Below are 115,343 nucleotides of genomic sequence, written 5' to 3'. Positions count from 1 at the left end.
GGAAAGTACCACTGGGACCTGTGGTCGTATTTGGCTCAAGTAATTTCCCTCTGGCGTTCTCAGTAGCAGGTGGTGATACCGCATCAGCACTGGCAGCCGGATGTCCGGTTATTGTTAAGGGTCATTCCTCTCATCCCGGGGTATCAGAGTTGGTGGCGAGTTGTGTTGTCGACGCGGTGAAAAGCTGCGGTTTACATCCGGGAACCTTCTCTCTGATCTTTGGTTCCGGCAGAGAAATTGGTCAACATCTTGTGTCTCATCCTGCTGTAAAAGCGGTCGGGTTTACCGGCTCACAAAGCGGCGGTACTGCACTGATGGAGCAAGCTCAGCAGCGGGAAGAACCTATCCCTGTCTATGCGGAAATGAGCAGCATCAATCCGGTCGTCCTGTTGCCAAAAGCGCTATCATCTCAGCCGCAGCAAATTGGTGAGCAATTCTACGGCTCCTTGATGATGGGCGCTGGTCAGTTCTGTACCAATCCTGGCCTTGTTATTGCTATCGAAGGTAGCGGGCTGAATACGTTTAAAGATACAGTCGCGGCACAGATGAGCGGAAGCTCGGCGGGCCCTATGCTGTCACCTTCTATATTCCAGTCATACTGTGAAAACAAAACTATCCTCACCGATAACGACCAGACGGTACTCATTTCACAGGGACAAGCCGAAGGTAATAATGCCTGTGAACCCGCCTTTGTAGAAGTCAGCGCAAGCAACTTTTTATCTGACAAAGGTCTACATCGCGAAGTCTTTGGTTCATTCTCAATGCTGGTGACATGTAGCAGTGAAGATGAAGTGATTCAGGTTATCAATGCGCTCGAAGGACAACTTACGGGGACTATCCACTATAGTGATGACGACAGTGAATCTTTTGTCCGTCAGCTAATTTCGGCGTTGGAGCTTAAAGTCGGCAGGATCCTGTTCAATGGTTTCCCAACTGGTGTGGAAGTATCCACTGCTATGGTACACGGCGGTCCCTACCCTGCGACCTCCAACAGCCAAACAACCTCTGTCGGCACATTAGCGATTGAGCGGTTCGTGCGTCCGGTCAGTTATCAGAATGTACCTGAAAAATTCCTACCGCCAGAGCTGCAAACAGACAATCCACTGACTGTCGCAAGACAAGTTGACGGTAAAAAATAAAGCATAAGACATCGCTTAGTAGAAAAAACGGACGGCAAAACACAGACCGGACTACAAAAGGAGAAATCAATGCAAAAGTCTGAATCACCGCTACCAGAAAACCCCGTTGTTGAACAATTGTGCACCGGTGTTATCTGGGCTGAAGGCCCTGTTTGGTTGCCGGGTGAAGACGCCGTCCTGTTCAGTGATGTCAAAGGCTGCAAACTGTATCGTTGGAATAAAAATAAGGGGTTAGTGGTTGAAAAAGCCTACTCCCATTACAGCAACGGTAACTATCTCGACAGTGAAGGCTGCCTTATCAGTTGTGAACATGGCCGCCGTGGTATCAGCCGAACCAACCCAAATGGCGATTGCGACATACTGGTAGACAGTTTTGACGGTAAAAGACTGAATAGTCCTAATGATTTGGTCATGAAAAAAGACGGGACTATTTGGTTTACTGATCCTCCCTACGGCATTCTTGGCAATGACGAGGGATTTCAGGCCAATAGCCAAATGATTGGATGTTATGTATATCGCTTTGATCCGAATACAGGAGCATTGGATATCATGACAACGGATGTGCAGCGCCCAAATGGACTGGCATTTTCGCCTGATGAGTCAGAGCTTTACGTCGCTGACATGTCAATTGTTGAGTTCCCAACCAAAGGCAGAAGAGAGCTACGCCGTTTTTCTGTGGATGAAGAAGGGAACCTTGGCAAAGGAGAAACGCATTGCGTTGTTGAACCCGGTATTCCAGACGGTTTTAGAGTCGACACCAAAGGTAACATATTTTGTAGCTGTGATATTGGTATCAAAGTCTTCAACCCGAGTGGAGAATATCTGGGTCTTATACCGGTACCTGAAAGAGTCAGCAATTGTACCTTTGGCGGAGAAAACCAAGATTATCTGTTCATCACCGCGACAACGTCTCTATATGGGATCGCGCTGGAAACACAAGGAAACCAGTACACACATTTACTCGATAAATGAGCGAGTAGTACTGAGTGACATTAAAAAAATTAGTTAGGCATGCAAACGATTTAAGCGTGAAAATCTTCAAAAAAGAACCGGGCCCCAAAAATATGATCCAGAGCGGATATCAAATAGTTGTTCACGCGAGAGTAGATTGACGACACAAATGTCAGCACCAGTGAACAATCAAAAATTAACGTTATCTTTCAGATAACACTGGATCTAAAAAGGGGAGCAATAGCTCCCCTTTTAACGCAATAACTTTTCTGCAATTAATTACAGAGCAGCTTTCGCCTTTTCAACCAGTACTGAGAATGCAGCTTTGTCGAATACAGCGATGTCTGCCAGGATCTTACGATCGATCTCAATAGATGCTTTTTTCAGACCGTTGATGAAACGGCTGTAAGACATACCATTTTGACGAGACGCAGCGTTGATACGCGCGATCCACAGTTGACGGAATTGACGCTTCTTCTGACGACGGTCACGGTAAGCATATTGACCAGCTTTAGTAACCGCTTGGAAAGCTACGCGGTAAACACGTGAACGTGCACCGTAGTAACCTTTAGCTTGTTTCAGAACTTTCTTATGACGTGCACGAGCTTGTACACCACGTTTTACGCGAGGCATTATGTGACTCCTAAACTAATTCGTTAATAAACTAAGAAAAATTATGCGTATGGAAGCATACGAACAACTGCAGCAACTTCGCACTTAGGCAGAATTGCATTTGGACGCAGTTGACGTTTGTTCTTAGTAGAACGCTTAGTCAGGATGTGACGCTTGGTCGCACGCTTGTATTTGATACCACCAGCAGTCTTTTTGAAACGCTTAGCAGCACCTTTGTTTGACTTCATCTTAGGCATGATGAATAACTCCGCATTGTATGCAATTAATAACAGTGTAATCCGGCGAACAAAAGGGCCGTGCCACTTGGGCACAGCCCTCAAGTTACTTGTATGCCGAAATTACTTCTTCTTAGGGGCCAGAACCATGATCATCTGACGACCTTCAATCCTCGTTGGGAAGCTTTCAACCAAAGCGATTTCAGCTGTGTCTTCCTTCAGACGATTTAGGACGTCAACACCGATACCTTGGTGCGCCATTTCGCGACCGCGGAAGCGGATTGTGACCTTGACCTTGTTACCCTCTTCTATAAAGCGAACCAGGTTGCGTAGTTTTACCTGATAGTCGCCTATATCGGTACCAGGACGGAATTTGATTTCCTTAACCTGAATAGTCTTTTGCTTTTTCTTCTGCTCTTTCGCAGCCTTGCTCTTTTCGTACAGGAATTTTCCGTAGTCCATCACACGACAGACAGGTGGCTCGGCATTAGGGCTGATTTCTACCAAATCTACACCAGCGGCTTGCGCTGCTTGCATTGCTTCATCGAGAGAAACGACTCCAACCGCTTCACCATCAAGTCCTGTAAGTCGAACTTCACGAACTCCACGAATTTCTTCATTCAAACGATGTGCATTTTGTTTAGCCGGGGCTTTTCTTGCGCCTTTAATACCTTATTCCTCCAAAATATTGAGCGTGCGACCGCGAACTTCTTTTTCAAGCAGAGAAATGAATTCTTCAATCTTGAATTTACCCAAATCTTTACCTTTGCGGGTACGTACTGCCACCTCGCCAGCTTCCATTTCCTGGTCACCACAAACGAGCATATATGGCACACGCTTCAAAGTATGTTCGCGAATTTTAAAGCCAATCTTCTCGTTTCTCAAGTCCGCAGAGGCTCTAAATCCTGCTTTTTGCAGTTTTTTTGCAACTTCATGAACGTAATCGCCTTGGTTGTCAGTAATATTCATTACGACAGCTTGCTGAGGCGCTAACCAGCTCGGGAAATGTCCTGCATATTCTTCAATCAGAATACCGATGAAACGTTCCAACGAGCCAAGAATTGCGCGGTGAATCATCACTGGTGTGTGACGTTCATTGTCTTCACCGACATATGTCGCGCCCAGACGTTCAGGCAGTGCAAAATCGAGCTGCACAGTACCACATTGCCACGCACGATCCAAACAATCATGCAAAGTAAATTCAATTTTTGGTCCATAGAAAGCGCCCTCGCCTTCCAGAATCTCAAATTGAATGTCCATGTTGGTCAATGCTTCTGCCAATGCCTTCTCTGCACGGTCCCACATCTCATCAGAACCTACGCGCATTTCAGGACGGGTAGACAGTTTTACAACGATGTCTTCAAAGCCAAATGTCTGGTACGTGTCGTAGACCATCTTAATACAAGATGTCACTTCCTGTTGTACCTGCTCTGGGGTACAGAAGATGTGAGCGTCATCCTGAGTAAAGCCACGAACACGCATTAACCCATGCAATGCACCGGACGGCTCGTTACGATGACAGCTTCCGAACTCGGCCATGCGAAGCGGCAGATCACGGTAGGATTTCAGACCTTGATTGAAGATCTGTACGTGACCCGGACAGTTCATTGGCTTCAGTGCATATTCACGGTTTTCAGAGCTGGTGGTGAACATGTAGTCAGCATACTTGTCCCAGTGACCAGAACGCTCCCACAGGACACGGTCCATGATCAGAGGACCTTTCACTTCCTGATATTCGTATTCGGCCAGTTTTTCACGGATGAACATTTCCAGCTCACGGAATACTGTCCAACCATTGTGGTGCCAGAACACCATACCCGGTGCTTCTTGCTGCATGTGGTACAGGTCAAGTTGCTTACCCAGTTTACGGTGGTCGCGTTTTGCGGCCTCCTCAAGACGGATAAGGTGCGCTTTCAACAGCTTCTTGTCCTGAAATGCAGTACCGTAAATGCGTTGCAGCATCTTGTTATCGCTGTTACCACGCCAGTAGGCACCGGCAACATTCAAGATTTTGAAATGCTGACAGAAACCCATGTTAGGTACATGAGGACCACGACACATGTCGATATATTCTTCATGATGGTAAAGGCCTGGACGGTCGTCGTGCGACACGTTTTCATCCAGAATTTCCATCTTGTAAGATTCGCCGCGTGATTCAAACGTATCACGTGCTTCCTGCCAGCTGACGTTCTTCTTAACCACTTGATATTTGGTTTTCGCCAGCTCTTTCATGCGCTTCTCTATCGCATCAAGATCTTCCTGCGTCAGCGAGCGATCCAGATCGATATCGTAATAGAAGCCATTATCGATAGTTGGACCAATTGCCATTTTGACGTGGGGAAAAAGCTGCTTAATCGCGTGACCCAGAAGGTGAGCACAAGAGTGACGAATGATTTCCAGACCGTCTTCATCTTTCGCTGTGATGATTTCAAGGCTGGCATCATTTTCAATAAGGTCATGTGCGTCAACACGCTGCCCGTCAACGCGACCTGCGATACATGCTTTTGCAAGGCCGGGACCAATGTCAGCGGCTACATCATAGGTGGAAACAGGGTTATCGAAGGAACGCTGACTGCCGTCAGGAAGAGTAATTACAGGCATGTTTATGTCCTATACACAGTGGTGCTACACACGAAGTAGCACTTGTTAATGTTTGTTTGCATTAATCTAAAGCGAAGAATAATGCTCGAATAGTTGATGGCTCGTTCGGCACAGTTTTTGGTACAAGTCAAAATCACTGTGCCCGAACCGAATGGGGGATTGTATCTGGCTGAAGTAAGATTGCAACTGAATAAGCAGAACAGCGATTAAATCAGCTCAAATACCACAATCATCTGAACCTTTATGCTTAAAAATTCGAGTGATACAGCAAACAGAAGAAGATTTTTCATTGGATAGAAACAGGCCCTGTTTAAACAGGACCTGTCATAAATAGTGCGTTTTAGCCTCGCAGCTACCGAACGTTAAATCCCCATACAGTTTGCATAGTAGGTCGTCGTGGCTGGCCAGTCAGAGAACACCGCTTTTACACCAACCTGCTTAGCCAATACATCAAGCAGTTTGAACGTATCGCCATCGTTATTCGTGGCATCCTGCACTGATTGATAATACCAACCGCCACCGTTAACTAATGGCCCAGAACGCTCAAGTGTCCATGTAATAATGCCAAGACCCGCATTCTTTGCCAGCTTAGCGTATTCTGAAGGCACCATTTCCTTGCTGTTGTTCTGGGTGACCAGTGCGTAAAGCGGTGGAGCAATAATATTCACCCCCGAATCTGCCAGCGCTTTCATATCAGAAGCAGAGGGACGCCATGTTTCGTCATCGTACATACGAGAATCAAGGTACACCGCCTGTTTGCCAAAGTCCGCCTCTTTACTTATCCAGTATTTCACATCAGACAAGTTGAATGACTGAGCAAATACATCCTGTGGCGCAACACTCGCTGCTTTGTACTCATTAATTAATTTCTGCGCATAGTCTTGCTGTGAGAATCCCTGATATGGCATCTCTACGGCTGGCGACTTGAGCTCTGGCGTCATTTTCACACCCAGTGATTTAAATAGCGCAATACTCTCAGCATGAGTCATTAGTGTGCCACGACTGGCGTAAAGGTCCGTTCTCCAGCCCGGTGTACCCTTCATGTAATCTTCAGGCGTGGTTGCCATAGGATTAGCACCATCCATTTTTCCCTTCAAACGTCGAAATTCTGCCAACGTGAAATCCGATGTCCGGCATTCAACCTTTGCTTCTTCATTTTTATCAGGATTAGCAGGCGTAAAAGGAACCGAGCATTTAGATGCCAGATCAGGATAGGCAAGAACATCCGTCGTGGTATGCAAATCATTTTGAGAATGCCGGCAAACCAGCTCTTTGTCTTTTGTGAAGGTGACATCACATTCCAGTATGCCCGCCCCCATCCTGGCCGCTGCAATGTAGGACTCCCGGGTATGTTCAGGAAATTGCATCGGAGCGCCGCGGTGCCCAATCGAGAACTCACTCTTTTTAAACGGCCCGCTCTCACAGGATTCAAGACGTGTTTTTAATGGACTTTTATCCATATCGTCGACCAAATAAAAAGGTCTTGGACCAAGCTGTATGTTGTCGGCAAAAGTGAATAACGAAAGTGAAGACAACACAACAGCTGATACTGATCTCAAAGCAATATTTTTCATCGGGGTCCTTCTCAAAGTAAAGTCAAAGCGGCCTGAGTTTTTCAGGCTGCAATTACATTTTTGAGAAATGTACATGACAATTACATTACATGATGTGATCTCTTGAACAGAGAAGCACTTTAATCAGTTATTGCCACCTTGACTCGAAAGTAAAACTTTTTTCAAAGGAAATTTTTATTCGTTGCCCCTTTAGGTATGCGCTATTACATTTTCTATTAGCAACACAAGAAGCTGTAACGAAGAGTTGGCTTACCGCATTTAATATGCAACTTAATGATAAAAGGAGCTTTTTATGGCTGTGCAACAAGCAAAGGCAACATGGGAAGGTACCCTAAAAGACGGTAAAGGGAACATGCAATATGGCGATGTATCCGGTCCATTTACCTTTGCATCGCGTTTTGAAAATGGAGAAGGTACTAACCCGGAAGAGCTGGTCGGTGCTGCTCACTCTGGCTGTTTTTCTATGTTTTTATCTGCCCTCTTGTCAGAGAAAGGACTCAATCCGACGATTAATACCACTGCAACTGTCCATCTCGGGGAAGACGACGGGCCCAAGATAACAAAGATTGAACTCGACTCTACCGTATCCGCCGATGGCCTTACTGACGAAGTCCTTCAGGAGCAGGCAGCTGTCGCCAAGCAAAAATGTCCTATATCCAGACTATTTGCTGGTACAGACATATCACTGACCATCAAGCTTGTATAAAACAACGTAAACAAAACGTAAAAAACTACACCGCGTGTCACTCGATGAGGTGGCACGCTTCATAAATACTGGAGGTATTATGGTTACCGATGTAAGAGGCCTTGCGCTGACAGGTACTGATTATTCCGGTGCACAAAAATATCAGGATGTCATTCAAAAGCTATACGACTACCGCCCCAACCTCGGCAGTTATCTGCAACCGCTGATTGATGAATATCCCGAATTTATCATGGCACGGGTTGTGTTGGCGTATGGTATGGCTAGCGAAGGTCGTTATTCCTCTCTCGTCAATGTGGCAATTAAAGGCTCTGAACTCAACTCTCTTAGAGAAGGAGCAACAGAGCGTGAATCATTACATATAGATGCGGTCAATACCTGGTCGAAAGGTGATTTGAAAGGTGCTATCGAAATCTGGGACGCTATCTTAGCAAAATGGCCCTTCGATCTGGTTGCATTCAGACAAATGACAATGAATCTCTTCTGGATGGGCCAAAGACGCCGACTCGCGGATCTATGCGCGAGATTGATGCCCTACTGGGATGAGACAACACCCGATTATGGTTTTTTCATCGGACCCGTTGGTTTCGTGATGGAAGAGCTCGGACAATATTCTCTGGCAGAGAAATATGCGCGCAGAGCCGTTGAACTGAACCCCTCAGATATGTGGGCCGTTCATGCAGTCGCGCATGTTCTCGAAATGCAGGGCAGAAATGAAGAAGGTATTGATTGGATAGAGCCTAAAAGTCACGTGTTTCATGAACACAATGCCTTTGTCGGACATCTATGGTGGCACCTTTCATTGTTCCACCTTGAGTCGGGAAATGTTGATAAAGTCCTGAGTCTATTCGACCAGCAGGTATATCCGGGTAACTCAGATTTTTACCTAGACATACAAAATGGTGCATCGTTACTTTCTCGTCTGAGCTTCATTGGTGTCGACGTGGGTGACCGATGGAAGAAACTGCTGGAGGCGGTTGAAAATGCCAAACTCGACTATGTCTACGACTTTACTGATATCCACAATGCAATTGTGCTGGCCAGAAATGAAAGATTCGGCGAATTAAAATCAATGAATGATCAACTTTCACGCAGGCTGTCATCATCAGATCATGACCCTTGGCTGACTTATCAATTAACGAAGGCCATCGAGGATATCCATATGGGTGATCCGGCGAGGGCAGCGGACAGACTCGCCCCAATTCGTTATGATCAATTGGCATTGGGTGGCAGTCACGCACAGCAAGATTTGTTTCTTCAGTATCAGATAATGGCGTATCGCAACAGCGAAAACCTGCCGATGATGAAAGCGGCTCTCAAGGAAAGACTGGCGAAACGAATAATCGGTAACGATGTTGATGGATACCTGACGAAAGCCAGACAGATTGATTCACTTACCTTAAATGATTCAATCACGCCCTATTTGCAGAAAGTCTCGGGGTAAGCGGCGGCTTTTCTGGCAATATCTATGATGGATGAAATCTCCGATGCAACAGTACAAAGCGACTCATAGCCGGGTCGCTTTTGGGCTGACTCAATATCTCACCCTTTCACCACATCCCTCCATCTGGTAACAAACTGGAACCGACTGACTCCATTTGCGAAGTGCAACGCTTGATTTCTGCCAATCATTTATACTACCTTATTTGTATACACAATTATTGGTTGTAGAAATGACAAAAGCGCCCAGATTCCAACAAATCAAAACCCATATACAAAATAAAATCGACTCAAGAGAGTGGCCGGTTGGCACACGTATTCCGACAGAAGCCGAATTGTGTGAGCAATTTTCAGTCAGCCGGATGACAGTCAATAAAGCAGTGAGGGATTTGGTTAATCAGGGTTTACTGGAGCGCACTCCCCGCCTTGGCACCTTTGTATGTCAAAGCAAAGCAGAATCGCCGCTGATGGATATCAGAAATATCGCGGACGAAATAAAAGAGCGAGGCCACCACCACCATAGCGAAGTCGTACTGCAAAAGAGCATTATTGCGCCTGAAGATGTTGCCATGCGTCTGGGGGTAATGCTGGGTTCAGCGGTATTTAAAACTGAAATTGTGCACTATGAAGAGGATAAAGCTATACAGGTCGAGGTACGGTGGGTTAATCCAGACTTTGCACGCCATTATCTCAGTCAAGATTTTAATGAAATCACCCCGCATCAATATCTTATGCAGAACTGTCCACTCAGTACCATCGAGCATACCGTGGAGGCAATTCTGCCGCCGCCGAACATTGCACGACTGTTGGATATTTCACCCACGAAACCTTGTCTTTTACTGCATCGTCGGACGTGGAGCGGCCAACAACTGATCAGCTCAGCGCTCCTTTATCACCCCGGTGATCGATACAAACTCAGTGCTAGGGTCAATGTATCTTCATAAGGCTTGCCATCACATGACCTATTGAACCCACACTATATTCGCGATGGCAGTCTTCTAAAGAGCGTATCTTAGACTGCACGCCCAATGTGTAAAGTGTCTCTTTTCTATTAGTTAGCAGTCATTCATCTGTCATTTCGCTGTCAAAACTGACGTAATTGACTGCCAATACCGCCCTGCTGTTCGCTAACACATATTCCTGTTCATATGTTTACTATCCAGTGACAAATGGCAAAGTACGATCTTATTGCAGGATAAATGACTGAAAATTAAGCTCTGGTCATTCAGCTTTACAAGCGGTGTCACGTCTTTGTATCACTGACTCTTGATATTTACTTCATATTTGTCTATACATTTGTATAGACATAAAGGTGAGTGTCAGAGCACATGAAACGGATATTTAAAGACTGCCGCGTTGTCACCATGGACAGCCCGGTTAATGACATTGATGGCTATCAAGTCAAAGAACATTGCAACATTCTGGTTGAAGACGGCGTGATAACTGCCGTCGGCGAAAATATCAACGATGGTGACTGCGAGGTTACGTCTCTGGGTGGACGACTTGTCACACCCGGTCTCATCGACTCACACACCCACCTAATTCACGCGGGTGACAGGGCTGCTGAGTTTGAAATGCGCCTTAACGGAGTACCTTACGAGGAGATTTCCCGTCGGGGCGGCGGCATCTTATCGACAGTGAAAGCAACGCGAGCTGCCAGCGTTGAACAGCTTACTGAACTTGCTGTTCCCCGTGCACAGGCTTTAATGCGTGACGGCGTCACTACCATAGAAATAAAGAGCGGCTATGGCCTGACACTGAAAGATGAGCTCAAAATGCTCCAGGCTGCAAGAAACCTCGGCGAACAGCTTGAAGTCAACATTACCACCACACTTCTCGGTGCTCACGCGATACCACCTGAATTCCAGGGACACAGTGACGACTACATCAATCTGGTATGTGAAGAAATGATCCCGGCAGCCGCTGAAGATGATCTTGCTGATGCTGTTGATGTTTTTTGTGAGTCCATTGCCTTCACCCCCGCTCAATGCGGCCGGGTATTTGAAGCTGCTCAGGCACATGGTTTAAAAATTAAAGGTCACACCGAACAACTGACCAATCAGGGCGGCAGTGCACTGGCAGCACGCATGGGGGCAACCTCCGTCGACCACGTTGAATACATCGATATGGTTGGAGTGGAGACACTCGCCAGACACGGTACAGTCGCGACACTCTTACCAGGCGCATTCTATTTTCTCCGTGAAACTCAGAAGCCACCAGTTAATCTGCTGCGCAAAAATGGCGTTCCTATCGCGCTGGCCACAGATTTCAATCCCGGCACTTCACCTTTTGCAAGCCTGACCATGATGATGAATATGGGCTCGACCCTGTTCGGTATGACACCAAAGGAAAATTTATACGGTGTCACACGTCATGCAGCACAGGCTCTGGGACTACACAATAAAGGACAAATCGCCGCAGGCTTTGATGCTGATTTTGCAGTCTGGGATCTGAATGAACCAGCACAGCTCAGTTATCAGATTGGTCTGCCGTCACTCCATGCACGTTACCTCAAGGGCGAAAGGAGCAGTGATTTATGAGCATCGACCTTTCAGCATGGACAGGCCGCAGCGATCCGGAAGACGGAGATCTGGGTCTTAGGTTGCACAACAAGGTGCAATCAGCCGAAGAGGCCACCCATCCGGGCACTATGATCCTGGGATTTGCCTGCGATGAAGGTGTCGCCCGAAACAAAGGGCGCGTCGGTGCCTACAATGGTCCGACAGAAGTAAGAAAAGCGCTGGCCAATCTTGCCTGGCATCATCACGGATACCTCTATGACGGAGGTGACACCCGTTGTGATGATCATGATCTGGCAAAAGCTCAGCGTATCCTTGCTGCAGATATCAGCGAAGCCCTACGGCAACAACACTTCCCCATCATCATAGGTGGCGGACACGAGATCGCATGGGCCTCTTTTCAAGGCCTTGCCAACCATCTTCAGCAAAAAGGCACAGAAAGAGCACCTCGCGTTGGCATCATCAACTTTGATGCACACTTTGATCTCAGAACCCCGAGTGGCGAAAGTGCACACGGCAGTTCAGGCACGCCCTTCGCACAGGTTGCCGAATACTGCCATAACAGGCAGTGGCCGTTTGAATATGCCTGCCTCGGCGTCAGCAGTACCTCGAATACTCAGGCGCTGTTTAAAAAAGCTAACGATCTCTCAGTGCTCACCGTTGAGGATACTGAGTTTAACGAGCGAAACTTTGACAGCATTACAGCCCGACTCTCTGAATTTATCGAGCGCTGTGACTGGCTCTATCTCACCATAGACCTTGATGTGTTTCCCGCAGCGGTTGCACCGGGCGTATCCGCTCCAGCACCACACGGCGTGGCATACCCCATGGTAGAAGCACTGTTATCCCTTATTCTGAACGCGAAAAATGCAGACGGCGACAGAAAGATCCGCCTCGCTGACATCGCAGAATACAACCCAAGATTTGATATTGACGGACATACTGCCCGGCTTGCGGCGCGTCTGATATGGACAATTGCACGCAACTTACCGGCATTTCATGAACAACAAGGAGTTATCTGATGACAGACCCACGTCTGGATACCACAAGGACAATCAAAGCCCCCACTGGTACTGAGCTGAACGCAAAGTCATGGCTGACCGAAGCGCCACTGCGTATGCTGATGAACAATCTGCATCCTGACGTTGCGGAGCATCCACATTCACTAGTGGTTTATGGTGGCATTGGCCGTGCGGCGCGTAACTGGGAATGTTATGACAAAATTGTTGAGGTGTTGAAGCGCCTTGAAGATGATCAAACGCTTTTAGTTCAATCAGGCAAGCCTGTTGGGGTGTTTCCAACCCATAAAGATGCGCCACGGGTACTGATTGCGAACTCAAATCTGGTACCTCACTGGGCAAACTGGGAGCATTTCAACGAGCTGGATAAGCAAGGTCTGGCAATGTACGGACAAATGACTGCCGGCAGCTGGATTTACATTGGCTCACAAGGCATTGTTCAGGGCACTTACGAAACGTTCGTTGCCGTCGCCAAAAAGCACTTCGATGGTGATGCAACAGGACGCTGGATCCTGACGGGTGGACTTGGCGGTATGGGTGGCGCACAGCCACTGGCTGGCACCATGGCAGGCTTCTCAATGATTGCCGTTGAATGTGATGAAAGCCGTATCGATTATCGCCTTCGCACCGGTTACGTCGATAAAAAAGCGACGTCACTGGATGAAGCGCTTGAGATGTTGCAAGAATCACTCGATAACCAGACGCCGATTTCCATTGGCCTACTGGGCAATGCTGCCGACATATTCCCTGAGCTGGTTAAACGTGGCATTACACCCGATGTCGTCACCGACCAAACATCCGCTCATGACCCCCTCAATGGCTACCTGCCACAGGGCTGGAGCATGAATAAAGCTGCCGATGAGCGTCAGAAAGATGAATCTGGTGTGGTATCAGCTGCCAAAGCGGCAATGGCGGTTCAGGTCCGTGCGATGCTGACGCTGCAACAGCGTGGCGCTGCTACTTTGGACTATGGCAACAATATCCGTCAGATGGCACTGGAGACCGGTGTTGAAGACGCATTCAACTTCCCGGGCTTTGTTCCTGCCTATATCCGTCCGTTGTTCTGTGAGGGTATTGGTCCTTTCCGCTGGGCGGCATTGTCTGGTGATCCTGAGGATATCTACAAAACCGATCAGAAAGTGAAAGAGCTGATCCCAGATAACCCTCACCTACATAACTGGCTGGATATGGCCCGCGAGCGCATTCAGTTTCAAGGCCTGCCTGCCCGTATCTGTTGGGTAGGTCTGAAAGACCGTGCACGTCTGGCTCTGGCCTTTAACGAAATGGTGAAAAACGGCGAGCTGAAAGCGCCAATCGTGATCGGCCGTGACCACCTGGATTCAGGATCTGTTGCCAGCCCGAACCGCGAAACAGAAGGCATGCTGGATGGCTCAGATGCTGTATCAGACTGGCCTCTGCTGAACGCACTGCTCAACACAGCGTCTGGTGCGACATGGGTATCCCTGCACCATGGCGGCGGTGTTGGCATGGGCTTCTCACAACACTCAGGTGTTGTCATTGTTTGTGACGGTACCGACGATGCAGCCAAACGTGTTGGTCGCGTGCTTCACAACGACCCAGCGACCGGTGTAATGCGTCATGCAGACGCGGGGTATGACATCGCTGTGAATTGTGCCAAAGAGCAAAATCTGGATTTGCCTTTGCTGGACCTACCAAACACGCCGGTTAAAAAATAAGGAGCTGACATGTACCAATTAACGATTCATCCGGGCAAAGTCACTCTGAACCAACTGCGTGAAGTCAGTCGTCAGCCTGTCAACATTACCTTTGCCGACGGTGTGGCTGATGAGATGCAAGCGAGCATTGATACTGTAAGCCGCGTATTGGATGAGGGGCGTGTCGTTTACGGCATTAATACAGGGTTTGGTCTGCTGGCTAACACCCGTATCGACCGCGAAGATCTGGAAACACTGCAAAAAAGTATCGTACTTTCGCATGCCGCCGGTATTGGTGAATATATGTCAGATGATACGGTTCGTCTGATGATGGTACTGAAAATCAACGGACTGGCTCGTGGCTTTTCTGGCATTCGCTATTCAGTGGTTGAGGCACTGGCTGCACTTCTTAATGCAGAAGTTTATCCATGTATTCCCAAGAAAGGCTCAGTAGGTGCATCAGGCGATCTGGCTCCGCTTGCTCACATGAGCACAGTGCTTCTGGGAGAAGGGCATGCGCGTCACAATGGTGAAATTGTTACAGGAACAGAAGCGTTGAAACTTGCCGGGCTGTCTCCCATCACTCTCGGTCCTAAAGAAGGCCTTGCTCTGCTTAACGGCACGCAGGCATCGACCGCTTTTGCTCTTGAAGGCTTATTTGCTGCAGAAGACCTTTATGCCTCGGCAACAGTATGTGGTGCGCTGTCGGTTGAAGCCGCACTTGGCAGTCGTCGTCCGTTTGATAACCGCATTCATGCCGTGCGCGGACACCAGACTCAAATTGATGCTGCCGCTGCTTATCGCCATGTTCTGGAAGATGACAGTGAGATTGGCCAGAGCCATGTATGCTGTGAAAAAGTCCAGGATCCCTACTCCCTGCGCTGTCAGCCGCAGGTCATGGGTGCCTGTCTTGAGCAGATTCGCTCTGCGTCATCTGTCCTTCAGGTCGAAGCTAATGCCGTTTCTGATAACCCGCTGGTGTTCTCAGAAGCCAATGACATTATCTCAGGCGGAAATTTCCATGCAGAACCCGTTGCCATGGCAGCAGATAATCTTGCACTGGCAATTGCCGAGATAGGCAGCTTATCAGAGCGTCGTATGGCATTGCTTATCGACAGTGGTCTGAGTAAGTTACCACCATTTTTGGTCGACAACGGTGGTGTAAACAGTGGCTTTATGATTGCTCAGGTTACATCTGCTGCGCTGGCAAGCGAAAACAAAACACTGGCTCACCCTGCCTCAGTAGACAGTCTGCCGACATCTGCCAATCAGGAAGACCATGTTTCTATGGCTACGTTTGCGGGTCGACGTCTTAGCGATATGGCAGAAAATACGCGGGGTATTCTTGCGGTTGAACTACTGGCAGCTTGTCAGGGTATTGATTTTCGTGCACCGCTGAAGTCTTCGCCGAAACTGGAGCAGGCGAAAGGAGCATTGCGCGAGAGAGTGGATTTTTATGATAAAGACCGATATTTTGCGCCTGATATCGAAAAAGCAGACCAGTTGTTGAAAGAAGCGGTTTATAACAACTTGATGCCCGCAAGCCTGCTACCCAGCATCTGATGCTACCCCTATGAATTAATGCTGTTTAGCGATAACAAAGCCTCCTCTCCGGGGGCTTTTTACTTGTTAACATTTTTACAGGGTGCCAATTCCAATTCTCGCGACGTTTCAGATCCTTGTGTTTAGGCTACTATTGAATCAGTCCCTATTGATATTACATTGCAGGGCGGGAGAACAAAAATGTGGCAATCTTTGTCTCTTCAACTGACCGCGGTAACGGGTCAGCCAGTAAGCATCAGTGAAAAAACGCCTGTCGACGGTGGAGATATTAGCGAATGCTTTATCGTCGGTGATGGCGACACGCGTTTCTTCGTCAAGCTCAATGATCGCAACAAACTACCTATGTTTGAATCCGAAGCGGAGAGCTTGCGACATTTAGCACTCTGTAGCGAAGTCGATGTACCTGAGGTGATTTTTATAGGTGCAGTAAAAGACCATGCTGTATTAGTCCTCAATTATCTCGCACTTAAAAACCTCGATAACGAGAGCGCCTATCTGCTCGGCAGACAACTTGCCAGTCAACACAAATGGGGTGAGCAGCCAGAGTACGGCTTCGATATCGACAATTATATCGGGCGTACAGAGCAACCTAATAACTGGCATCGCAAGTGGAACGTATTTTTCGCTGAGCAGAGAATCAGCTGGCAATTGCAACTAGCGGCCGAGCGGGGCTTGTATTTCGGTGACCTCGACTCAGTCACCGCGAAGGTGAAAGAGCGTTTATCTGGTCATCAGCCCAAACCGTGTCTACTTCACGGAGACCTTTGGCTTGGCAATACAGGACTGTCTGTTCTCGGCCCAATATTCTTTGACCCCGCAGCATACTGGGGTGACAGGGAAACGGACATCGCGATGACCGAGTTATTTGGCCGTTTTCCTGACAGCTTCTATCAAGGTTATAACGAAGTCTGGCCGCTGGAAGCGTCTTATGCAGAGCGGCGGGATATGTATAACCTATACCATCTTCTAAACCACGCATTACTCTTTGGCGGACATTATATTACCGACGCTGAGGACATGATGGCGTCTCTGCGTCTCATTTAACATCGAGACAAGGTGCTGGTAGAGATAAATGTGATGATGCTTCTGACAAAAGAAATAATAAGTTATGAACCTGTCAGTTAAGGAAAATATAAATGTTCAACAAGGGTCTGGAATAAAAATAAATCTGTCCAATTATGTCTCGTTATTAAAATAAAATGAGACACAATGTTTATTAATACACTATCGTTTTCTCACTATTTGTTCGTTGTTAAATACACGTCTTAAGTGAGAATAACCTGAACATTTGAATAACAATTAGCCTCCATCATTATTGAGAGCCCCACAGGACTTTTGGCTTAATATTGACCAACGCCTCGCCAAACACCTCTGAAGATTCATTGTTCATGTCGCTTATATCATTTTTCTATTTTAAGTATGAATTACTTATTAATCCCTTGGTTAAATCGTAAGATAAATTAACATCCCATCTTTACAAAAGATAAAAAATATAAATGCAAGATATTTTTTATCTTTCGGCCAATTAAGTTCTATAAATGAGAAATAAGTCATTTTACTGGTTAAAAGTTATTCGTCTGCTAAAGTTTTGTATTAATACCGAACGCTATTTTAAATAAAAAATCTTAAGCAGTATCACCTAATCGTTGGAATTTTGACGAATAATTCGCGACATATCCAACTTTGTTATTAATTTTTAGATAGAAAAATGTTTGTTGCCTAGTATGAATTTTGTCAGGGTCATTGTCTTAAGGAGTTTGATAATGACTGGAGCCACACTTGGCGACCCCAGAAGGAGAAAAGGATGCAGAACTTCACTGAGAGAGGCATAGACTGCCCACACTGTGGACATAAAATCCGGTTAACACTTGATATAAGCGGTGGAGACCAAGAGTTTTATGATGATTGCCCAGCATGTTACAACGCAATCCATTTAAACTTAAAAGTCGACAGCCAACATAGAAAAATCAGCTTATTTGTTGATGCAGATGATGAACAGGTTTTTTGACAAAAGAGCGGCATGATAATACTTGAGTGGATAAGCTGTCAGGTATTATCAGGCCGTGTAAATTAAGTTAAAAGATGAGTGTAAGTTTTCAGATCACTTGAAAAGAGCGACTGAGGTCAATCGCTACGTTAACATTCATATCAGGACTGTTTAGCAGCCATGACTCGCTCGACAGTATCAACAACCGCCTGCGTTTGTGGGTCTACTTCAATATTGACCCTGTCACCTTCCGCTTTCCAACCAAGGTTCGTGCGAGAAATGGTTTCCGGAATAAGATTGACACAGAACGTATTGCCGCGAACCTCACCAATTGTCAGGCTGATCCCGTCGATACCTATGTAACCTTTATCGAAAACATATTTAACAATATTTCCAGGCACAGAAAACCAGACTTGTTTGTTATTCTCACTGAGAATGACCTCGGTAATATCTGCCGTACACATAATATGGCCTGACATGCTGTGACCACCGATTTCGTCACCGAATTTAGCAGCCCGCTCAATATTGACTTTATCTCCAACATTGATATCGCCAAGGTTAGTCAGTGACAATGTTGCCTGCATTAAATCGAACCAGACGATATTATTTTCTATCCGGGTGACGGTAAGACAACATCCGTTATGTGCCACTGAAGCACCAATTTCGAGGCCGTCACGCCAGTTTTCCTCAAAAGCCAAAGCGTGGCTCTGAAACTTTTCTTTTTGCACAACCTCAACAACTTGTGCTGTCCCCTGTACGATGCCGGTAAACATAAGGCTCCCTATTGTTCTTTACGAGATAATGCTGTGATGGGTGAGTATGTAGAAACCCACGATGTGTGGTCCCCAGTCGCCTGAGTATATGTGAATCATATTTTTATTCCTAACCTCGATGAACTCAATAGGTATCAATACACTATTTACACTGAAATAGGTCAAACACAGGTTTAGATGAGTTTAACAACTCGAATAGATATATGCTCTGCTTATGTATAATTTATCAACATATCAATGGACATATTTCTTACTCTATGGTGATATTGGTCGGCAAACACGCTTTTTCCATTCCATTTTTCTAATGGAACAATAATCCTCGGAGTTTTCTTTGTACAACTATCGCCAAGAGGCCGTCTCAATCATCAAATTGGGAACGCCCGTCCTGATTGCCCAACTCGCTCAAACGGGTATGGGATTTGTAGATACAGTCATGGCTGGTGGTGTCAGTCCAACAGACATGGCCGCCGTAGCCGTTGCATCCAGTATTTGGTTCCCGACAGTATTATTTGGCATTGGTGTTCTGATGGCCATGGTGCCCATTATTTCCCAGCTGAGTGGCTCAGGACGAGTTGAAAAAATCCCCTTTCAACTCCATCAGGGAATTTATCTATCGCTGATGATTGCGCTGCCCATGATGCTCTTGCTGGCCAACACAGATGCATTGATCCTGTATATGGATATCGACCCAGCCATGACAGAAAAAATTATTGGCTACATGCATGCTGTTTTGTGGGGAGCCCCCGCCGTCCTGCTGTTTCAGGTTCTCCGAAATTTGTGTGAGGGAGTCTCGATGACTATCCCTGCCATGATCATCGGATTTGCCGGGCTCATTGTGAATATACCGCTCAACTGGATTTTTGTTTACGGTAAATTTGGTGCACCCATGCTTGGAGGTGTCGGTTGTGGTGTCGCCACTGCCCTCGTCTACTGGCTGATGGCCGCTGCAATGCTGGTTTATATTCTGAAAAATAGACGACTTAATAAACTCAATTTGTTCAGCCATTTCAGTCGAATCGATTTTTCTGCCCAGAAACGTATCTTTAAATTGGGTTTGCCTGTCGCAGGTTCTTTGTTTTTCGAAGTAACCATGTTTTCAATGGTCGCCTTGCTAATCGCGCCTCTTGGCGCAGATGTAGTTGCCGCACACCAGGTAGCGATAAACTTTTCATCACTGGTCTTTATGTTGCCCCTGAGTCTGGCGACAGCTGTCAGTATAAGGGTCGGCCATCAACTGGGTGAAAAAAGTACGTTCGGCGCGGGCGCATCAGCAAAACTCGGTATTTATATCGGCCTATTTGCTTCAGTGATCACCGCTTTCCTGACCGTTGTGTTCAGAGAGCAGATCATCGATTTATACACCGACAATCATGATGTGCAGCAATTGCTGCATGGTTGCTGATTCTTGCCGCTGTCTACCAGTGTACTGACGCCATTCAGGTGGTCGCGGCCGGAGCGCTGCGAGGCTACAAAGATACCCGTGCCATTTTCTACCTAACACTGATTGCGTACTGGTTTGTTGGTGTACCCGTCGGCTATATTCTCGGGATAACTGATATTTTCACCGACCCTATGGGAGCGACCGGTTTTTGGATTGGCCTTATCATCGGCCTGTCAGTTGCAGCAGTGCTGCTTGGAATACGTCTTATCTGGATAAGACGTCAGCCAACAGACTTTCAATTGGCAATGGCCGAGAGATAATCTAGAAACAGTATCTTGAAAGGTTGAATTCGAAGGGGCGTGAACAGCCCCTTCCTTTTTCTAAGACCTCGTCGCCTATCCATTCTGCGAATACCTTAGCTCTTATCCCGCACTTAACTCTTATCCAGCACCTAGCTCTTTTCACACTTCGCTTTTTTCACGCACAGCCCAGTTATCACACATAGAACTGTCGACGAAAGTGTGACGGCGTAACGCCTTTAATTTCCTTAAAGTGGCGGTTGAAGTTCGACAAATTAGCGAAGCCAGCCTGCTGAGCAATCCATGAAATAGGTTTTTTTGTCTGTATCAGCAATTCACACGCCTTCCCCACCCGGTAATTTTTTATATGCTCGCTGAGGCTTTCCAAAAAGTGGCGTTCAAACAACCGATACACCGAACTTTCGCTCATGTGTAAATGGCGGCAAAGATCAGCAACATAAATGGGCTGTTGATAATGCTGCTCTATATAGCGCCGTGCCATATCGACCCGACACTCTGCACGATCATCAACAACAGGCACAAAGCCATAGTCCACCTTATTCACTGTCTTACTGCTTGTATCCTCAGCCAATAACAACAAAATATCGATGACAACTGAAAATTGTCTTGCCGGACCCAATAAGGTGGGATTTCGATTCATGATATCTGCCACCCGACCGACGGTATCCTGACTGAACGTTAACCCTTTTGTTGATTTATCGAGCGTGGTCCTAAGGGTCGATAAGGCAGGAACAGCAGTGATGATCTCTTCTATCCATTGCGGAGAAAACCATAAAACATAAGTAACAATGCCATTTTCAGACACTGTGTTCACTCGACCAGATATCATATGTGGCAAGCCGGGGCCATAGAGCAACATAGTGTTATGAGACGGCTCACCAATATAATCCCCGGCAAAAATATTGCCGGTAAATAGCGCATCAGGGTCTTGATAGAGTACTAACTCATACTCGTTGTGATAATGCCAGCCGCTACATTTCAGTTCGTCGCCCGCCTTGTGTTGTCGTCCTTGCCAATCGAATCTTGCGAAACGCCAGCTCACCTTGTTGTCACTACTAATCGCTTCTATTTGTGGTTTCATATTATGTTTGCATCTGAAAATGACTGCGCCAGCAAGTAAGGTTTTCCCAGCACAGAATGACACACATATACTCAAATACTCCCATCAACGTCATGAAATTTGAATGGATTTCATTATTTCTGGACCGATTTTTATCACAACACATCGGATGTACACAGTAATCTAGAGCACGTTGAAATTCACATCTGTCATTGCTCTGGAGCACCAATGAAACTCTCTCCTACCGTCATCACATTCGTCACCACCTGCCTATTGTGTGGTCTGGCGGGTGCGTTTATGACGCCTCTGCTGACGCTATATCTGACTGAAGCTCTTGAAGCAAAGCCACTGATGGTCAGCGTTTTTCTTTGTTTGTCTATTACCAGTGGTATTTTGGTATCACAGTGGATAGCCACCTTTTCTGACCGGGGCATTGCTCGAAAAAAACTGATTCTGCTCGGGCTCGTCTGTACGCTGGTGGCATCATTAGTCTTTGCCGCCACACGAAGTTACGTTGTCGCACTGACAGTCGCTATCGCCATATTTTCATTTAATGCGCTGACACTGCCCCAGATCTTTGCATTGATCCGAGAATATGCTGATTCTCAACCCGATACTGACAGTCACTTGTTGATGACCTCATCGCGTGCCTGCATTGCGATTGCATGGGTATTAGGGCCGCCGCTGGCATTCATCTGCCATGACGCCTATGGATTCACCTTTACCTTTGCAATATCGGCAGCCATCTCACTGGTCAATATCATCTTGGTGGTTTTTATGCTGCCAGATGTCAAAACACAAACAGGCGACACGACTGACAAAGATTCAGATACCAACCAAGCGCGAGTAGCATCCTTCACGCCTTGGTACACCATCCCAAAAGTGGTGCTTTTTGCCCTTGCCGTCTGGCTGATGTTCTTCGCCAACAACCTTTACATTATCAGCCTGCCTCTCTACATCATGAATGAAATGCAGGTCGCCTCGTCATGGGTAGGAAAACTGTTTGGCCTCGCGGCGTTCATTGAGATTCCAATTATGATTGGTGGCGGGTTGTTGGTGAAATATTTTGGCGCAAAGCGGATGGTGGCGTTCGGCGTAACCTGTGGTGTGATCTTCTCACTTGCGATGTCCCAAACAACAGCAATATGGCAGATGTTTGTACTCCAAATACTCAACGGTATTTTCATTGGCACCACTGCCACACTGGGCATGGTCATTTTACAAGATATGATGCCAACTCAGCGGGGCGTCGCGACGACCCTCTTCAGTAACGGTATTCAGTTGGGCACTCTGACCGCAGCACTTGCTTTTGGCTTCATCGGCGAGTACATCAACTACCATTTCGCCTTTTACCTCAGTGCAGGCGCAACAAGTATTTCACTGCTCTTGATCGTAGTACCGAGCCTAGTTCTTCGTCATCAAAGCAGAAAATCCCTATCTACCTAGACTTCATTTAATAAATAAAACAAAGAGATGAAGCCACTTCTGTGGTTTCTCTTCCACTGAAACACGCTGACTTTTTTCCTTCTATCTAGTCCTGAATCCAATATACTTCGTAATGAATAAAAAAAGTCGGCCATGGAGTGTCACATTTTGCGTCAGTTAGTTATTTGTTGCTTACTCATCGTAATGACAGGATGTCAATCAGACGACAACACTGCAGATTTGTTCAAAACCTATCAGCAACGACTGGCGAATGTTACTGATTCTGACACCGTAGCGCTTGCTGACTCCTACAAAGTGCCGCTCCCCCGTAAACGCGAACTTATTCAACCTATTGAAGATGTGAGATTTGGCCTGCTCGACGCCTACGACCTTCGCAAATGCGGTTTGTTTGAGTTAATTGCAGAGCGCAATTCTGTGCTGGGTAAAATTCAGGATCCGTTCAGGCTGTTGGACTACGAAATTACGTTTTTAAGAAAAGCCAACGCATGCATGCCGCTGGTTGAAGACGTAGATATAAAGAAAGAGCTCCAAGAAGCCATTGACGTAAAAACACGCCAGCTACCGACCCGATACTGGAATGCAATTGGCGGCAGCGATGCCTGGAACAAACAACTGGTGCTTCCCGCTACCATGCTCAATGTTAACGAAGCCACGCCACGAACCGCTGTCGTGTCCGCCATTTCAGCTTTCGCATCTGTGCAGTCACCCAATGGCCTCGAGGTTTCAGTGACGCCGTGGCAAGAAACGATTGAAAAGCAAAAAATGCTCGGAAGCCTGTTTCTGTCTATCGATGAGAGTCGACGCTGGTTAACGGCAATAAACAAACAGCTTGAAGAAAATGACCATCGGATTTTATGTGGTGAAAATATCAATCAAACCAAAGCAAAGTACCTGAGGAATGTGTTTGATGAGTTTTACATCAAGAAAATACAGCCCTACCTGTCATCCATAGACACCATGTATCTGGATGTGTCCCCCTCTTTAGAAAAAATTGCGCTCTATGCGGACAGCCCCCGTCAGTTTGATGAATATAAAACAGCCTACTTTACCGGCCTTCACTACCAACTTTATAAAAAATCAGTAAAAGATCATGTCTTTTATTGGAAGTCTTTGTTCGAGCGGTGCAATATCCGACTCATCCGATAGGTATGATATCACCGAAATCTTCGTATCGATTTAAACATTCACCTCGCCCAACGGGCCTTAAACGAGAAAATGTGTTTGATATGCGAACGTAATGAACACCTTTTCATCAAACGGACTTAAAAGTACAAAAAGTTGCGGTTAATCGCTTGCTTAGCAGCAAGGTTGCCGCTAATATTCATCCCGCTTTCGAGAGAAACAAAGCGTAATACGACCGTAGCTCAGTTGGTTAGAGCACCACCTTGACATGGTGGGGGTCGGTGGTTCGAATCCACTCGGTCGTACCAATTTCTCTCTTAAGAACCATCTCTTTATCAGAATAAATTTCCTAGTCTAAGCCTTTAGATAAAAATACTATAAATCAATTAATTAAATCTAAATCCCACAATTCACCACCCTACTCTCATAACTTTCACCCAATTTTCTATATGAATTTTCATATATCTAGCCTGACTACCATCGAAAATTGGCGTTTTTGGTCACTGTGGTGATCAAAACTATGTTGGCATCTAAAAGATTAGATAAAGAACTGGCTAGGTTTTGGAAAGGAAAATACGGGGTTTCATCTAACTCTCGGAGCTCATTCAAAGCAAGGGCTATCCACGCACTCGCTTTGATGACGTAACTAGACTGTGATTAACTTTCAAACCACTATCTCGAATTGTTGGTTCACCGCTAACTGGAAAGACATGGCAGCTTACATAAATGTCACCATTCCGTCGCATTTGTGTGTACTCTTCAGGCATTCCGATATCACTATTAGAACTACTTTTATCTATCATTTTGAATTCACAGCATTTACTTACGTCACAACGCATTCACTCCTGAATAAGCCTTCCACGCTTAAAATTTTTAATACTCTTATTATGCCAAGTCCAATATTTGTCTGGGTGTTACACCATAAACTTGCTTGAACGCCATTGAGAAGTGACTTGGGCTTTTGAAACCTACTTTTGCGGCTGCTTGAGACACTGAGCATTGGCGGTCTTTAATTAATGCTCTGGCTGTCTCCATGCGGTGTGTGTGTAAGAAACCAAACACTGTTGTTCCGTAAATCTGTTTGAACCCCTTTTTCAACTTGAAGTCATTAATTCCAACACGGCGTGATAACTCAAGTAACCCAGGAGGGTTTGCCATTTCGTCAATGAGAATGTCTGCCACTTGATGAATAACAGCAACATCTTGTGCATTTAACTTGACCACTTTTTGATTAGAGACTGTAGCCAGACGTTCCAGCAACTTGAGTTGATGAGACCAAAGTTCGAGTACCTTGGCTGAAATATAGTGGTTTTGTACATCCGCCTCTTTTGTTGCATTTATAATGTCCTGAGAAACGGTGAGCATTAATCTTGATACAGGCCCTGACTTATATATACCTTGCCAAAATGGATTATTAAAAACATCAGCGTGAAGGCTTTTAGGATCAGACTTTAGCCATTCAGAACCTAGTTGTATCGTAATGAAGCAGTTTTCTTCATGAGCATTAAAAATGGATGACATTTTCTGTGGCTCTTCTTTATAGCGAGCAAACAGAGTCTCATTCTTCTGTATTTTTATATCCGGACGCCCCTGGCAAACATTCCTTAATGTACCTTGAACGCATACCGTAAAACTCAGGCTTTCCACTGTAGCTTGGTTTGAGAAGATCTCTATGTTTTCATGAAAACAACACTCCATGATCACAAGTGTCGCCCCCCCATTAACGGAATAACGACGACTCGACCTTCCCCATACTCCTCTGGTACATCCCAAGACATGGGAATAGCCATACTTTGGGTAAGTGATTGGCTTGCTTGATTTTCATTACTATTAATCCGCAAGAACTCATCAAAAAGAACACGCTGAGTACCCATAATCTATTCGCTACAACCACCATACAAACGATAATTATTATCATTACCATTTAGGATGATGTCGGTCAAACAAGTGCATAAATATAGCGACTAAATCACATTTTTTTCTAAAGGCTTCTTATTATAGAAACATCGTTTTCTTATTAGAGAGCAGGTGAACTCTCATAAATTTTTATAAAAATAACCACCAGTTTGCAGGTGGTTATTTTTTGACTCTAACTTGTACTTTTTTTACTTATTCATGCAACGTTATCCTGTTCTTCTACTGCTCTTTTTTGACGGGCATAATCACGAAATATATTTATTTTATCTTCGCCGACCTTTTCACGTAATTCAGTATTTCTAATACCCAAATCTTCTTTATCCGCTAAGCAGAGAATACCTATTTTTCCGACATGTTCATTAGCTTTGACTTTAACAACAGAGTCGGCAGCACTTTCTAATGTATACACATCAGATACAACAGGATTAATTTTACCCTGACAGGCAAGCCTGTTTGCTTCATAAGCCTCTGTGAAATTCGCACCATGCGAGCCTATAATCGATTTCACGTGCATCCATAAATATCGATTATCAAAGGAATGTTGATAACCCGTCGTTGAACCACAGGTTACAACTTTACCTCCTCGCTTAGCCACAAACACGCTGGCACCAAATGTTTCACGCCCCGTGTGCTCATAGGCAATATCAACCTGTTCATTTTCCAGCAAGCGTTCAACCGCGGCCCTGAACGCAACAAGATGTCGCTGATTCTCCTCTCCATTTTCTTTAAAAAACCGGTAGCGCCCTTTCTGTCTGTCAACAATCAGTTTACAACCGAGTTTTCTGGCTAACTGTGCTTTCTCTTCACCAGATACGACAGCAACTGGATTGCCACCACCATTGAGCACATATTGGATACCGAGAGAGCCCATACCACCCGCACCACCCCATATGAGTACGTTATCACCCTGCTTCATTTTTGCACCATTCTCAGAAACTAACATTCTGTATGCGGTACCTGAAACCAGTGCCAGTGAGGCTGTTTCCTCCCAACTAAGGTGCTCTGGTTTGGCCATTAGTTGCGTTTCCTGAACAAGACAAAACTGAGCTAATCCTCCGAAGTTTGTTTCAAAACCCCAAGCTCTGCCGTCGGGATCTTTGACACCATCGCTGTGTCCTTGGTGTTTCAAAAGTGTGGCCACTGAGGGATTGACAGCAACCCGATCACCAGGCTTCCATAGTGTTACGCCGTCACCTACCTTCACAACCACACCGGACGCATCGCTTCCCATAATATGGTAATCAAGGCAGTGTTTTTTATTTCGAGGGTAGTACTGAGCAAACTGAGAAAGAAACTGAAAAGTAGACAATGGCTCGAAAATGGATGACCAAACCGTGTTGTAATTAATACCTGACGCCATAACTGCAACGAGAACTTCACCCGCCTCTACTTCTGGTATTGGCACGTCTATATAATGCAGTGATTGCCGCGGATCTTTATCCTCAGATTCCATTCCAACAAACATCTCCTGTTCTTCACGTAACGTCACCAGCGCCTTCATAGAATCAGGTAATTTTACATTGGCAAAATCATCAGCATTCGCATGTTCTGAGGCAATCATCTCCATTAAAACGTTTAAATCAGATGGCATTTTTAACATCTCCTATCATGTAGCGATTAAGCTGCTCAAATTATGTGTTTTTTATTTTTGTTTCTTTCGTAGGGCTTCAATGCGCTGGCTACTCGTCCAGTGACGTTTTGTGTTGGATCTTGAACAAAGAAATGTCCCCCCTTCAGGCTGTGGGAAATAAGAGGAAGAGTGCTGTATTTAGCCCATTCATGCGTCACTTCGATTGGCGAAACTTTGTCATCCAAAGCAGCAAAAACATGTAGAGGGCATGATAAGGGGGTATCGAAGTCTCTGTGCCAAGACTCAATCAACTCAAGGTCAGCCCGCAAAGTGGGCTCAACCATCGCCATGTACTCCGCACTGTTGAGTAACTCTTCGTGTATTCCTCCTCTAGACTTCAATGCATCAACAAACTCGGGCGTTGAGAGGTGGTGAATGGGTTGAGTGTCAACGATGTGAGGTGGTCTGCACCCGGAGACAAACAAAATATCTGGCTGATACCCCTTGTCGGTAAGTTTACGAGCAAGCTCATAGGCAACAATCGCCCCCATACTGTGGCCGAAAAAAGCGAAAGGACGATCAAGCAGTGGCTGTATTTCAATTGCCAACGCATTGAGCAGCGTATTCATCTCGCGAATTGGGAATGCTTTAATTCGATTTTCTCTTCCCGGCAGCTGTACCCGGCACGTTTGAACGTGATCGGGCATTGCTTTTTCCCAATGACGATAAGCGGACGCGCCACCACCTGCGAAAGGAAAGCAAAACAGCCGTATAGACGGGTCATTCGCTTTACTCAGTTGAAACCATGGCGTTTGATTGATTGTATTTAACATAGTGTCTCCGGCATATTTCCTGTTTCTTCATCACCATTGGCCGTAACCGCATCACCATCAAGGGCAGGTTGGACATGCTGGTCAATGTAATTTGCAATATTCGCAACGTGCGCAGCCTGCATACATGTCAAATGATTTCCTTCTATGTTCATCGCTTGAAACTCATCAGCCAATCGCTGCCAACGCTTATCCAATCGAGGTGTATCTTGGGTTGCCAGAGTTTGAAGCAGTAAGACTGGTACGCCGTTTATTGGCTTCACTTCATATTGCGAGGTCAATTCAACGTAATGTTGAAAGACTGAAAAGCGCTGTGATAACTCATCGGCACCCAACTGAACGCCACTGACCAGAGGCGTGTTTTCAGACAGTACCTCTAAATAGTGCTGCACCGCCTCGCTATCAATATCTGTAAAGTCATCAAGCGACGTAGGTTGATGTTCAATACAAGCGAGATTTTTCAGTGCTAATTCGTCGACTGGTAATGGATCAATCGGCAAGCCAAGCGACGCAGCGAACATAGTGAGAGTCACTAACGGTTTTTCGACCAGTTGCCTCGGTAAAAATCCACTGTCTATCAATATGACCTTGTCTACCGTATCGCCAGCGCGTTGTAACTGCTTCGCCATTTCCCAAGCCAATACACCACCTGAACTGAAACCACAGAGGTAATAAGGGCCCGAACTTTGCTGTTGTTTAATCATCTGGATATATTGAGCAGCAATGTCTTCAAGCGTTGGGGCTTGAGAAGCTTCAGGAGCCTGAATACCGATGATGTTGATGTGATCGGCCAGTTGATCGGCAAGTTGTTTGAAGACAAAAACATCTCCATCACTGCCATGCAGACAAAACAAGTTAGGTTGACCTGCAGCATACTTATTAAGTGTCACCAGATCTTTTGTATCGCCGCTTCCGGTGCAGGCCGAAGCCATGTCTCTCAAGCTTGGCGTCATAAAGACCTGACGAACGGAGAGTGCCAGTCCCTCATCCTTCAAAGCGACGCTCAGCCTTGTGGCTGACAGAGAGTCACCACCGATATCAAAGAAGTGATCATCCAAACCAACCTGTCGACCCAGAATCTGCTGACAAGCCTGCAACAGGCTCTTTTCAGTAGCAGTGCGAGCTTCTGAGGGCTGGATATTCGTTGCTTTACTGAGGTCCGGCGCAGGTAAAGCACGGCGATTGACCTTTCCGTTTGCCGTTAAGGGCATACTGTTGAGCAGAATAAAGTGGCTGGGAATCATGTAATCAGGTAAGGAACGGCTCAACTCACCTTTCATCGCAGTAATAGCCGACTCGTCATCCGTCGTCGCACTTTGATTAATAACACAATAAGCAAGTAAGCGTTGTTTTCGCCTCGCCGCTCCTTTCGCAGGGCGAGTATTACCGCTTACATCACTCAGGTCAGCTACAGCAATCACCAGGGTTTCTTTCACCATGGGCAGCGCCAATAAAGACGCTTCAACGTCACCCAGCTCAATCCGGTAACCGTTCACTTTTACCTGATCATCATTTCGCCCAAGAAATTCGATATGTCCCTCTGGATGGAACCGTCCTGTATCGCCGGTTCGGTAGAGCATTTCGCCAGTCACAGGATGTCGAATAAACGCTGATGTTGTTTTTCCCTGATCTTGCCAATAGCCCTTAGCGAGACCAGCCCCTGTGATGTAAAGCTCCCCTATCACCCAGTCAGGACATGGGGCTAACTGTGAATTGAGAACATGGAAGCCCTGATTCGCCAGTGGCATACCGTAAGGAATACTCCGCCAACGGCTGTCCACCTTGTGTACAGGGTAAAAGATGGACCAAATCGAGGCTTCCGTAGCGCCACCCAAGCTGAATAATTCGGCCCGATTAGCGAGATCACTGACCTCCTGTGGCAGTGAGAGCGGGATCCAATCGCCGCTTAACATCACAACACGCAGTGAGTTTAGAACGGAATCCTCAAGGCTGGCAGCTTGGCTCAGCAGCATTTGGCACAGTGCGGGTACGCTATTCCAGACGGTGACCTGATGTTTTTCCACCAGCTCAACCCAGTGAGCGGCATCTTTGGTGCCCTCGGAATCAGGCAGTAACAGGCTAGCGCCTGCTGACAATGTTCCGAAGATATCGTAAACAGATAAATCGAAGTTGAGTGCAGAGAGGCCGAAGACAACATCCTGATGGGTCACATTAAACCGAGTATTTATATCTAAAACGGTATTTAATGCGCCACGATGGTCTACCATTACGCCCTTTGGAACGCCCGTAGAGCCTGAGGTATAAATGATATAAGCCAGCTGCTGCGGAGGTGAGGAAATAAACTCAAAGTCCACTGCATCATTCAAATACTGCTCGGCGTCATGCCATTGCGGAAGAGGCAATACTGGTATGTTAGAGAACAATTTTATAGGCAGCGTCGAGTCTGAAAGTACGATAATGTGCTGAGGAACAGCGCTCTCTAACAAAGTCACCAATCGCTGCTCAGGCAGACCGTCATCGAGTGGAACATAAGTTGCACCGCAGCCCAGGGTTCCCAATACCGCCGCTACCTGCTGCCACCCTTTTGGTAATAACAAAGCAACACGATCACCCGGCTTCACCCCGGATTTTTGTAAACGCCATGCCACCCAGCGAGCGTAATCAAACAGCTGGTGATAGCTCAGTTGTTGCTCAGTGGTTATCAATGCAGGCTTATCTGGACACTCAGCAACCTGTGACAAGAAGCCTTTGAGGAGATCTGCATTGTCAGGAAGATATTCAGGGTTATCCGTTGCATTGTAAGCGTCACGTTTTGCTTGCTGCTCCTTATTGAGGGTTACCGGATGCGTTGATTCCCAGATATCCTCATCATTGGCAAGCGCTGTCAATAACTCCGTGTAAGCAGCGAACATGTCATCAAGCACATCAGCCGGGAACATTTCATCAACGCAATCCCAATAGACATTCAATTGTCCTCCATGATCATGAACATGGTTATCGATATATACCTGTGGCGTCTGGCTGATGGTGTAAACCTGTTCACCAAGAAGTTGCTGTGTTTCGCGCTCTTTATCACTGAAGTCAGCGTCGATTTGCTCTGCAAGCCCGAATGTACTGGTAAATACCACGGGCATATTCGCTTGCTCGGGCGAGCCAGTATGTCGGACAAGTTCACGTAACACCTGAATACCAGAAAAACTGTCATAGGCCTGATCCTGCAAAAGCTGCTTCTGTAAGCTTGTCGCTCTCGACCGGAAGGAGGCAACGTCGCTGAAGTCCAGGCTCAGGAGAATCAAAGAGGTAAATTCACCCACAATATCGTTTACCTGTGGGTGCACAGGCATACGGTTAAATGTCGGGACATTTAAGGTGAACTTGGGTGATTCACTCCAATAAGCTAAAACCTGCGCGTAGACCGATAAGAGTAAGCCTGACGGCGTTAATCCAGCCAGTTCAGCCCCACGTTTTTTCAGAACTTGCCACTGTTCAGAAGACAGATGGAACGATCGACGATGGAATTCAGGAGAGGAAACCTGAGCGGCCTCTTTGGCCAGCGGCAACTGTGGCGCTGGATAAACCTTATCCAGTCGTTCGGTCCAATACGTTTTAGCTCGCTGGTAGTCTTCGGTTTCACGGTAGGCTTCGAGAGAGACCACATAATCACGGAATGCCAAATCCAGCTCTGGCAGTGTCTGATCGGGGAGGCGATACATCTGTATCCACTCGTTCAGCATAGTGCCGATACTGCGTCCATCAGTCATGATGTTGTCGAGACTGATGTGCAAGCGAGTTGTATCTCTATCAATCTTTGTGGTCCGAATTTCAAATAACGGCCACTCGCTGGTGCAAGGTACACGATGTGATAGTTGCTGACGGAATAACAGCAGTTTCTCCTCTCGGCTTTTCGGAGAAACATAAATTAAGTTGTCGCAGGCAATTACATAGTCAGGTACCTCTGACAGAACCCGCTGCTGGCCGTCTGGCATGATAATGCAGCGTAGCATCGCGTGGCGGGATACCATGCGATTCCACGCATGCTGAAGTGCTGGAATATCTAAATGCTGACAATCAATTTCTAAGTATCCATGGCAAGCAACATTCCCGAGATCCATGTTTTGATCTCGCCCAATCCAATAAGCCTGCTGAACATCGGTCAATGGAAACGGTGCAAAGGCCTGACTTTTATCTGCCTTTAGCGGGAGGTCGTTTTTATCTGTGCCTGAGACATTCCAAATCGCGTCAAGAATGACACGGCAAATGGATTCAATTCTGAGGTCTGCCATCAGTTCATTCGGTCTAACCTGAATTTTCAATGTCTGATTGAGGCCATTCATCAGGTCGAGGAACATCAGGGAATCAACACCCAATTGCATGAGGTCAGTTGATACCGGCACTTCGTCTGCCGGGCAACGCAGCAACACGCCAACCCGCTTTTGCAGATACTCAGTCAAGACATTTCGCCGAGTTTCCGCTTGCGTTTCATCAAGCAACACCTGCCTCAGGTCATGCTGAGCGTCAGCCTCATTGGGTAGAGTATTGTGTTGTGCAAGTACCTTATTCTCGCCCATACCCGGTAAGCGACTGAAATACCCGTTCAATTGATGTTCAGGGTAATGTTGCACCAAGACTGGCCACTCAACGTCCATCACCCCGAAATGCGCAGAGGGTTTATCACTGTTAAGCAGAGTATTTAAGTGTTCGAGAGCCTGCGAGGGTGAGAAACTTCTCAGCCCGCCTTGCTCGAGACGCTTCAACTGCTGCGGGTCTGCCACCGTACCCACGTCTGACCAAGCCCCCCAACTCACACTTAGAGCAGGTAATCCGCTCGCAATACGATAATGGGCAAGTGAATCAAGAAAAGCATTACCCGCCACGTACTCTGGTAGCCCTCGCGCTGGCACAAGAGACACCGAAGAGGAATAAAGAATAAAGAAGTCCAGTGGCTGATCTAGGGTGATACGGTGCAGATTCCATGCGCCTTGAAGCTTAGGTGCGAGCACCGCCTGGGCACGTTCAAGTGGCGTCATACCCGAGAGCTGTTCAGAGTCTCTGACAACAGCACTGTGTACGACACCTTTAATCGGCTGGTTAAGCTCAGAAACCATACGTTGAAGTGCGTCTGGGTCTGTAATGTCCACCAGACCGATTTCAACATTCACGCCTCTTTCTCTGAGTCTTTTAACGGCATCTTCCGCAAGCTGTGAGGCTTTATTACGCCCGATCAGGAGTATGTTTTTTGCTCCGAGACCAGCGAGCCAATCCGCGGTTTCTAACCCCAAGCCACCCAAACCGCCCGCAATCAAATACCAACCGTCTTCATCAATAGGTAGGCTCGTTGATTGAGCGGAGGGTGCGGAAACGCTCTGTAACCGCGGCCAGTAGCAGTCGTTATCACGCAGGACCAGCTGATATTCACCGGTACTTTCCGAGGCAAAAAGTTGTCCAAGTAGCTGGGTTGCGTTTGCCTCGTCACTGACTGAATGGTCAAGGTCGATAAGTTTGACTTTCAGCTCCGGGTGCCCCAACGCTACAACCTGAGAGAAGCCCCAAAGTGTTGACTGTGCGATTTCAATCTGAGCACTGTCAGTCGCCTTTGAAGGTATTTGCGTTCCCCGTGTAAAGATATTCAGGGATCGAAGATTGGACTTATCCACCTGTGATAACTCTGCCAGCAAGTCCAATAGATCACTGAAGAGGTCTGTTTGTTGTCGATTTAGATCCTCGGTTTCAACATCAAGATCGAGGTGACTATTCAGCCCCCAGAAATAAAGTAGGTGAACAGGCTCAGTCGTATCTTTATTGAATACCGTCTCAAGCAACTGCCGCATATTTTGTGAGGATGCAGAAGGCAATATCTGATGGACCGTCTGTTGATTGCCCTTCAATAATTCAGTAACGGCATCAGCCTGCCCGGTGCAGTCTGCAAAGACTAACCACTGGCTCGGCTCCGAGAGCTGTGAGGCTGAAGAATCTGCAGAGATACCAGAGTACTGCCAGTCCAACTGATAAAACGGAGAAGCGGGTTGCAGGCGAGTGACATTCTGCGCTTGTTGGGCAAGCAAAATCCGTTCCCCTAAAACGGATGCTTCACTCTGTTCACCCGGTAACTCAGCAAAATCACTGAAGCCCAGCTCCATCAATAATGACTGCCATTGCGGCTGTGTCATAAAGGGCTGAATACCCCGTAGGTCAGTATCCTGAACCAGTGGTAACAACAAACCGGTCGTTAACTCACCAATGAGAGTTTCATTGACGATCTCATACATCAGTAGATGAGCACCCGGTTTTAACAACTGACTGACATAGCCCATGGTTTTACGTAAATCGTCACCCGCGTGAAGTACATTTGATGCCACAATCAGATCAAAACTGTGAGCGTCGAAACCTTGGCTACAGGGGTCTTTATTGATATCGAAAAGTGTGTATTCAACGAAGGTATGTTGCTCAAAGCGCTGAGCCGCGACTTGAAGAAACAGCGGTGACACGTCGGTATACACATACTGACAGCGATCAGCAGGTAAAACGGGAAGCAGTTGCTCACTGGTAGCGCCTGTGCCCGCACCTATTTCCAGAATACGAAGCGGCGTGCCCTTCGGTACAGCTCTGGCCCATTCGGCAACGGTCTCACGCAACACATTGTTAAAATAGCGGGATGTCGGTAAGTCAGCATAAATGTCACGGACCTCATCGACAGAGGTATTCCCCATCATCGCCTCTAATGCCGTCATCCTGCCCGTCAGTACGTCTGCAAGCTGCTTCCCAGACTGTAAAAATACCGTTTCAAATACCGTATTTTGAGCGAAAGCGTCACTACACGCTTCGATGTACTGGGGTAACACGTCGTCACCAACGTTGCTCAGTTGTCCGTAAGTGTCCCCTTGTTTTCTTAACAGGCCATCCTCAACCAAGGCTTGGATGAAACGTTCGAATAGCTGGGTATATTGTGGGAGAACCTTTCCTTCGCTGATCAGTGTTTCAAGAGGGTAAAATCGCTCTGTCGCAGTAAAAAGCGACATTTCCCTGAAGGCACGAACAATGAACACCTGCGCCAGTTGAATCAGCGACCGCTCTTGTTGCATCAAGGCCGATAACCCCAGTGATTCAATCCCTCTTTCAGCAGCTTGACTACCTGCGGTGATGAGTGATTGCCAGACCGGTATCTCAACATCAGCAGAGCGTGATTGCAGCCCACGGTCGACATCTGACAACCAGTATCTCTCGCGGGCAAAAGGATAACCGGGAAGTGGAACACGTTGGCAGTGTTGATGGTCTTCAAGTTCAGCCCAGCGTATATCTACGCCAGCACTGTAAAGAGCGGCTGCACATTTTAACATCTGTGCTTTGTCATGCTGCTGATGATGTAGTGAATGCAGCCATTTTTCATTCGGGACGTCCTGATTGGAATCAATCAGACAACTTGGGCCCATTCTGCTCAGAACAGGGTGCGGCCCACATTCCACATACACGTCCACCCCAAGTCTTTCCAATTCGCGAACACCGTCTTGAAAAAGCACTGGCTCTCTGACATGCGCTCGCCAATATGCTGGTTGCGTAATTTCATCATCAGTAAGGGTGCGGCCATACACATTCGAGACCACTGGGATCTTAGGCGGATTCAGTGTTAGTGAGGCCACGACGTTTTCAAATTCATCAAGTATCGAATCCAACATCGATGAATGAAACGCATGAGAGACATTGAGGGCGCGACTTTCAATATCGCACGCTGAAATCTCGCGCACGACATTATCTAACTTATCCTTTTCGCCCGATATCACTTGATGTCGCGGCCCATTCTCAGCCGCAATGGTCAGAGAGGGATAATTCAGCAGCAAGGTTTCAATAGTTTTTCGGTCGGAGAATACTGCCACCATGCCGCCAGCTTCAGCTGGAAGAGACTGAATTAATCGTCCTCTTGCAGCAATTAAGGTCAACGCATCATCGAGACTCAATACACCCGCAACACAGGCTGCCACGATTTCTCCGACACTGTGGCCAGCAACATGGCTGAATTCGACCCCGGCCGATGTCCACATTTCATATAGTGCATATTCCACGGCAAACAAAGCAGGTTGTGCATAGGCGGTTTGTGCCAATAAAGCTTGGTCTTCTTTACGGCCGAACAACACATCCAGTAATGGCGCATCAAGCCATTGCTCTAAGCCTTTGGCACACTTATTTAATGCATCGCGGAAATGACGCTGCTGTTGATATAGGTCTTTAGCCATGTCAGGGTACTGTGCCCCCTGACCCGTGAATAAGGCTGCTATCATTTTTGAATCGCTTTCACTGCCCTGCCAGCCCTGAGAAACCGATTTATTTGCCACAAAATCGTTGAGTTGTTTCGTCAGGGTTGATGTGCTGTCACTCAACAATGCCAACCTATGAGTGAAATGTTTACGCCCCTCCATGGCGGTGAAACTGATCGACGCTAATTCAGGTGGCTCAGTCTGCTCAAGGCAGTGAATGTATTTCTGCGCCAACTCCTTAAGTTGCGGTTCAGAGGTAGCAGAAAGAGGGATAAGCACAGGACCTTGCAGAGTATTGCTGTTTTCGGATTTTACTGGTGCTTGCTCAAGTACCATATGCACGTTCGTGCCACCAAAACCAAACGAGCTGACGCCAGCACGACGAGGATGTGCCCTCTCTGGCCAGTTTTGTAAGCAGTTATTGACGTAGAAAGGGCTGTTGGCAAAATCAATCTCTGGGTTAGGTTGCTGATAATGCAAACTCGGTGGGATCTTCCCGTGCTTCAGCGCCATGACTGTCTTAATGAGACTGGCGATACCTGCTGCAGCATTGAGATGACCGATGTTGGTTTTGACCGAGCCTAATCCGCAGAATTGGTTCGCTTGGGTTTCACTCCTGAATACCTGAGTTAGCGCCCTGACCTCAATGGGATCGCCAAGCGCCGTTCCTGTGCCATGCGCCTCGATATAATCAATACTCTCAACGGACACATCAGCCAATGCCAGCGCATCAGCTACTACCTTTGCCTGTCCCTGAATACTTGGAGCGGTATAGCCGATTTTATTCGCGCCATCATTATTCACCGCAGAGCCGCGAATAACGGCCATGATGTTATCGCCATCTTTCAGCGCATCATCTAAGCGTTTCAGCAACACCACACCGGCGCCGTTTCCGGCGACTGTCCCTTTTGCGTCGGCATCGAAAGCGCGACAATGACCGTCAGGGGAAAAGATCATTCCCTCCTGATACTCGTAGCCCATTTTCTGTGGCACAGAAATATCAACACCGCCGGCCAGAGCCATACGACATTCGCCATTGAGCAGACTTTGCGCTGCGGTGTGTACAGCGAGGAGGGATGTAGAACACGCACTCTGCACACAAATACTGGGGCCAGTAAGATCAAGCTTGTAAGACACGCGGGACGCAAGATAATCTTTGTCATTCCCCATCAAGAGTTGCAATAGCTTTGTTAGCCCACCGCCTGTCGTTTTTGGCGCGGCAGCTAATAAATACGTGCTGATACCAGCCCCAGCAAAAACACCAACATCACCCGCCACATCCGGGCGATACCCTCCGTGCTCCAAAGCATGCCAGCAACATTGCAGAAAGAACCGCTGTTGTGGATCCAGCATGGTGGCTTCATACGCCGTGCACTGGAAAAAGTCGGCATCAAACATATCAATGTCATCAAGGATTGCAGCTGCACCAATGAAGTTTTCTCTTTGGATATCGGACTCATCGAACCCCGACTCGCGCAGTTCATCTGCGCTAAATGTGTTGATAGATTCCACACCGTCAACCAGATTGCGCCAAAATTCGTCGATATCATTTGCTTGTGGAAAACGACCCGCCATGCCAATGATGGCAATCGCGTCAGGATGTTCTGTTACGGAAGTCATGCGGTTTCTCCATGCTGAGGCGTTTCGCCTTTTGCGGGCCTGCTGGTGCGGCGACGACGAGACTGAATGTCTTTGCGGGCCTGTTCCATAAGACTTAACCCCTCTTTACCTTGGTCATCAAGCGACTCAGCCAACAGGCGTATGGTGGGTTTTTCAAAGAGGTCGAGGACTGAAATCGTGAGCTTAAGTTGATCTTCGAGCACTTTATGAATGGCAACGATGTCTAGCGAGCTTGCGCCGAGGTCAAACAGATTTTCAGTGACACTCAGTTCTGGTGTCAGTAACCTGCCCGCAATAACACCCTGAATGGTTCTCTCCATATCGCTGGCCGGCGCGACATACGCCGCTTTTCGTTCGGCGGTGAAGTCAGGAATTGGTAGCGCTTTTCGGTTTACCTTACCGTTATTATTCAGCGGAATACTGTCTATTGCGATATAGGCGCTCGGCAACATATAACGTGGCAGTTGCTCAGCGAGAAATTGTTGTAACTGTGCTTTATCTATATGATTTTCTTCAGTCAGAATGTAGGCAACAAGGCGCTGTTGATTTCCACTCTTTAACGACGTATCCCCAACCAGTGAGGTCACTGCTTGTTTGACGGCAGGATGAGAGTTCAACAGTGTTTCTATCTCACCTAACTCAATGCGATGACCACCAAGTTTAATCTGTTGATCTTCACGCCCTTGAAACTCGATATAACCCGGCGAATCATCAGAAGAGGGATGGAAACAACCCAGATCGCCTGTCTTGTAGAGTCGCTCGCCGGTCTGTGGATGTCTTACAAAGCGTGAGCGGGTTTTCTCATCATCTCGCCAGTAGCGTTGCGCCAGCCCTACCCCGCCAATGTACAAATCACCCGTCACCCAATCAGGGCAAGACTGAAATGCATCATCGAGGACAAAAAAGGTCTGGTTAGCCATCGGCAGGCCATAAGGCACGCTTCGCCATGTCTTGTCGACATTTGTAACCGGGTAGTAGATCGACCAAATCGCCGCTTCGGTGGCTCCGCCAAGACTGAACAAGTTGGCTTGAGGGCAAGCCCGAGATATTTTTTCCGGCATGTCCAGAGGTATCCAATCACCACTGAGCATTACGGTCTTGAATGAGGGTAACGACTGATTTTGTGGCAGTGACTCGAGTAACATCTGCAATAGGGCCGGAACAGTATTCCACACCGTACATGGCGATTTGCTCAGACAGGCAAGCCAGTGCTGGGGATCCCGCTCATGCCCTGCGTCGGGCAGCACAAGCGTTGCGCCTGCGGCCAAGGTGCCGAATATGTCATAAACAGAGAGATCGAAATTGAGTGCTGATAAACCAAATACTGAGTCTTCAGGGCCAATCTGGAAGCCTTCATTCACAGCCATCAGTGTATTAACGACCGCATTATGGCTCATCATTACACCCTTCGGTTTGCCCGTCGAACCCGAGGTATAAATGATATATGCCAGTGCATCAGGTGCTTGTTTTGTGGGCCAGAAACACAGGGCATCGGGATTTTCAACAACAGGCGTCGCGTCAATATGAATTTTACCTGTCGTATCGGGCCAGTCAGCTGACTGGAAATCAGCCAACGTAATGGCAAAACGGCATTCCGCCTCTTGCAGCAACCAGCTGACACGTGATGAGGGTAAGTCAGGATCGATAGGAACATACGCTGCACCAGCCGCCAGAATTCCCAACACAGCCACGACCTGACGCCAGCCTTTCGGCAAGACAACGGCAATTTTGTCACCAGCTTTCACACCACGAGCCTGAAGCGTGAGATTTAGATCGTAAGCACGTTGCGCGAGTTCTTGATAACTGAGCTGCATATCACTGGCCACAACCGCAATCGCATCAGGCTGCTTGAGCACTTGTTGATTAAAAGGTTGAAACAAAAATGTTTGCGCTGCGTCATTAATTTTTTCGTTGTTCGTTTGATTGTAGCGTTTGCGCTCTTCACGCTGTGCCGTAGGCAAATAGATATGAAGTGGGCTATCCCAGTCGATTTTGGCTTCCGCCAACTGTTGGAGAATGTCGGTGTAACTTGCAAACATCGTGTCGAGCAAACCCGAAGGGAATGCTTCAGGCACATGATCCCAATGAATACAAAGGCCACCAGCTTCCTCGTAAACTTGGTGATCAAGTAACACCTGAGGTGTCTGAGTGATTGAGAAATCCATTTCACCGAGCTGCTTTTTCGTCGTATCCAACTGTTCGCTGACATCCCCTACAGTGAGGGCACTGGTAAAGACAATCGGTGCTAACTGCTGACCTTCAGACACAGAAGACCACTGTTGCAGTACTTGCATACCGCTGAAAGCTCGCTGCTCAAGATCATCAAGGAAGCGGCTCTGAATACGCTTCGCTCTGGCTTTAAACCCGGCGTCATCACCATCTGCCAGTGCTTCTACAGCCAGCAACATGGTGGCAGTAAAATCACCAACAATTTGATCCATTTCTGAATGCCATGGTTGACGATTGAACAATGTCATATTCAGCGTAAACCGCGACTCTCGACACCATCGGGCCAGTACATGTGAAAAGACATTCAGCAGTACCACTGTGGTTGTCACACCATGTTTTTTCGCCTGTTGTTTTATGCTTCTCCACTCATTTGCAGGCAGTCGATGATACAAACGCTCAAATCGCGGTTTGCTGATATCCGCCAGTTCTTTTTTCAGTGGCAATAAAGGTGCTGCCGGTAAGGTTTTGATGCGCTCTTGCCAATACTTTTCCGCTTGTTGGTAGGCAGTGCCACTTTGCTGATCTCTGAGCACAAGCACGTAATCGCGGAATGAAAGAGAAAGCGGCGATAGCTCCACAGAGTCATCGTAATAACAACGATATATCTCTTCTTGGAAGATAAAGTTACTGTAAACATCAGAGACAATTGCATCAAAGCTCCAGTGAATACGCTGCCGCTGCTCATCAATCAAACTGACGTGGATGTCAAAAAGTGGCCAGCGACTGGCATCCAAAACCTGATGAGAAAGCGTTGCGCGAAGATCCAGCAAGGCTTTTTCTGTTGCTGCTGGGTCTAAATCCCTAAAGTCATGCACGTCGATATCAAAATGAGGCACTTGGGACAGTGTCTGCTGAGTGCCGTTGTTAAATACCACCGTTCTGAGCATGTCATGACGAGCAATCACTTTTTGCCATGCCTGTTGATAACGCTCGACGTTCAATTCCTCGATCGAGAATTCAAGATACGCATGGCTGGCAACGTTCCCCAACAGAAAATGTTGATTTCGCCCCAGAAGGTATCCCTGCTGAATATCTGTCAGCGGGTAAGGTTCGAATCGGTTTTCCTGATCTGGCGTGATGACATAGTTGTCTGATGATTCTGTTTTTGTTAATTCAACGCCTTTATTTTTCAATAAACGCGCCATTAGTTGCTGTTGGTCTTTAGATAACTGACTCATGAAAACAGCGTCCTCCAGTGATTAATTATTTGCTCATCATTGCCCCTTAAAATTTGCTGTCACACCGTCGATGCTTGCTCCTCTTCCGCCAGAACTTTCTTAACTTCATCAGGCGATAGGCTTCTGACTTTCAGATAAATATCAGCAATATGCTCGCTTAAGCCGGGTTCTGATTCGTTATCGGTTATCAAGGCTGCTATGCGGGCAATGTTTTGCTCGCTAAACAGGGCTCTTATGGGAAGATCAAATTGAAGCGCATCGCGCATATCTGCCATTAGCGGAAGGGCCAACATCGAGTCTCCCCCGAGTTCAAGGAAGTCGTCGTTAACACCGACTGCATCAATACCTAACCGCTGTTGCCAGAGCATGGCCAAAACCTGCTCGACAGCATTTCTTGGCGCAAGGTAATCGCTGCTGAGATTTGAGCGGTCGAAATGGTGTTGCTCATTGCTGATATCAGCTTGCTCAAACAGAGAAATGGCTTGATCAACAGACTGTGAACGCTGTTTTATGAGTAGCGGAAGATCGGCGGTAGAAACAATCAGCTGTGGTAATGACTGTGCTAATACATGGTTAAAACAGGTCATTCCCTCTTGCGGTAAAATCCCGATATCCATGCTGCTACCGGTGATTTTTTCATGGCGTTCGGCTAAATCCAGAATCATTCCTACTTCCAGCCAGTAGTCCCAGTTCACACTGAGTATTCGGGTAGCGTTTTCTTGTCTGGTACAAGGATTTGCATGATGTTGAGCAAAGGTATCGAGGAAGATATTTGCAGCGGTGTTCTCTACTTGTCCGAGACTGCCAGCAATCGCACCCATCGAAGAACAAAGCAACATGAAGTCGAGCTGTTGGCCTTCAAAAAGCTGATGGAGCAACACAGTTCCCACCACTTTGCTATTCAGGTTCAAGTGACTTTCAGCAGTGGCTTCAAGCGTCATCAGGCCGCCACCAACAACACCTGCGGCATGAACGATACCGTTAACTGCCCCAAATTTAGCTTCTATAGTTGTCTTGAGCGACACCATGCCATCTCTGTCTGCTACATCGACAGCGAAAACATGTACCTTAGCGCCTTGCTGTTCTAATGTTTTCACCTGCCCAATGCGCTGGTAAATCTGTTGCATTTCTTTTGACGGATCAGGCTCGTCTTCATAGGTTTTCATCCATTGAGACCAGATATCACGGGACGGCAGTTCCGTACGGCTGACTAGGATCAGATTAGGGCTTTCAACTTCACTGGCCAGCCAACTGGCCGCCGTCGCGCCAATGCCACCAGATGCGCCTGTTACCAGATATGTGCCTTCCTGACGCAGAGACTTTTTGGCGAGATCTCCGGCATTCGGTAACGATGGCGTTAAAGGGGTATAAACAGGTTCCCAACGAAGGCCGTTGCGGTATGCAACCGATAAGAAGCGACTTTCCCGTTGCGGTTCAGATTGATCAATTTCCTTGATAAGACCTATAGGGTTAGAGGCTGAAGCGACTTTTGCATCGATATCAATGTGTAGGAAGTTCAGTTCAGGAAATTCATAAGGAATGACCTTACAAGGGCCAAGCAGTGTTGCCTGATTTGGTGAAACCTCCTCTTCTCCCGTCACCTTGTAAAGCTCGCGGGAGAGAACAACCAAACGAGTCTCAGCACCTGTCAGTTGTTTATCTGACATCGCGCTAAGAAGGTACATAAGGCTCAAATAACCCGTTTGTTGGCTGAGCGAACCGGATAATTGCTCAGTGCTTTTTGGTAAGTGCCTATCTAGCTCTGATAGCTGCCAGCCATGAACTATTACGTCAGGTATCGAGCCAGCTTCCACTACCTCACTGAGAAGTCGCTGGTAATCAGCAGGTTCACCCGCACGAATACAGAATTGATTAGAGCTTTGACGACAATAGGTCTCTGCCCAATCGACAGTGATGACGTTATCGCCTCTTGTCTCGTGTTGTTCTTTTAGTTCGTTCAACACCGACTGATCGCGATTGAACACCAGATAACACCGCGCCTTTGTCGACGGCACCTCGACACGCTTGGGGCGCTGCTGCCAAGAAGGTGCATAAAACCAGCTCGCCATATCTGCACGCTTCTCGAGAGTGACGCTACCGGAAGGTGTTTCACTGTGTTGGCCATGTCCATTGTGGCGTTTACGCTCAAGCCAATAAGACTCTCGTTCGAAGGGATAAGTGGGTAACGCTGTCCGCTTGCCGACAGCACCTTCATTGACAGCTGTTGCTCTGACTTTTCCCCAGTCGATGGGTAAACCAGTCAACCATAAGGTACCTAATGCTTCATTAAGTACGTCGTTGTCATTGAGCGCTTTATCCGCACTTCGCATCGTCGGAATAATTTTGCGCTTGCGTCCAAACTCGGGGTGGCGCTTCGCCATTGTCGTCAAACCGCGTCCTGCACCGAGCTCGAACAGCACCGCTTGCTCGTCTTGCATGATCACCGACAATCCCTGATGGAACAGCACAGTCTCTCGAAGATGACGAACCCAATAGTCCGGTGATACGGCCTGCTCAGGCGTAATGAATGTGCCTGTTACGTTGGACACAAAGGGAATGGAAGGTGCTTGTAAGTTCATGCTTTGCACAAACTCGTGAAACTCACTCAATATAGGATCTAGCGTGCTGGAATGGCCTGCTCTTTCGCCGGGCAAGCGATGGAAACCAGTTTTGTCCGCCTTCAGTTCTTGCTCAAATGCATTAATCTCAGCCAACGGGCCAGAGACCATACAAAGATTTGGCGCATTGACCACGGCGAGGGAAAGCGAGCCCGGCAACGATCCTTGCAGTTCAGACGAATCCTGACTCACCACCAGCATGCCACCCGGCATGCATTGCCGGATCAAGCGCCCGCGGAATACAACCAAAGAGAGAGCTTGCTCAAGTGAGAAAACGCCCGCCGTTAACGCCGCGCAATATTCGCCGAGGCTATGGCCGATAAGTTTGTCTGGGGCAATGCCCCATGCGGCTAACTGCTCAACCAGTGCATGTTGAAGTGAGACGAGGCAAGCCATGCCGATTTCAGGCTGATTTAACTGAGATTCTGCCAACGCTCTACCGGTATCACTGGGGTAAAGTACATCACGAATATCGAGTTCTAGCAGTGGCAGCAAAATGTTCGCACAGGTATCGATGGCATCACGAAATGGTATTTGCTCTCGGTATAAATCCGCTCCCATGCCCACATATTGGTCACCAACACCGGGGAACATAAACGCCGTTTTACTTATCGCATTCTGCGCGTTAATTTCCGCAACCTGACCTCGCGTAGGTTTAGCACCCAGTTTTTTGATCAAGTCATCACGGTGCTGACTTACGATAAATCGTCGATGAGGGAAAGCTTTCCTTCCGCGTTGCAGCGTGAAGGCAATGTCGTTGAACTGTGTGTCAGGGTTCTTGGTCAAATAATCGAGTAACTGATCAGCCTGAGCTTGAAGGGCCTCTTTGGACTTTGCCGAGAGGGGGAAAATTGTTGAAGAATGAGGGGCATCATCCACTGGCTTTTTGTCGGCTGAGTGCATCTCTTGCAAAATCAGGTGAACATTTGTCCCGCCAATTCCAAATGAGCTAACTGCTGCGTTTACCGGTTGATCCCACGTTTCACTGCTCCAGTCCTCTAAAGCGGTATTCACGTAAAACGGGGTATTTTCGAGGCCAAGCTCGGGGTTTGGCGAGGAAAAATGCATCAAGGGAGGTAATTGACGATGTTTAAGCGCCAGCGCGGCTTTGATAACACCTGCGACACCCGAAGCTGCGCCCAAATGCCCTATGTTGGTTTTTACTGATCCAAGCGCACAGCGCGGATTATTGCCAGAGTGGGTTGAATGCGGTGAGGTTAGCCCATAAGCACGCTTGATTGCGGTAAACTCAATAGGGTCACCCACAGGTGTGCCTGTTCCGTGCGCCTCAATAAATCGAATAGATTCGGGCCGGATATCAGCCATCGCCAGCGTTTCTCGGATAACATCTGATTGCCCATCAACGCTTGGTGCTGCATAAGCGACCTTTTTCGCGCCATCGTTGTTGATGGCAGCCGCTTTAATCACAGCCGAAATGTTATCGCCATCTTCTATGGCATCTTCAAGGCGCTTCATGATGATAACGCCCACACCGTTGCCATGAATTACGCCAGTGCCGTCCGCATCAAACGCATGGCATGCAGCATCTTTTGACAAACCACCTTCTTTGTAGAATCGGTATCCACGCTCTTGAGGTATGTTAAGACCAACGCCACCAGCAATCGCCATGTCACATTGGTAATCTAATAGGGACTGATACGCAGTTGCAATCGCCGCCAATGATGACGAACAAGAGGTGAGCACAGTGATTGCTGGCCCCGTCAGGTTTAGTTTGTGCGAAACACGAGATGTCAGATAATCCTTATCGTTAGCAATCATTGCTTCGAGATAGACATCGATATCGCGAAGATCAAAGTGATCGGCAACGTTGAATATATAGTTATTGAAATTCGCACCCGCATAAACGCCAACATGGCCGGGGTACTCGTCAGGTACATACCCAGCATCCTCCAGTGCCTGCCAGGTCGTTTCCAAAAATAGACGTTGCTGAGGATCAATCATCTTCGCCTGTCGCGGCGTGATATCAAAAAAGCTCGCCGCAAACTGGTCGACGTCATTCAGTCGATACCCTTTAGTGACAAAATCACTGAATCGGCTCGCTTCATCAGACAGATTTGATGCTTTCAATTGTTCATCAGTAAATTGCTCGCGAACGTCTTTCTTTTCACAAAGATTTTGCCAAAACGTGTTAACTGTATCGGCGCCAGGGAAACGTCCTGCCATGCCGATAATCGCAACACTCATCGTGATATCTGGTTCACTCATATTTCCGTCCCTCCGAGAATTAATGTTATGAAATGCGCTGCTTCGCCCTGAGTTTCTGGCGACGCTTCTGCCCCCTTTCATGTAGGACTTTTTCTGTTTTATTTTTTGATGATTGAGAGGTTTGGCGGTGAACAAAACCTGCCAATGACGAGATGGTTGGGTATTCGTAGAGTGTGATTACAGTGTTAACAGCCGGAAAGCTCGCCCGAATTTTCAGGAATAACTCTGTGGCGATTAAAGAGTTGCCGCCCGCTTCAAAGAAGTTCTCTTGAACGCCAATGGCATCGCGCTTCAGCGCCTCCTGCCAGAGCTCCGCCAGACTGGCTTCTATATCATCGGCGGGTAACTGATGAGACATTGATGGTGCGCTGTCGCTCTGCGAGAGTGTCTCTTGCAACAAACGCCGGTCGACTTTTCCGTTTGCGGTCAGTGGCATCGACTCTACCGCTAACCACTTCTTCGGTATCATCGCTGAAGGCAATTCAAGGCTTAGCCGTTCTTTTAGATCATTTGAGCTAACATCCTGACCGTGCTTGCAAACATAAACGACAGCCAGTTGAACAAGCTCGTCCTGCCCATGCAGCATCCCCAGCGCTCGCTCTATTTCAGGTTGCTTCAGCAGTACAGATTCAATTTCACCCAATTCGATACGGTAGCCCGCGATTTGAACCTGATTGTCACGGCGTCCCATAAATTCGAGGTTACCGTCAGGCATCCAACGACCGAGGTCATCAGTTCGATAAATCCGCTCTCCAGTTTCCGGGTGTGTGATAAATACCGAGCCCGATTTTTCAGGATCCCCGAGGTATCCATTAGCAAGTCCGATACCTGCGGCATAAAGCTCACCCTGCACCCCAGTTGGACACTCCTCCATCAGCCCATTGAGTACATAGTAGCGATTATTCGAGATGGGCTTTCCGTACGGAATGCTCCTCCATTCCGGGTTAATAGCCTCAACTTCATACATCACATTCCATACGGATGTCTCTGTTGGCCCTCCAACACTGAAAATACGCATTTCGGGATTTAACTGCCTGAGCTGCCTAGGAATGGCTAACGAAATCCAGTCCCCCCCCAGAATGCAACAACGTAAATAACTGCAACAATCACGCGCAAAAGCAGGCTTTACCCGACACACCCTAAGCAGCATATCCATCATTGCGGGTACACTGTTCCAGACTGACACCTGATAAGTCGCCATCAGTGACAACCAATGCTCCGGATCTTTGCGCTTAGCAGCATCGGGGATCACGATGCCAGCTCCAGAAGACAGCCCACCCAGCACATCAAAAAGCGCCATATCATGGTGAAGTGGTGTTAACGCCAGCAGACGATCGCTGTCATCCAAGTTAAAACGCTGCTTTGCATAAGTGATGGCATTGGCAACACCAGCTTGATTCAGCATGACTGCTTTGGGTAAACCAGTTGAACCTGATGTATAGATAATAAAAGCTAGCTCAGCGCAGGACGGAATATCTTCATCGGTTAGCAGTGTCCCTACAGATTCATCCTGAATCGGTGATTCAATCACTAGGCAATTAATAGAGAAAGGTGTGAGGGACTCGGCAAGGTGATGCTGTGTTAACACCACCTTCACTCCCGCATGCTCAAGCATATAGTTCAGGCGGGCTGATGGTAGATCAGGATCAATGGGCAGACATGTCGAACCACTCGCCAGCGTTGCCATCACTGCTACAACTTGCTGCCATCCCTTCTCCATGATGATGGCGACAGGCGCTTCAATATCAGACTGTTGTTTGGCCTCGGCTAAACGAACAGCCCAATAACGAACCTGTATATCAAGTTGGCGATAACTCAGGTGCTGATTATCAGTCAGCACTGCCATTGCATCTGGTCTTGCTTTGACTTGAGTCAGAAATTGTTGATAGAAATCCTCTTCGGTTAAATCCGTAATAAGATCATCAGGGGTGTCACTTTTGATGAGACTCAGGCTGCTGAGCTGCCATGCCTGTTCGCTGATCGCTAGTTGCTCAATGAAGGAGACAAAATGCTCAAACAAGGTATCAAGCAATCCGGGCTCAAAGAGTCCAGCCATTGCATCCCAGAAAATCAAGAGCCCGCCATTTACCTCGTGGTATTGGCAATCTATCCAGACCTGAGGTGTTTGTGTCAGGAAGAAAGGAATCTCTGCGTCGTCACTCCATTGATTCAATAATTCCAGACGTTCGCCATCAAGTGTCTCTTCAGGCATGTTTGTGAAAACGAAAGGCATGATGATATTGGGTTTTTGCTTTATTCTGGATAATTCGCGTAACAAGGTGACGCCGGGTACCCATGGATTTTCCATGTCTTCCCACAACTGTTCTTGTAGACTCAAAGCAAAATCGACGAATCGCGTTTCTGGACCTCTACGGCACGCAACCAGAGTGAATGTTGCAAACTCCCCCACTAATCGATTGACGTCCTTATGTATCGGTAAGCGGTTAAAACGGGGAACATTCAATGTGATGTCTGGACTCTCACTCCATCGACTGAGTACCCACGCATAAGCGGCCAGCATCGTCACTGCGGGGGTTAATCGGTTCTCAGTTGCTTGTTTTTTGAATGCAATGTGTGAGGTCTCATCCAGCTCATGCTGCCAACGCTCAAAATGTTTTTTCCTCTCATTGCCGCTCGCCATTGGAAGCATCGGTGCATCTGGAAGTTCCGGCAGTTTTTGACGCCAGTCGTTTAACCTTTTTTTGTAGATATCGCTTTTTTCCAACTTCTGAAGTGCCATGACGTAATCACGGAAAGTAATGTCCAGTGCTGGAAGTGCTGTATCCGGGTTATGGTAAAGGCGATGAAATTCGTGAAATAAGACTTGGTAACTCCAGCCATCTATACACCATCCATCAAGGCTGATATGAACACGAGAAATATACCCAGGAAGGTGTGTAATTCTTAGGTCCGACTGCGGCCACCGACTGAGATCTGCATTCTGGTGAGATAGCTCGGTTCTGACTGCATCCAAGTAGAAATCGCGCTGAGACTTTTCTGTGTCAATTTGTAGTGCTTCCATGACTTTAAAGACTGGCGCATTTTGAATAACTTGTTGCTGGCCATCTGTATTCACCAACGCTCTCATCATGTCGTGGCGGGTAACAAGTTTCTGCCAGGCGTTAATCAGTCTCTTGGCATCTAGGTGTTTTATGTCCATCTCAAGATAAAGATGAATCGCCACCTCGCCGTCTGAAACCGCATTGTGGCGACCAAGCCAATAAGCCTGCTGCATCTCTGTCAGTGGGAAAGGCTCAAAACGTTCTTCTTGGTTGTGGGTAAGCTCAGGAGCATCAAGCCATGGATATTCATACTCAACAGAATCGGAACTTGGCTGACGTTTATTCTTAGCCAGCATTGTCAGTTGCTGTTGGAATTTATCAACCGCGACTGACTCCTCTGCCATTGAATTAAAGTAAGAACAGGCGTCTCTAACATTCAGAGATTGCTGTGCAAGAGGGGTCAGTATCTGGCCAGGTCCAACTTCGATAAACTGCCGACATCCTTTTTGATAGGCGTATTCAACACTGGCACCAAATCTCACACTCGCCTCAACATGCGCCACCCAATAATCGGCGCAGGCAATGTTTTCGCCTGCTGGAAGCCCATCAATATTTGATATCACTGGGCATTGAGGTAGCGAATATTGAATGCTTTCAGCGGCAGCTCGGAAGCGTTCCATCATTGGTCGCATAAGCGAAGAGTGGAAAGCATGACTGACTGAGAGATACTGAACGGGAATATTGTTGCGATTCAATGCCTGACAATATTCAGACAATGCGTCCTGAGGACCGGAAAGCACCAATTGTTTGGGGCTGTTGACCGCAGCAATGGAGATGTTATCCGGCCTCGCGGGCAATAGGCTCTCTGCACAATAAATCGCGGCCATTACGCCACCTGACGGCAAAGACTGCATCAACTGACCACGTAAACTTATTAAGCGCAGCGCATCCTGTAAAGAAAACACCCCAGCCAGACAGGCAGCTACATATTCGCCAACGCTATGACCAATGAGGTAGTCCGCCTCCACACCGCGTGACTGCCAGAGTTTTGCAAGCGAATACTCAACAACAAATAGCGCGGGCTGCACATATTCAGTCCGCTTTAATAGGGCTGGGTCGTCACTGAAAAGAATCGCTTTAAAATCCAGTGCCAAATGACTATTCAAATACTCGCAGCAGCTATCCACTGCTTCCTTGAACACAGGAAAATACGCATAAAATGCTTGCCCCATACCTGCGTATTGACTGCCTTGCCCACTAAATAGGAAAGCTATTTTTCCACGAGTGTAATCGACTGTATCGACATTTTTTTCCGTCGCTCTATCGTTGATTAGCGGCCATAGGTAAGCAGCCAAATCACAAATAGATTGCGCTTCGAAAAAGAGCTTCTGCGTCGTTTCTTGCTTCAGGTCATCGTTAAAGCATTTACGTATCTTCAAAGCAAGCAGGGAGTTAAGCCCGAGGGTAAACAGGTTTGCATCAATATCTATATCACCTTGTGATTGATGCATTTCGCGAGCAACCACCTGATGAAGATAATCCTCAAGCTCCGACTGAGACCATTCTGAAACGGCCTTTGTTGCAACAATATGTTTGGCTGTGGTTGAATCAGGTTGGTTCAACAATTGATCGAATAGGGACACACTCGCCAAATGTCCGAAGCTTTCACTGAACTGCTGCCATTTGGCATCTATAACCGTTACCTGAGGCAGCTTCTCTCTCTGGCTCTTCAGCATTGCGGAAAACGCAGAGGAAACGGGCATTGGGTCTATACCAAACAGATCCAGAGCTTCTGCATCTTCAGCACTGACCATGCCATTGGTTGCAAATCTGCCCCAATTGATGCTGAGCGCAGGCAAGCCTTCGCAGTGTCTCTTTACCGCCAAGGCATCAAGACACGCATTAGCGGCTCCATAGAGTGGCAGGTACTTCATTCCCCATACTGCTGTCACTGACGAGAAGAACCAAAGAAACTCAAGTGGCAAATTCTGACTCAATGTATACAGGTGTTCAGCCCCTTTCACCTTGGTGTTGAGAATGCTTTCTACTGCACTCTGATCCAACGGTTTCACGAGACTCTGTTTTTCGATATTGCCCGCTGCATGAATAATTCCCTGCAGTTCGACACCAGTGTCTTGCAGCATGTCAAACAACGATGTTGCTTCTTGAAGGTTTCCTACATCGACAGAAACAAGGTCAATTCTTATCCCTCTTGCGCGCCACTGACCGACACGCATTGCAATGCTTTTGTCGTTTTCAAGAGCAGCTTCGCCACGTCGGGAAGCCAACACTAAGTGAGTGGATCCTTGCTGAATAAGGTATTCAGCGACATCCAGCCCAAGCGAGCCCGTACCTCCGGTAATTAAACAGGCCGCCCGACCAAACGAAATGCTTGGGGTTATTTCTTTTTTCGGCAGCGACGGGAGTGGAAGTAAACGTGGTACATAACACTTACCATCGCGAATCAAATATTGGTCTTCTATGTCGTTACTTAGGGTTTGGTCTGGAGAACAGTTTTGAGTACTGGCCACAATATTGAACAAGGTAGCGTCATTGAGTAAGGTAGCGTCGTTGCTGGTGCTAGTATCACAATCAATCAAGCCTCCCCAATGCTTGCCTAACTCCAGACGCAATGAGCGCATCATGCCCCACACAGCAGGCCCAGCAAGTGTTGCAGGTGCGTCTTTGTCATTCAGCATTTGCGCATTTTCGGTGCAGAACCAAAGCGCACTGCTATTGGTCCCTAGTGCAGCTTTTGAGCGCGCGATCGTCCACACATCCGAGATAAGTTCATTGATATCACTGACATCGTTTTCAATGCTCACCAGTACCACATCATAGTCAGTCGTTTGATGTGGTTGATTTAGATACTGACTGTGCCGTTGGACATCTACCGTGCAATTTTGTTTTCGCAGACCATCAATCCAAACAGAATTCAAAGAATCAGTCACCAAACACAGTTTCAAAGGCTGACGATTGGACGCAGGTAACGGCTCAAATCTTTGCCACGACAAACGATAACGTGGTGCTATAGGGCCGGTTTTTTTAATGATTTCAGGTTGGTGCTGAACAGTGTCAGAGATTGTGTTAGGTGCAGTGAAGTCGTAGATACTGTCCGGCCAGAATCGTTTTTCTTGAAACGGATAAATAGGCAGGCGACATGGCAACACATCTTCGACACCCTGTACCCTGAAATATTGAGCCCAATCCATGTCCTCGCCAGCAAGATACCGTGTTGCTGACTGCTGCAGGTGTGCAGGAAGATCGCCGATAGGAAAGCAAAGTCCGTCTCCGTCTGGCTGCCAATCATCCAGTTGACGCTGAAGATCTCCGTAATCAGAGGCAAGTAGCAATAAACGGTGCTTTAAAGAGGGACGTTTTACTGCCGCAGAAAAGGCTACCCTCTCAAAACTAGGCTGGCCATCTTGCGGTTGCAGATAAGGCGCTGAACGCCAGGCATTGACCAATTTAATAAGGGCATCTTGAGACTTTGCAGACAACGGAAAAAGAAACGCTTTAGGCGAGGTCGCTTGAGAAGCCGCCTGTTCACTACAATATTCCTGCACAATCAGGTGAACATTACTGCCACTGAAACCAAAGGCGCTGATGGCTGCCGTTCTTAGGCCTCCCGAATTGGGTTTGGGCCAGGGGAGTAGCACATCGACCACATCGATTGGCGCTTTTTGCCAGCTGATGTGTGGATTTGGGCTTTCAAAATAGAGATTCTGAGAGAGGTGCTCGTGCTTCAGACATGAACACACTTTTAACAAACTAGCCACACCCGCTGCAGCCTCCAAATGCCCAATGACACTCTTTACCGACCCGAGATAAAGTGTGTCTGTCTGCTCTCGATGTTTGCCGTAACATTCGATCAGTGTATTCACTTCAACAGGATCACCCAGCAAAGTGCCAGTGCCGTGTGCTTCTACATAGTTCACCTGTGATGCATCAATATTTGATTGCTTTAACGCGCGTTGAATTACCCTTTTTTGCGCTTGTCCATTTGGTGCAGTCAATCCATTGCTGGCACCATCATGATTAACTGCCGATCCTCTGATCACTGCGATAATATTGTCATTGTTTGCCTCGGCGTCACTCAGTCGCTTCAAGACAACCACGCCATAGCCTTCGCCACGCACATAACCATCGGCAGAACTGTCAAACACCCGACAACAATCGGTTGGTGATAGTGCTTTGAACTGACTGAGTGCAACCATCATTTGTGGTGATAGCAAGAGATTGATACCGCCCGCTAACATGCAGTCGGCTTCGTGTAATCGCAAACTCTGACACGCATTGTGGATCGCCATCATCGATGAGGAACAGGCGGTATCCATTTGCATGACCGGCCCTTGAAGGTCAAGATGGTACGCAACCCGTCCAGCGCTGATTGAACGCATTGTTCCCAAAAAATCGTAAGGCTCGACAGCATCCAAAGAGTGGGTGTGGGAACAAAGATGCGCGTAGTCATCGGTGCTGATGCCTATGCTCAGCCCGGTGTTCTCACGTAACTGACTGTCGTTTAGCTGTCCTGCGTCTTCCAGCGCATGCCAGGCAGCCTCAAGTAGCATGCGCTGCTGAGGATCCATGGCCTTCGCCTCTTCCGCGGTCAGCGCAAAAAGTCAGCATCAAATCTATCAACGGATTCCAGCAAACCCGCCTTCGCGGCATAGCTCTTCCCAGCTTGGGGCTCACAGGAATAAATATCCTCTTGCACCCATCGAGAATCAGGGATGGTTTTAATCGCACATTTGCCTGCACTGAGCAGCTGCCAATAACTGTCGAGGTCTATCACCTTACCGGGAAAACGACAGGCACTACCGATAATCGCAATGGGATCACAAACCGATTTGGTCTTATTCATGCGCACTCTCCCTGCAGTTGCTCCGTGACATAAAGCGCCAAGTCGCGGGGGCATGGGTACGACCAACATAAACTCGCTTCGAGCTCTATACCCGTATGCTGCGCCAATTCATAAATCATTCTTGCTGAGGTTTGTGAATCCATCCCAAACGCCACAAAACGATTCTCCTCATCAAATTCAACTGAGCATCCATTGAGGTTTCTCTTCATCCAGTCAGAGATCCACCCGATAAGTTGTTTGGTTGAAAGCGAGTTGGCTGATAAAGAATCAGGTTCAATTTGCCCGTAGCGCTTGTTGTGAAATGTCGCACTTGGGTCAAGGAGTTGGTCGGCATCAATCTCAGACTGCTGCCATTTGAACAGTGCATTCCAGTTATCGTTAATGAACAGCACTTTGCTCAAACGCCGCTGTACTTTTCCACTCGATGTCTTCGGAAGATTCGCTTCATTGATCAGCACCAGCGCAAAAAGCGGGAGTTGATGATTTTCCGCAACAGAAGCTTGTATCGATCCGAGCAGTGCATGGGTATCAATGGCCCTACGTGCACTGCGCTTGACTTCTTGGACGACAACCAGCCGCTCTTCCCCATTGGCTATCACAGAAAATGCTGCGGTGGAGTTTTTGACAAACGCATCATCGGAAAGCGCAACGGTGCGTTCGATGTCCTGCGGTGCATAATTTTCACCGTGGAAGATCATCATGTCTTTGTGGCGGCCGACCACATAGACTTGACCGTCAGTATGCAAAAACCCTAAGTCACCCGTGCGTAAATAAGGGCCTTTTTCAATATTGCTTTGAGGATCGGTGAACGTTGCGTGGAATGTTTCGGCTGTTGCCTCTGCGTTTTGCCAGTAGCCTTTTGCGACACTCGGCCCTGCAAACCATATCTCCCCAACTTCATTGGCATTACAACGTTGCTGAGTATTTGGGCTAACAATAGCGACTTCGTGCCCGGGGATGGGGTAGCCACAGCCGATTCCCCATTTTAGTTCTGCATTTGAATCTACAGGCTGCTGCAGAGACAAGGGTTGCGAGGAAATAACATTCACTTTGCCACGCTTAAGCTGATCATTATCAAGCGATAAAAGCGGCGTTTGAGACGCTGCATTCGCCGTACTGACAATCAGGGTGCCTTCTGCCAAGCCATATGAGGGAGTGATGTAATCGATATCGAAACCGCATCCAGAAAAACGCTTACCAAACCGATACAGAGTATCGGCGTGTATTGGCTCTGCGCCGTTCCATGCGGTACGCCATGTGTTGAGGTTCAAATTACTGAGTGCTTGATCACTGATTGTGCGCAGACAACTCTCATAAGCAAAGTTTGGCGCCCCGCTATTCGTCCCACCAAAATGGCTGATTGCCTGCAACCAACGCACTGGCTTTTGAATGAAAGAGACAGGGCTCATCAATACCAATGTTGCCCCCGAATACAGGGACTGGAGAATGATGCCTATCAGGCCCATATCATGGTAATGCGGCAACCAGCTGACAATGACCGATGACTCATCGTTTTGCCAAATCGTTTTCATCGCTAGCTGATTGGCCAGAAGATTTTGGTGGGAAACCATCACCCCTTTTGGGCTTCCCGTTGAGCCGGAAGTGTATTGCAAAAAGACCACGTCATCGGCTGACGGCATTTGATCTGGAAAATGGCTTGAAGCATGGTGATCGTCTTCGATCAGCCAAGGTATCTGACACAGCAACAATTGATTTTGCATCGCGGGATAGAGACGCTGCTTTACGGTCTCTTGACTCAAAATAATGGTCGGATCCGCGTCAGCAACGATACTGTTGAGGCTATCCAGTTTTTTCGTTTTTGGCGGCGGGAGCGGAATAGCAATCATGCCCGCGTATACACAGCCCCAAAAACCGGTAATAAATTCGATGCCCGCATCAAAGAGTAATAAGACACGATCGCCACGAGACCCCTGCTGGAGTAGCCTGACCGCGATAGATTGCGCTCTCCGATGTAACTCAATAAAACTGAGCGAGATGCTCTCTTCACTTATCTCACCACGAGGAAGAAAACGCACAGCAACATCATCAGGCGTCAGATTGACACGGTATTCCAACATCTCAATCAAGTTGGTCGTCTCTTCAACCTTAGCTATTCTCATGTGTCAGTCCTTTTGGGTGCATTAATCGCTGTCAGTCTCAATCAGAATTGATAACTGACTTGAAAGTAGGTAAACGCATTTCGGTGGTAATCTTGATAAATCGAGCCCTCATCGCCGTTAATCCAATAACGGCCCGTTTTTACATTCAGGTGGTCATCGAACTGGTAATGGGCGTAGGTCTCTACGGCATATTCATGGGTACTGAAGTCATTGAGCCCCCTGACACCAATCGTCAGGCTTTCATTTAAAAACTGGTCGCTCAGAGCGAAGGTAATGCCATAGTGATCAGGGACATCGGGTTGGCTGTAGCGGTCGAAGAAAGCCTGTACGTTAATGTAGCGATCACTTTCCAGATTGCGGTCCCAACCAATGATTAACTGGTTGACGTCTGATGGATTGAATATGAAATTGGCGCTCGCTAACGGAAAATCAGGTTTGTAAGCAAATTCTGCTCTGATAGTTGATTGGCCCAGCCCCAGAGCTAATTGCGCCCCATAAGCCTGATATCTCTCATACTCAGTGAAAAAGCCATCACCACTGCGCAATATGATTGGATCATCGATATAACCATCAAAAAATAGCAGGCTATAGTCGAGCCCTTTGCCGTGATGTGAGTAGCGCCAAGCCAGCTCTTGATGACGCGGAGCCTTAGACTCAGTTAATAAAATCTTACCGCTTCTGCTATCACGACGAAGTTGGTTGACGCTTGTCAGCTCCCAAGGGTCACCAAACACAGGTTGTTCGTTAACAGCAGCCATTGGGAGGAGCCAAAGTTCAACGCTATGTTGACCAGACGTCCATTGTCCACCCGCAACCAGAGTGCTCAGACGAGTGCTGTTACTTCCACTCGCTAACGGGTCGCTAAGATCGATAGGATTGATGAGGTCGAAGGTGTTTCGACCATCTGATGTGCCCCAGGTTATCCGCCTTTTCCCGACAGTAAAACGCCATGATTGTTGTTCGTATTGCCAGTAAGCCTCATGCAGACGAATGTCTGTGATATCGTCAAAACTGCGCCGTTCAGGGTCATAATCAGCAAAGACACTGACAAGGCCACCCCACACACCTTCATCGGTAAATTGAGTCGTGACGCCATCATTACTTTGATAATGCAATTGACCCCAGAAACGCTGCCTCAATGACAAGCGCTCACCATTTTCACGAATGTGAAAACGGCTTTCGACATATGCGTCAGTTCTCCACCCATTACTTTTAGGTGCCACCTCTTTGAATAAATCGAGATCAGCAAGGGGATCATTTGCGAGTGCTTCTGTCATGAGCAACATGAAAAACATTCCAATACCGTGAATACAGATATATTTCATTGAAATCAGCGTGATAGTGAGGCCTGAGTAAACAGGCTGTCTGGCAGGCCCGTGTTATAAGCAATATCGCTATACTGGAGAAGCGTCACAGAATTCTGGCGTGGCGTTTCCATCTTTATTTTGGTCACAGTCCAGATGTCACCGATTTTTTTCACACCACCGTACGTAGCAGTTTTGAAGTGCTGGCCACTTTTGTCGAAGTAGTGAACTTGCATGGGAAGCCAGTTATTGGCGTTCACCCAGATGGTACGCTTGCTGTAATTGCTTTCCTTTTTGTTGATTGGGGTGAAGTCGACTACATAGGCCTGCGTACCGAACAACTGCTCACTGCGCAAAAGTTGGTGGGAATCGTCGTTCAGGAAACGCTTTTCGATATCTTCATTATTAAAATCACTGCGCATGAAGCTGCTTGTCTTGCCCCCTCTTCCACTGATCCGACGCGTCAGGTTTTCACCCGGTAAATAAATCCATAGGTCATCGCTCACGTCAGGGTTTTCGTACGTCCAGCTGAGAAAACGGGTATTTCTGATATCTGCTGGCTCAGAGAAACGGATAAGACTTCGCTGCTCTTTCTCGCTTCGTTGCTGATAACTAACAAGACTACGGCTCAAATTCTGTCCATCTCGATTAGTGACCATGATGCCATGGCGTTTGCTGTCCCAACTGCTGTCGACTGTCTGCATCTTTTCGGCAATACCCAAGCCATCGAGTGCTTCTGACGCCATCAACTGAGTGTTAATAAAGAAAATCGCTAGGAAATATGACGTTCGCATAACTCAATCCTCGAGTTGTTTATCTGAGAAAACGGAGACGTTAGGGTTTTGTATTTCGTGATCTTCTTGACCAAGAGGTCTCAGGAGCACAAGTAAAGCAGGCACCAGGAAAAAGTCTGACAGTAGCGCCCACAAAAAGGCCATTGCAGACAGCAAACCGAAATCAGTGAAGTTATCCATCACGGAAAAATTGAATACCGAAAACCCGCAGATAAGCACTAACGTCGTAAACAGCAATGGTCGCCCTACACTGGTCAGGGTGCTTATCACTGCAGACCGATAGTTTTTCAGTTCTCGAAAATTCTGTTTGAATCGGAGGAAAAAGTGGATGGTGTCGTCGACAGAAACAGCAATAATAATTGGTGCGAAGATCACCAGTACCATGTGCATTGGAATGCCAGTGAATCCCATAATGCCAAGTCCAACCAATACTGGAAGTACGTTTGGTATCATTGAGAGCAGGCCCAGCTTTACCGAGCGTAAAACCAGCGTCATCAGCAAACTGATAGCAATGAAGGCGAACAAGAAACTACTTTTCTGACCACTTGCTACATGGTCAGCAACGGCCTTCACCCAGTTCATTGTCCCCGTATATTTGACGACAATTTTTGGGTCAATATTCTGTTTTACATAGCCATCGATGACCTCAATAAGATTGCGTACGTCCTGTGTTGACAGACTGTCTGTGCGGATATGGATTCGCGCTTTGTCATAGAGAAAACTGACGTAATTGCTGAGTTGCTCTCCACCACCTATCTCGTAAAGAAACAGATATTGCGATATTTGTTCACTCGTCTTCGGCAAGCTATAAAATCGGGGATCATCATTGTTCAGGGAGCGCCGGGTTTGTTGGAGTGAATCAAGTATCGAATATGTTTTCCAGACCATAGGTTGTTCAGCGATGAATGCTTGCAGCTCTTTCATCTGCCTCAAAAATTCAGGGTCTTTGATACCATCAGCTTTGAGACTGTCCATCACAATTTCTAAAGACATTGTGCCGCCCATGTTTGCATCAACATAATCATAGGCCTGACGCAAAGGCACATCTTGGGAGATTGCCTTAATCGTATTTGTCTCTACTGTCACTCGGCTATAGCCCAGTACCGACAAAATACCGACTGAACCAAAGATAAAAACGATAGCCAGAGGGTAAGAGGTGGCTAACTTGCCTACCCAAGTCAGGAAATGATCAAAATAGTCCGATCCATTCGTTTCTGATTTCTCAGCGACAGGAGATGCACCAAAAGACACGAATACTGGCGCGAGGACGAGTGAAAGCAGCAATGCCACGCACACGCCAATCGCCGAAAATAGTCCCATATCGCGCAGTGGTTGAATTTCAGTCCCTTGGAACGCAAGAAATCCTATTGCCGTAGTCAGTGTTGTTAACAGACAGGGTAAGAAAACACGTTTTAGAGATTGAGGAATGGCTTCTTTTTTATTTTTTCCTTGGGAGATAGCACGTTGATAGTCAGCCAAAAAGTGCAAACAATCACCAATTCCCACACAGATCAGCAGTATAGGCAACATAATGATCATCATTGAAATCGGCACACCACTCAATCCGATGATGCCAAGAGTCCATATCACACTCAGCACAATGATAATAAAAGGGATGAGGACACCAGACAGTCGGCGCATAGTGATAAATAGCAGCAACATAATCAACGCTAAACACGCTAACCCTAATTTGCTTCCTTCACTGCCCGATATTTTGTCATATTCGTAATCAATGACGGGGCCACCCACTGCATAGGTGGTTAAATCATTGAATTCAGAGAGAATGTGGTTGATAATGGGTGGGCTTTCTTTGCGCGCATCTTTTTTGTCATGTGGATAAGGGTAAAACTCTAAAACGATACCCGCAGTTTGGTAGTCTTCAGAGATAAGGTTATTGATAAGTGAAGGATTTCGTTGGATTCGTTGTATTAATGCGTCAGTTTCACCTTTGTTTTGAGGAGGGCGCGACATCAATGAGGTGATCTCGATACCTTCAGCAGTGCTCAGAATAGATTCAGAGTTACCAAGCCAAGTGACCCTTTTTAAGTAAGGTACATTTTGTTCCAATTTCTCTGCAAGAGCACTCATTCGCCCAAGCGTCTTTTCATTTAATACTGAGCCATTGTTGGCAATCAGAATATAAACAAAGTCATCATTCCCAAAATCTTTTTTAAACTCTTCTAGAACCTGTTGCGTGTAATCATTCTTTATAAACGCTGACTCGTTTGAGTTATCAATACGAATATCTTTTATTTTAAATACGAAAAATAGTGTCAATAGCGTGACTAATAAAAGCAATAACCATCGGTTATGCAGAGTTACTTGCGTTAGCCTGTATAAAAAGGTCTGTTGAGAATTATATTTCTCATCCATTCTTATACTCCTGATGAAGTCAAAAATATTAGGGTTATTAGTGTCTATATTTCATCATCATTAATAAAATTATTCTCACACAAGATGTGAAATGTAAAAATTAGGAAGAATAGCGCAATGAAAATTATCTATTTAAACATCACGCCATTCTGGAACAGTGAGATTAAAGTTCAGGAAATAAAATATATTTCACATTAAAATGTTGTCGAAACTTTAATACCCACCTCTCGCCCATGTCCAGGCTGACCCTGTGGTTCAAAGAAACCTGGTGAGCCTTTAATACCGAAGACACGGTACTTTTCATTACCCAAATTGCTCGCAAAGAGGCTAATGTCTACGTCATGATATTTAAGCCCGGTACTCAGATTAATAAAGGTATGTTCAGGCTCCTCTAACGTGTTATCCACATCCCAGTAAAACGACGATTTATAAGAGACGTCGGTAGCTATATAGCCATTAGTGTGACTGAATAACTCTGTCTCATAGGATGCACCCACTGTACCCGACCACTTTGGTGTGTTTGGTTGTGTATTGCCATCAATTGCTAAACTATCGAAGCGAGCATCCACGTAACCCGCAGAGGCGCTCAGCAACAGACCTTCCATTGGTTTCGCGCGCAATTGGAACTCAGCTCCCTTGGATGACGAGCTGTCAGCATTGGTGACTTTGGAAATACCATTTTCAAATACCAATACTTGCTGATCTGACCAATCCATGTAAAAAATGGCGCCATCAAGTTCTACCCGATTATCTAAGAAACGTGTTTTAAAGCCTGATTCATAACTCCATATACTTTCTTTCTGATAGGGGTCATTAACTGGACCCAGAAACTCTGTGTTGAAACCACCGGCCTTAAAGCCACGCGTAGCCTTGGCATAGAGATTTACGCCCTCAAAGCCTTTATATTCAACGACTGCCCTTGGTGAGACATCATTAAACTTTTCTTCCAATTTCAGTGCCTGATTAGGCGCGAAATTGAAACCGAAAAGCGGGGCGAATGAACCAACATGACGATAGTCGATCTCTTTTTTGTCGTGAGAGGCGCGTATACCCGCTGTAAATGCCCATTCTGGTGCAGGCTCATAGGTTGCATCACCAAAGATCGCAACGGAGTGATCGTTTATATCAGCGAACGACCGCTCAAAGAGATTTTTGGAAACGTTAATAACATCGCTGATCCGCTCTGCATTGTTATGCTGAAAAAATAGTCCTGCAGTCCAGAAAAAACTATCGTCAGCATCTGACTCAACACGGATTTCTTGTGTGAAGGTGTCCTGATCCAGCTCTCCGGTAAAATCATTGTTGAATACAATTGTTTTTGTAATGGCTGGAACGTAGTTTTGCAATTCAGGCCTTCCGCCTTGACCCTTAAGCTTATGTTTTCTGACACTGGTTAACGATATTACATCTAATGTATCTAATAGGTATTCTGCACGCACACTCAGACCATGGCTTTTTATGTCTAGGTTGGCAGGGCGAGGTGTGTTTACTGATTCCGTCCCCTCTTTGTCATATACACCTGTACCCGTCGTTTGTTCTGATTCGCTGATATCTGCGGAAATAAGAAAGCTCAAGTCATCTGACGCTCGATAGAGCAACTTACCTCTTGCTGCCTTGATTTCACTCTCGTCGACGTCATCTGCGCCAACAGCGATATTCTTAATACGGCCATCTCTTGCACCATGCACGATATTAATCCGGCCCAATAGGTCCTCTGAACCAAGCATTGCATTGCCCGTTAACGATATTCTTCTCTGGTTGTCAGAACCGTAAGAGAAAATACCTCGCGCACTGTTTTCCGCTTCTGGATTATTGGTTTTAATGTGCAGTACACCACCGAGAGCATTTCTGCCATACAAGGTACCCTGCGGGCCTTTCAGTACCTCAACCTGCGATATATCGAAGTATTCAGACCCAAATTCAGCAACGCTGGCAACTGGGGTCTCATCAACGTAGAAGCCAATCGATTGATCAACATTCATTGCCGTTGTGCCCACCCCGCGGATGGAGAAGTTACTTTCGCCTAATCCCGCGCGCTGGTTGGTTATGTTTGCATTGGGTACCGCATTTATGAGCTCTTGTGTATTTTCATACCCTCGAGTTTCAATCGTTACAGCATCAAATACCTGAATACTGGTTGGCACATCAAATGCTGACTCTTCTCGGCGGTCTGCCGTCACCATAATGACATCAAGCAAAGCCGCTTCATTTTCTTCATTTTTATCAATATCTTGCGCCCTAACTCCATGGCTGAACATCAGTGACATAATGGCAACTAATGGACTTAACTTCACTGTCTTGAGAACTTGCATTACCTGACTAACTCCTGATTAGTAATTACTATTACTTATCAAAGTGAGCTAGCAACAAATGAAACATAAGCCAGCCACTACTTGATAATGATTCTCATTATTAGTGCTATAAAAATCAAAGTGAATAGCAAAAGTATCGACTGACGGAGCAATATCTATGGCATACGGAGTTTTTGAATATTCAAAGTGCAATTAGGAGATAAAAGTAAATCTTAGACTAATATTGTGGTTATTTTTTAGTGATATTTTACAAGTTAGCATATAAAAAACCATACTTTTTATACAGTATCTCCTCTTATTTTTTATAGAATAGAACAATATGAATGTTTCAACAAAATTAGAGATAAGTTGAATTTTATATATTAGTGATAGATAATGCGAAAATTAGATTTTGATAACATCTATCACTATCATCCTTTATATTTCTTATGTGAAAAACTTATCTTTCATAAAAGATAATTTCTTATTGGAGAAATAAATTCATAAAAATCTGAGGGCAGTCGCAGTTGTCCGTAAAATTAAAAACGATGACTCTCAGAAAAAATTCGAGTCATCGTTTTTAATAATATTTAAGGCGGGATCACACTTCGTTAATACCAATTGAGAGAATGCAAAATTGCTAATCTGATGGTGCTTCATAGTAAATCGTGACCTGGTATTACACTCATTGAACACTTATCCGTTGTAGAAGAAACTCGCTCTACCATTAATCAAAAAAATGATTTAGTGGATGTTATCTTTTTCATTATTAACGCCATTATGGCGGGTGCGGAAGGCTGGCAGGATATCCAGACTTATGGCGATGCAAAACAGGATTGATTGAAACGATATCGCCCTTTTGAGCACGGCATTTTGCGTCGACACACGATCGCTCAGGTCTTGAAGTCTATTGTGGCCGAACCCTTGCTCGAAAGCCTTGTTTAACTTGGTGAATGAAGATCGAGAAGCCTATGGCAAACCTGTGGTAGCCTTTGATGGTAAGGTGCTTCGCGGCGCTTACCGTAATGAGAAAAAATCCGCACTCCAACTCGTTACAGTCTTCGACGTAGAGAATGGATTGGTACTCAGTCAACTGCCCACTGCCAACAAAAGGGGGAAAATTTGTGTTGTCCGTCAGATGATGGATTTTCTCAACATCAAAGGGAGTATTTTGACGTTTGATGCGATCCAGTGCCAAACGGAAACGTTGAAGAAAGCGTCTGAAAAAAAGCACATGTTGTTGTTCAGGTGAAGAAAAACCAACCCACGTTGTGGGGGGAAGCGCATGCTCAGTTCCAAACAGTGTTTGATGCGGAAAGAGAAAAAGTCATAACTGCGATGATGTAAGAAGCAGATGGTCGAAAGGAAGCGTGGTATGTCTTCCAACTGAAGCCTCAGTTTTCCCGTGAGCTACAAGAGCGATGGCCAACAATAAGCAGTATTATTGCAGTAGAACGGTATCGAACGGAGAGCGGAAAAGGCAGCGTTGACACCTCATACTACGTGAGCTCTCTTTCCCCTAAACATAAGCGATTGGGCCACTACATCCGCCAACACTGGAGAATAGAAAACAGTCAACATTATGTACTCGATGTTGTGTTCAAACAGGATGACTCACGAATTATGTTAGAAGGAGCAGTGGAGAATATTGCCTTTTTCGTCGCTTTGTGATGGACATGCTTAAACAGTGTCACTGCGGCGCACCAGGTCAACGAAATAAACACAAGAAAGCGGGCTAGAGCGATGAATATCGAGCTCAAGTTTTCTTTGGATAGAAAGTATTCTCCGGCCATGTGTGGCAGTCAAAGATCTGTTAGCTTCTTTATAGCGATAGCGAATCTGTAGTAGTGTGGAATTGTATATCTATATAGACACTTGTGTATTGGTCACCAAAATGTGACCAATATTTACAAAAAATAGACGACTCGGTTTAAAAAAGAAGTCATCATTGGGGCGATGAATCCTCAAAAAAGCCGACATACATAACTACTAGCATATTTATTGGGTTGTGAGGCAAACAGTGAAACTTGGTGACCTCTGTCTTGACATGGTGGGGGTCGGTGGTTCGAATCCACTCGGTCGTACCAATTCTATTCTCAAGAATTCCCTCTTCACCGGAATCAATATTCCAGCTAAAAGCACGATATTTCAATTAGTTAAGGCTAAACATCTACAGTTCACTACCCTACTCTGTCCTCATAACTTCCACCCAATTTTATATCTAGCCTGACCATCACTGGCTTTTCTATCACTGTAATGACCACGTGGTGACTAAATTCACGTGTACATCAAGAAGATTAGACAAAGCACTGACTAATTTTTATTTAGGGAATGGGTACTTAAATTTGATGAACATTACTAATACAGTGCTGATTTAGAAAGTCCGGAAAAGCCACATTAGACATCACAACAAGTTTTTATCTGGAACTTCAACGTCATTCAGCTTCACATGGAACTTACCACTCACCAACTAATAATCTGCTTTTTACACCCCTTACCTGCAGTCCCATTGCTTCAAAAACGGCTTCAAAGTCATTGCACCCTATAGGCACATTGGGTAATGACATTTCGGCTTCACTGAAAAAGCTTTGCTTATCCAATTCATTCTCCCAAGCCAGTTGCCAGAAATCGATAATCCGGCCTTTTGCATCCGCTAACCTTGATCTTGTAGGTACCCTGTCACTTTTTTGCAGGTTCTCCCTTACAGTAGTGGGTAATAAATTCCAACGGTCATTGTTAGGCCAATGAGCAAAAGGTAAACAATGATCAACATGGTAGTTGTCAGTTATTTTCTTGCCGCTCCATACACTCTGATCCCATCCACCTCTTGCGCGCAATATGTCTATCCGCTTTCTGGCATATGCTGTGTCATGTTCAGCATCAAGCCATACTAGGCAGTCGTAGTAACTCTGCAATGAGATGTTGCGTTCACGGTTAAGCTCGTATCTCTTCATTTCGGTGATCCACTGATTAACCACCAAGGGTTCAATCCAGCTGTGATACACCTTTAAACAATCCCAAAGACTTTCATCCAAAACAAACTGACCAAACGCGCCGAGAAAATCCTGATTAATATAAATACTGTCCTGAATTTTATGCGGAGTTCTCTCCATTTGAAAAACGGGATTCGTTTTGTCCCCTTGGTAAATATGTTTTACAGGGCCATCTTTGATGGTGCTGAGTGTATCCTTTATGGTCTTTTGGATAGCCTCAGCTTCTCTGCCAACAAACAGGCTGCCAATAGACAGATCTTCTGGCGCTAAATGCTTTATTCGCGCCCAACCGTCAGCTGAAACAAAACCTAACCCTTTATTAGTATTACTGTTCTGCTGTATTCCCTGTCCGTCACCAAAGTCTCTATCGAGAAGTCGTTTGTATTGACGGATCCAATACATGGCTACCAAACCGAGAGGCAATGCGACTTTATTGTCCGAGCGATCAAGAACAGCACCCGGATGGGCATCGGCAATTCTGAGTAAGGTGCGAAGAAGCGCTAATTTATAGGTGGATGATTTGTTGTCGTTAACAATAACATGACGAACTTTGAGCAAGTCACCGCTGCCATCATCAGGCAGAGAAAATACGAGTGTCTGCCATTTAATGTCATTTCGACCTAATGCATCGCTTTCAATGTTTGTTTTAAGACGCATCTTCAGTGCATGATCTTTTGCCAGTTGCTCTATTTCTTCGCTGGAAACAGAGTAGTTCGACCTGTTGTCATCAAAGTCGCCAAATCTTAGTGTGATCACCAGCTTTCCATTCGGTGCCAAAAAATTAGCGAGTTTTCTAAATGCGCGTTTCCGGACACTGAGTGGTACATGCATCCATACGGCCGACAGCACAATCAAATCAAAGCGTAAACTGAGCTGATCAACAGTTCTTAGCTCTGGCAGAATATCGCTGAGCCATACGATGTCTTGGTCAGCCGTCTGAGTTTGGCCATGAGCACGCAAACCTTCTGATGGCTCAACAGCGTAAACACTGCATCCTCGCTTGGCATACCAAATCGCATCGCGACCACTACCCGCTCCAATATCAAGAACATGGCAATTATCCATATCAGGAGACGGCCAAAACGCCTCCCAACTCTTGTGTACCTGTTCAAAAGAGACGGATTGATACTGAGCGTTAAATTGATCAGCGTGTTGATTGTAGTGTTGAATGGTTTTGTTCATTGATTGATAACTGCAATTACTAGCATCGTGAATATACTGGATTTCGATCAATTTGTCTGACGATGTAGACGTGGATTATTAACGACCCACAAAATTGCGAGACGTTCGTTATCACTTTGAAGGGCAATCTGTTCTTGTAAAAACCAGCCAAATCCATACACAGCTTTCAATAATGGTTACAGCGCTTTTAATCTTTGTTTATTTAAACGTATTAGAACTGACACCAGTGTAATTGAATGGCTTGATAGAAAGTTTTCTAACCCCTGATAATCAACAAATCACTTTTTACTCATACAAGGCTGTTCTTAAATGTAGTGAGCTTTTACTGTTGAGTATTGCGTGTAAAAAGAATCCTCATCCATTCCATCGACATAAAAAAGTACCCGGTGAGAAATGCTGCTTAGGGGCAGGAACTATGAAGATATAGCCTCTCACCGGGTATGTCGATGAAGCACCGACATCGACACTTCCAAACTAGTACGTTAACCGTGCATTATCACCGTCAAATCTTCAGTTTGCGGGCTGCGTAAACCTTAAAATTCAAAATGCTGTTTGTCAGTGACTTCAGTCTATGAGTTTACCCGCATAAAATCTTATGTTTTCGTATCTATGTAGCAAGTGGGTTGGTCAAAGTACTCATCGTACTCTTTTGCCAACTAATTTTGTGCTTTATCTCGGTGAAACCTGCTTTGCTGTTTGTCGACCTAAGGCGAGCTGGAATGCACTCTCTGATAGACAAATTGAGGTGGCAAGAGCCTATACACTCAGTGGTCTGGTGTTATCATCAGGTCGGAGCTTGCAATACGGCCGCTAACAGTTTCGTTAGCACCATAGTATGAGGATTAATACTTAATAATCAGGCCTTTCTGCGCAAATCATGGCAAGGCAACAAGAGGAGTTATAAAACCAATCACCTGATTATGACAAAGCACTCGCCTCATAAGTACACCTAATATTAGCTGCCTGCAGGATGAACAAGAGCCACCAAAATGTAGATCGAATTTTGACCGAGCTGAACAAAACCCATCAACACGCTTGCTGAAGAGCTGACTTTCGCTTCCTAGCCTACCTCCCCTATTGCGTTCACTATTTTTCATGCATTTGGGGGATAACTGTCTGCCTTTTCAACGGTACTTTAAAAATAGAATCAACAGCTTACAAGAGGCTAAATTTCTGCTCGTGTAAAGTGTGAAAACGAGAAAAGAAATAGTTACACCTTGTTATCTTATTCACGTCCCAAGTACTAAAGAAATACATACGATTTTCTCTTAGCCATCACCTAATAGTACTAACTTATAATCTCAAAAATAAGATAACGAACGGACAAATTATGTGGGCGGTTTTTGGTGGTTTGATTGGATGTTTTTTCGGTCCTGTGGGCGCTTTTTTTGGTTTCATAGCGGGACTTGCCGTCGGTAACTTAATGAATGGCTCTGTCAACTTTGATCCTAAATCGAGTATTGATTACTCCCATGAACCTAAAAGGGATGACTGGCTTCCCAAACGAAACCGTAACCAGCCTTTAACCAAAAGACCATACAAAACCCATAACAACACTGACTTTCATATCAATGGATTATCAAGCCTGGAAACATTTGGCGATAGCACAGACGAATGGTTTGACCAAGACACACCAGACACAGTCATAAGCGATCATGAAGAGATCAACCCTGAAAACGGACTTCCAATGATTGATGATGTTGATGTATTGGGTAACCCATATGGCTTCGATACTCAAACAAATGATGAGGTCATGAACGATCACAGCTGTTTCGATGATTCATTTGGCGGAGATAATGGCTTTTGAAGGCTCATGTTTTTGAGCCGACTTCCTGCCCAGCTCATATATAACCGCTCGGTCTTGCCTTGGGTAGAATCCTTCAAAACCATATTACGAATTCACATTAATTTGATGTGTTCAAGCTGTCAATTCACTAGCATGGTTTAGGCTATAAATGGTATCGATAGATAACGCTTTATTTCAATAAATTAAATATGGTTAGTCTTTTTTAATCATCCCAAATTCACTCTTGAATAAGCCTTTCAAGCTGATGATTTCTGGGAGCCTGATTTAGGAAGTGTATCCTTAGACACGAATAATTACAGACAATATTCAGATGGCGAATTTTACAAAAATATCTCTCTCGTGAGTCAGTATATTTTCCTCAAAGATGGGACTGTGATGGATAATCTTTTGATGGCTCGGTCTGGGCTAACAAGAGAAGAGGCTATTGGTGAATGTAAAAAGGCACGTTGCCATGAGTTTATAATGCAATTACCTCAGACATTCGAAACAGAAATTGTTGAAGAGGGAGATACCCTATCTGGCGGACAGCGTCAGCGACTCGCCTTATCACGTACCCTACTCGCTGAGGCAAAAGTCATATTGCTTGATGAAATCGGCTCGGCATTAGATGTCGAAAATGAAAACGCCATTATGGATATGTTACAAACATTACAGGAAGATAAGACCATTATTATGATTTCTCAACATATCAACATGGCAAAAACGCAGACCAAGTCATTTTCTTGGTAAACGGTTATGTCGAGGGGATCGACACGCACGACCGACTGATTAGTGAATGTGAGTCGTGTAAAGACCATTGGTCAATTACTTAGCTATCCCCATGTTTTCTCATAAACTCAAGAGGCGTTTCGCTAAATTTTTCTTTAAATAGCCGACAGAAATAACCGGAATGTTTGAAGCCAACAGCTTCTGCTACTTGCTGGACTGATACATTGCCCGCGATCAACATATCTCGAGCCTTTATCATTCTCTTTTCATTAAGATAACCATAGACAGTATTATTAAATACCTTTTTGAATAGTTTTTTCAGCTTATTATCGTTTATTCCTACTTCACGTGCTAATTCTATAAGCGATGGAGGAGATATCATATTTTCTTCTATAATTTCTGCTGCCTTAGTAATAGAATTCAAATCATACGTTTTTATTCCAGGGTAAAATAATTTCCTCTCAAGGTAACCAGAATATATAAGTGCAAGTAACTCTATAATTTTTCCATTTATGTAAAAGCTTAAAATACCTCCGCTTAGTTTACTATCACATATATCACATATTATTTTTGACATATCTGGTGTTGTTGAAAGTTGCCACAACATATTTTTGGTAACTAATTCTTTACCTTTAATGACTTCAATTGGAAAATTATTATTTTTACGATCTAATCTATGCATGATTGATGCGCCAACGTAAAAATTAATCATGTGTATACGACCCTTAGAATACGTAGCCTTACAATCAGCTTTGTTAATGGTCATTAGCATTAGATTGCCTTTCTTTACGACGTACTCCTCGTCAAATCCCTCTATCTGCATTGCTACTTGTCCGTCCAACACGATAAAACCACCGCATTGCTGTGTTTCGGTAAAGCTCATAGAAACTGGCTTTTCAAACACGTTATCGGTGAACATTACATCAATATTTGGACTCGTATTAACTAAGTGGCTCACGCCACTTCCTATATCATCAGGTGTTTTAACAATGTAGTCTGCACAATCGGCACAGTACTTGTTTTCATCACAGAATTCATCCATGCGTTCTAGTAAAAATTTACTTGCATAAGGTGTATCTTTTGCCATAAATACAAACCTCTGTAACGTTCAAAATATGGCAAAAGAGTGTCATATAGGTAGGTCAAAAGTCATCTGACATGGTGTATTTTGCGACACAGTGTTGCTTGATATGTCATGTCTTCCGTAGGGAAAATTCAAGCGCGGAATAAACTTTGTGTCTGGACAAGCGTGATAGGCTAATTCAGTAGATTTTAGAGATACTTTCTCACCACCAAAGAAAGAAATAGAACCGCTATCATCATTAGAATTATTTTTTTCTATTCTGCGCTCATTATTACTATCAGTAACTTCCCCAAAAATAAAAGGTGGCACTGTTGGTTTTATCTCTCAAAACTGCTGCACATACCTCCGCTTGCCCTATAAAAAGAGTGCGTATAGAAAGAAAAGAAATTTTTTTTCTTCATCTGAATGGTCAGATATTGGAGGAAAGCTTAGTGTGATTTTTTATCGCCGGCCAATATTTTTTTAAAGGGTAAAACAACATTCTTTTTTGACAATATTGTAAATAGTGATGACACCTGACCTCCTTTCAAGTCCTTACTGACAAGCAAAAGTTTTTTTACCCGGTCGATAATAAAAATGCACTTTAATTACGCAAATGAAAGTCGTTATCATTTCCGTTTAGTGCCTTTTATGTTCCCTTTAGCGACATTATGCTCGCACGATTTATGAGATTATCTAGTAACCAACTGAAAGGTAAGGAAAGAAGGGATGAATAATTTAGGTTCCGCGATCGTTTCGCTTCTAAAATTGGCGTTACCTTTAATGGTAATACAGTTGAGTCAGGTCTCGTTAGGGTTCACTGATACGATCATTGCAGGACAATACTTTTACAAAGATCTTGCTGCTGTTGGTTTGGGGAGTAATCTTTGGACACCATTTGGTATCTTGATGACAGGTATTTTATACATTCTTATTCCCAAGGTAAGTGAAGTAAATTTAGATGATAGCAAGCATAAAAAGAGTTTATCTTCTTTACGTGCTGAAGGAGAAAAGTTAGCACTTTTTGTAGGGGTATGTGCCATGGTTTTTATTTTGGCGATATCCCTGTCAACGTCTCTATTTATCGATGATGAGGAGACAGCAAATATATCAAGTAACTATCTTATTTTCATTGCGTTTAGTATGCCGGGGTTGGCACTTTTTATCGTCTATCGATTTATGTGTGAGGGGCGTGAACGGTTAAAGCCAGTTATTTTGGCGGTTTTCTTTTTGGCCTTGTTCAATCCGATATTAAACTTCGTATTGGTAAACGGTTTGTTTGGTTTTGAAAAGATGGGGGGAGCGGGGTGTGGCTTAGCGACATTTATCAGCACTTACCTCGCTTTTTTTGTAATGCGTTTTCTTTGCCGCAGGAACTTCCCGGCTATTTTTATAAAGCCAGATGAAACACCAAAGAAGAACGTTTGGAATAAACTATTGCTCCAAGGTTTGCCGATAGGTGTTGCGCTTATCTTAGAAGTTGTCGCCTTTACGGCTCTTGCATTGATGGCAGCACAACTGGGAACTCGTGTAATAGCAGCCCATCAAATTGCTATAAATATAACATTACTGATATTTATGATACCGGTCGCCATCAGCAGTGCCTCCACTATACGTGTAGCCCTCTTTCGTGGCGAAAAAGACAGACCAAGCATTGTCCGAACCAGTATTGCGGCCATGTGCATTGCAACCTTGTATGGAATTGGAATGACACTTGTTCTTGCAATTTACGGCGAGTCCTTAGTGAATCTATTCTCAGAAGATCGAGAAATCATATCTTTGGTCATTAGCGTCATTTTCCTTATTGCCGCATTCCAGTGGTTTGATGCCATTCAAATCACCGCCTCTGGTATTTTACGTGGAATGGATGAGTTCGTTAAACCTCTGCTCGCAGTATTCGTGACATACTGGATTTTTGTGGTGCCTACCGCTTATTTTATTGGTGTGAAAGGTGTTCTTTTCCCTGAATTTGTTGGGATGAGGACGATTTGGATTATCCTCAGTCTCGGAATAATACTTGCTGCGATCGTATTGTGTTGTCAGGTCGCGTCAGTCTTAAAAAGTAAAGAACCAGAGACGGTAGAGGATAATGAAAAGTCAGTTACGGGGAACGCCGCCGTCTCGGGTGAATACTAATTCTCGTATGAACGTCCCCATACTAAGCCCTTATGAAGGGCTTTCTAACTGCGGTAACACCAAAAATTCTGTCTCGTTATTTGGCTGGCTAAATAGGAAACAAAGATGGCAAACAATGCTTTAACAAATTTAAAGTGGTTGCTTCGACTTAGCGGAAGTGTCAGAAACCAACTCTATTTTTCTGTCGGGCTGACACTAATGCATAATGTATTAACCTTGCTCGGCACAGTAATTCTATTTCTGATACTTGATGAGTTAATCGAAAATACAATGAGTTATGGTGAAGTCACTGAATATGTGATCGCAATTATTTTTGTCCTCGCAATTCGATATACATGTTTATCCATCTCTGCCTATTTTGCACACAAAGCGTCGTTTTCACTAATAAGAAAAGCTAAAGTTGCGCTTCTAAAAAGTATTTCTTCCTCTCAATTTTTTTCACTTGAGAAGTATAGAAATGCAGAAATAGAGCAGACTGATTAGTGAATGTGAGTCATATAAAGACCATTGGTAAAATAACTTAGCTATCCCCATGTTTTCTCATAAACTCAAGAGGCGTTTCAGTAAATTTTTCTTTAAATAGCCGACAGAAATAACCAGAATGTTTGAAGCCAACAGCTTCTGCTACTTGCTGGACTGATACATTGCCCGCGATCAACATATCTCGAGCCTTTATCATTCTCTTTTCATTAAGATAACCATAGACAGTTGAGCCTTTCAAGCTAATGATTTTTAAAGGGCTCAACATTAAAAAGCGCCCACTATGGGGCGTAAAAAGAACGAAAAGTCACTCTTCCTTTTGGTTTTCACACATCAAATGAAACCTACACGCCAAGACATCAAACCTTGTAAGGTAAGACAAATCTATAACTAGATACAAATCTCCGTTTTCGCATCAAAAAATACGGCTTTAGAGAGATCAAAGTATAAGTTGGTCACCTCCCCCACCTTTACATCAAACTCGGGGGAGAGTCGGCAAGCCACTTCTTGATTGTTTACTTTCACCATAGCTATTGTGTCTGGACCGGTTGGCTCTAGTACTTCTATCTTTAGAGGGAGTTCGCTGGCAACATTTCCTGATTCAACCTGTTCAGTGATGTTTTCAGGTCGCAAACCAATCACCACATCTTGTCCATCGCGAGGTCTTAGTGATTCCGGCAAACGAATACCATGAATTTTACCTTCACCATCGGTGATGTTTAACACTGGGTGGTCAACTTCATTTAAATCCACTTTACCTCGGATAAAGTTCATCGAAGGCGACCCCATAAAACCGGCCACAAACATATTGTTGGGTTTGTTATAGATCTCTTTTGGCGTGCCGAGTTGCTGAACCTCTCCATCCTTCATGACGGCGATTCTATCTGCCAATGTCATGGCTTCAATCTGATCGTGAGTCACATACACAATGGTCGTGTTCAGTTGCTGATGCAGACGCTTAATTTGAGTCCGCATTTCGACACGCAACTTCGCATCTAGGTTAGATAAGGGCTCATCAAACAAATACAACTTGGGCTTACGAGCCAAGGCACGTCCCATGGCGACACGCTGGCGCTGACCACCGGACAATTGCGATGGCTTACGATCAAGAAGGTGATCAATTTGCAGCATTTCAGCGACTCGGTTTACCTCAGCGTCGATTTCATCCGCTGGCATTTTGCGGATTTTTAATCCAAATGCGATATTCCCTCTCACGGTCATGTTTGGGTATAACGCATAGGATTGAAACACCATCGCGATATCACGGTCTTTCGGCTCAACCTGCGCGACATCCCTGCCATCGATAACAATTTCACCCGACGTGATATCTTCAAGGCCAGCAATGGTGTTCATTAGCGTTGATTTACCACAGCCAGAAGGACCGACTAAAATCAGAAACTCACCCGATTCGATGCTGATGTTTATGCCTTTTAGTGTTTCTTGCTCCGCATTGCGATAAGTCTTGCGGATCTTGTTGAGTTGTAAAGTAGCCATGAGTTTATCCTTTTACTGATCCGGCGGTGAGACCACGCACGAAGTATTTACCTGCCAATACATACACAACCAGTGTCGGCAGTGCGGCGATAATGGCGGCGGCCATATCTACGTTGTATTCTTTCACCCCTGTGCTGGTATTCACCAAGTTGTTTAGGGCAACAGTAATGGGCTGAGTGTCCGAACCGGAGTAAACAACGCCAAATAGGAAATCATTCCAAATTGTAGTGAACTGCCAAATCACACATACCATGATGATGGGGAGCGATAAAGGCAGTAAAATTTTGAAGAAGATGGTGAAAAAACCTGCGCCGTCAAGCTTTGCCGCTTTTACCAATTCGTCCGGTACACCGATATAAAAATTTCGGAAGAATAGAGTGGTAAACGCCAAACCATAGATAACGTGAACGATCACAAGACCCATGGTTGTATTGGCGAGTCCGAGCTTGCCCAACGTTGCCGCCATTGGGAGTAAAATGACCTGAAACGGAATAAAACAGGCAAACAGCATGAGACTGAAAAACAAATCTGAGCCCCTGAATTTCCATTTACTCACTACATACCCATTAAAGGCACCGAGTAATGTAGAAATGGCAACCGCTGGAATCGCCATTTGAAACGAGTTCCAGAAGTACCCTTTTACTCCCTCACATGCCACGCCGGTACACGCTGAGGACCAAGCTTTACCCCAAGCGTCAAATACCCACTCTTGTGGCAAAGACATGAGGTTACCTGCTTTGATATCTGGCAAGGTTTTGAATGAGGTGATCACCATAACAAACAGTGGCATGAGGTACACCAAGCAGAAAAACAGCAAAGCCGCGTATAAGAATGCTCGGCTTAAATTGATTGGCTTACTCATCACTTTTTCTCCCTTAACTCAGAGTAAAGGTACGGCACTAGAATGGCTAAAATACCCGCGAGCATCATCATTGCACTTGCAGCACCTAAGCCAATTTGGCCACGGGTAAATGAATGCGCATACATAAACAATGCAGGTAAATCAGACGAGTAACCCGGTCCACCCGCAGTTAATGCAGTGACCAAATCAAAGCTCTTGATTGCAATGTGGGATGTAATGATCACGGCACTGAAAAACACCGGCCTTAAACATGGCAAAATGATCTTGAAATAGATGCTTGGTAAACTTGCGCCATCGATTTGCGCGGCTTTTATGATAGAAGAGTCGATACCACGGAGGCCAGCTAAGAACATCGCCATAACAAAACCAGACGATTGCCAGACAGCTGCGATCACCAAGGTATAAACTGACATTTCAGAGTTCACCAACCAGTTAAACTCAAACTCGGTAAAGCCCCAGTCTCGCACCATCTTTTCAATGCCTAGCCCTGGGTTTAAAATCCATTTCCACGCCGTGCCCGTGACGATGAACGACAACGCCATGGGATAAAGGTAAATAGTGCGTATCGCACCCTCTTGTCGGATGTTTTGGTCAAGAAAAATAGCCAGCCCTACACCCAAGACAATGACGATAAACATAAAGAGCAAACCAAAGATACCTAGATTAGTGATCGAGGTAACCCAACGGTCGTTTTCCATTAATTTCTCGTACTGAACGAGACCAGCAAAGTTGAAACTAGGCAAAAAGCGTGAATTGGTTAGAGATAAGGCTGCAGTCCAAAAAACGTAGCCGTACACACACACCACAGTGACGAGCATAGTTGGAGCCAGAACAATTTTTGGCAGCCAGTTTTGTAATTTATCGACAAAGCTGCGCGTCGGCGCCGATTTAGTTTTAGGCACTGTCAAAACATGCTCCATAACTTATCCTTGTTAAAAGGCCCCTAATAACCGCTGTAAGCGTCGGTATATAAGTAAAGTGCGAGCTCATCTTGAGCTGACTCTCAAGGGATATTCTTTTCGGGGAGAGCTCAATATCAAAACCAGTAGATCTCTCGGCGCTTTGGGTCGAAGGGCTACTGGCTTTGAATCGGACTTAGATAGCTGCTTTTACCGCTTTTGCCAGCTTCTTAACCGCTTCATCCGCTTTTGCTGATGGGTCGTTAAAGAAGTCGGTTACAACGTCGTAAATTGCCCCTTGAACATAACTGGTTGTCGACAAGCCATGCGCCATACTTGGCACTAAATCGCCACTGTCTGCACTGCTCTTAAATGTTGCCATTGAATCCAGAGCACAGGAGTCGAACTTGGTCATGTCCATATCTAAACGAACAGGAATTGAGCCTTTATTGAGGTTAAATACTTCTTGGAAGTCTTTAGTGAGAATGGTTTTCGCCAGTGCTTTTTGCGCCTTTTCATTTTCTGCATTTTTCAGCTTAAAGAAGGCAAAACTGTCGATGTTAAACGTAAACTGACCATCTGTACCCGGTGATGGCGCACAAATGTAATCTTTACCGGGCATTTTACCCGCCGCAGCAAACTCGCCTTTTGCCCAGTCACCCATAATTTGCATAGCGGCGTCACCATTGATGACCATTGATGTCGCCGCGTTCCAATCACGACCTGGGGAGTTACTGTCGATGTAATCGCGGATCTTCTGGAATTTTTCGAATACTTCCACCATTTTCGAGCCTTGCAGCACATCCATATCGAGATCGACAAACGCTTTGTTGTAGTCAGCACTACCAAGCACATCAAGGGCTACCGCTTCAAATACTGTCGCGTCTTGCCATGGTTGTCCGCCGTGAGCAAGAGGAATGTATCCTGCAGCTTTGATTTTTTCTGCTGACGCAAAAAACTCATCCATGGTTTTAGGAACAGACACCCCCGCTGCTTTCAATACTTCTGGGTTTGCCCACAACCAATTTACTCGGTGAACGTTAACAGGGACGGCGACAAAGCGACCCTCATGCTTCATCACTTTTGTCACAACGCCAGGGAGATTATTTTCCCATTTTTCCGCTTTCGCCACGTCATCTAAACTTGTCAGAAACCCAAGGTTACCCCACTCTTGAATATCATGTCCTTTGATTTGAGCAGCTGAAGGAGGGTTACCTGATACCGCACGAGTCTTTAATACTGTCATGGCACTTTCACCGCCGCCGCCAGCAACAGCGAAATCTTTCCAAGAGTGACCTTGTTCCTCTACCTTACTTTTCAGTACAGCAGCGGATTTTGCCTCACCACCAGAGGTCCACCAATGAAGCACTTCTACTTCGCCAGCTTGTGTGTACGACGTGGCAGCTAGCAATGATAGGATAATCAGAGTCTTATTCATTTTCATCGTCCATGTTGTTTTGGCTTTGCAGCCTTGGATTAAGCAAAAACGGGGAAAAGGATACTACCGAGCATTTCCTCATTTACCCTGAGTCTAAACATGGAAAAAACAGAATATTGAAACAAAAGGTAAGAGCAATGTAACTGAGATGTTACATTAGAACTCAGGGTCATGTGGAATAAGGACTTTTGCCTCCAGACCACCATTGAGAGAATTGTAAATAATGAGATCTCCACCATGTGCATGGAGGATATTTCGGCTAATCCCCAGCCCTAAGCCGTGTCCGTCCTTATCATTGGCAAGGCGATAATACGGCTCAAATACCAGGTCCAGTTTACTTTCAGGAATACCCTGCCCTTCATCTTGAATAGTGAGTTCTAATCGATCCTCGTGGTCATAGACAAAGACATGTACGCGACGCCCATACCTAACCCCGTTATCGATGAGATTGGTGAGCACCCTTTTCATGGCAAGTGGTTTTCCCCAAATAGGTAAGATAGGTTTATCTGGCAGGAAAACTTTGGTGCTTTCCTGATTATGACTCTCGGCAATCGATGCCAACATGTCCGTTAGGTCTACTTGAGTATTATTCTCATGCAAATCGGTCTCTCTTACACACTGAAGCGCTCCCTTCACCATCATCTCCAGCTCATCGAGATCGCGGTTAAACTTAAACCGTTTTTGATCGTTTTCCAGTAACTCAGCACGAATTCTCAAGCGCGTGATGGGGGTTTTTAAATCATGTGAAATGGCAGAAAACAAATGCTCTCTGTCAGTGATGTAACGGTTGATCCTAGATTGCATCCGATTGAATGCACGGGTCGCGGTTACCAACTCACTTGCGCCTTCTTCGGCCAATGGAGATTGTTCTGCGTCGATACTCATGTCGTTCGCTGCTTTTGCCAGCCTTTTCAATGGACGAACCTGACGACGAACCAATAAATAGGTTAGCAGCAGCAACAGTGTGGTTGAGAAAGCCAGAAACACCATCTGATCGCTACCTATAATGGTGTCGTCCAAGCTGATGTATGGGGCGGGAAGCAGTGCGGCGATATAAAGCCATTGATTGGTAGCCAGCTCTATTTGCACCACCAAAATAGGTGGGTTGAGCGGCTCAAGCGTTAGGGTATGGTGCGCCCAAGAGCGCGGTAAATCACTAAGAAGAATGTCATTTTTTAAGATTCGCAATGTATCTGGACGAGAAAACTCGACATCAATTTGCTGTACCTTTCGAAGCTTGTTATCAAGCACCTGTTCTACGGCATCAATAGAAATACGCTTCAGACGAGATTCCGCAACAGGATCGATCGACAGCCGCTCTTCATTAAACGAGACGAAAAATCGAGTCCCTCCCATATTCCGAATCTGATCTAAAACGATATGGCGGTACTCTTTAGGTAGAGACTGGAAAAACGTGACAGTTGAAGCAAACATATTCGCCATACTTTCCGATGCCGAACGGATACCTTCATACTCACGTTGCTTATATTGTGAATACCAAATAGAGGTTGCAATCCCTTGCGCAACCAAAACAGCTAACAGCGTTAAGAGTAACGTTCGAGCAACGAGAGAATTCGGCCACTTTAGCTTCATATAAGGTGCTCCCTATTATCGCTGGCTGTCATCGCTCATACGTAACGCTTGCCGTGAACATATAGCCATTTCCACGCATGGTTTTGATATATCTATTCCCTTTATCACCAAGGCGTTGTCGCAATCGACTTAGCTGTACGTCAATCCCCCGCTCCATTGGGAGTGCCTCTCTTCCACGCGTCGCAATAGAAATGGTGTCGCGATCCAATATTTCATTTGGATGAGACAAAAACAGCATCAACAAAGCAAAATCACTGCCCGATAATTCGATTATCTCGTGAGTATCCGAATGAGTCGCACGAAGAGAGAGTGTGTCTAGTCGCCAATCACCAAACACAATATTTCGGGATAAAGAAGGTGATGCACCAGCCTCATCTTCTTGAACATGCATTCGCCTTAACAACGCTTTGATTCTTGCTATTAATTGACGTGGGCTGAACGGCTTCGCAATATAGTCATCCGCACCGATTTCCAACCCGATGATCTGATCCGTTTCATCAGATACTGCTGTCAGCATGATAATAGGTACATTAGATTGCCTTCGAACCTTCTGACAAAGAGTAAATCCATCGTCACCGGGGAGCATTACGTCTAACAAAATCAAATCCGGATAACCCTGTTGTTGCAAAAATTCAGCCATGGCCTCGCCGTCTTCCACGCTTGATACTTGAAAGCCAGCTTTAGACAAATACTCTTCTAGCAATTCCCGGATCTCACTGTCGTCATCCACAACCAGAATATGAGTTTTTGTGTGCATTCCTTTGCCCATAACACATTCGTGCCTTACTAAGAAAGAGAGAAAGTGACGTACATTGTAACCATCCCTGAAAAACGTGCCGTTAGCAATTGGAGTTTTTCTTTTTACTGGGCCCCTGCCAAATGTTGCCGAACTCATTTTAATTGTTTTCTCTATCGTCCCCTCATATATTTACCGTGTATCAATACTTTAACGACAAGTGGAAATTATACTGTTCAGCACAAATGCCAAGAAGTCGAAAAAAACGAAGGAAAGCAACCCACCAAAAGTCCATACTGAACCATATGAACTGACCATTGGATAGGAGATATCATTTAACCCTTTCAAAGTAGAAAAGAAGATTAAGTTAACGGCACGAATAGTGCTCTAGAAGAATCATGATACTAAGCAAAACTATTAGGCCTTCCATCATGTTTTATTATTGATGTAGTGAAAAGCAATACTATCGGAGCTTAAAAAAATAATAATTGACGATACTGAAGCATCACTTGCAGGAATAGCTGAAAAAATTAATGCCATCAATATATATTGCACTACGGCATCCAAAATAGAAACAGCATCATCAGAATAACCAATGATCATAATAATATCGATTTATGATGCTAAAGTAGAAAAAGATATGGATACTAAAATAAAAGAAAATAGCTTCGCGAATCGTCGCCATTAACCAGAAATAATTACCTCGCTCAATATTCGTCAGCCTGATCAACTCCGCTTCCCGCAGTAAGACAACCGTAAACTACTTCGCCTCCAGATTTTCAGAGAAAAATTCCTTAAGACTCTCATGCACATTAACCCTTTTACCAACCAGTACATGTTTATCTGGGAGCTGAAAATTCGTGGTGTGCAAACACTCGCAAATTTTCACCGTTAATTATATTAGACAGAATGTAGAGATTATATTGGGTGGCGAAATTGGTAACACACTCAATGATATGGAGCAAAAATATGTCGGAGACTACTGGGTTAAGTCATCTTGGTTTATCGGTCGATGATTTGGAGGCAAGTAAATTGTTTTTTATCGAAGTCCTTGGATGGCAAGAGTCCGGTTATGACCCATCCTACCCCCGGACAGCGGTATCTGATGGAACCTTACGTCTCACTCTATGGCAAGTAGACAAGAGTTTAGGTGGAGCGGAATTTGACCGAAAGAAAAATGTCGGCCTACATCACCTAGCTATTAAAGTGGAGTCTGAAGCAAAACTTGATGAGCTATATCGTAAAATTGCCGACCACCCCAAATGCACCATTGAATTTGCTCCTGAGCTACTCTCCGGAGGTCCCCGCAAACATATGATGTTCAACGAACCATCGTGGTTAAGGATGGAGCTAATCTGGCAAGGTAGCTAAATGGAAATTTTCCCTACAACAAAGCATAAATGGTACTTAAAGCACTAAGTGTCAGGAGAATAAGTAAATATGAATGGTAAATGCTTGTGTGGAAATGTTGAATTTAGCATTGATGGACATCTTCCTCATCTTTATCAATGTCATTGTTCGTTGTGTAGAAAACTATCAGGTTCTTCGTCAGACACAGCCACTTTTCTAAATAAAGAACAATTTTCATGGCTCAAAGGCGAATCAATGATTAACTCCTTTAAAACTGAAACGGGATACCGTTCAGATTTCTGTAGCAAATGTGGAAGCAATGTTCCCCATCTAATGGACAATGGAAAACAGTTTTGGATTCCAGCAGGATTACTTGATGGTACCGGAAAAAGCCAAATAGCCGCTCATCTCTTTGTCGAATCTAAAGCGAGTTGGGACAACATTTGTGACTATGGCAAGCAATATGAAGAAATGCCCGACATAGAAATACTGAATAAAATATTACAGGAGATAAGCCGCTAAATGCGGCATTTACCTCATAAGATCATGAGGTATACCGCTTCTACATTGGACGTTGGTGCGGAAAAACTGAGAGTTGTACATCATTTATACGCTGTTGCTACGGCTAGTTCAGAAGTCATTTCAGACAGCAGTAGATTAGATGAAAATGAATTCGCATCTCAGAAGGTCTAATAAGATAATCAAGTTAACGCTGAAAATTCAATTTATTGAGAGCTAAATCGATGACACCACCCCAATAACTTAACCACATCACAAAGCTGGGCTAACCCGTCATGAATCAACTTCTTTGCAATCCGCTCCGATCTACCTCTAAAGGACCAGAAGCGGGAAATATTTTGCTCCGCTCGATATTCGTCATCTTAATCATCTAATCGCTCTACATATACGAAATCGTAAAGAGCTTCGCCTCCCTAACTGTTTACAAATTTATATTTCAAACAATAAGTTACCAATATTACAGAGTGGCGTTTTTTAGACCTGTTCCACAACAATACCCCTCTTTAGCGTAGCGGTTTTTGATATGGTTGTGGCTAAATACAGATATGGCATATGGAGCGTATGAGACTTTTACGGATTCTACTAACAGCACTTTTCTCAATATTTTTTGCACTAGGTATTTCGCAACTGGTAATGGGGGAGATGAGTTTTATCGGGATTATAGCCACGCCAGCTTACTTAGCAACAGCACTTGCACTGCATAATAGAGGTGGAAAATTCGCGAGGTATATAGGGTATTTCACTTGCTCTTTATTAAGCCTATCTTTACTTGGTGCAATATATTTTTTGATACTTCCATTCCTTGGCGATGCCTTTAAACCGATACCTTTAGTCGTACTCTTAACCATTGGTTTAGTTGGCCTCGTCTCTTTTAGGCTAATAAAAGAAAACAATAAATCTAAGGTTCTAGAGATTCATTGATTAATTCTAATATTAGGTCGGCCTCACTGGTCCGGCCTTAACTATAAGTTCTGCCATTGGTTCGCCATCTTAACTAAAATCAGAAAACAGTATAAAGTATTTTTTCTCTCAATATTAATCATATTTGTCACATCATCATCCCGCAGTAACGCAACCGCAAATATCTATACCGCCCTCATCTTCTACCTTTCAGATTCACACATTTTAATAACCTCGGACGCAGAAATACGCTCATTTATGCATCATCTTTTTACCCAAACCCTTAATAATTCAACGCGTGCAGACACTCGAAAATATTAACTTTAAATTATGTTGGATAATTCTTTAGCGCTACGTTGGAAATGTTAAAGAAATTGATATTCAGGGAATAGCTATGCCAAAAAAAACAGTAGAAACAACCATAGGGAATACACACGTAAAATTTGGAAATACGTGGTTCAGCGGTGCAAAACTCTTTGTTGATGGCGAACTGATAGTTAAAGACAATTCCCTATTCTCATTAGACAAATCTTCACCGTTTATTGCGAAAAGAATTATAGTTGACGGTGCGGAACATCTTATCGAAGTTTTTGTATTTGCATTTTGGACTGTAAAAATCAAACTTTGCCTTAATGGCCGATACGTTGCTGGCGATATGATTTAGCAACTATCAAGGCACCAGCTATAAGCTTGATCGAAGTGGCCTTAAAAGTGAGGTCTTGCAGTAAATTATTACGGCTCTCTTACTTTCTAATCTGAGTGTTAACCCAAGCCTGAAACCATATACTTTATAGTTATTATTCAAACTAAAAAGCCCACCATAGTGGGCTCTTTGTCATTGAGTCGCTTTAGATGCGGATACCTTCCACATTCAACTCAAGCTGAACGTTTGTTGATGCAGGACCGAGGTTTGTATTGATACCGAAGTCTTTGAGGGCGATAGTTGTTTTACCTAGGAAGCCTCGACGATAGCCACCCCAGGGGTCTTGACCCGCTCCGATGTGGTCGACATCGATAGTCACCGGTTTTGTAACACCATTCAAAGTAAGGCTACCAGTCATAGTCGCTTTACCTTCACCCAGCTCTTTAAAGGAACTACTTACAAATGTTGCTTGTGGGAACTTGGATACATTGAGAAAGTCTTTACTGCGAAGATGTTTGTCACGCTCGGCATGGTTTGAGTCCACACTCGCGGTATCAATGTTCACAGTCACTTTCGATGCATCTGGATTTTTCTCATCATAACTGAACTTACCATCAAACGTATTAAAGCGTCCAACCAACCAGCTATACCCTAAATGCTGTATCCGAAACTGAACGGATGCATGCGCTCCACGGGTATCAATTTTGTAATCATCGGCCAACGCAGATGGTGATAAAAATGAGGTCGCTAGCAATGCCGCTGGCATTAATGTGGCTATAAGGCGTTTTTTCATAACAGAGTCTCCATACAATCTTTTTGTCTTGCTATTAAATGTCCTGTCCTAACTATGCCCTTCCGAGCATGCGCTTTAATGTTTTGTCTTTATCTATAAAGTGGTGTTTCAATCCACCAGCAGCATGAAGCACAGCGAGTGCGACAATAGTACATGCGCCATACCAGTGAACCAGTCCTGCTACGTCTTCCTGATTTTCGATGGACGTTATGGTTGCTGGAATATCTATGACGCCGAATAAGCTGATTGCCCTGCCGTCAGCTGTCGAAATTAAATATCCACTACACATCACAACAAACATCAATGCATAAAGTGCAATGTGAACTTTACTGGCGACGACTTTTTCGAACTTGGAATGAGAGGGAATAGGTTCAGGCTTACGACCGAAAAGCCGGATGACTGAACGAATAAGCATCGTGACAAACAGTAAAATACCAATACTTTTATGGAGGTCAGGCCCTGTTTTGTACCACGTGTCGTAGTAAGAGAGATCCACCATCCACCACCCCAAACCAAATAGTCCAAATACTGCCAATGCAACAACCCAATGGATGATGATCAGCGTTGGACTCCAGTTTTCTTTATTTTTATCTGACATAACGTCCCTGTGCAGTGATTGTGCAATGTCAAAAGTAAGTCGAATTAATGGTGATTCTATAATCTACTTTGTTGACGAGATATACGTCCTATGCAAAGATTGTGTGCATGAATGCACAAAGAATCGACTGGAAAGATGTTTATTTTGCATATCATGTAGCAAAAAGTGGCAGCTTATCAGCAGCTTCTCTGCAACTAGATGTGCATCATTCCACAGTACTTCGCCGAATTGACGCTTTAGAGGCGCAATTGGGTGTGAAGTTATTTCATAGACATCCACGCGGTTACTCCCCGACGCCAGCTGGAGAAATGCTACTGGAGACAGCTGATAAAACTCAGCATCAGTTTGATAGGTTGCTGGGAAATTTAGTTGCCAACGATAACACGCTACGCGGCGAACTGGTTGTGACCACCTTGCTATCGTTTATACCGCCATTAACCCCCATATTTGCCGAATTTCAGAACCTTCATCCTGAAATATGTATAGAGATTTCTGCGACGCCCAAACTGAGCCGCTTCGAATATGGTGAGGCACACGTTGGTATCCGCCCCGGAAAAAAACCCACAACTCCTGATTATGTTGTGCAGCATCTAAAGCATATTCCAACCAGTCTTTATGTATCTCACGAGTACATCAGAAAATTTGGGAAAATGTCGTCGCTGCGAGATATTGAGGGACACAGATTTATCACTGTTGGTAAAAAATTGATGAATGTTGCGTCAACAGCTTGGATAGAGACCTCCGTCCCCAAAGAACAAATTCATCACCGGGCGGCTGATTTCAATTTTGCACTGGAAATGGCCAAAGCGGGAGCAGGTATTGCGCCTTGCCATGTATGGTTGGCTGAGCAAGAAGAAACGTTAGTACCCATGTTCCCAGCTCCCACTGAATGGGATGCGAGTCTATGGCTGATCACTCACAGAGATTTGCATCACTCACCCAAAGTGCAAGCATTTACTCAGTTTCTAAAAACTAAACTCAAAGATAGCTAAGCGAAAAACTAAAGAATCTCCAAGTCGACGTTTATGAGAAAGCGACGTAAAAAGAGAAAGTATAAATCAATTGAAATAATGTAAAGAGCCTCGTCTACTTTAGTGACGAGGCTCTTTAACACTACGTTTTATTTTTTATTACGGTCGAATTGATTATGGAAATCTTCATTAGTGTTATCAACACCTTGAATAAATCCTTTGGCAAAACCGACTACTGCAGAGCCAGCTATCTCGACCGCAGAGGCTGGCACCTTCGCACACTCAAGAGCAATTCGAGCCGGTGTGTCAACAAGACCAAATAATGTTTTTGACCCGCGATAGACAACGTTATCTGCTATATCAAATGGAGCATCAACAACTTCGTTAACTGCATCCACAATGTCGCCCACTATATCTGAGAATAAACCGCCTTTTTCCGGTTCTTTATCGCCATCGGGTTTAACGGTCGGTGATTGAACTGTTTGACCGCATGGCTTTTGGTGAAAATGTCCCCATTCCGGAAGTGTTGTCACAGACGGCTGTAACATTGAAGGGTACACCACTCTTCCTTGAGTTTGAGCCAAACCTGAATTGTTAAAGAAACTCGGTGCTGAGAATCCATAACCACCAGAAATGATTGAAGCACCATTATTTGGTAAGGTTTGAAGCTGAAGTACTGCATTATGTCGGTTTTGCTGTGCAATCAGGCTTTGATCATTTAAAAAGTTAACAGGTGTATTTTTTACGCCAGGTACAATGTTCATCTCTAATATTCCTTATTTTTTATTGGATTTTTTTACTATTTTATATATCAATTAGACATTTTTTATTCATATAAAATAAATATCTATTAATAATATATTTTTACTTAAAAGCTGTTTTTATTTTTTATCGCGATTAAATTGTGCATGAAAGTCTTCATTGGTGTTGTCTACACCTTGAATGAAACCTTTAGCAAAACCCACAACTGCCGATCCAGCGATTTCAACGGCAGAAGCTGCCACTTTTGTTGTGTCAAGAGCAACGCGAGCTGGTGTATCAACGAGGCCAAATAGTGTTTTAGATCCTCGATAGATAAGGTTGTCCGCTATATCAAATGGTGCATCAATAGCAATATTTATTGTGTCTACCACATCGTCGGCCATAGCCTTAATATTTTGTGTTGGTGTGACTACATTGTTTCCATCAATTTTATTCTCATTCTGTCCAATATTACCAAATTGAAGATTGGTATTACTCCAAGCGGGATAATTTGTAGGACTTAATATGAATACCTGTGGTTTTGCAGGACTAATATTATTATGAATACTCGGTGTTGAGAGTCCATAACCTGCAGAAATGGTAGGGTTTAAAACAACATTTGATAACGATGTCGCACTCTCTTGAGGTAATTGTTGTTGTGTATTTACAAATTGATTATTAGAAAAATAAGCAGGTACGAATTGTACTCTAGGTGCTATATTCATTTTTATCACTCCTATTATTACATCAGGGTATCTTTACGATTTTATAATTTTGTTTTTTTATAAATAAATTATTCAAGAGTTAAGTGCTAGTACTAGTAAATTAGTTCAAATTAATTTAGATAAAAATTAATATCTTCATTTAAAGACAAAAAATAATCAATTTATGACAAAAAAACTGATATTTATAGTTAAGGAGTAAATTTTGTTTTCTTAGAAAACTACATCTATAAAATTTATTGTTATAAATGTCATACTGTGTTCTAAGGATAGTCAATGAAGGAATTTTTGAACATTTTTAGGGTGACTATTATCTACAGTTTAATAAATCGATTAAACTCAGTATGTTATCGTTAGATTAATATCTTAATGCTTATAATCTGATTTAAAGATAAACATATTTCTATTATAAATGCAACTATATTTATATTAAATCAGTTTTATATTAATAAGTAGGTACACTAGAAGCTCATTGAAAAACACCCACCTAAAAATAAGCTAAGTTATTAATTTATAACATTAAAAATAAATCAAAGATCACATTTATCAATGAATGAATGATGAAAAGTCATTAAAATTTGATGCTATCAGCAAGATTTATATTCAGCGATAACAAACCTATAAAAATGACCTTAGATTAGGGATGTATATAATTTGCGAGGAGCAATTTATGTCATTACTGGTAGCCCAACCATTACCTAGTACTACGCGTGAGATTGTTAATATTTTAAAGTACCAGGATACAATTGAGACTATTGACTTAGCCAACGCAATCAACAGCTCTGGAATAGATAGCCTAGCTTCTGGTATTGATAAAATACAGAACAAAATAGACGATTTTGAGAGAGACTTGCTGGCACGTGATCTCAATGGAAGCCTTTTAAATTATCGCAAGACATGTGAGTCATTTGATAAGCTATATAAAAATCGTCAGATCGGGATGACAGTTAAATCAGCAAAAGATGTTCTAGATGTAGAAGGAAAAGGTATTTATCAACATCTTCTCTATATCAGTGAGTCATTATACCCACAACAAGGTATTTATACAGAATTAAGCCACTATTCTGCTGAGCTGATAAAGGCTGGAATCAGCGTAGATAAGTACATCGATTCAATGTTTTTCTTGTATCAAAATTACGTTTGTAAGGCTGTTATAACTATTCAAAAAATTCTTACTTCGATAAATACACTTGAAAAAAGTGAAAAATTTATACTATCGAAAAGTATCAAAGACATAAATAGGGAGTACCTTTCACTTATCCCCCGTTCCATAAACCTAATCTGGCAGCATTTTTTCGATATTGTTAAAAATCCACTGATGATAAGAAAAAAGATACAGCTTCCAACTGTGATGTTAAAACAAAGAACATCAAAAAATTACCTAACAGGTTACAAGAATGGTTGTGGTGACTCAAAACATCCTCCTTGGATTGAACATAGAAGAGTCAAACCTATTTTTAATAACTTTTTTTCATGTGATAATCACAATAATAACCCTCAAATATTCATTGCAGCTGACGCCAAATATCAAAAGGTATACCTATGTAATGGAAAAGCGGCTGTCGATCGACTTGAGATAAAAATGCAACAGTGGAAATTCATCCCATTCAATAAAGAGAGTGAATCAGTCAGCTATTTGATCAAAAACCAGTCATCAGGGCTTTTACTCGACGGAGTTAAAAGAAATTGCATTTATTTAAAAGATGTTAAGCAAACCCTGACAATACACGATTCCGTGCATTGGATCCCCATGTTAGTGCCCACGAATGGACTAGGAATTGAAGGTATGTCAGCGATGAAAGATACCATTGTCATTAAACATGTACTCTCTAAAAAAATAGTACATGGCAACGAAAAGAATATTGTCTGCCCAGTCAAATCTAGAGAGGATGACAAACCGACATATTGGGTGTTAGCAACATAGCCTATCTGCACAGTTGACCCGGGCACATCAAAACTATGGAACGATGGCAGACTGCAGACATTACACTAAATTGGACGGCGAAGGCTTCAACCCATCTCATAAGTTACTGAAGTGGTTCAGTTCCTCTAAATGCGATGATGACAAGAGGTCACTGGCAATATCGGCAGACGTGATATTCTCATCGTTGCGCATAATCATCCAATCATTGAACCTTTTGAAAGTTTCCTCATTGCTGCTTACAGTAAATTCAGACGATACTGCTTTTGTATTCGATATTTTCATATAGCCTGCTCGATCTGATTGATTGGGACAAAAAAGCGGCAGTTGACTGAATCTGATTTGTGCCTCTTTTATCATCTATTTGTTAACGCAATGACCATTTTTTATATTGCGATTTTCAGCAAGCTCTCGCCACGTTAAACGTAGTTCCGATAAGTTGTAATCACCCACTTTCCTTTCGCTCAGGCAGAGTAAGATAAACTTATCGACATCCTTTACGTCCACAAATTGAACATAATCATCTCCATTGCCCGTTAACAATACTGGTTTCGTTGAGCGAGTCTTGGTCAGACAATATCCACCCCTCCCCCCCCGAGTGACTATGTAGGCCAACAACTAATAGTGGCCTAGTAATCATTGCATAACCGTTGAAGGATTCATCGAGAACTCTCTCGCATGAGGTTCTGAGCGGACTATAAGTCTGGTTATTTAACTCAGTCACATGGGCCGCAAGGGGCTGATATTTTACTTTCTTCGAACAATGTATTACCGCAAGTGAGTAAATACGCCCTCATCATACTGATAGAAATGTAATGACCATGAGTAAATCTGGATGACGTAAACGCACACTGCACATAAAATGCATTATCAGCCCACTACGGAGCCTTTATATGGATATCTCAAGACGCCAATTTATTGGCCGCTCTCTCGCCGTTTCAGCCTTGCCTCTTCTCCCTTCCTGCACCCTTGTTCGCTCAGAGAGTGCTGGCGATCAGTACGTGTATGACCTCACTACAGAGCCCGCAACTGCTGAACTCGTGCCGGGTCATACGACTGAGGTACTTGGCTTTAACGGACAAATTCCAGCGCCAACTATACGTTGCAGACAAGGTGAAAAAGTCACTATTAGGCTGACCAATAAGCTCAACGAACCGACAACCATCCATTGGCATGGTTTGCGTATTCCAGTCGAAATGGATGGCGTACCCTTTTTAAGCCAAAGACCTATCATGCCCGGTGAAACCTTTGTTTATGAGTTCACGCCTCCAGACGCGGGTACGTTTTGGTATCACCCTCATATGAACAGTGTTAAGCAACTTGGTATGGGATTGGTCGGGCTTATTATTGTTGAAGAAGCTTCACCTGTTATTTTCGATGAAGAACATGAAGTCGTGCTGAAGCACTGGCATCTAGACAAACAGGGTGGATGGAAAGACCTGATGATCCCCCGTTACTCTGCGAGAATGGGTACACCTGGAGAGTGGGCAACGGTTAACGGCGTTCACGAACCCACTTATCAACTCAAACAAAATGCAACCACACGACTTAGAATTGCCAATGTCGACAACACCATGACCTATCCTATCGCTGTTGAGGGGTGTGAGGCTTGGGTTATTGCAATCGATGGCAATCCAATTAAAACCCCTTACCGTTTAACAGAGCACAAAATCAGCCCGGGCATGCGGGTAGATATTGGTCTCGTGGCTCCAAATGCAGGTCAACAGGTACATGTTCGATTCATGAGAGGTAAATTTGCGTTTCCGCTGTGTAGTTTCAATGTTGTCGCTTCCACTCTGCCAGCCAATCAAACCCTACCCGCTCTGCCTCTGAACCCGGTGCCATTGCTAGATTTGGATAATGCAGAAAATCTCAATTTTGTTTTCGAGTGGGCGGGAGCTGTCAGTCCTGCCGATAGCGACGGGAAAGTGAAGCCAAAGTTTTGGTTAATGAATAAGCGAGCATGGGAAGGGATGACCAAAGACAATATTCCGGCTCCGCTTTCCCGGCTGACTCTGGGTAAAACCTATATTTTTTACCTGCGTAACCTGACACAGTATCACCACCCTATTCACCTGCATGGACATACTTTTACCGTATTGGAACTGGACGGTAAAAAGCTGGCAGAACCCTTTCATACTGATACTGTGTTACTAGGAAGAAATGGCTATGCCAAAGCAGCTTTTGTTGCAGACAACCCGGGAAGATGGATGTATCACTGCCATATTATTGAGCACATGAAAACAGGCCTTATGGGATACATTGAGGTAACATGAATTACTGATTTAAAGTGATTATTCTATCTATCACCTTATTCAAATAAGTAAGGGCGGTTGGACAATACGGACGCCCTTCATTTTTCTTTGCATATAAACACTTACAGAGCGATGTTTTTTTAACGCTGTAAAATTCGATATTAGCGATATATCACCGACATTAATATCAAACTACTCCCTACCATAACATCGCTCCAAAACCAGACGAATACAACGGCCTAGGCTAACCTCTCAAACCGCTTTTTTCTACCACTACCAAGCAAATTTTAAACGCTAATCCGCACGATATAGCGACATATGAACAGCGAGCAATCACAAATTTAGAATGGCTACAGAGTGATTAAATGACGTTGAGGTTAATCCATAATAAAAAACTAGGTTCGCTTTAAGCATTTTACAGATAGGATGCAGAACACTGTTATGTGACTCGAGATTCGATAGTTAGGATCACTCAATATCGACATATTTTATGAATGAAAATCAAATTACATCATGTGGTGATTTACTGGATACATTGTGTTGGTGAAGTAGGATCTTATAGGGAGAGGTTAGGTGTTGCATCAAAAATCATCCAACTGCACTCTAGTTGCACCAAGTGAATGTATCCCTGCACATCAACTTGGTTTTTCAGACGTTATTTTTTCCTTGGAGCCCTCATTTAATCAATGAGGGCTATTTTTTTACTTTTTTCACCACGCCAAGCTACATTAGAGAACTTTAAAATATTCAACGGAAGAGCTGACACTCCCTCATTTTCTAGAGGCAAAAGATACCCATCACTATGGTTTGTGACGCCTTGGCGCGGAGAAAAAACATAGTTTACGACGAGGGTTCAGGTGTTGGCTGAGACCACTTAATAATGGCTCGAAGATTCATAGTTAGAAAAATAATGTTAGCGATTATCATCGCCATACTCCCAGTTAGATATCCAACCGCGATCCAACTGGTATTACCGAGCATCATGAGCATAAAACCGACTTTGTTCTTATTGCCAATCTGCCAGATAGCCAAAAAAGTCAGTACCATGGCTATCCAGTCGATACCAAAATATTGCAGGTAATCCATTCTGCTTAACACCTTGTTTTTATAACGAACATATTGTTGAAGATTTTATCATTAGTAATCACACCAAATGACCGTTAGTTAGGCATCGTGGTGTTATCGCCGCGAGAGAGTTCACTATTTTTTCAAAGGGTAAATACCAATTATTACTCTAACTTGCCCCGTGCCAGCGCAGGATTCTCTTGTACCTTGGTGAACTGTTCCGCGCTGCCAACTTTTTTGCAATTGTGTCTCAGACCATTATTTCCAATCTTAATCATTGAGCCGTCATTGAGCCAACTTAGTGTCCACTTTGCGCCACTAGGTAATCGAGTTTCCATCAAAGGCGCAAATTTATCAGATATTGCATTGTTTCCTGTCACCGAGTACCTGATTGTTGATTCGTTTAACAGCTGTTGTTGTCGCTTCCAATTCCCATTTGATGAAACATTGAAGCTTATTGAAATTTCTAGACCCGGCAGATTAGCGACAGTTTTCACCTCACTCAAGAAGGTACCATTCGATAAGTAATCAGTGACCCCATCAAAGCTGATTGGCTTTTCACCATCCATCTTTGCTACACAATGCCACTTCCCAATCAATACGCCTTGTTCTTCCTGTATCAACGACGGCTGGGCTTGAAGCTGATAACAGTGAAGCAGCATAAGCACTGAAATTCCTTTGCTAATCGATGGCCATTTTTTCATTTATACGTCCTATTCAATATGGTTTGGGCTTCACGTCTTTTGACTCTTTTTAGATAGGTGACCTCGAAATGCGAATAGTTCATTAAACAGTCTTTTCTAACGTCGGGTAAAAAAGTGAAAAAAAGAATCAAAAAAATCACCCCTTTTTTCTGCCCGGACGTTTGTAAGGTCGAAAAATGTTTTGATTCAATGCAGACAATCTTGTTCTTTCAGCCAGTTATAGGGGGCGCACTCATGAATACTGCTAAAATCGGATTAGCACTATCTTTTACACTATTAGTCATTACCGCATGCACAGCTGAGCGAACAGATAACGACAATCCGCTTACTCAGTCAAAGCCTGAAAAAGAGCAAATCAAACAGATCAAACCCGGGACGCCAAACGAAGAAAACAGCATAGTGAAAACACCACTTGCAGAGGTATCTCTATCAAAAGGTTCTGCCGACTTTTCAAAACACGCAAACGTCGGACTGGCTTTACAAGCCAGATACCACACAGAAGTTGTCCCGTTTCCTCCAAGAAGAGAGTCGTCAATCATCCAACCCAATAAGGATAATTACTTACCCACCCCGAGCAACGGCGTCTTTCTTACTTCACAGGCACCATTGTCGACATTCTCTGTCGATGTTGACACAGGAAGCTATGCCAATGTTCGTAGTTATTTGCAATTAGGCAATAAACCTCATCCGGATGCTATTCGAGAAGAAGCCTTTATCAACTATTTTGACTACAACTATCCTGCGCCTGAAAATAAAGACCAGCCCTTCTCCATTTTTACTGAGTTGGCACCAGCCCCCTGGCACAAGGATAGAAAACTGATGCGGATCACTCTCAAAGGCTACGATGTGCCGGTCACCGAGAGGAAACCCTCAAACCTTGTCTTTTTGATTGATGTGTCGGGTTCAATGAATGAATCCAATAAACTGCCTTTGCTTATCAAAAGTCTCTCACTCTTGGTCAATCAGTTGTCGGATAAAGATACAGTGAGCCTTATCACTTATGCCAGCAGCACCAAACTCCTCTTAAAGCCGACACCTGCAAGTGAAAAATCTGTCATTCTTGATGCGCTAAAAGGCCTGAAAGCGGGGGGAGCGACTAATGGTGAAGGCGGTATCCAACTGGCATATCAGCAAGCATTAAACGCTAAAATTGAAAAGGGTGTTAACCGTGTCGTTCTGGCAACAGATGGTGACTTCAATGTAGGAACCACCAATATTGATGAGCTAAAAGCGATAATAAAGGAGAAAAGAAAACAAGGTATAGCACTGACCACACTGGGCTTTGGCCGAGGAAATTATAATGATGCGGTTATGGAGCAACTTGCTAATATCGGTGATGGTAATCATGCCTATATCGACACGCTCCACGAGGCAAAGAAAGTACTTAGCCGCCAGTTAAGTGGGACCGTGCAACACATTGCGTCTGACGTGAAAGTACAGGTTGAGTTCAATCCGGATGCAGTAAAAGAGTACAGACTCATTGGTTACACCAACCGTAAACTTCGTGACGAGGATTTTAAAAATGACGCTGTTGACGCGGGTGATATCGGCGCTGGCCATACTGTCACTGCGCTTTATGAACTCACATTAGCGGGTGCTGAAGGACAAATTGATGAGCTGCGATACGCCAAATCGAACAAGGTGAACAATCCCAGTGAATTGCTTGAGGTCAAGGTTCGTTATAAGTTGCCAGGGAGTGAGGTCAGTAAAATGGTAAAAAGACAGGTCAAACAAAGTACTGTGTTGAATGATTTTGATAAGGCATCAGAAGATTTCCGTTTCGCTGCCGCTGTCGCCGCGTTTGCGCAGAAACTCAAAGATAACCGGTATCTGACCGGTATGAGTTATCCTGAAATTGCTGAAATTGCGAGAAAAAGCCGCGGAAATGATCCTTTTAACTATCGTGGTGAGTTTGTTAGTCTGGTAGAAATCGCCCCAAGCTTATAAACACATGACAGAAACCAAGGATGAGCATCTGATGACCGCATATGGCGAGGGCGACAGTAGCGCCTTTGCCATCCTTTATGAAAAACACAAGGGCCCGCTGTATCGCTATTTTATTCGTCAGCTACATTGCCGGGCCCGAGCCGAGGAACTCTATCAGGAAACTTGGGTTCGGGTCATAGACAGCCGTGATGAATATCAGGCGAAGGCGAAATTTACTACCTGGCTTTATCGTATTGCGCATAATCTTATGGTTGATGAGCACAGGAAGATGAAGTCTCAATCTAACTGGTTAAAACAGGCGCAATGGGATGAAGAACCATCAACAACAAATGATAACGTTGATATTGGGAGCGCTATTAAAGCATGTGTTACCAAGCTCCCCCATTCCCAGAAAGAAGTATTTCTTCTCAGGCATGACGCCGGTTTCTCCCGGGAAGATATTTGCACTATCATCGCGGCAAAGCCAGAAACAATGAAAACACGACTACGTTATGCACTGGACTCCCTCAGGCAGTGCTTGTCTAAGAAGCTAGGAGTGTCTGATGGCGAGTGAGTTTGATAATGAGAAGGTGATCAGCACGTATCAACAGCACGCTGATGAGCTACCTCCGAAAGAAATCGACGACCTGATTCTTATAAAATCAGTTCGGCAACAACATACTTCACGCCGATGGTGGTCTTACATTGGAGCAGCGGCATGTGTTGGTTTGTTAGCCATACTGGTCCCTTGGAATAATAAGGAAACACTGAAAGATATTAATGAACTCAAGTCCTACGAGTTGCAGGATACAAAGTCAGATGAAAAAATTCGACAGATACAAGGGGTAACACCAGATATCCAAAGCGAGATTTTCCTCGGCGCGCCAGCAGCTGAATCACTGTCAAATAGTCAGCGTATGGCGACTAAAATTATTGCGCCTGAGCCAGTTAGCATGGAAAATCCATTTGCCAATATTCAAGATCTACTCGAACGTGGCGAGACGATAAAAGCCAAACAACAATTAAAAAAGCTACTTGAAGAGCGACCTGAACTCACTGATACGCTTCCAAGCGCGTTGAAGTCCTTACTCTCTGACAACCATAAGAAACGCGTGCCACCATCATATACTGAGTAAAAACGCAGGCAAACAGATCTTTTGATGCCCGAAGATCCGAACTTTAAGCTATTTGTCTTAAATGTATTAACAATGGCAACTTCCAGACGTTATAAACTTTTGCGGCGCAATTAAAACAAGAGATACTCAGGTAACTGCCCGATAACATCTGGTATTTTTCCTCAAACTCAGAATAAACTTCAACCGAGTATGCGGAATGTGAATAACGGACAGGGATTGGGAGATGTTCATCTGAGCACGTTGGTTCAGGTAAACGCCAGATAGGTTTTTTCAGGAAGATAGTGATAATGACCAAGCTCGTACTATTGCTCGTTGCACTTGTTGCCACTGCAGTCTCGTCAGATCCAGTCAGTAACAATGTAATCGAGGAATACAAGAAACTCGCTGAACTGCAGTCAAGATCCGCAACACTGTTGAATAATGTAGTGGCTGTAAATATTGGTTCTGCGCAGCAATGCGACAAAGTCGCTAACTTCCAACTACTTATCGAATCCAAGCAATTTGATAATCTCAATACCCATGTACATCAGAATGGTCAAAATAACGCCTCAAACTATATTGATAAGTTAACCGGAGTAGTGACCGCAGTTTGCGACAATACCTTAACCAGTATCGTACAAGCTTGGTTTAAAGAAACAATTACCCGTTACAGGATCAGTGCCATTGAAAACCCTGAAGATAAGGCGTTAAGACAAACTTACTACTGCTTAGTCAAGTCACTGCGAGAATACGACCGGTCCAAAGAAGAACCAAATCTGACAGTGGAAAACCTTGAGAAGAGTTGCGGAGTCAAATCTTAAAAAACCGTGTGAGCTGATAGGTATGCACACATCAAATGTTCGATTGTTTAGCAAGTATTGCTGATGTCCTGAGCGATTAGGCCACACTAACCCATTGCACGCTTATCTCCACTCAGCGCCTAAAGTAGCATGGTACGCTTCAAGCCTCTGATTCAGAGTCACTCATTAACTGCAGGCTTATCGTTGGTTTCGATATCAACAAACTCTACGAGGCTCAGAAATTCATCCATTTCTATTCCTCGACTGTATAGAAAACCCTGCCCATATTCGATACCGAGATCTCTGAGGCACACTTCCTGACTGTCGAGCTCAATACCTTCCGCCACAATTGTCATACCAAACTGTTTTGCCAAATAGACCATAGTCGTTACGATAGAACGCGATTCATCATCCTCTGGCAGGCGTTTGATAAACTGCCTATCTATTTTTATCTGATCAAATCCAAAGTGAAGCAGATACTCCAGCGATGCAAAACCTGTACCAAAGTCATCCAGAGTGACAGTGATCCCCTTCTCTTCCATCCACTGTCTGTTTCTCTCCAGCACATCAGACCCCGTCATTTGACTGGTTTCAGTGATTTCTATGTCCAAGCGGTTGAGAGGAAAACCCGTTTTCTTACTGATATTATCCAGAAAAGGAATGAATCCTTCGTCTTTGAACTGGCGAGGAGAAATGTTAACGCTAATCCTAAAGTTGTCAGGGAAACGCCTGACATAAGGCTTCATTTGTGAAAACGTCATTTCTATCACCGACTGACCCAAGCGAATGATTTGACCGCTTTCTTCCGCCACCTCAAGTAGCTCAAATGGTGCACGATTGGGATTGCTCCTCAACCTGAACAGCACCTCTGCGCCGATAACCTTGCCATTATTCAGGCAAACTTTCGGTTGATAGACAACGTAGAAGGCAGAGTCATGAAGAATTTTGTGTAATTCTTTGCGAAGTTGCATGTAGTGCTTCAGCTTGAGATCAAGCTCCGGCGAGTAAAAGCAGAAGTGAGTGTCATTCTCACCATGTGTTTTGGCAGAAAAGAGAGCAACGTCGGCACACTGTATCAAAGCTTCCGGTTTATTGGCATGTTCGGGGTAAATCGATACACCAACAGACGACGAGATTTGTTCATCTGGCAACGTATGATGGTCGTCTGGCAGATAGAACATTTGAAGTGTTTTAAGTTTATCAAATATTTCATCATCAATACTTTGAACGGGTGCCACCATAGTAAAAGCATCGCCGCTTGCCCGAGCGATGAAGGTAGATTCAGGTAGATTCTCAGTTAAATATTGCCCATATAGTTTGATGAGGCTATCGCCTCTTTTGTGGCCGTACTTATCATTAAAATCTTTTAACTCATTCATTCCCAGCGCGATCACGGCCCATTTTTGTTCGTATTCAGAGCGACAAATCCGGGTTAACTTTGCCAACAATGCACGGCGATTCCATAGACCAGTAAGAGGATCCGTATCCGAGAGTGCGCGAAGCTTTTCTGTCTTTCTTTTCAGTTGGTCCATATAAGCTTGAGACTGAAGCGTCACATCATTAAATGAAGTGATTAAGGCGCCTATTTCGTCATCCTCATGCTCATCGGGTATCGGGTAGTTACCTATGTGATTGCCATCATCTTTCACAGTCAGAAACTCACTCATTTGAGTGAGCGCTTTAATGATTTGTCGATGGCATAACACCATAAGGACAACCATGGTTAACATGACTGATACCAGCGTACTGGTAGTAATACCGAAGAGAAGGTTCGCCGCCGTGTTGAGCATGTGTAACGTATCAACCTCGACTTCCATCGAACCTACGTTAATCATTTCAATCTGGTTACCTGCATCAACCTCGTAGGACAGGGTGAGCTGAAACTTTGTCTTTTTATCAGGTACTAAAGACAACATCAAAGTAGACATAGGTGACATGGCATGCGGAACATCTATTCGGTGAGCAACATTACCGCGTAAATCTTTCACCTCAACAAAAGTAAACATAGGATCGGCTTCAAAGCTTTTCATCAGTGTGCGGAGCTGATTTTGATCCATAGAGTACAATGCCAAGGCCGTGCTTGGCGCAACCGCATTAATCCGCTCCCTCGCTCCCTCAATTTCTCGATTGAGCTCATCATTTATTCCCTGATACGTGAAAAACAGGCTACTCACTAGTCCGAGTAGTAAGGTAACAAATACGCTCTTTTTGAGCAGTTTCTTTGAAAGCGATTGTCTGGCTTGATGTTTAGTTGTTTGCATAACCTTCAAATCTCAGAATCTTTGTTAACGATTTTAAATGGTATTGAAAGCATCATTTTCAGTCGGTGCGCATGACACTCCAGATAACCAAGTATCCCATCTTCTCTTATTTTGCTTTATCCATATTTCGGCCGTTTCGCGTGCTGTATATCGATAATTAATGTCTAGTTTTATTAGCGAAGATAAAAAAACCATGTCTGCTTCAGTGAGGCTAATACTGTTAATAATTTTAATGACACAGATAGGTAGTCCATCCACGGCTACTTTGACTATTTTCGTTTCAGACGGATAACCGCAATCAAAAATATGTAAACGGTTTAGTCCCCAATTGGGTTGAGTTTCGCAGTCTTGTTGATGTTTAGGGAATTCAACAAACTCGCCCGGATATATTCTATCTACCCAATTTGGTGTCCAGTTTAAAAGTATAATAGGTTTATTTTCGGTGACTGCATTATCGAGTAACGACCATAGCTCGCCCTCGTCATTAACATATTCAGTATGGTATTTAAGTTCCAGCGCTCTGATTCTTGCCTCTATATTTTCATTCCACGGACCAGAAAAAAATCTTCCTAACGCCTCACTTCCGACAGCAGTTGGCTCTTCAGCTTCAGGGGCAAAGATACGATAGCATTCGTTCAACGCGCGCCAGTCTGGTAATCCGGGACACATCTCCTTTACGTGTTCGGGATACCACCACTCCTTTCTCCCTTCAGCCAAATGGTCACCCGCCTTGATAATGTAACCTTCTGACAAAAGGCGCTTTAGTGGTGAATGGTCATGAGCCCATACCTCCATTTGTACGTCAGCACGCCCGGAATAAAGAAAAAACCATTGGCCCAACGAATCTGCCTCAACTATCTCGGTGGATACACCTGCTTTGTTAAGCAAAATTTCGGTAATGTGTGTCAACGCGTTCTGGCTGGCCCAGTCAAGTTTGAGCAGTTTTATCTTCTGTTCCAAGGCAGAAGTTGGCAACGACATCAAAAGAGAAATAGTGAACACACCAGAAAAAAAAGCCCTGCGAATATAAAAAAATAGGTCTGGTATAGTGTTCGATATAATCAAAGTTACAACCTTCAAGTAATTACCGTACTTGTAGAAATTTAAAAATTTATGACCCGACGTTTACCAGTAAAAAATTTTTCAGTAGTAATGAATCAAAGTATAGACCTCAATAAATTTATTGGTGTCTAAAATTTTTATCCAAAAAAATTAAAAATTTTCATTTGAGTTATGATAAAAAGTAGTTTTTGGGATATGCTTTATCCCCATGACTACTTTGTTTTACGTTGTCTTAATTAATTTTTTACGCATTTCAAGTTATTTTTGATATGAGTAATAAATGACATCTTATTATTCTAAGTAGACAGACCAATCTGATAAATTTTATAGACAGCATAGCCATCTCCTTCATGGAAAACGTCATTGATATAATCATTTATAAGGTATTTAAATTGGTTCCTTCAGTTTACAAAATATCAACACCCCCCTTTGGCCACTTAACGACCAAAAATCCTGCCCAACCCCGGCTTTGATTTGTGTATACCTACTCAGTGAGTGACGGCAGCGCTATACGACATATACTCTTACTTGCCACGCTCTGTCAGATGGGACGATAGACGTGGTGTCTACCGTCAAAAAGCATCATCGTTAATAAAAAATAAACCATATATTTCAATGATATAACTGATAAATTGGAACGGTAAAGAAAATCTGTTCTGGAATGAAAAAATACTGCGTCGTCCGATGCAACATATAGCCATAAACTGGGCTCAAAAGTACGGAATACACATGCAGAGAGGGTACGACTATGGCAACCGCTCAAAAAACAGCAGCTCAAAAGTTTATTGAAACGAACGTAGATTTCGATAAGACCGTCAAGATTCATGGTGGAGAGACGCCATTCAGCCCGACTCCTATGAAAGGGGTAGAAAGAATGATGTTTGAGAGACGGGGCGATGAGGTCGCGATAAGAGCGACATCCGTGGTGCGTTATGCACCTGAAAGTTATTTTGAACCCCACGCTCACCCGGGCGGTGAGGAATTCATTGTATTAGAAGGCACGTTTCAGGATAACCATGGCAATTACCCTAAAGGGTATTATGTTCGCAACCCAGTGTGTTCAACACACAGACCATTCTCAGACGATGGCTGCGAAATTTTCGTAAAACTGGCCCAGCTCCCACCTGAAGAGGGAAAAGAGCAATTTATCATCGACATGAACACGGCAGAGTGGAAAAAAGACAGTAATAAGTCGTGCAAATTACATCTTTGGGAGTCCGATTATGAACACACTGACGCGTTTATGTTCGACGCAGGGTACGAGTCAGAAACGCAACTTTTTAATGATGTCGCAGAATTTTTCGTCATCAAAGGAGAAGTCACTGTCAATGGCGTCAGCTACCCAGAGCGTTCGTGGTTGAGGTTTGCTGAGGGTACGCCAGTGACCATCTCTAGTGAAAACGGAGCAACGGTATACAGGAAAATTGGTAAAGGGTATGCCAGAAAATCTTTGTAAGTACGACGTGACAAATACTTACATCAATGCACTGAGAACAGACAAGTAAGGAGACACCATGTCAGCAGAAAATAAAATCACCATTTTTGAAACAACAGGCTTCCCTAACCCGGCAAGAATAAGAGCGGCACTGGCAGAAAAGAATGCAATGGAAGAAGTCGATTTTGTCGAAATTGATGTGATGAACAAGGAGCACAGGACAGAGAGTTTCTATGCAATGAACCCTCTCGGCACTGTGCCGGTGATGCGGACAGCAGAAGGCGACTTTATCTCCGAATCTACGGCGATCACTGAATACATTGACGCCCACTTCGATGGCCCGAGTTTAACTGGCTCAACGCCCTTGGAAAGAGCACAGGTTCACATGATGCAGCGACGTGCAGAATCAATGGTAATGGACGCTGTTGGAACCTATTTTCACCATGCGACTGAGGGACTGGGCCCAGACCTGGAGACAAACCAATGTTCACAGTGGGGTAATATTCAGCTCAATACAGCAAAGAACGGTATGTTGTATTTTGATCGGCACCTTGCAAATAATGAGTTCGTTGCTGGCGACAAGTTTTCAATGGCAGACATTACTTTGTTTTATGGTCTAGCCTTTGCTGACTTCGCCAAAGTGGAGATATCCTCAGAGCTCAAGAATCTCATTGCTTGGCGAAAAAGAGTGGCACAGAGAGCGAGTCTCAGCGCTTAATCAAAGGTAGATTTGCCTGAAAGATTATCAGCTTGTTTCCTGAACACTAAAAGTAAAAGAGCCAGTTAACCTGGCTCTTTTTTATTTCCGACCCATCGCTACTTATCGTTCTGAGGCACGATATAGGTATTGAGCTTCTTTTTCGGCGGAGAAATATCACGGCTGGCAACAACGACGTCCTCACATACAATCTCTGCTTTGGTTGGATTCGTTTCTGTCTCGATATTAACGTTGAACTGGTTCATCCGTGACGGTGTAAACCGGTGATTTGATAAATAGTAATCGGCTTTGCCTTCATCCGATGTGACGACTAAGTAGCAACTGTTAGCGGGCTGGTTATTGTCACTGTCTGCCGCATACACCATGCCATAGGAACCATGCAAAGCAGGATAGATATAACTGGAGAGTTTTCGTTCCGGATCGAAATAACCAACCAGTGTGGTGACAGGGACACCAAAGCGCTCTGGCTTTCTGGGAACGGTGAGCGAATTAAGATCACTCATTTCAACCCAGGTCTCTCCATCAGATTGATAGTTTTTGACCGTCCCCCACGACAAGGTAATGACCGAGTCATTAATGTGCAGCCGACTGTTCCATCCAGCTGAATGACCCACCTTCAACATTTTTCCGTTATTCTCTGCCGATGCTGATGGAATATGAATATTACCCGCCCAATATCCATTACTGAAATGGACACTGACACCATCATAATTCTGCAGTAGGTTTGCAACTGATGCTTCGTCTGAACTAGATGGCGATATGGCTGCCAGGGTTTTGTTAACGACAGAGTGTTGCCATTCCTTCATCTGCTTCAGCTCGGGATCCCATTTGATAAATCCAGTGGATGAAGACGGTGAGAACAAGGCTTTACTCTCGAAAAAACTCTGTATGATTTTGGCAGAATAAGGAGTGTACATCGTAAATGCGTTAACGCTTGGTACATGAGGCGCCCCGCCCCCCATTGAATCTGAACCGAATCTATGACCATTAAATGGAGCAACACACTCACCATTCAGGCAAGCGTTTGTGTTCGATGGTGTCAGACCAAAATTTGGCACAAACAGATTTTTTTCACTCTCCCATCCCCATGTCGAATTCACTTGGTCTGCTGGCTTGTGTATGGTGCCTATAAAGCCACCGGGGTAATGACCGAGGCTATAGTTATGTCCAAGCTCATGGCTCATCTCGTTTCCGATGCTACTATCCAGCGTTACCATACCTGCGCCGCCTGACCCACCATGCACGATCACACCATTTTGATACACGCCCACTGTATTGTGTGCGGTTAACTGAGCAACGCTATAAGGGTGTCCACGGCCCGCTTGCATCCATACATCAGAGGCATTGATTCCGTAGTTAGCATTATTAATTCCAATCGAAATAAGCATTTTACCTATCGCTTCCCGCATTGAACCACTATGCCAACCGCCATTATCCAGCGCTTTATCGACAAGTAATGTGCCGTCATACATCATCACTTCTGTAAAGTATTGAGGCTCATATGTCGACATTATCAGTCTACTGGCCGGTAGCGTCTGGAAATATTCCCGGGCGTACCTTTCGTCATACTGGAATAGGAATCCCTCGCGATTTTTAGTCAACATGCCAACGTCAATAGTGTGAAGGATCAACTCGGTGGCAGGGCCAACATGAAGTTTGTCGATTTTTCCGTCAAGTGTTTTGGTGTCTTTTAGCTGAAGTGAAAATTGAAATTGGATACCCGTTTGAATATGTTTGGCAGGTATGACAGCAGTCCAAAAATTATCGCCGTATCGAATTTTGCTGTACTCAAAATCGGAAGCGTTTAGCCAGGTACCATGGATGTTGACAAATACAAGTGTGCTACCGTTGTTTAAAGGTCTACTTAACTTGCCGTAATTGACTGTGGAGCCGTATCCAGCAGATGACTGGAAGACAATTTTTTTTCCATTTAAATTATTTGATTCAGGCAAGTAGAATGATCGTCGCCATGCACCATTATACGTAGAGACCTTCACTGTATTGGCACTCTCGAAGATAGCGTTGAGCCTTGACCCATTCTTATCTAACTGATTAAGTGCATTTTGTCCTGCGACATAATGATCGAACTCAGTTGGTAGGGTGAAATCCATGGTTGCTGAGTCAAAACCCTGCGGCACCTTTGTTTGCCCAGCGACTTTCGGCAGTCTCTCCGGCGACAGCATCTGTGCGGCAAATAGCTCAGCCCCCTCGTTGCTCTTAACCGTTACATTCAACGAGTCTATATCGCTCAAGGGAACATTCGGTCTCAACAGAACCAATGTTTTACGGTTACCCGTCAAGTGCGGCTGCCTGTCATTACCTATGTGATCACTCGCCGGGATAATAGCGTGTTGGCCAAAGAGTAAGTAGCCACTGAGTGTACCCGACAGATCGTTGAACTGATTTTTATTGAAATCAATATAGCTATCATGGCTGATGTACTGGGGGCCTGTCTGGGAAGAGTCCAGCGGAAACTCATCATCCACATCTGCCACCCCATCACCGTCATCATCAGTATCAGCATTGTTTCCAATACCGTCCGCATCTGTGTCAATGGACTCTCCGGCGTCCAGAGGGAAAGCATCATTGATATCTGGAACACCATCATTATCGTCATCTATATCTGCATTGTTTCCGATGGTATCACCATCAGTGTCCTGCCATTCCAGTGGATTCAAAGGCAACGCATCCAGGCTATCCACAACTCCATCATTATCGTCGTCGTTGTCCCTGTTATCTCCAATCCCGTCATTGTCAGAATCCGCATACTCTGAGGCGTCAAGCGGATATCTATCAAGGTTATCATCAAAGCCGTCTTCATCATCATCGTTATCAATGAGATTCCCTATCCCATCAAAATCAGAATCGATTCCACAATAATTATTAAACTGCACATAGCTATCCGGGCAGGTCTTTGCGTCACCAAGAGCGATAAATGTTTGGGTCATTTTATCCATTGACGTTATACCCTGCTCCTTGAGGTGCGAGACCATATGCATTATTGCTTTGCTCACCAGCATAAGATCTTTAGTCGGAGAAACGGTCTGAGCAAATGTTCGATTGCGCTGACCTGTATCGAACATGTCTGTAATAGAGAGAAATAGACCCGACTCAACGAGGTTCGAGGCAATATATTGCGCCGTCTCATCCTGATTTTTCATAAAATCTGACGTTACCACTTCCCTGTCTAGTCCATACAACAACGACACCCATGAAATCGCGTCAGTATTCAATATCTGACTTTGAGTGAGAGAATTAGATTGCCGTAGGTTGAGTTGATGGAGCCTGAAATCAACAATCGTTGTCAGCGGGGTCACAATAGATACCCCGGGCGGAGAGCTCATAAAGTAGGAATGTTCTAAAGCTTTGTTAGATTTTACATCTATCGTACTACCAGCATTAATGGCCGCAACGACTGGAAAGCGCTCGGGAAAATCGATACCGGATACATTAAGGCGGGCGACACCATTGGCATCGGAGTTCGCAACAGGCTCATTTTCATCTTGTCGGAAATTAACGTTCTGATCCAACCACACCGTCGCATTGTTCAGGTAACCATTGCTGACAATAATATCGATATATTTATTCGGGGCACCCTCAACCACACTCGCCTCTTGTTGAACCTTATCTCCTTCACATGCAGTATTACAAAACACAACAAATGCGAGAGAAACGATGAGTCGATATCGCTTCATGTGAACTCCTCATACTACGAACAATTTTTCCCAGTCCTTTTAGATTAGTGTATTGTCTAACTAAATAAAATAAGTATGTAAACGTTTCTGTAGTCTCAACCAAGGAACATAAATAAGTAATTTTTTCTAAAAAAATTTTCATGTAGATATAGACAAATCTTAAAAGTTGATTTTTCTTGGAACCGAATCGCAAAACGAAATGAGAAAAAGATATAAAATTTATTTTTTATAATTATTTAAATTAATAACGGCTGATACCATGTCTAACTTTTCAAAAGTATTCTTTTTAGTTATCTCATTCATTCTAATTGGCTGTGCTTCAGGGCCTAACTCAAAACCAGAGAAAGGAAAGTCTCTTGTTGTAGGAAAAATTGTGTACGAAGGCAAAGATATCTTCAACCGCCTTGCTAACCTAAATGGAATCGCTAAAGGTGGTATTAAGTTATATTTCACACGTGAGAATGGTAAAATTGAGAGTGTTACTTCAGGACAAGGTGGTTTTTTTTATATTCTTACTAATTCTGGAGAAAGAATAAATCTAAATGAAGTAAAATTGAAAAGAACTCGAGGAAATGATTCATCATCAACATTTAAAAGCATAAATATGATAGTAACGTCGAATGATTCAGGTGTTACTATGCTAGGGGATATATCGTGGAAAAAAACAGGTTCAAAATCGTGGTACTCAATTAAAAACTTAAATTTAAGAGACGAATTTGTTTCTACATACCCCAATAATGTCTGGAATGATGAGAATTGGTCATATTAGTAATACCTCTGAGTTTATCTTGATTTTTTAACATGCTGAATTTTAAAGTTCAGTATGTTAAATATTAATACCTATACTAATTTTTTATTTGATAGAGCATTAGTAATAACGAATGATAAAAATATTTTATTTAGGTATTGATAATTAATATATTATTAAACATCTATTATGAAAATGTTGATCATTACTATTTTTAATTGACGGAACACTAGTGTAAATTAAATAAAAAATTGCACAAAAAAATCACTAGGAATATGTTGTAGTTTAGAGACGCTGTTCCGTCTGTTCACTTTGTGACAGTATGATTTTGGTATCTCGTAAAAAGTGATATTCGCTGATTGAACTAGAACAACAAGTAAACCCTAATGACCAACGTCAAGTCTTCACCACCCCAGTCTCACACACCATCCTAATAACGATAATTCTGCAGACACTGACAAAGAAATTCTGTCGGTGTGAGAATTTTTTGTGCGTCGTCGCTGCAAGACTGGATGAATACACTAAAACCCGAATTCAAAAAGATGTTTTGCAAAGCATCGATTGAGAAAAATAATAATTAGGAGGGTTACTATGAAAGTTCAGCCTTTTTTCCACCGTCAGACAGGCACACTGACGTACATTGTTTCCCAATCACAGCAGGCTATCGTGATTGATCCGGTACTGGACTATGTTGATGGAAAGATCAGTCACGATTCATTAAAAAAAGTGGTTGATGAACTCAAATCGCAAGACCTTGAGCTTCAATATATTCTCGAAACACACATACATGCGGATCACCTTTCCGGGGCACAGGCTTTACAGCAATATGCTGGCGGTAAGACAGCGATCAGCACAAAAATTGCTGATGTTTATGACACTTGGGTAGAGACCGTAAACGGTAAGCCTCTGGCTTCTTTTGACATTCTACTTAATGACGGCGACACACTGCCATTCAGTGATATATCCGTAAATGTTTTGGCAACGCCCGGACATACTCCCGCTGACCTGACGTATCATATTGATGACAGTATTTTTGTTGGCGATACTCTCTTCGCACCACATCGAGGAACAGCACGGGCAGACTTTCCCGGTGGCAGTGCCAATGATCTCTATCGGTCGATTTCTCGTCTTTATGGGCTGCCCGATAACACAAAAGTCTATTTGTGCCATGACTATCCAAGTGATGATGAGGAACCCGATGTTTACTCAACACTGGCTGAACAGAAGAGTGAAAATGTGATGCTAAGCGGCAAAGTGAGTGAAGAAGAATATGTAGCTGCACGTTTGGAGCGCGATAACAAACTCGCAATCCCCAAACTTCTCGATGTGGCAATCCCGTTTAACCTGACGTATGCACTGCCCTAGTGCCGAAAAAGAAAGCCGCGATTAACGCGGCTTTTCTTATCGACTGTTCAAACCTGAGCCTGTAACCAAAGTTTGAAATCTTCCACCTTTTCAGAGACAACACCACCAGCAGTCCATACCGCGTAGTATGCAAAATTTGACGTGTAACTGACCGCCCCGATATCGAAAGGACAGACAAGCTTCCCTTCTGCTAAATCTTTTTCCACCAAAATACTTCTTGCCAAAGCTAATCCCTCGCCACGTATTGCGCTCTCTATGACTTCGGAAAAGCTATTAATTTTAAGTCCCACATGGTTGTCAGGGATTGCGAGTTTTTGTTTCTCGAACCACTCGGTCCAGCTGGGATAAAGTTTATTCTTCTCGACGGATACATCGAATAGCAGTGGGATATCAGCCAGTGTCTCCATCGAGTCTTCTTTCAGCTGATAATTTTGAGCAAACTCAGGCGTACAAACGGGAAAGATTTCCTCATCCATCAGAAAGAGGCTTTCATATCCGGGCCAGTAGCCATTACCGTAGCGAATACCGATATCAATTGATTCCTTTGCATAGTCCTGCGTTTCGATTTTCGTTGAAATACACAGGTCGTAGTCAGGAAATCTGAGCTGAAAGTCCGCGATTCGTGGTAACAGCCATTTCGCTGCAATCGACGGACTAACACTTACGGTCAGTTTTTCGTCAAAATTCGGACTTTTCAGCTTACTGAGCCCATTTAATATCAGGTTAAAACCTTGATATATATCTGGATAAGCTTGTTTAGCTTCCTCCGTTAATGTCAGCCTCGCCTGGCCTGAGGTCGCCCGGATAAATAACTTTATACCTAGCCAATCTTCAAGTTGCCTAACCTGCTGACCAACTGCTGCCGGTGTGACATTAAGCTCTTCTGCAGCTGCAACAAAACTTAAATGTCGTGCGGCTGCTTCAAATGCTTTAATTCCGTTAAGATGCGCAAGTCGGTTCATATGTCCCTTTTCTGAATAATAATATGCTTAATCGCAAGCATAGCACCGTACAGAGAAAGGATATTTTCTCATCACTAAAACTAATTGAATTTAAAAGAGTTAACTTTAGCAATGTCTTTACTTAACCATCGCTGATTAAACTGAAAGTTTATAAACATTGCTTCGTATAGAGATGACGAAATAACCACTTTATTGCTTATACGATGAAAGAATCGAGATGGCAGTTAAGCCAGCGTAAACGCTGACTTAACGATTGTAAAATTTATCTTCACTCGAAAAATAGGAAAGCTACGTTTCATGCTAAGAGTCAGTGACTGCAGGCTAACGATAAAGGATCTTACTCTGATATTCGTCTGTATCCGGTAGTCTGGTTAACTTCATATACCCTGAATCTCCAGTCAGCCTCTTACCTGAGATATACCCTGATTGACACGACGTAAAGTCATTACTGTATCCTAATACTTCAGCAACAAATGCAGACAACTGAACCTGAAACACCTTCGGACATTGATCAAATCGTGCTCCCGCCAGATCCCTCACCTGCGGTACGTTAGATTTGATAAAGATGGGTACGTCGTAGTTACTGCTATATTTGAAATTGCCCTTTCCACCCGCTGTTTTGCTCACATGCTGACCATGGTCAGACGTAAAAAGAAGTGTCCACTTGCCGGGAAGTGTTTCAAGACGACTGTTGATCGCTTTAAGAATACTGTCTGTGTAATGAACACTGTTTAAGTATTCTTCAAGCAGATTTGACGTTCCAAAGACCTTTGACGATAAAGGTGACCGAATAGCATAAGGTTCATGTGAGCCATTTTGATGCAAAACTATAAAGTTCTTTTTATTTGCATCTATCTTACTCAACCAGTCAAGTAATTGACTGTCATCAACAGGCTGATACTCGTCGCCAGTAATTGATGAAGAGTCTGCGTAATCGTCTACCCATTGCTTTCCAATCTTCGATGTCAAAGCCAGGCCTGAACGCATTTGAGCGGATAAGAAGTGAGTCTGATAACCGTGGAGTTTGGCCAACCGAAAAAGGTTTGCAGTACCTCGTTCAATTTGCTGTCTTGCATTGGGCTTTTCAATCATATTGAACAGATAAGGCACACTGATATCGGTAAACAGACCGCCGGAAAAGCCCTGTTTAATGAGACCGAGTCCTTCCTTCTTTTGCTCAGTGAGCCAAGGCGTTGTCGGCTGGTCATATCCAAAGACGCCCATATAGTCTGAAGAAAGGCTTTCTCCCATCACAAAAATGATATTGTCAGAAAGCCCCTCATTCAGAGATGCAGGCGCAGGATGCAGCGCAGGCTTGACTGCACTCAAGCCTAAAATCTCATCGGGTAATATATGAGCAAAAAAGCGTGACGCTGTGTAAAGCGATGTTTTGACTGCGGTGTGCTGGAGCTTTGGTAGCCGACCCAAATCAAAATCTCTATCAAGCATCATTTTCACCGGATAGAAAAGCAGTAAAATTAAGCCAAACACAGATAAGGCACGAGATTTTTGTTTGCTTTGCTGCCTCATTTTGAAACACAGTGTAAAGGCTGCACACACCAGCAATATCAATACAATCGACACACTTAGGTGCCCAATCATCGCGACACCGTCGACCAATACCTCTGCCGATTTCTCAAGCAGCAACCAAATATCCATCGGCGACATCCAGTAGCCGAAATAGGCAAGATTGGAGTACTGCATTGTATATGCGATTGAAAAAAACACTACATATGTCAATGCAACAAATTTAGATGAGGCATACGTGATGATAAAACCGATTATCAAACCATATATGACTGAATAGCCAATATGTTCAGCTGAACCCACAGCATAATATTGTCTTAACAACCACTCAGAAAAACAGAGAGTTAAAGCGAGAAAGAGTGTAGAGAGGAATGTTAACTTTGGCTGTCTAATGCGCTCAGACAACGACGAGTACCAAGAGAGAGTATTCATTTATTACTTTGTACCTATGCGCTTATTTCAGTTTATTTGCTTTTTAACTCCCCGCAGTCCGTTGAAAGGATAAGCCCCGAACATAATAAGTCCTGCCCTAAAACGGACAGCACAATACCATTTTTGTCAGTTCAGTGACGAATTTCTTGTTAGAAAAAAGCCAGTTTGCGCTGGCTTTTCTCGACATGGAGATAGAAATAATCTCCAAGCAAGTGCTGAGCAAAACTGACTACTTAGTAAAGGTTGTAGCTCACACCAAGGTAAACGGACCCCAAATCCATTGTCGGATTATTCACGGCCCTATCTTCATTATCCATAAAGACTTTATCGTGCTCAGAGGCGAGTCTGACACTGATTTGTGGCAGTTGCTTTGGCGTGTACTCCACACCAAAGCCATAACGAACGGATGGGCGTCCATCTTTTTCGTTTTTGTGTTTTTTATTCTGACCACTGTTGTAAGCCGTGATCCCTAAACCTAGGTTAACGAAAGGCCGCACACCAATGTCGGTGGTAAAACCAAAGTTCCCCAATACGGTAACTGATGATGCATCGAGCTTACCCACTTTAGGATCACCGTAATCTGTATACTGTCCCTCAAGGGCAGCGAATCGATTAAACCTTATACCGGTATATATACGTTTTGTTTTTTTGGACACGTCATAACTGGCCGAGTGTCCTTTATCATCACTAAACTTGACGTTGCTGGTATTGCCATAACCTCCTCCTATATAGAAGAAGGACGTGTCTGCTGCCGAGGCATGCGCACTACAGGCAGCAAACAAGGATAAAGCGAGAATGTTTTTTTTCATCAGGGACTGCCTACTCAATTAAAATTTATAGGCCGCGCCAGCATAAACACTGCCGAGACTAATCCCGTAGTCTTTACCTGCTGGATCTACAATGGATGAGCGATTAATTTCAATCATGTCGCCTTCGTATGCCACTCGGAAAGTGACTCCTTTAGTAACAGCAGGCGCATATTCGGCACCAATGCCGTAATGAAGCCCAACCACACCGTTTTCGCCATTTTTGATCAAAGGTCTTGATTGGTTAATTTTCACATATGAGCCGCCCAGCAGAACAAAAGGTCGGATACCAGACTTGGAGGTATAACCCATATTTACCGATGCTGAAATAGAAGTAGGCTGCCAATGATAATCAACCGCCTTTCCAATACCGTCAGCGATCGATGTTCTGCCGTACTTGGTATAACCCAGTTCAAAGCCAAAAATTTTGTCCTGATAAACACCGGCAAACGCGTGATAGTCCATCGCATTCGACTTCATCCGAGAGCCTTCCTGCTCAGAAACAGACCAGCCTGAATCATTGATCGATGTTTTACCTATACCGCCACCAATATACGGATGAAATTCGTCAGCATTTGCTTGAGCGGTAAGTAATACACCAGCCATAAGGATTAGGGATTTTTTCATGATCACTCCGAATATACGTCTCTGCCCAATGTGGAGATACCTGACGACAGCCAAGCCCTACCAAAAATAGAAAACAACATTTTATTGGGCGAGAATATATAGGGTTATGATGCAAACATAACGGCGGAATCTTCATTTTTACCACACCAAAAATACACCTAACGGGTAATGCATGCATTATCACTCCCAATAACCAATTTCATTGAACACTAAAATAATTGTTTCTAAACAGTAGTTTGTGATTTTTAACTCCTCTCAAAATAAGGTGTAATTTATCCACAATCGCTACAGTCACCCTCCGAGAAACAATTTCTTTACTCAGCACAAAAACTCATCATTTGTCCGTTTTTTTTCAAATGGGCACAATAGCTTCATTAAGAACATCTGCATTAATTCAGCAGGAGAAGGACATGGACAAGAAACTCGCTGTGATCACTGGCTATGGTGCAGGGCTCGGAAAAGCACTGAAAGAGCGTTTCGAAATGGAAGGCTACACCGTGCTGGGAATCGCCCGTCATGGAGGTGACTTTGAGGCTGATTTGACTGATCCAGATGCGACAGACAGAGTTTTCGCTGAAATAACCAAACATTATGGAACACCTGAAATCGTGATTCATAATGTTGCTCATCTGGGCCGAGGACAACTGGAAAGTTTGACCGCCGATGACTTTGAGCAAACGTGGAAAACGACCACCCTGTCTGCATTTAATGTAGCAAAATCCGCTATCCCAGCAATGGCAGCATTGCATAGAGGAACCGTGATTTTTACTGGCGCAACGGCAAGCACCAAGGGCGGCAAAGGCTTCTCTCCCTTTGCATCAGCGAAATTTGCATTACGGGGATTGGCACAGTCTCTGGCACGAGAGTTTCAACCGAATGGTATCCATATTGCTCATGTAATACTGGATGGAATCATCTGGTCTGAAGTCAGTCTCAAGCGTTTTCCAAACCTACAAATTGAAAATGCTCTGCTGCCTAAAGATATCGCAGAAGTCTATCTCAATCTGGTGAAGCAGCCTAAATCAACATGGAGCCACGAACTCGATCTTCGCCCTCAGAATGAGGCGTTTTAACACTGTTCGTGATGCAAGATTGGAGGCAATATTATGAAAAAAAATAAAGTGGTTATTATTGGCGCTGGCCTCAGTGGACTCTATGCAGCATATTTGCTTAAGCAGAAAGGTATAGATTCAATCATTCTTGAGTCACGCGATAGAATTGGTGGTCGAATACTCACCTCACAGACAACACGTCGCGGTGAAAGTGAATATTATGACCTTGGGCCATCGTGGTTTTGGCCAGGCATGAATCGGCGAATTGAATCCTTGGTGAAAAAATTCTCATTGAACGCCTTCACTCAGCACGAAGAGGGCAACTATTTGATTGATGAAGCCAAAGGCGCACCGCCAAAAGTGATTCCTGGTATTTATGTAAATACACCAAGCTCGTATCGCATAGAGGGTGGTATGTACGCTCTGGTGAACGCTGTGTTTGAGCAACTCAATCCAGAGCAAGTTGAGTTAAATGCGCAGGTTACCCGTGTCAGTAAAGATAACAATAGTTACATTGTAACTTATGAGCGGAATGAAGATAGCTTTACAGTTGAGGCTGACTATGTGATCACCGCATTACCACTGCGAATATTGGTTGATCAAATTGGTTTTTCACCTGAACTGCCGGAAAACATACTTAACGCCATGGTCAATACACCAACCTGGATGGCTGCACATGCAAAACTGGTTGCAGTCTATGAGAAACCTTTCTGGCGAGAAGACGGTAACTCTGGTACTGCTAGCAGTCGTCTCGGACCCTTGGTAGAAATCCATGACGCGACAGTGAATGGTGGGAAAGGCGCCGGTGCCTTGTTTGGTTTTATTGGTTATAACGCACAAACAAGGAAGACGGCAGGTGAAGAAAAACTGAAGTCGCTGGCGGTTGAACAATTGACACGAATATTTGGTGAGCAAGCAGCAAAGCCATTAGATGTTCAATTAGTTGACTGGTCACAGGAAACTGAGACTGCCAA

77 protein-coding genes, 1 tRNA gene and 4 pseudogenes (1 of these 82 running past the window's edge) are annotated in these 115,343 nt (G+C 44.6%); 38 read left to right on the top strand and 44 right to left on the bottom strand.

The window, feature by feature from the left end:
- Both A8L45_RS06700 and A8L45_RS06695 read left to right on the top strand, forming a co-directional pair.
- Positions 1–1,139, top strand: partial view of an aldehyde dehydrogenase (NADP(+)) gene (locus A8L45_RS06700; RefSeq protein WP_068900501.1) — the 3' portion only. The gene continues 433 nt to the left of window position 1, outside the view; the window shows 1,139 of its 1,572 coding nt (coding positions 434–1,572); its start codon lies beyond the left edge, outside the window; the stop codon is at positions 1,137–1,139.
- A gap of 69 nt (positions 1,140–1,208) precedes the next feature.
- Entirely contained in the window at positions 1,209–2,111 is a 903-nt protein-coding gene (locus tag A8L45_RS06695) for an SMP-30/gluconolactonase/LRE family protein (RefSeq protein ID WP_068900499.1), read from the top strand.
- Positions 2,112–2,369: 258 nt separating this feature from the next.
- Here A8L45_RS06695 and rplT read toward each other — a convergent pair whose 3' ends face one another.
- The 5 genes from rplT to A8L45_RS06670 form a co-directional block, all read right to left on the bottom strand.
- On the bottom strand, positions 2,370–2,723 hold the full coding sequence (gene rplT / locus A8L45_RS06690; protein ID WP_068900497.1) for a 50S ribosomal protein L20: 354 nt from the start codon (positions 2,721–2,723) through the stop codon (positions 2,370–2,372).
- 41 nt (positions 2,724–2,764) lie between these two features.
- Positions 2,765–2,959, bottom strand: coding sequence for a 50S ribosomal protein L35 (rpmI, locus tag A8L45_RS06685; protein ID WP_068900515.1), 195 nt, complete (start codon positions 2,957–2,959; stop codon positions 2,765–2,767).
- A gap of 102 nt (positions 2,960–3,061) precedes the next feature.
- Positions 3,062–3,607, bottom strand: a complete 546-nt coding sequence (gene infC / locus A8L45_RS06680) for a translation initiation factor IF-3 (protein WP_068900495.1) — start codon at positions 3,605–3,607, stop codon at positions 3,062–3,064.
- Between the two features lie 3 nt (positions 3,608–3,610).
- Positions 3,611–5,539, bottom strand: coding sequence for a threonine--tRNA ligase (gene thrS / locus A8L45_RS06675; RefSeq protein WP_068900493.1), 1,929 nt, complete (start codon positions 5,537–5,539; stop codon positions 3,611–3,613).
- Positions 5,540–5,901: 362 nt separating this feature from the next.
- On the bottom strand, positions 5,902–7,113 hold the full coding sequence (locus A8L45_RS06670; RefSeq protein ID WP_068900491.1) for a glycerophosphodiester phosphodiesterase family protein: 1,212 nt from the start codon (positions 7,111–7,113) through the stop codon (positions 5,902–5,904).
- Positions 7,114–7,405: 292 nt separating this feature from the next.
- On the opposite strand from A8L45_RS06670, the gene A8L45_RS06665 reads away from it, so the two are divergent.
- The 9 genes from A8L45_RS06665 (at position 7,406) to A8L45_RS06625 (ending at position 18,041) form a co-directional block, all read left to right on the top strand.
- Entirely contained in the window at positions 7,406–7,819 is a 414-nt protein-coding gene (locus A8L45_RS06665) for an OsmC family peroxiredoxin (protein ID WP_068900489.1), read from the top strand.
- Between the two features lie 79 nt (positions 7,820–7,898).
- Entirely contained in the window at positions 7,899–9,260 is a 1,362-nt protein-coding gene (locus tag A8L45_RS06660) for a tetratricopeptide repeat protein (protein ID WP_068900487.1), read from the top strand.
- A 229-nt stretch (positions 9,261–9,489) separates the two neighbouring features.
- Positions 9,490–10,200, top strand: coding sequence for a histidine utilization transcriptional repressor HutC (gene hutC, locus A8L45_RS06655; protein WP_068900484.1), 711 nt, complete (start codon positions 9,490–9,492; stop codon positions 10,198–10,200).
- 384 nt (positions 10,201–10,584) lie between these two features.
- Positions 10,585–11,796, top strand: a complete 1,212-nt coding sequence (gene hutI / locus A8L45_RS06650) for an imidazolonepropionase (protein WP_068900482.1) — start codon at positions 10,585–10,587, stop codon at positions 11,794–11,796.
- Complete coding sequence (gene hutG / locus A8L45_RS06645) at positions 11,793–12,797, top strand: formimidoylglutamase (RefSeq protein ID WP_068900480.1); 1,005 nt, start codon at positions 11,793–11,795, stop codon at positions 12,795–12,797. The genes hutI and hutG overlap by 4 nt, the downstream gene beginning before the upstream one ends.
- Positions 12,797–14,491 carry a urocanate hydratase gene (gene hutU / locus A8L45_RS06640; RefSeq protein WP_068900477.1) on the top strand — a complete coding sequence of 565 codons (1,695 nt, stop codon included), beginning with the start codon at positions 12,797–12,799 and terminating at the stop codon, positions 14,489–14,491. Before hutG ends, hutU begins: the two co-directional genes overlap by 1 nt.
- 9 nt (positions 14,492–14,500) lie before the next feature.
- Positions 14,501–16,033 (top strand): histidine ammonia-lyase, encoded by a 1,533-nt coding sequence (gene hutH, locus A8L45_RS06635; protein WP_068900475.1) that lies wholly within the window; start codon positions 14,501–14,503, stop codon positions 16,031–16,033.
- Positions 16,034–16,213: 180 nt separating this feature from the next.
- Positions 16,214–17,077: a fructosamine kinase family protein gene (locus tag A8L45_RS06630; protein WP_068900473.1), complete on the top strand. Its 864-nt coding sequence runs from the start codon at positions 16,214–16,216 to the stop codon at positions 17,075–17,077.
- Positions 17,078–17,837: 760 nt separating this feature from the next.
- The gene (locus A8L45_RS06625; RefSeq protein WP_068900471.1) at positions 17,838–18,041 is read left to right on the top strand and encodes a CPXCG motif-containing cysteine-rich protein; all 204 of its coding nucleotides are present in this window, start codon (positions 17,838–17,840) and stop codon (positions 18,039–18,041) included.
- 140 nt (positions 18,042–18,181) lie between these two features.
- On the opposite strand, the gene A8L45_RS06620 is transcribed toward A8L45_RS06625, so the two are convergent.
- The gene (locus A8L45_RS06620; RefSeq protein WP_068900469.1) at positions 18,182–18,793 is read right to left on the bottom strand and encodes a riboflavin synthase; all 612 of its coding nucleotides are present in this window, start codon (positions 18,791–18,793) and stop codon (positions 18,182–18,184) included.
- Between the two features lie 331 nt (positions 18,794–19,124).
- On the opposite strand from A8L45_RS06620, the pseudogene A8L45_RS06615 reads away from it, so the two are divergent.
- Positions 19,125–20,494 (top strand): annotated as a pseudogene (locus A8L45_RS06615) (MATE family efflux transporter).
- Between the two features lie 175 nt (positions 20,495–20,669).
- On the opposite strand, the gene A8L45_RS06610 reads toward A8L45_RS06615, so the two are convergent.
- Entirely contained in the window at positions 20,670–21,575 is a 906-nt protein-coding gene (locus tag A8L45_RS06610; protein ID WP_068900513.1) for a helix-turn-helix domain-containing protein, read from the bottom strand.
- Positions 21,576–21,782: 207 nt separating this feature from the next.
- Between A8L45_RS06610 and A8L45_RS06605 the strand changes: the two genes are divergently transcribed.
- From A8L45_RS06605 to A8L45_RS06595, 3 genes are all read left to right on the top strand, one after another.
- Positions 21,783–23,000: a sugar efflux transporter gene (locus tag A8L45_RS06605; RefSeq protein WP_068900467.1), complete on the top strand. Its 1,218-nt coding sequence runs from the start codon at positions 21,783–21,785 to the stop codon at positions 22,998–23,000.
- A 183-nt stretch (positions 23,001–23,183) separates the two neighbouring features.
- On the top strand, positions 23,184–24,146 hold the full coding sequence (locus tag A8L45_RS06600; RefSeq protein ID WP_175401931.1) for a DUF3080 family protein: 963 nt from the start codon (positions 23,184–23,186) through the stop codon (positions 24,144–24,146).
- A 207-nt stretch (positions 24,147–24,353) separates the two neighbouring features.
- Positions 24,354–24,430, top strand: a tRNA-Val gene (locus A8L45_RS06595).
- A gap of 577 nt (positions 24,431–25,007) precedes the next feature.
- On the opposite strand, the gene A8L45_RS06590 is transcribed toward A8L45_RS06595, so the two are convergent.
- The 13 genes and pseudogenes from A8L45_RS06590 to A8L45_RS06530 all read right to left on the bottom strand — a co-directional run bounded on the left by A8L45_RS06590 (position 25,008) and on the right by A8L45_RS06530 (position 63,286).
- Positions 25,008–25,895 carry a helix-turn-helix transcriptional regulator gene (locus tag A8L45_RS06590; RefSeq protein WP_175401930.1) on the bottom strand — a complete coding sequence of 296 codons (888 nt, stop codon included), beginning with the start codon at positions 25,893–25,895 and terminating at the stop codon, positions 25,008–25,010.
- Between the two features lie 340 nt (positions 25,896–26,235).
- Positions 26,236–27,630, bottom strand: a complete 1,395-nt coding sequence (gene ccrA / locus A8L45_RS06585; RefSeq protein WP_068900461.1) for a crotonyl-CoA carboxylase/reductase — start codon at positions 27,628–27,630, stop codon at positions 26,236–26,238.
- 35 nt (positions 27,631–27,665) lie between these two features.
- On the bottom strand, positions 27,666–28,442 hold the full coding sequence (locus A8L45_RS06580) for a thioesterase II family protein (protein WP_068900459.1): 777 nt from the start codon (positions 28,440–28,442) through the stop codon (positions 27,666–27,668).
- Entirely contained in the window at positions 28,436–38,266 is a 9,831-nt protein-coding gene (locus A8L45_RS06575) for a hybrid non-ribosomal peptide synthetase/type I polyketide synthase (protein WP_068900457.1), read from the bottom strand. Before A8L45_RS06575 ends, A8L45_RS06580 begins: the two co-directional genes overlap by 7 nt.
- Entirely contained in the window at positions 38,263–41,673 is a 3,411-nt protein-coding gene (locus A8L45_RS06570; protein WP_068900455.1) for a non-ribosomal peptide synthetase, read from the bottom strand. The genes A8L45_RS06575 and A8L45_RS06570 overlap by 4 nt, the downstream gene beginning before the upstream one ends.
- Positions 41,674–41,732: 59 nt before the next feature.
- A complete protein-coding gene (locus A8L45_RS06565) occupies positions 41,733–46,517 on the bottom strand; it encodes a type I polyketide synthase (protein WP_068900452.1) in 4,785 nt (1,594 codons plus the stop codon).
- A 25-nt stretch (positions 46,518–46,542) separates the two neighbouring features.
- Entirely contained in the window at positions 46,543–46,875 is a 333-nt protein-coding gene (locus A8L45_RS25220) for a phosphopantetheine-binding protein (RefSeq protein ID WP_245680662.1), read from the bottom strand.
- Positions 46,876–47,121: 246 nt separating this feature from the next.
- Positions 47,122–54,383, bottom strand: a pseudogene (locus A8L45_RS06560) (amino acid adenylation domain-containing protein); the annotation flags it as partial.
- On the bottom strand, positions 54,380–56,503 hold the full coding sequence (locus A8L45_RS06550; RefSeq protein ID WP_068900446.1) for an AMP-binding protein: 2,124 nt from the start codon (positions 56,501–56,503) through the stop codon (positions 54,380–54,382). The pseudogene A8L45_RS06560 and the gene A8L45_RS06550, both read right to left, overlap by 4 nt.
- A 41-nt stretch (positions 56,504–56,544) precedes the next feature.
- Positions 56,545–57,789 (bottom strand): hypothetical protein, encoded by a 1,245-nt coding sequence (locus tag A8L45_RS06545; RefSeq protein WP_068900445.1) that lies wholly within the window; start codon positions 57,787–57,789, stop codon positions 56,545–56,547.
- 44 nt (positions 57,790–57,833) lie between these two features.
- A complete protein-coding gene (locus tag A8L45_RS06540; protein ID WP_068900443.1) occupies positions 57,834–58,601 on the bottom strand; it encodes an outer membrane lipoprotein-sorting protein in 768 nt (255 codons plus the stop codon).
- Positions 58,602–58,604: 3 nt separating this feature from the next.
- On the bottom strand, positions 58,605–60,974 hold the full coding sequence (locus A8L45_RS06535; protein ID WP_068900441.1) for an efflux RND transporter permease subunit: 2,370 nt from the start codon (positions 60,972–60,974) through the stop codon (positions 58,605–58,607).
- A gap of 194 nt (positions 60,975–61,168) precedes the next feature.
- On the bottom strand, positions 61,169–63,286 hold the full coding sequence (locus tag A8L45_RS06530) for a TonB-dependent receptor (protein WP_068900440.1): 2,118 nt from the start codon (positions 63,284–63,286) through the stop codon (positions 61,169–61,171).
- A gap of 657 nt (positions 63,287–63,943) precedes the next feature.
- Here A8L45_RS06530 and A8L45_RS06525 point away from each other — a divergent pair.
- Positions 63,944–65,004 (top strand): annotated as a pseudogene (locus tag A8L45_RS06525) (ISAs1 family transposase).
- Between the two features lie 717 nt (positions 65,005–65,721).
- Here the strand turns inward: A8L45_RS06525 and A8L45_RS06520 are convergent.
- A complete protein-coding gene (locus A8L45_RS06520) occupies positions 65,722–67,440 on the bottom strand; it encodes a class I SAM-dependent methyltransferase (protein WP_068900438.1) in 1,719 nt (572 codons plus the stop codon).
- A gap of 595 nt (positions 67,441–68,035) precedes the next feature.
- On the opposite strand from A8L45_RS06520, the gene A8L45_RS24135 reads away from it, so the two are divergent.
- From A8L45_RS24135 to A8L45_RS06510, 3 genes and pseudogenes are all read left to right on the top strand, one after another.
- Positions 68,036–68,254: a hypothetical protein gene (locus tag A8L45_RS24135; protein WP_139122325.1), complete on the top strand. Its 219-nt coding sequence runs from the start codon at positions 68,036–68,038 to the stop codon at positions 68,252–68,254.
- 516 nt (positions 68,255–68,770) lie between these two features.
- Complete coding sequence (locus A8L45_RS06515) at positions 68,771–69,247, top strand: DUF456 domain-containing protein (RefSeq protein WP_068900436.1); 477 nt, start codon at positions 68,771–68,773, stop codon at positions 69,245–69,247.
- Positions 69,248–69,514: 267 nt separating this feature from the next.
- Positions 69,515–69,976: pseudogene (locus tag A8L45_RS06510) on the top strand (ATP-binding cassette domain-containing protein); the annotation flags it as partial.
- Positions 69,977–70,055: 79 nt separating this feature from the next.
- Here the strand turns inward: A8L45_RS06510 and A8L45_RS06505 are convergent.
- A complete protein-coding gene (locus A8L45_RS06505) occupies positions 70,056–71,042 on the bottom strand; it encodes a helix-turn-helix transcriptional regulator (RefSeq protein ID WP_068900433.1) in 987 nt (328 codons plus the stop codon).
- A 705-nt stretch (positions 71,043–71,747) separates the two neighbouring features.
- Here A8L45_RS06505 and A8L45_RS06500 point away from each other — a divergent pair.
- Together A8L45_RS06500 and A8L45_RS06495 are read left to right on the top strand one after the other, a co-directional pair.
- Entirely contained in the window at positions 71,748–73,154 is a 1,407-nt protein-coding gene (locus tag A8L45_RS06500) for an MATE family efflux transporter (RefSeq protein WP_068900431.1), read from the top strand.
- A 105-nt stretch (positions 73,155–73,259) separates the two neighbouring features.
- A complete protein-coding gene (locus A8L45_RS06495) occupies positions 73,260–73,637 on the top strand; it encodes a hypothetical protein (RefSeq protein WP_068900430.1) in 378 nt (125 codons plus the stop codon).
- 37 nt (positions 73,638–73,674) lie between these two features.
- Here the strand turns inward: A8L45_RS06495 and A8L45_RS06490 are convergent, their stop codons facing one another.
- From A8L45_RS06490 to A8L45_RS24985, 8 genes are all read right to left on the bottom strand, one after another.
- Positions 73,675–73,902 carry a helix-turn-helix transcriptional regulator gene (locus A8L45_RS06490; RefSeq protein ID WP_068900428.1) on the bottom strand — a complete coding sequence of 76 codons (228 nt, stop codon included), beginning with the start codon at positions 73,900–73,902 and terminating at the stop codon, positions 73,675–73,677.
- 122 nt (positions 73,903–74,024) lie between these two features.
- Positions 74,025–75,128, bottom strand: a complete 1,104-nt coding sequence (locus A8L45_RS06485) for an ABC transporter ATP-binding protein (protein ID WP_068900426.1) — start codon at positions 75,126–75,128, stop codon at positions 74,025–74,027.
- A 4-nt stretch (positions 75,129–75,132) separates the two neighbouring features.
- On the bottom strand, positions 75,133–75,990 hold the full coding sequence (locus A8L45_RS06480; protein WP_068900425.1) for a carbohydrate ABC transporter permease: 858 nt from the start codon (positions 75,988–75,990) through the stop codon (positions 75,133–75,135).
- Complete coding sequence (locus tag A8L45_RS06475) at positions 75,990–76,910, bottom strand: carbohydrate ABC transporter permease (protein ID WP_068900423.1); 921 nt, start codon at positions 76,908–76,910, stop codon at positions 75,990–75,992. The genes A8L45_RS06480 and A8L45_RS06475 overlap by 1 nt, the downstream gene beginning before the upstream one ends.
- A 175-nt stretch (positions 76,911–77,085) precedes the next feature.
- Entirely contained in the window at positions 77,086–78,333 is a 1,248-nt protein-coding gene (locus A8L45_RS06470; RefSeq protein WP_068900421.1) for an ABC transporter substrate-binding protein, read from the bottom strand.
- 150 nt (positions 78,334–78,483) lie between these two features.
- Positions 78,484–79,920: an ATP-binding protein gene (locus tag A8L45_RS06465; protein WP_068900420.1), complete on the bottom strand. Its 1,437-nt coding sequence runs from the start codon at positions 79,918–79,920 to the stop codon at positions 78,484–78,486.
- A gap of 28 nt (positions 79,921–79,948) precedes the next feature.
- The gene (locus tag A8L45_RS06460; RefSeq protein ID WP_068900511.1) at positions 79,949–80,677 is read right to left on the bottom strand and encodes a response regulator; all 729 of its coding nucleotides are present in this window, start codon (positions 80,675–80,677) and stop codon (positions 79,949–79,951) included.
- 408 nt (positions 80,678–81,085) lie between these two features.
- Positions 81,086–81,259 (bottom strand): hypothetical protein, encoded by a 174-nt coding sequence (locus tag A8L45_RS24985; RefSeq protein ID WP_217492127.1) that lies wholly within the window; start codon positions 81,257–81,259, stop codon positions 81,086–81,088.
- 366 nt (positions 81,260–81,625) lie between these two features.
- Here A8L45_RS24985 and A8L45_RS06455 point away from each other — a divergent pair, with 366 nt between their 5' ends.
- From A8L45_RS06455 to A8L45_RS06440, 4 genes are all read left to right on the top strand, one after another.
- Positions 81,626–82,027 carry a VOC family protein gene (locus A8L45_RS06455; protein ID WP_068900418.1) on the top strand — a complete coding sequence of 134 codons (402 nt, stop codon included), beginning with the start codon at positions 81,626–81,628 and terminating at the stop codon, positions 82,025–82,027.
- Between the two features lie 69 nt (positions 82,028–82,096).
- Complete coding sequence (locus A8L45_RS06450; RefSeq protein ID WP_068900416.1) at positions 82,097–82,528, top strand: GFA family protein; 432 nt, start codon at positions 82,097–82,099, stop codon at positions 82,526–82,528.
- A 549-nt stretch (positions 82,529–83,077) separates the two neighbouring features.
- Positions 83,078–83,446 (top strand): hypothetical protein, encoded by a 369-nt coding sequence (locus tag A8L45_RS24470; RefSeq protein ID WP_175401929.1) that lies wholly within the window; start codon positions 83,078–83,080, stop codon positions 83,444–83,446.
- A gap of 373 nt (positions 83,447–83,819) precedes the next feature.
- A complete protein-coding gene (locus A8L45_RS06440; protein ID WP_068900412.1) occupies positions 83,820–84,089 on the top strand; it encodes a hypothetical protein in 270 nt (89 codons plus the stop codon).
- Between the two features lie 184 nt (positions 84,090–84,273).
- Here the strand turns inward: A8L45_RS06440 and A8L45_RS06435 are convergent, their stop codons facing one another.
- Positions 84,274–84,861 carry a YceI family protein gene (locus A8L45_RS06435; RefSeq protein ID WP_068900410.1) on the bottom strand — a complete coding sequence of 196 codons (588 nt, stop codon included), beginning with the start codon at positions 84,859–84,861 and terminating at the stop codon, positions 84,274–84,276.
- A gap of 52 nt (positions 84,862–84,913) precedes the next feature.
- Entirely contained in the window at positions 84,914–85,459 is a 546-nt protein-coding gene (locus A8L45_RS06430; RefSeq protein ID WP_068900407.1) for a cytochrome b, read from the bottom strand.
- 107 nt (positions 85,460–85,566) lie between these two features.
- Between A8L45_RS06430 and A8L45_RS06425 the strand changes: the two genes are divergently transcribed.
- Positions 85,567–86,451, top strand: coding sequence for a LysR family transcriptional regulator (locus tag A8L45_RS06425; protein ID WP_068900405.1), 885 nt, complete (start codon positions 85,567–85,569; stop codon positions 86,449–86,451).
- 128 nt (positions 86,452–86,579) lie between these two features.
- On the opposite strand, the gene A8L45_RS06420 is transcribed toward A8L45_RS06425, so the two are convergent.
- Complete coding sequence (locus tag A8L45_RS06420; protein ID WP_068900403.1) at positions 86,580–87,194, bottom strand: hypothetical protein; 615 nt, start codon at positions 87,192–87,194, stop codon at positions 86,580–86,582.
- Positions 87,195–87,311: 117 nt separating this feature from the next.
- A complete protein-coding gene (locus A8L45_RS06415; protein ID WP_068900401.1) occupies positions 87,312–87,896 on the bottom strand; it encodes a hypothetical protein in 585 nt (194 codons plus the stop codon).
- A gap of 667 nt (positions 87,897–88,563) precedes the next feature.
- Here A8L45_RS06415 and A8L45_RS06410 point away from each other — a divergent pair.
- On the top strand, positions 88,564–89,817 hold the full coding sequence (locus A8L45_RS06410) for a hypothetical protein (RefSeq protein WP_068900399.1): 1,254 nt from the start codon (positions 88,564–88,566) through the stop codon (positions 89,815–89,817).
- Positions 89,818–89,913: 96 nt separating this feature from the next.
- Here A8L45_RS06410 and A8L45_RS06405 read toward each other — a convergent pair whose 3' ends face one another.
- Entirely contained in the window at positions 89,914–90,099 is a 186-nt protein-coding gene (locus A8L45_RS06405) for a hypothetical protein (RefSeq protein WP_139122324.1), read from the bottom strand.
- Positions 90,100–90,707: 608 nt separating this feature from the next.
- Here A8L45_RS06405 and A8L45_RS06400 point away from each other — a divergent pair.
- Entirely contained in the window at positions 90,708–92,090 is a 1,383-nt protein-coding gene (locus A8L45_RS06400; RefSeq protein ID WP_068900395.1) for a multicopper oxidase family protein, read from the top strand.
- Between the two features lie 819 nt (positions 92,091–92,909).
- Here the strand turns inward: A8L45_RS06400 and A8L45_RS06395 are convergent.
- Entirely contained in the window at positions 92,910–93,155 is a 246-nt protein-coding gene (locus A8L45_RS06395) for a PnuC protein (RefSeq protein ID WP_068900393.1), read from the bottom strand.
- Between the two features lie 143 nt (positions 93,156–93,298).
- Positions 93,299–93,838, bottom strand: a complete 540-nt coding sequence (locus tag A8L45_RS06390; protein WP_068900391.1) for a hypothetical protein — start codon at positions 93,836–93,838, stop codon at positions 93,299–93,301.
- Between the two features lie 234 nt (positions 93,839–94,072).
- Here A8L45_RS06390 and A8L45_RS06385 point away from each other — a divergent pair, with 234 nt between their 5' ends.
- The 4 genes from A8L45_RS06385 (at position 94,073) to A8L45_RS06370 (ending at position 97,700) form a co-directional block, all read left to right on the top strand.
- Entirely contained in the window at positions 94,073–95,785 is a 1,713-nt protein-coding gene (locus A8L45_RS06385) for a vWA domain-containing protein (RefSeq protein WP_083228236.1), read from the top strand.
- A 4-nt stretch (positions 95,786–95,789) separates the two neighbouring features.
- The gene (locus A8L45_RS06380) at positions 95,790–96,338 is read left to right on the top strand and encodes a sigma-70 family RNA polymerase sigma factor (protein ID WP_068900389.1); all 549 of its coding nucleotides are present in this window, start codon (positions 95,790–95,792) and stop codon (positions 96,336–96,338) included.
- On the top strand, positions 96,328–96,900 hold the full coding sequence (locus tag A8L45_RS06375; protein WP_068900388.1) for a hypothetical protein: 573 nt from the start codon (positions 96,328–96,330) through the stop codon (positions 96,898–96,900). The genes A8L45_RS06380 and A8L45_RS06375 overlap by 11 nt, the downstream gene beginning before the upstream one ends.
- Positions 96,901–97,187: 287 nt before the next feature.
- Positions 97,188–97,700 (top strand): hypothetical protein, encoded by a 513-nt coding sequence (locus A8L45_RS06370; protein ID WP_068900386.1) that lies wholly within the window; start codon positions 97,188–97,190, stop codon positions 97,698–97,700.
- Between the two features lie 158 nt (positions 97,701–97,858).
- Here A8L45_RS06370 and A8L45_RS06365 read toward each other — a convergent pair whose 3' ends face one another.
- Both A8L45_RS06365 and A8L45_RS06360 read right to left on the bottom strand, forming a co-directional pair.
- On the bottom strand, positions 97,859–99,940 hold the full coding sequence (locus tag A8L45_RS06365) for a putative bifunctional diguanylate cyclase/phosphodiesterase (protein WP_068900384.1): 2,082 nt from the start codon (positions 99,938–99,940) through the stop codon (positions 97,859–97,861).
- Positions 99,941–99,973: 33 nt separating this feature from the next.
- Entirely contained in the window at positions 99,974–100,921 is a 948-nt protein-coding gene (locus tag A8L45_RS06360) for a glycine betaine ABC transporter substrate-binding protein (RefSeq protein ID WP_175401928.1), read from the bottom strand.
- 829 nt (positions 100,922–101,750) lie between these two features.
- Between A8L45_RS06360 and A8L45_RS06355 the strand changes: the two genes are divergently transcribed.
- Together A8L45_RS06355 and A8L45_RS06350 are read left to right on the top strand one after the other, a co-directional pair.
- On the top strand, positions 101,751–102,458 hold the full coding sequence (locus A8L45_RS06355) for a cupin domain-containing protein (protein WP_068900373.1): 708 nt from the start codon (positions 101,751–101,753) through the stop codon (positions 102,456–102,458).
- 58 nt (positions 102,459–102,516) lie between these two features.
- Positions 102,517–103,155: a glutathione S-transferase family protein gene (locus A8L45_RS06350; protein WP_068900371.1), complete on the top strand. Its 639-nt coding sequence runs from the start codon at positions 102,517–102,519 to the stop codon at positions 103,153–103,155.
- A 98-nt stretch (positions 103,156–103,253) separates the two neighbouring features.
- Here the strand turns inward: A8L45_RS06350 and A8L45_RS06345 are convergent, their stop codons facing one another.
- Complete coding sequence (locus tag A8L45_RS06345; protein ID WP_068900369.1) at positions 103,254–106,850, bottom strand: M66 family metalloprotease; 3,597 nt, start codon at positions 106,848–106,850, stop codon at positions 103,254–103,256.
- A 259-nt stretch (positions 106,851–107,109) separates the two neighbouring features.
- On the opposite strand from A8L45_RS06345, the gene A8L45_RS06340 reads away from it, so the two are divergent.
- Both A8L45_RS06340 and A8L45_RS06335 read left to right on the top strand, forming a co-directional pair.
- The gene (locus tag A8L45_RS06340; RefSeq protein WP_068900367.1) at positions 107,110–107,619 is read left to right on the top strand and encodes a hypothetical protein; all 510 of its coding nucleotides are present in this window, start codon (positions 107,110–107,112) and stop codon (positions 107,617–107,619) included.
- A 570-nt stretch (positions 107,620–108,189) separates the two neighbouring features.
- Entirely contained in the window at positions 108,190–108,963 is a 774-nt protein-coding gene (locus tag A8L45_RS06335) for an MBL fold metallo-hydrolase (RefSeq protein WP_068900365.1), read from the top strand.
- Between the two features lie 47 nt (positions 108,964–109,010).
- On the opposite strand, the gene A8L45_RS06330 is transcribed toward A8L45_RS06335, so the two are convergent.
- From A8L45_RS06330 to A8L45_RS06315, 4 genes are all read right to left on the bottom strand, one after another.
- Positions 109,011–109,925: a LysR substrate-binding domain-containing protein gene (locus tag A8L45_RS06330; RefSeq protein WP_068900363.1), complete on the bottom strand. Its 915-nt coding sequence runs from the start codon at positions 109,923–109,925 to the stop codon at positions 109,011–109,013.
- Positions 109,926–110,246: 321 nt separating this feature from the next.
- Positions 110,247–111,629 carry a phosphoethanolamine transferase gene (locus A8L45_RS06325; RefSeq protein ID WP_175401927.1) on the bottom strand — a complete coding sequence of 461 codons (1,383 nt, stop codon included), beginning with the start codon at positions 111,627–111,629 and terminating at the stop codon, positions 110,247–110,249.
- 488 nt (positions 111,630–112,117) lie between these two features.
- Positions 112,118–112,693, bottom strand: a complete 576-nt coding sequence (locus A8L45_RS06320) for an outer membrane beta-barrel protein (RefSeq protein ID WP_068900360.1) — start codon at positions 112,691–112,693, stop codon at positions 112,118–112,120.
- An 18-nt stretch (positions 112,694–112,711) separates the two neighbouring features.
- Complete coding sequence (locus A8L45_RS06315; protein ID WP_068900358.1) at positions 112,712–113,317, bottom strand: outer membrane beta-barrel protein; 606 nt, start codon at positions 113,315–113,317, stop codon at positions 112,712–112,714.
- A gap of 410 nt (positions 113,318–113,727) precedes the next feature.
- On the opposite strand from A8L45_RS06315, the gene A8L45_RS06310 reads away from it, so the two are divergent.
- Positions 113,728–114,390, top strand: a complete 663-nt coding sequence (locus A8L45_RS06310; RefSeq protein ID WP_068900356.1) for an SDR family NAD(P)-dependent oxidoreductase — start codon at positions 113,728–113,730, stop codon at positions 114,388–114,390.
- A gap of 33 nt (positions 114,391–114,423) precedes the next feature.
- On the top strand, positions 114,424–115,343 hold a 920-nt coding region (locus A8L45_RS06305), incomplete at its 3' end, for a flavin monoamine oxidase family protein (protein ID WP_068900354.1).

It is taken from the genome of Veronia pacifica (genome assembly GCF_001707825.1).
In the GTDB taxonomy this organism is placed as follows: Bacteria; Pseudomonadota; Gammaproteobacteria; order Enterobacterales; family Vibrionaceae; genus Veronia; species Veronia pacifica.
This window is presented reverse-complemented; position numbering and strand designations above follow the sequence as displayed.

Bases quoted from the DNA above. Each gene is read 5' to 3' on its own strand.
- A8L45_RS06395 (WP_068900393.1), bottom strand. From the start codon at position 93,155: ATGGATTACCTGCAATATTTTGGTATCGACTGGATAGCCATGGTACTG.
- A8L45_RS06475 (WP_068900423.1), bottom strand. From the start codon at position 76,910: ATGGAGCATGTTTTGACAGTGCCTAAAACTAAATCGGCGCCGACGCGC.
- A8L45_RS06370 (WP_068900386.1), top strand. From the start codon at position 97,188: ATGACCAAGCTCGTACTATTGCTCGTTGCACTTGTTGCCACTGCAGTC.
- A8L45_RS06540 (WP_068900443.1), bottom strand. From the start codon at position 58,601: ATGCGAACGTCATATTTCCTAGCGATTTTCTTTATTAACACTCAGTTG.
- hutC (WP_068900484.1), top strand. From the start codon at position 9,490: ATGACAAAAGCGCCCAGATTCCAACAAATCAAAACCCATATACAAAAT.
- A8L45_RS06385 (WP_083228236.1), top strand. From the start codon at position 94,073: ATGAATACTGCTAAAATCGGATTAGCACTATCTTTTACACTATTAGTC.
- A8L45_RS06425 (WP_068900405.1), top strand. From the start codon at position 85,567: ATGAATGCACAAAGAATCGACTGGAAAGATGTTTATTTTGCATATCAT.
- A8L45_RS06380 (WP_068900389.1), top strand. From the start codon at position 95,790: ATGACAGAAACCAAGGATGAGCATCTGATGACCGCATATGGCGAGGGC.
- A8L45_RS06350 (WP_068900371.1), top strand. From the start codon at position 102,517: ATGTCAGCAGAAAATAAAATCACCATTTTTGAAACAACAGGCTTCCCT.
- A8L45_RS06470 (WP_068900421.1), bottom strand. From the start codon at position 78,333: ATGAAAATGAATAAGACTCTGATTATCCTATCATTGCTAGCTGCCACG.
- A8L45_RS06310 (WP_068900356.1), top strand. From the start codon at position 113,728: ATGGACAAGAAACTCGCTGTGATCACTGGCTATGGTGCAGGGCTCGGA.
- A8L45_RS06335 (WP_068900365.1), top strand. From the start codon at position 108,190: ATGAAAGTTCAGCCTTTTTTCCACCGTCAGACAGGCACACTGACGTAC.
- A8L45_RS06440 (WP_068900412.1), top strand. From the start codon at position 83,820: ATGCCAAAAAAAACAGTAGAAACAACCATAGGGAATACACACGTAAAA.
- A8L45_RS06530 (WP_068900440.1), bottom strand. From the start codon at position 63,286: ATGCAAGTTCTCAAGACAGTGAAGTTAAGTCCATTAGTTGCCATTATG.
- rplT (WP_068900497.1), bottom strand. From the start codon at position 2,723: ATGCCTCGCGTAAAACGTGGTGTACAAGCTCGTGCACGTCATAAGAAA.
- A8L45_RS06580 (WP_068900459.1), bottom strand. From the start codon at position 28,442: ATGTTAAATACAATCAATCAAACGCCATGGTTTCAACTGAGTAAAGCG.
- ccrA (WP_068900461.1), bottom strand. From the start codon at position 27,630: ATGCCATCTGATTTAAACGTTTTAATGGAGATGATTGCCTCAGAACAT.
- A8L45_RS06550 (WP_068900446.1), bottom strand. From the start codon at position 56,503: ATGAGAATAGCTAAGGTTGAAGAGACGACCAACTTGATTGAGATGTTG.
- A8L45_RS06515 (WP_068900436.1), top strand. From the start codon at position 68,771: ATGTGGGCGGTTTTTGGTGGTTTGATTGGATGTTTTTTCGGTCCTGTG.
- A8L45_RS06495 (WP_068900430.1), top strand. From the start codon at position 73,260: ATGGCAAACAATGCTTTAACAAATTTAAAGTGGTTGCTTCGACTTAGC.
- A8L45_RS06340 (WP_068900367.1), top strand. From the start codon at position 107,110: ATGTCTAACTTTTCAAAAGTATTCTTTTTAGTTATCTCATTCATTCTA.
- A8L45_RS06605 (WP_068900467.1), top strand. From the start codon at position 21,783: ATGAAACTCTCTCCTACCGTCATCACATTCGTCACCACCTGCCTATTG.
- hutH (WP_068900475.1), top strand. From the start codon at position 14,501: ATGTACCAATTAACGATTCATCCGGGCAAAGTCACTCTGAACCAACTG.
- A8L45_RS06320 (WP_068900360.1), bottom strand. From the start codon at position 112,693: ATGAAAAAAAACATTCTCGCTTTATCCTTGTTTGCTGCCTGTAGTGCG.
- A8L45_RS06600 (WP_175401931.1), top strand. From the start codon at position 23,184: ATGACAGGATGTCAATCAGACGACAACACTGCAGATTTGTTCAAAACC.
- A8L45_RS06405 (WP_139122324.1), bottom strand. From the start codon at position 90,099: ATGAAAATATCGAATACAAAAGCAGTATCGTCTGAATTTACTGTAAGC.
- rpmI (WP_068900515.1), bottom strand. From the start codon at position 2,959: ATGCCTAAGATGAAGTCAAACAAAGGTGCTGCTAAGCGTTTCAAAAAG.
- A8L45_RS06460 (WP_068900511.1), bottom strand. From the start codon at position 80,677: ATGCACACAAAAACTCATATTCTGGTTGTGGATGACGACAGTGAGATC.
- A8L45_RS06480 (WP_068900425.1), bottom strand. From the start codon at position 75,990: ATGAGTAAGCCAATCAATTTAAGCCGAGCATTCTTATACGCGGCTTTG.
- A8L45_RS06630 (WP_068900473.1), top strand. From the start codon at position 16,214: ATGTGGCAATCTTTGTCTCTTCAACTGACCGCGGTAACGGGTCAGCCA.
- A8L45_RS06360 (WP_175401928.1), bottom strand. From the start codon at position 100,921: ATGTCGTTGCCAACTTCTGCCTTGGAACAGAAGATAAAACTGCTCAAA.
- A8L45_RS06500 (WP_068900431.1), top strand. From the start codon at position 71,748: ATGAATAATTTAGGTTCCGCGATCGTTTCGCTTCTAAAATTGGCGTTA.
- A8L45_RS25220 (WP_245680662.1), bottom strand. From the start codon at position 46,875: ATGTCTCATCAGTTACCCGCCGATGATATAGAAGCCAGTCTGGCGGAG.
- A8L45_RS06330 (WP_068900363.1), bottom strand. From the start codon at position 109,925: ATGAACCGACTTGCGCATCTTAACGGAATTAAAGCATTTGAAGCAGCC.
- A8L45_RS06575 (WP_068900457.1), bottom strand. From the start codon at position 38,266: ATGACTTCCGTAACAGAACATCCTGACGCGATTGCCATCATTGGCATG.
- A8L45_RS06660 (WP_068900487.1), top strand. From the start codon at position 7,899: ATGGTTACCGATGTAAGAGGCCTTGCGCTGACAGGTACTGATTATTCC.
- A8L45_RS06695 (WP_068900499.1), top strand. From the start codon at position 1,209: ATGCAAAAGTCTGAATCACCGCTACCAGAAAACCCCGTTGTTGAACAA.
- A8L45_RS06620 (WP_068900469.1), bottom strand. From the start codon at position 18,793: ATGTTTACCGGCATCGTACAGGGGACAGCACAAGTTGTTGAGGTTGTG.
- A8L45_RS06420 (WP_068900403.1), bottom strand. From the start codon at position 87,194: ATGAACATTGTACCTGGCGTAAAAAATACACCTGTTAACTTTTTAAAT.
- A8L45_RS06410 (WP_068900399.1), top strand. From the start codon at position 88,564: ATGTCATTACTGGTAGCCCAACCATTACCTAGTACTACGCGTGAGATT.
- A8L45_RS06485 (WP_068900426.1), bottom strand. From the start codon at position 75,128: ATGGCTACTTTACAACTCAACAAGATCCGCAAGACTTATCGCAATGCG.
- A8L45_RS06610 (WP_068900513.1), bottom strand. From the start codon at position 21,575: ATGAAACCACAAATAGAAGCGATTAGTAGTGACAACAAGGTGAGCTGG.
- A8L45_RS06400 (WP_068900395.1), top strand. From the start codon at position 90,708: ATGGATATCTCAAGACGCCAATTTATTGGCCGCTCTCTCGCCGTTTCA.
- A8L45_RS06490 (WP_068900428.1), bottom strand. From the start codon at position 73,902: ATGTTGAGCCCTTTAAAAATCATTAGCTTGAAAGGCTCAACTGTCTAT.
- A8L45_RS06565 (WP_068900452.1), bottom strand. From the start codon at position 46,517: ATGAGTGAACCAGATATCACGATGAGTGTTGCGATTATCGGCATGGCA.
- A8L45_RS06545 (WP_068900445.1), bottom strand. From the start codon at position 57,789: ATGTTGCTCATGACAGAAGCACTCGCAAATGATCCCCTTGCTGATCTC.
- A8L45_RS06670 (WP_068900491.1), bottom strand. From the start codon at position 7,113: ATGAAAAATATTGCTTTGAGATCAGTATCAGCTGTTGTGTTGTCTTCA.
- A8L45_RS06450 (WP_068900416.1), top strand. From the start codon at position 82,097: ATGAATGGTAAATGCTTGTGTGGAAATGTTGAATTTAGCATTGATGGA.
- A8L45_RS06415 (WP_068900401.1), bottom strand. From the start codon at position 87,896: ATGAATATAGCACCTAGAGTACAATTCGTACCTGCTTATTTTTCTAAT.
- hutI (WP_068900482.1), top strand. From the start codon at position 10,585: ATGAAACGGATATTTAAAGACTGCCGCGTTGTCACCATGGACAGCCCG.
- A8L45_RS06535 (WP_068900441.1), bottom strand. From the start codon at position 60,974: ATGGATGAGAAATATAATTCTCAACAGACCTTTTTATACAGGCTAACG.
- A8L45_RS24135 (WP_139122325.1), top strand. From the start codon at position 68,036: ATGTTTTCGTATCTATGTAGCAAGTGGGTTGGTCAAAGTACTCATCGT.
- A8L45_RS06505 (WP_068900433.1), bottom strand. From the start codon at position 71,042: ATGGCAAAAGATACACCTTATGCAAGTAAATTTTTACTAGAACGCATG.
- A8L45_RS06435 (WP_068900410.1), bottom strand. From the start codon at position 84,861: ATGAAAAAACGCCTTATAGCCACATTAATGCCAGCGGCATTGCTAGCG.
- hutG (WP_068900480.1), top strand. From the start codon at position 11,793: ATGAGCATCGACCTTTCAGCATGGACAGGCCGCAGCGATCCGGAAGAC.
- A8L45_RS06365 (WP_068900384.1), bottom strand. From the start codon at position 99,940: ATGCAAACAACTAAACATCAAGCCAGACAATCGCTTTCAAAGAAACTG.
- A8L45_RS06570 (WP_068900455.1), bottom strand. From the start codon at position 41,673: ATGAGTCAGTTATCTAAAGACCAACAGCAACTAATGGCGCGTTTATTG.
- A8L45_RS24470 (WP_175401929.1), top strand. From the start codon at position 83,078: ATGGAGCGTATGAGACTTTTACGGATTCTACTAACAGCACTTTTCTCA.
- A8L45_RS06390 (WP_068900391.1), bottom strand. From the start codon at position 93,838: ATGAAAAAATGGCCATCGATTAGCAAAGGAATTTCAGTGCTTATGCTG.
- A8L45_RS24985 (WP_217492127.1), bottom strand. From the start codon at position 81,259: ATGATCATTGGTTATTCTGATGATGCTGTTTCTATTTTGGATGCCGTA.
- A8L45_RS06520 (WP_068900438.1), bottom strand. From the start codon at position 67,440: ATGAACAAAACCATTCAACACTACAATCAACACGCTGATCAATTTAAC.
- A8L45_RS06355 (WP_068900373.1), top strand. From the start codon at position 101,751: ATGGCAACCGCTCAAAAAACAGCAGCTCAAAAGTTTATTGAAACGAAC.
- A8L45_RS06455 (WP_068900418.1), top strand. From the start codon at position 81,626: ATGTCGGAGACTACTGGGTTAAGTCATCTTGGTTTATCGGTCGATGAT.
- A8L45_RS06315 (WP_068900358.1), bottom strand. From the start codon at position 113,317: ATGAAAAAATCCCTAATCCTTATGGCTGGTGTATTACTTACCGCTCAA.
- hutU (WP_068900477.1), top strand. From the start codon at position 12,797: ATGACAGACCCACGTCTGGATACCACAAGGACAATCAAAGCCCCCACT.
- A8L45_RS06375 (WP_068900388.1), top strand. From the start codon at position 96,328: ATGGCGAGTGAGTTTGATAATGAGAAGGTGATCAGCACGTATCAACAG.
- A8L45_RS06325 (WP_175401927.1), bottom strand. From the start codon at position 111,629: ATGCAGTACTCCAATCTTGCCTATTTCGGCTACTGGATGTCGCCGATG.
- A8L45_RS06430 (WP_068900407.1), bottom strand. From the start codon at position 85,459: ATGTCAGATAAAAATAAAGAAAACTGGAGTCCAACGCTGATCATCATC.
- thrS (WP_068900493.1), bottom strand. From the start codon at position 5,539: ATGCCTGTAATTACTCTTCCTGACGGCAGTCAGCGTTCCTTCGATAAC.
- A8L45_RS06465 (WP_068900420.1), bottom strand. From the start codon at position 79,920: ATGAAGCTAAAGTGGCCGAATTCTCTCGTTGCTCGAACGTTACTCTTA.
- A8L45_RS06665 (WP_068900489.1), top strand. From the start codon at position 7,406: ATGGCTGTGCAACAAGCAAAGGCAACATGGGAAGGTACCCTAAAAGAC.
- A8L45_RS06345 (WP_068900369.1), bottom strand. From the start codon at position 106,850: ATGAAGCGATATCGACTCATCGTTTCTCTCGCATTTGTTGTGTTTTGT.
- A8L45_RS06625 (WP_068900471.1), top strand. From the start codon at position 17,838: ATGCAGAACTTCACTGAGAGAGGCATAGACTGCCCACACTGTGGACAT.